Source organism: Acidicapsa borealis, assembly GCF_059115245.1.
The window spans coordinates 57,255-172,597 of record NZ_JCACNY010000001.1 but is presented as its reverse complement, the minus strand read 5'-3'; the positions used below and the strand labels follow the sequence as shown (position 1 = coordinate 172,597).

Here is a 115,343-nt window from a genome sequence, read left to right as displayed (position 1 = left end):
CGACTCCGTTTCCCCTGTGGCGATGCGAACCGCTAGGCACCGCCAGATATGATCCGAGAGCCGAGCAGTCCGAAGCACGCCATTTGTTGCTCAATGGTTCGATGCGCTTCAATCTAGACAGACTACATCCCTTGTTCGCGTTGATGCCCGACATCCTTCGCGCCAACGAACTGATGCGGCACGAACCCGATACCGGATATCTGCTCGAGGCGCTGGCCCGGGAGATGGCGTCCAACCGCGTAGGAGGAGCAGGCATCGTTTCGCGGCTGGCGGACGTGCTGGCGGCACAAATTATCCGCTCTTGGGTCGAGTACGGCCACAACTCGGCTGAAGGCTGGATCGCTGCCGTTAGGGATCGGCAGATCGGCCGTGTTCTTGTCGCGATGCATCAGCATCCAGAGCGCAATTGGACGATTGAGAGCCTTGCTGAAGTAATGGGTGCGTCCCGGGCATCGTTTGCCGCCAAATTCGTGGCGGTTGCCGGAAGCACGCCGGCCGACTATCTCAGGCGCGTCCGGATGTCCCAAGCCAAGCTTTGGCTGAGCCGGGGCAAGGCCACGATAGCCGAGGCAGCCTTTCGCTTCGGCTATGGATCGGAAGCGTCGTTCAGCAGGGCCTTCAAGAAAACCATCGGTGCGCCGCCAAGCCACTATGTCCGTAAGGCCGATGCGACCTAGCAGAGGAAATAGATGGACCTCGCGACCGCATCGAGTCGACACCGCCGTGAACCGAGAGTACTGAGAGGTTCTCCGGCACTGCTTGCTAGGGCCCAGGGTTATTGCGGTCCGCCGAACACATTTTGGTCGGCCTCCCGAAGACTTCCTGTGCGTATCAGCCAGGAAATGTAAAGAGCTCAACGAGCTTCTTCACGCGCTCCCTCTGGCGGCTGGGTGGCAATCGCTTGGTCCTTGTGAGGTCGGCGATGCCATGAAGGCTCGCCCAGAACAATTCCGCTACAAGCTCCGCCCTTGCGCTCTGGCCTTGAAACAGTTCCAAGAGTTGGGCGAAGCCGAACCGCAACTCAGGGGGCGTGTCGGCCTCACCGAATGGGACACTGAGGTTGAGCAAAAACATCACTTCGTAGAGGGCCGGCGAAGCTGCGGCAAATTGCAGGTAGGCGGCAACAATGGACTCAACCGCGTTTCCGCCCTTGGCCCGTTTCCGTGCCTTCTCCAGCGCTATGCCCAATTCCCCGAATCCCTCGACCGCAATCGCAGCGAGGATTCCTTCCCGGCTTCCGAAGTGCGCATACAGAACGGGCTGGCTGTAGGAAATTTCTTCGGATAGCCGGCGAACCGTGACGTTCGCCCAGCCCTCCAGCTCCGCAATCCGTCGTGCCGCGCTGATTATTTGCGCGCGTCGGGCTTGTTTGTCACGCTCTTTTCGTTCCGCAATTCGACTTGTCGTCACGTCGTCTACCACCAATATAAAGAATAGCACTGCTCTTTTTCCTGATGGCCTCCCTAGGTTCAACGACTCGTAATATTTCCGTGCGCCACGGATCATCCATTTCGGACAGAGGCGGAACAACATTTTCAGAGGATGGTTGAATCTCCGGCGTAACACGCGACATCTATTATAGCGTTGCTAGATTTTATCAAAGGAGTAAACACAATGCATATCACTATCCCGCTCGCGATCGCTGGTCTTCTGGCCGTTGGCATCTCCATCATCGGCACCTTCTACATCCTGTCGCCAGAACGCGTAATGGGAGGCTTCGGACTGAAACTGCCATCACCCGACCCTGACACCCGTGCGTGGCTTCGGCTCAAAGGAATTCGAGACATCGGGTCTGGACTGGTCGTCCTGACACTGATGCTCACCACGGATCCCCGTACGGTAGGTATCGCCCTGCTGGCTTTGTCTTTCATTGCTTTCGGCGACATGTGCAATGTTCTGCTCTCAGGTGGGCCAAAGTCGACAGCCATCTCCGTTCACGGCGTTACCTGCACGCTGATGATTGTTGTCGGTCTGTTCCTGATCCACGTTTTCTAAGGAACGTCTCCGCCCAGACGAATCATGGTTTTTCTCTGTAGGAGGGCCGTGACGTTCCTGCGGCCTTACGTTCAGTCCACCAGCACCAACTTACGAAGGAACCGAGGAAACTCTATGCGCAACCCAGTCGATTTGGCATACCTGTTTGCCGACATCATGAACAGCCACAACGCTGGCCACTTCGTGGAACTGTTCACGGAAGACTACGTGAACCATAACGCTTTTGCTGAGCCGGGTCGTGCCGGCCTGATCAAGCTCATGGGGCACTGGTTCGATACCCTATCTGACACAAAGGTTACGGTTGAAGACGCCTTGACCGCGGGCGACCGTGTCGTGGGCCGCTATACCTATCGCGCTCGCCACACAGGACCATTCCTCGGCATCCCCGCATCCGGCGCCGAGATCACGATCCGTTCCATCGATATCTGGCGCTTCGAAGACGACAAGTTCGTCGAGCATTGGGACGAGCTGAACACGCTCGATGCTTTTCAGCAGCTTGGAGCGATCCCGAAGCAACTTGGACCCCGGCAGGCGTCACACCCGATTTAAGCCGCGTTCCCATCTTTATCGCCTGCTGAAGCTGTCCAGCTATGCCTCCTAAACATGGCCCGGGAGCGTGTCGATTCCAGTTCGCTGGCGATCGACAACCTGATGCAGTCGACTGAAGGTTTGCGAGCACGCAAGCAGATGACCTACGTCCACGTCGAAATGCTGATTTATGAAGCTCTAGTAAAACGATACCCTCGGCATGAGGCAAACGGCTTGCGTCTCGTCGCCGCTATCTCTGTAACGGTTTGGAGAACCGCCAGGGATCGCTGGCATCAAGCTGGAGACGACCATTCTTTCGAATGGTACCTCCGAAAGCAATTCAAGTTCCTCGCTCAGGCATTTGGTAGCTGAATAAAGCAGAACCCGCGTTGGGGCTGCGAGGTGAGAACGTCTCGTGCTGGTCGCGAATCGGAGTTGCCTGAAGGGCGTTGAGCTGTTCGTCTCGGACAAGTGCCTTGGTCTGGCCGAGAACCTCGCGGCTTCTATCCCGAAGCGAAGTGGCAGCGCTGCGTGATGCGCTTCTACCGCAACGTCTGGACAGTAGTTGCCACGGGCAAGGTCAAGGAAGTTGCAACGATGCTCAAGGCCATCGACGCCCAGGAAGGTGCCGCAGCCTCTCGGTAGAAAGTTCGCTGAACCAACGTAACGTCTGCCTGTGGAGCAGTATCGAGGCAAAGTTGGCCCAGGACGAGGCGGAGAGCCTCAAGTGCTACGGGATTATTACTCCGCTCCCCAGTTCTTATCTAATTTGAGTGACAGAAAGCTTGTCTTGATACACGACCGTCCTCTCAGACCGGGAGAAGACCAACTGCGCGGTAGCTGTTTGTCAGCGGATCGTTGGGCGGGACACGACTAATCCGTTTCATGGAACCGAAGCGGCTTCGTTCAAATCGGCTTCTCGCCAGTGATCTGCCCTGCGGACGGGTGTTACAAAACAGGTCAATGAATACGCCGAATAGGACAAAATGTATAGAACGCGCAACCCGATTTCTATCGGGTTTCGCCGCCCCAACGACGTAAGCCCTTGTCGCTTCTAGCGGTTAGAGTCGGGGACCGTTCGAGTCCCAAATATCTGAGCCTAATTTGGTCGCAATTTACACAAAATAAAGGGCATCCTATCGTGGTTCCTGTAACAGTCAGACAACGGAGGAAACAATATGGAAACAGTTCAGAACGGACAATGCGGTCTCTGTAATCACTTCGGGGAGCAGCACAAGACAGACGTACTGATCAGCATCGTGAGCAGCCATCAGGCGGACCTCAAGGTCCTCGACGAATGCGGTCATCCGAAGCACGCAGCCTTGCACCTGAAGGTCACACCGATCAGCGGTTGTGATGGCTTTGTTCCTGCTGCGGCAGCGTAACCAGGAGCCCATCTTTACAAAAAACGGCCCGAGGCTTCGGGCCATTTTTCTTTTGAGGCATGTTTCCCGATTCCCGCGTTAAGCAGTTCTCCTTCCTCGGGGAGAGTTGCGCGCTCTCCGATGCGAGTGATAACGCTCGTGCGAGGCGAGCTAAGCGAGTCTGTTGAAATGAACATGCCGCCGCAGGGTAGCGGTGAGAAAACTGAATGTGGTTCTTCGCCATGATGCCTCAGCACTATTGAATCGCCGTGTTGTCGTCTGAGACCGGATTCGGGTGTCGGCACAACTCACGGACCGCCACGAGGTGCTGTTCGAGAGTATCGATGGCCTGATGATGAAGTTCCAGCATGATGACGAATTCCTCCAAAGAGAGGGAGTACGCGAGTTCACCGGCGGTGACGTGAATTGCACCGCATTGGCAGGCAAAGATGGCGCCTTGTGGAGAGTGGGCGAGAAGGATACGTGAATCATCCATGGATTCCTCCTGGAATCGGTTCGCTGCCGGGGCAGGCAGGGTTGAAACGGGATCTGCAAGACAATAAGGGAGAATGGCCGAGGTTCGGAACTGAGAGCATCATTCCCCGGTCTCTGGTGCATGGATTCAGATACTGCAGGTAGGACGGGAGCGGCCTCGGGCGAAAATGATGAGAAACCGAACACTGGTCGTATGGAGTGACGGCGAAATGAACAACGTCTCCAGGCCAGAGACTCATGCCGATGTTCTTGGGGCGATAACGATTGACCAGAATGTGCCCGCGTGCGATCAGCTTTCTGGCCTCAGGAATGCTTCCTGCGAAGCCCATGCGAAACACGACATTGTCCAGTCTGCGCTCCAACAGGCTGATCAGGCTTTCGATCGGACGTACTGTCTCCAATGCCCAAGCTTGCCGAAGAAGTTCGGTAAGATCCTTCGGCCGGAGGGCATAGTAGGAAAGAAGCGTCAGTTCAGGCGGGTGTTCGGGCGATCGCGTCGAACCATCCAACCGCCAGCAGGAGGAGGTCCACCGACAGATGGCACGGAACACTGGCTCGATGTGGAAGACGCTGAGGATGGTCATGCAACTTCTCCGGCTATGGAAGTTGCAGGCGAACGACATTGCTCGCTCTCGCCTGCCGACTTGAAGGTTTCGATCTCCCAGGTACCGCAAGGCTTCGCCAAAAGACTCTTACGGTATCTGCTCTAACGTCGAAGCGATTCGCTTCGAGAACTGCATCTTCTCTTTAGCTGCCGCGAACCGAGGCGCGCTTCAATCCAAGCCAGTCTTGCCTTCGGCCCAATATGCCTTGGTCTTGAGCTGAGCCATGTCCATGCGGCGGTTGCGCAACATTGCCCGGAGGGCTTGGATGGACTGCGCTTTTCCGGTCATGATCCATCTGGGCGTTACTAAGCCCGATGCGCCATCGATCAGGGTCTGATCCACTTCGGCAAGATGGGAAGAGTCTGGAATTTTCTTGACGAGCTTGGCATTTGGGAGCCCGATGCGCCGAATGGCTTCCGCTGACTCGACGAGAGAGGAGACCTCGAAGACAAAACGGGCTTGCTGCGTCTCCCGGCGGCTGCGATGAAGCGCCACTGAGGCAGCGATGGAGGTCTCGTCTCCAAAGAAGATCGCGTCTTCAGCAACTTCCGCAAAATCGAGAGAGCTGCGAGGACCCATGAGACTACATGGCGTATCTTTCTTGAGCGATTCGGCCCACTCGGATCCCGGACCGTTGCCGTGTAGAAACATGATGAACTCAGCCGTTCCTTCCACCGGGTCCCAGGAGATCGGTGTGTAGGTTCGGGTCTGCAGGCCACCCATATGGAACTGCACCTTCTGACCGGGGATCCATTTCTCTCGCTTTAGGCTCTCGCCAGCAATTTCAGTGAGCCGGAAGTGACCGCTCAGATGAGTCACCGCGGAAACGGCAGCAGATCGAAAGAACATTCGCTCCATTGTGTCGGTGACAAACTTGGGAACAACTGACATTGGAACCTCCCTATTGCACAGCGCTATCACGGTTGAGCTGACTATTGTGTCCCTGTTTTGCTAGGGTTCTCTAACAGTTGATGTTGGGCGAAAAGATACGATCCAAGCACGAGGACAACGGCGATCGCTTGCGCGGCCAACGTCTCAATCGTGGGAAAGATCGAGAACCACAAATTCAGCCATCCGGGGATTCGTCCCGTCAACCAGCGAATAGGAGTTGTACGCAGCCAGTGGGCCAACTGCATCTCTTGCGCCTGCTCTCCCACCATGACGAAGAGAACCAATCCAAGTAGCACGCCGGTGAAAACGAGCATCTTGCGATAGGGCAGCTTGCGATGCGCGACGAAGGTGAGTACGGCCACTAGCCCGGAGAACATTGAGCCTAGCAGGACACCCAGATACACAGGCTCATTGCCGAGCCGTAACCGATAGCTTTGCAGGAACAGAACCACTTCGACGCCTTCCCGGTACAACGAAGAGAACCCGAGCAGACCCATGCCAAAGACCAGTTTGCGCGCAGAGTCGTGCGTATCGCGTTCCTCTAACAGCTCCCGCTTCCTCCGATTGTGAAGGGAGATCCATCCCGTCCAGTAAATCTTGTGAAAGAACCAATTCATGACGATCAGCAGGACCACAATGGCTAGAAGTCCGGTTGCCGCTTGAAGCTCGAGCGCCGAGACTTTGCCACTGATGTCGTCGAGTATGCGCACGGCAACGCACCAGGTCACCAGCGTCGCCAACAGGCCAAACCCCGCGCCGGCCGCAATGGGACTGCGGTATCTCTGACGGTCCCCCGTCAAACCCGCGGTGATGGCCGCGAGTACAAGAATGCATTCCAGCCCCTCGCGGAGAACCAGCACGGCAATATCGAAGACGGCTGCCGACTGGCTTGTCTGCGGCGCAAGTGGGTTTGGGTTCCCGACAGAAACGTTGCCTCGCCACGCTAACACGGCAAAGATCGCGATCGCTGCGGCGATAGCCGCGATCCAGGCAGTTCGCCTGACGCGTCCGATTGGTTGAGGAACAGTGCGTGACAACATGGCGAGCATCTCCTACTGCGGTGTTCGAGCGGACTGGATTTCGGGTATCTGGGCTGCCTCGATCACCCAATCGACGATGCGTTTGTCCGGCAACAACGCTTGCGACGGCATCCTGTAGTTCAGGCCGTCAAGCCGCTTGCGTAAGCCGCCCTCGATGCCGCCATAGGAGAGCAACAGCGGCACGACCAATGGCGTGTTCCCGGTTTTGCTAATCTGTTCAACCTTCTGACGGAGTTGTTCGGTCGCAGCGTTTCGCACCGGTTCCTCTGCATCGTCGCGTAGCGTCACACATTCGAAACCGGCGTAATGGCTTTGTTGACCCATCTCGTTTGCGAGGGCACTCATATCCGCAAGCCAGAGTTTGTTCTCGTCGTCGGGGACGGGGCCATGCGCGACGAGGACCACAACTTCATGTGCGGGATCGTGGCTAATCGATGCGGCTCGGTCGCGCAGTATCGCGGCGACAATGCGATGGCGATCGAGCGCGGACGCTATGCGGATCGGGACAGAAGCGGATATCGGCTTCGTCGCCTCCAATGTCATCGCGGAGTCTTTCTCCATTGCTCCGTGATTCATCACCATCATTCCGCCGCCGTGATCCATCGAGGCAAACATCTTCAGGTCTTCCGGCTCTTGCGAACGCGATCCGAGAAGATAGGCGATGCTGTCGATCACGGAACTATGTGAGCTGACAAAGAGCGGCACCGCCACAATCTCAGTGACCTTGCGGGCCACCAATCGATTGATCGCCGCCTGCATGGAGGAGCGGGTTGCCATACCGAAGGCAACCTCCGTTGGAAGCTTGAGGTCCACCTGATCCGCGACATGGCGAACCTCTTCGTTCCATTCCTGAGCGCTGCCGCCATGGGCTAACAATAGGACTCCCACATGGGACTGTGGATGATCTACGTGTGTTGCGGCGGGACTTTGCGCACGCGCCACCCCGAGAGTGAAAAGGCAGACTGCGGTATAGAGCAAGAACTTCTTCATGGTGTCTCCTATCGTTCAATGCATCATTGGGCTGCGGCTGTGTTTGAAAGTCGGCGCCTGTTCTTGATCGAGTTCGCCAGCCGCAACGATGACGGCGAGTGTCTCCATGGCTTGCTTGATGAGCGTTGCGGTCTGTGCGAACGCTTCCACGGCCATGTTGATGGTGACGGGACCGATGGTCAGGTGAATCGACTTGCACTCGCAAAGTCTTACGGTGCCAAGCCCGGTATGTTCTGCCAGAGTTGCGTTGAGGTCGCTCATGACTACTCCTTTGGCTCCAAGTTCGTTATTCGTGTGGGAAGGTGTACCGCATACCGACGCGTAAGGTTCTTCCGTAATCGGTGCGGTCATACGTTGGAGGAGTTTGAGAAAGGAGGCTGTCGCGGCTGTTCGCAAGATTGTCGATGGAGCCATATGCCTGGAGACCGCGATGGATATCTTTCGACGCATATAGGTTCCACAGAGCGTACGCCTGCTCGTGCGTCCCGCTGCTTGGGTCGATCAGCCATTTGCCGAAGAAGTTGCCGCGAATATTGGCAACCAACCCGAGACGCTGGGAGACGTACTCCGTCCGCACATAGCCAGAGTTGCGGCTCCGCTCCGTGAGCGTTTGCTTATCGGTGACATCGTAGGGATCGAGATAGGCGTAGAAGCCATCGACCCGCAGACTACGGTTGAGCAGGACACTGCCTTTGAGATTGATGCCTTGCGTATATGCCTGGTCAACGTTGGTATAGAGATAGGTCGCCAGAAATGGCTCTGCGCCGAAAGAGAGTGGAATGCCGTACTGCGCCAGCAGAGCTTCCAGAGCCGCTTCGCTTGTCGGAAAGCCGCCATAGACATAGTTGATGAGGTGGTTCAGGTTATTGCGATATAGTGCGACGCCCACGCTGTAGCGATTGACCTGGTAGTCCGCGCCGACGGAATAGCTTTCGCTGTGCTCGGGTTTCAATGTTGGATTTCCAATCACCTGGTAGTAATACTCCGGGTGCAGCAGAAGGTAGTAGAGTTCGCCGAGCGTTGGCGAACGGAAACCTTTGCCGTAGGAACTCCGAACGGTCCAGTGGTCGTTGATCTTGTACACAAGACCGACCTTCGGGACCACGTGACCGCCATAAAGAGAGTGATGGTTGTAGCGTCCGCCGACATTGATAATCAGCTTCTTCCACGGCTGGATGCGATCTTGCAACCACACATCATTCATGGTGATCTGTTGACCGTTGTCATTGCCCACGATCCGGTTCAGGCCGCGATACGAATCCTGGACCCATTCGTCGCCACCTTGGAGGAAGTTCCATGAGCCCATCTGCTGCGAGACGGTCGCGTCGGCACGATGATAGCGCTCGTAGAGATTGCCATAGTCGAACTGTGCGCCCAGACTGTTGTCCGCGTTGATTGGATTCTGCGACGAGTTGGAGTCGAAGCGCGCTTCGTATAAGCGCGCTTGCACGATGGTCTTTGAAGAGGGCAGGAAATCGCCGAACAGTTCGTGAGTCTGAGTGCTGTCACTGCTCTTCGCGTAGTCATAACCGGAGGCTGCGGAGCCCGTTATATCCGTGTTCTTGCCATCGGAGTCGTTGTGGTATGCGTTGACGGTATAGCCGATGGAGGCTCGCGGGGTGAAGCGATAGCGGAGTTTGACCAGGCCGTCGTACCGCTGATTATTGGCTCCGATGGTGCTCTCGTCTCCAGGGACTAAAGTGTAGGAGTTGATGCGGTGCAGTTCGAGGTCCGTGAATGCGGTGAGGTTCTCCCATTGCGTGCCGAGGTCCAGATCGCCGTCGAAGGTGCCGAGCGTTCCGCCCGAGACGCGTAATCCGCCCTCGAAGGGATGTGTCGCCTCGTGTGTAATGAGGTTGATAACGCCGCCAATCGCGTCGGTTCCGTAGAGGGACGAGGCTGCGCCGCGAACAACCTCCACTCTGTCCAGTCTCCCGATGTTTTGCTGGTCGAGATCGATAATGCCGCTGTTGATGCCGCGTGCTCCGACGAGAGGAAGGCCATCCTGCAACACAAGTACATCCTGCGAAGCAATCCCGTCGATCTGCTCCTGAGACGAACCGGAGTAAGAAGCATTGTTTCTTGTGACGACGCCGGGCAACTCGCTCAGAACATCGGCCACACTCTCGAACCCAGTCCGCTGAATACGCTGTTGTGTGATGACATCGATCGGCAGCGGGGAGTCCTGTTGAAGCTCGTCGACTCGGGACGCGGAGACAACAGTTACATTCTGTGCCACTGTTGCGACGGCAAGGGCGATATCCGCAGATTGCGATTCCAGGCCGGACTTGATCTGCACGGAACGAGTCGCGCTCGCTAGGCCTTTCGCAGAGGCGGTTAAGACATACTCGCCCGAAGCTACGGCGTTGAACCTGTACTCTCCGCTGTCGGTCGTTTCTGTTTGTTGTGCTGTTCCGTTGAGCGCATTGCGGAGTGTCACGGTTGCATGGGGGATCGCGGCGCCTTGCGGATCGAACACGTGACCATCAATGTGCTGTGAGGCATTTTGTGCGTTCGCAAGAAATGGCAAAAGTAGAACAAAAACGACAGCTTTTCGCATCGTCTGACCTTTCACGGTTACGGCGGTCGCTCAAAGCGGGCCGCCTATGTTGTCGATCTCCAATCCTTCAGGGGCGCTTCGCCAAAAGACTCCCCATCGGATTGCCTGTGCTCGCTATGACTGCATCACACGCCACGCTTGGCGTAATACTCAGCAACCTGGCTCGTATTGAACTCGAAGGGGATGTGGCGCGAATCGGGAACGGAGAGCAGTACGCCGCGTTCCATCGCATCGGGGCTCTCCTCAAATTGCAAGAAGGATGGCAAGGGCAGCCGAGGCGCTTTGCGTGCAGCCTGCGTTGCCTCCCATTGATTGGCGCGCTCGCTGAGTTGTACGGCGGCACCCGGATCAAGGACCATCGAGCCAATGGTCTCTCTTCGGCCGTCGACGAGAACATGGCCGTGCGAAACCAGCTGCCGCGCAGCCGCCATGCTGCGGGCGAATCCGAGGCGGAACACCACATTGTCGAGGCGCCGTTCGAGAAGCCCTATCAGCGCCTCGATCCAGTTCTTCGGCTGGCGACTCTTCGCGTTGCGGACGAACCGGCGGAGCTGTTCCTCACGAATGCCGTAGTGAAAGAGGAGCTTCTGCTTCTCTCGCAACTGCGCACCGAACTGAGAAATCTTCGGCTTGCGTGCCTTGCCGTGTTGTCCGGGTGGGTAGTTTCGCTTTTCGAGGGCGCCCGGTTTGCCCAAGCCAGGCAATTCCAGACCCAGCGCGCGCTGGATCTTCCACTTCTTTCGTACGCTCATGCAGCCGTCTCCTGTAGACGCAGACTGCCGAGTTAGCCCAGTGGGCATACCTCAGCCTGCATCGTCGATCTCCAAACTGCCGTGACGCTTCGCCAAAAGACTCCACGGTAGTTCGCTCTGAATGCAGACTAAATCGGTCGGATATTAAAGTCCAGCTTTCAAACAGCGAACGAATCAAATCAGAGATTGTTCTGCAAGAAACCCGCAGTGAAGCGTCAAACGCTCAGCTTGTTAGTTCGCTGCCTCCTAGATACTGGCTTGGCGTAACGCCCATCACGCGTTTGAACATGGCTGCGAAGGCGCCCGCTGTCTCGTATCCAAATTTCGACGCCAGGTTTGTGATCTGCATTCCCTGCGCCAGATATGGAAGCGCGGTCAAAGCACGGAACTGATCGCGCCAGCAGCGAAACGACATTCCAGTCTCTTTCAGAAAGAGCCGTGCCAAAGTACGCGGCGAAGCGGCCGCCACCGAGGCCCATGCTTCCAGCGTTCGAGTGTCGCCCGGATCGGATACGAGAGCCTTCTCCACGGCAAGCAGCCGCTCATCTCGCAAGGTCGGCATCACCACGGCGTGAGCCGGCGACCAATCGATCTCCTGAAGAAGCAAGCGAACCACTTGGCCGTCTCGACCGTCTTCGTCGTACTCAATCGGCATCGCTGTGGCGCGCCGCACCAACTCGCGAAGAAGGGGAGAAACTGAAATGACGCACGGTTCGTCAGGTGCCCCTTTAGGGCATGAGTCACACCGGATGTAGAGCGTTCTCATTTCCAGAGGGCTGAGCGCCGCAGTCTGATGAGGATACTCCGGAGGAAACCATACCGCGCGATGCGGTGGGATAATCCAGAACCCGAGCTCTGTCCTGACCTTCATTGTGCCCGACTCTGCGTACAGCAATTGCGCGCGAGGATGACTATGCAGGTAGCCCGGATACCCGCTCGGATAAGACTTTGCCATGCCTCCAACTGGCCGGGGTACGCGTTGATAAAACTCGTGGTCCGTACTTCTCTGCATTTTGTCCTGTTTGGCGCATAGATTGACCGAATTGGCGGATTGAGGTCGGATGCGCCGTATTACTCTACATATACGACCAAATCAGTCGGAGTTCAAGTCTGTGTGACCTGACCTTCCAATGCAGAACAACCGAGGGTTCCCTCGGAAAAATTAGGAGACCCCCGCAGCAGTCTTTTTGGCGAAGCGCCGCGAGGGTCTTGAGATCGACAACCCGAAGGCTGACGACTGCTCTCAGTGTAGAGCAGCCACGCACCTGCGGGAAAACGAAAGGCGCGTGTCTATGTTTCTTCGCTGGCGTATTTTCTTGATGATTTTGGTGCTTTCATTTGCAGTCGTTGGCTATGCGCAACTTCCGCAGCCGCCGTCTTGTACCTCTTCTCCTGGCTCTTCGAAGGTAACGGTAAGCGGAACAGTCTCCGATTCCACCGGTGCCCGCATCACCTCCGCTACCGTCCATTTGATGTGCGGCAATCAGGTGCAACAGGCGCGGACGGACGGGCAGGGGCACTTCACCCTAACCGTTCCTGAAGGTTCGTACCGGTTGCAGGTCGAGGCTGCCGGCTTTGCCGTGTATACGAAGGATCTGACGGCCAGCGCCAATTCTCCAACTGCTGATGTGACCCTCACGGTACAGAACGCGGCCAACACGGTCACGGTGCAGGCAGAGGCAGGGTATGTGGCAAACGATAGTACGTTGGCTACAAAGACCGACACACCTTTGCTGGAAACGCCACAGTCGATCTCCGTCATCACTCGCGATGAGATAGACGCGCAGGCGCCACAGAGCCTAAATGAAGCACTCCGCTATGCCCCCGGTCTCGTTGCTGAATCGGAGGGAAATAGCTCCTCGTTCTGGAGCGGGAGCAGCCTGCAGTTGCGAGGTTTTACTCCCGCGGTCTACCAGGACGGCCTGACGGATGACGCCTCCGGGAACACGCTGCTCGACACCTATTTCTATCAGCGCATCGAGGTATTGGAAGGCCCATCGTCGGTACTCTACGGGCAGGGCAATCCAGCAGGCATCGTCAACGTGGAGAGCAAGCGCCCCATGGCTTCGGCGTTCCATGAGGTCCAGTTAGGCTTCGGTACTTATGGGCGATACGAGGGCAATTTCGACTTCAGCGGTCCTCTGCTGTCTCCTCATCTGCTCTATCGCCTGACGGGAGTTGGATTCACGGAAGGCTCGCAGACATGGTTTATCCATCCGAAGCGTCTCGCGATTGCACCCGCTCTTACCTGGGTTCCCGACGCGAAAACCAGCCTGACATTTTTGACTAACTACACCTATAACCCCGAGGTCGGAGCTTATGCTCCGATACCTGCGCTTGGCAGTGGACTTCCAAATCCCAACGGCAAGATCGCTGTCGGTTTCTTTCCCGGCGATCCGAACTTCAACAAGACCAAGCAGTCGTTCCTCCAAGTGGGCGATGCGTTCACAAGGACCTTCGATCACGACTTGCGCATCGAGCAAAACCTCCGCTTCACTGGCAATCGCGACTACGCCAAGATGATCTGGCCTGAAGGGTTTGAAGCGGGCAATGCCACCCTGGACCGGTACACGTTCATTCGACACGTATCGTTCAATTCGATCTTGTCGGATCAACGAGTAGTCAAGACCCTGCAGACGGGGAAGATTCGTCAGACGTTTCTGGCTGGCGTGAACTACACACACTACAAAGAAGGTTGGAACTGGGGCTCAGGGGATGTTGCCCCCATCAATGTCTTCCATCCGGTCTACTACCTGCCGATTGCAACGCCGGAGATCAGCGGCACCGAAAGCACGCTGGTCAACCAGACCGGCCTCTACTTCCAGGATCAGGCAGCGTTGGGACGTCTGCGGCTCTCCTTTGCTGGACGCCAGGACTGGCTTTCCTACAACGACACGAGCAACGGAACGGTCACGAAACAGGATGCCGATAAGTTCACCGTCCGAACCGGTGCCGTCTATCTGATTGGGCGCGGTCTCGCACCGTACTTCAGCTACGCGACCTCGTTCCAGCCGGATATCGGCCTGACAGCGACTGGCACCACTCTGCCGCCCACGACCGGCAAGCAGTATGAGGGCGGAGTTAAGTATCAGCCCGAACATGCCAACATGCTCATCACGGCCGATGTCTACGACCTGGCGCAGCAGAACGTCGGCACGACCGATCCGACAAATCCAAACTTCACCATTCCCATCGGCGAGATTAGGTCCCGTGGCTTCGAAGTGCAGGGACACTCTTCCCTCGCACACCGCGTGAGCATCGTCACCTCGTATGCCTATACCGATTCGAAGTACAGCCGATCGAATACCACCGGCGTCGCACTCAACGGTACGACAGAATCGACACAAGGTAAATACCAGTATGGCGTTCCGCTCAACCTCGCCTCTTTCTGGGCCGACTACAACCTGCCATCCGCATTCCTCCATGGCCTCGGCGTGAGCGCGGGCAGCCGTTTCGTAGGTGGGAGCTGGGGCGACAACGTGAACTCCTTCAAAGTGCCGGGTGCCACTCTCTTCGACGGAGCGCTGCACTACGACTTCTCCAGCGACTCAGGTCCGCTCCATGGGGCACGCCTTCAGATCAACGCCAGCAACATCGGCAATCGCACCTACGTAGCTTCCTGCTATGCGACCGATGGCTGTTACTACGGAGCGAAGCTCACTGTCTACGGCACCATGCGCTATCGCTGGTGAACCTGCATTAGGAACAACCTGTCGTGGAGTCTTTTGGCGAAGCGCCGCGAAAGTTTTGGGGATCGACAACCCGAAGGCTGAAGCCCACTTTAAGACGGACGCGACAGCCCGAGGCCATACGAAAGGAGCACTCGTGGTTTTCTCTATGCGTCACTGGCGAATTCTCGCCCTGTTCAGCCTGTTCTTGTCAGGAATCTCCGTTGGCTTTGCCCAAAATGCACAAATCAGCGGTTTGGTCTTTGACACGCAGAAGGCCGCAATTCCGCTTGCAACCATCGAAGCGGCCCATGAAGCGACTCATATTAAGACGACCGCGACCAGCAATCATGCGGGACTTTACACTATTGCCTCGTTGGTGCCGGGAAAATATAGGGTATCGGTCAGCGCGGCTGGGTTCGAAACGCAGGTCGTTGACGGGATCACTCTTGCCGTGGCGGGTAAACTTTCTCTTGATATCGTGCTGCATCCGGGAAACGTCACACAAAGTGTCACCGTAGACGGCAGCGGACTCCAAATGAACATGACCGACGCGACAGTGAGTACGGTCGTGGACCGGCAGTTCGTTGAAAACATCCCGCTCAACGGACGAAGCTTTCAGTCGCTCTTGACGCTGATTCCTGGCGTCGCCGTAGTGCCTTCAAGTGGCGGTGTCGGATACAGCGGCGAGGTCACCGTGAATGGACAACGTACCGAGGCCAATTACTTCACGGTCGATGGAGTGAGCGCGAACACAGGCTCAGTCGCGGCTAGCTCGATCATTGGCTGGGGCGCAGGCTATTCCGGCTCCGTGCCGCAGGAAACCGTGCTCGGCACCACGCAGAGCATCGTTCCTATCGATGCGCTGCAGGAGTTTCGGGCCACAACGTCTACTTACTCGGCACAGTATGGGCACACTCCTGGTGGACAGTTTGAATTTGTCACCCGCTCGGGCACACATCAGCTTCATGGAGGTGCCTTCGAATATCTGCGCAACGACGTCTTCGATGCGAATTCCTCCATCAACGACTTCAACGGGATCGCTAAGCCGAGGGAACGCCAAAACGATTTCGGAGGGACTCTGGGAGGGCCGCTGGGAATTCTCCATCTGCACAGTGGTCGGGACCATACCTTCTTTTTCGGAGCATATGAGGGATTGCGGTTGATCTCCCCGCAGTCGGCAGTAACCGATGTGCCGACCTACGAAGTGCGCAACGCGGCGGTCGCGTCGATGAAGCCGTTTCTGAATGCGTTTCCCTTGCCGACAGCCAATCTTGCAACGGCCAATGGGCTGAACGGTGAAACGAATGAAGGAAACGGGATGGCTATCTTCCAGTCTGGCTATTCCGTGCCAAGCTCGCTCGACAATGGCAGTCTGCGCGTGGATCGCCAGATTGGCGAGAAGCTTCGCCTATTCGCGCGGTACAGCTACACCCGTTCCAACACCACCGGTCGAAGCTCCGTCGCGCTTTCTGAAGTTCAGAAGCAGGCGAATATGGCTCGTAGCGTCACCGCAGGCGCAACAGCATTTCTGACCCAACGGCTGATGAACGATCTGCGCTTTAACTACACGGCCAGCACCGCCTCCTCAGCGGACTATATCGACAACTACGGAGGGGCCGTTGCTTTCGACACCAGCAACATGCCAGTGCTCTCCATGGCGAACTCCAACCTGTTCTTCGAGCTTTATTACGGAAAGAATCCTTACTTCTCGCTGACTCCAAGGACGACAGCCCAGCACCAGATCAACGTGGTTGACTGGATGGGCTACACGGTTGGACGCCACTCGCTGCGCTGGGGAGTCGACTATCGCCACCTTGCCAACAGGGAAGGATATCCGTCCGTGTACGAGTATCCGCTCTTTATGAGTCCGGCGACGACGACCGCAGGAACTCCCGACTATAACTACATCTTCAAGCTCGGATTGACCGAGCTGGAACCAACCTTCGGAAACACGTCCCTCTTCGTGCAGGATGAGTGGAAGGCAACCTCGCGGCTGAACGTGTCCGCCGGAGTTCGCTGGGATCTGAATCCGCCTCCCGGCGCCTCGAATGGGGCCCTGCCGTACGCCCTCACCACGGCGAATATAAGCATGGTGGCGCTTGCGCCGCACGGCACTCCGCTCTGGCACACTGTCTACACCAATTTTGCACCGCGCCTCGGACTCGCCTATCAGGCTCATGCCAATCCGGGTTACGAGACAACCGTCCGAACTGGCTTTGGAATGTTCTACGACATGCCCTATGCGACTGCCCTCCAAGGCTACTGGGGTACAGGCTATATGGCCTACAGCACGCTCGTTGCCCAGCCGTTTCCGGCCAGCCAGGCGAACTACGACGCGTCGCCCAGCGCGGGAGCAACCGCACCGTACAACAGCATCACTTATGGATTCGATCCGAATCTTAAGACGCCGTACACGATCGAGTGGAACGCTGCGGTTGAACAGCGATTGGGAGCAAAGCAGAGCCTTCTGCTGAACTATGTTGCTTCGGCCGGGCGGAAACAGCTTGTGAACCGGACTTACGACCCGACTTACCTGGGCAATCCCAACTTCATTCCTACGAATGATCTCTATCTGACCAGCAATGCAGCGAACTCGACCTACAACGCGCTCCAGGTGCGACTCGATCGGAAGCTGGCCAACGGATTGCAGGTCCTGTTGTCCTATACATGGGCTCACGCCATCGACAACGTGTCGAGCAACTTTGCTTCCTACCAACTGTTTCGCGCCAACTCCGACTACGACATCCGCAATAACTTTCAGACAGCCGTTACCTACGATCTTCCCGGAAGTTATTCGCACGCGCTGTTCAGCACAGCGCTCGCTCACTGGTCGCTCGATTCGCGCGTAACGGCCCGGTCGGCGTTGCCCGTAAACGTGATCGGGACAACCGCCTACACGGCCAACGGCACGGCTGCCTACTTCTATCCGAATCGCGTTGCCAATCAGCCGCTTTATCTCTATGGTGCCGACTCTCCAAGTGGTCGCGTCATCAACTACAACGCATTCACGATTGCCAAGGATAGCTCGGGCAACAACATCGAAGGCAACTTTGGACGTAACGGCGCACGAGGCTACGACGCGGTTCAGGCCGATCTTGCTTTGCGCAAAGATTTCATCTTTCACGAGGGTATTGGCCTGCAGTTCCGTGCCGAGGCCTTCAACCTCCTGAACCATCCCATATGGGGCACCGTCTACAACCAGCTCTCCACCGGACGCACGAACTTCGGTCACGTCTACACCATGCAGAACACGCAACTTGGTGGGCTCAACCCGCTTTACCAGACGGGCGGTCCGCGCTCTCTGCAACTCGCATTGAAACTGCATTTTTGATCCTGAGAGGTACTATGGCTTCACTCACTGCAAACACCGTACGGATTTGGTATCGAGTTCATAAGTGGACCAGCCTCGTCTGCACGGCCTTTCTGCTCATGGCTTGCATCACGGGTCTTCCGCTCATCTTCGGGGACGAGCTGCGAGACTTGCTCGAACCTCACGTTGCACCTGTGTCTGTTCCGCCCGGCACTCCGACCGCGAGCATTGACAAGATGGTCGCGGTCGCTCAGGCGAAGTTTCCAACGTTGCATCCCTTCAACGTGTATTGGGACGACGACGAGCCGCGGCTGTTCGTCAACATGAGCCCCTCTGCCAAACCGAAGGACGGCGAAATCAAGTCGGCAGTCTTCGATGTCCATACGGGGCATTTTCTCGAAGCCCCGGCGGATCGCTTCAGCTTCGTCAGCTTTTGCCTGCGGCTCCACATGGAACTATTCATGGGGCTGCCAGGGGAACTCTTCATGGGAGTCATGGCGCTCTCTTTCGTGGTCTCACTGGCCTCGGGAGCGTTGGTCTATGGCCCATTCATGCGCCGATTACGCTTTGGCACGTATCGAAGCGAAGCTGCACCCAGAACACGCTGGTTCGATTTACACAACTTACTGGGAATTGTCACCCTTACCTGGGCGCTGGTCGTCGGAGCAACCGGCATCATGAACGCGATCTCGACACCGCTCTTCGGCATCTGGCGCGCACAAACCATGCCCCAGATTCTCGCTCCTTACAGGGGCAAAGCCATGCCTTCGCATTTCGAGTCTGTCGATGCTGCTATCAAGGACGTGGCCAGCGCGTTGCCGCACAACGAAATCAGTTCCGTGCTCTTCCCAAACGCAGTTTTCGGAAGTCCGCGGCACTACGTCGTCTGGACGCGAGGCAAGACTCCAGTGACATCGCGCCTGCTCACTCCAGCGCTCGTGGACGTGGAGAATGGAGCCCTGACCGTCACGAACGGTCTGCCCTGGTATCTGCGCGCTCTGGAAGTTTCTCGTCCGCTTCACTTCGGAGACTACGGAGGCCTTCCGCTGAAAGTTCTGTGGGCTTTCTTTGATCTGGCACTGATTGTTGTTCTGGTGAGCGGTGTCTATCTGTGGCTCATTCGGCGTCGTGCTCCAGTCGAAAAAGAACTGAACCACCTGGTCCAACTCGAAGAGGCACAAACAGGAGCCTTCGCACGATGAGTCTTTCCCTCCCTTTCCGTCAGATCTACGGACCGGCAATCGTGATCGGCTTGATCACGCTATACGGGTTGCTCTCAGCACTGCTGGGTGACGGCATCTGGGATGTTCTTTCCTGGATCGCGCTAGCCATTCCTCTTGTTGTTATCGCGTGGAAATGCAGCAGAGACAATGGCACGTCAGCCGGCGCGTGAGTAGGGTCGTTGCGACAGCACATGTTGGACTGGAAATAGCAATCATGCGCTGATATTGTCTAATCTAGTCAGTCGTAACCTGAAGTGTTCGCAGCCCATGCCCTTCTACCGCCAAGATGCCAACGAGCTCGACAACGATGATGGGGCCGATTTCGCTCCTGAGGATGTGCCGCGCCCTGTCGCCGCCCTCGGCGGCTACATGGTCACCAAGGGGATGGAGATGGCCATCCATGAGCATCGCAAGGCTCAGCTTGTCCTGACACTACGGGGCATGGTCAGATGCGAAGCCGACCAAAGCGTCTGGATCGTGCCACCTCGTTGTGCGGTATGGATTCCAGGGAACGTTCCGCACAGCATGACGCTGGCCGGCAATGTTGAGGCATATTGCCTCTTCGTCGAACCAGATGCTGCTCCAGCGTTACCCAGGCAATGCTGCGCATTGTCGATCTCGCCCCTGCTGGAACGCTTGGTGATGCATGTCACTGAGATGCCGGTTCTGTACGACATTGACGGCCCCGACGGCCGTATTGCCACAGTGTTGCTCGACCAACTCTCAACAGCACCCGTTGAAAAGCTGAACTTTCCAATGCCGATCGATGCCAAGCTGCGCAGCATCGCCGTCGCGATGATGGCCGACCCCTCCGACCGCGCCACGATCGACGACTGGGGCCGGCGCATGGCGGTTGCCCCGCGGACATTGACACGCGCCCTGAAACGAGAAACCGGCATGAGCTTCGGCCGTTGGCGTCAACAGCTCCACATCCTCACCGCGCTGCAGCGCCTCGACCAAGGGGCGTCAGTTCAGACCGTTGCGTTCGATCTTGGCTATGAGGGTCCGAGCGCCTTCGTAACCATGTTCAGAAAGGCCTTGGGAAAGCCCCCCGCTCGGTATCTGGCGGATCGTCGCGCGTAACAGATCGTCGCGCGTTCAGATTTATCGGAGTTGACCAGAAAAAGCTATATATTGTCCGATTGACGCTATCTGGTCAGGAGGCGCTTTCCATAATCTGACTTCATGGAAGTCTGCTTATACCGTTGAGGTGCATTCAGGCGGAGGTCAGATGATGGATTTACCTCTCACCCCCCCTGCCGGGGATGCAGGTCGTGAAGAGACCACCGTTGCCATTATTGGAAGCGGGGTGTCCGGTCTAACTTTAGCGACCTTCTTACGAAAGTCCGGAATTGCGTGCGTCGTCCTGGAGCGGCGCAATCGCGCTTACGTCGAAGCGCGACAGCGTGCCGGATTCGTCGAGGCGCGCGCAGTGACGATGTTCGAGCGGTGGGGCTTGGCGAATTTACTTCCCGAGGGTCCCGTTGCCCAACGAGGCGAAATTCGCATAAACGGCTCAGGCCGAACTTTTGGAAGCTCCAGCGAAGAAGCCAAGCAGGGCCGTTTCTGCACACAACAGCAGCTTGTGACCAATCTGTTGCGGGAACTTATCGACCAGATGGGCGGTGATGTTCGTTTCCAAGTCGCCGAGATAACGATCCACAACGATGAGGATAGCTGTCCGCGGATCAACTACTCCGATGCCGGCGGTCTGCACGAGCTTGTCTGCGATTACATTGTCGGGTGCGACGGCGGGCATAGTGTTAGCCGGTCATCAATTCCACACGGCGCTTTGACGAAGTACAGCTATGAGTTCGGCTATGCGTGGTTGGCCGCACTCGTCGCCGCACCGCCGGTGACCGGACTCGCGCTCATGGGAGTCAGCGATCACGGTTTTGCTGCCCAGATTACACGCGGGCCAAACAGGAGCAGAGTTTACCTCCAGTGCGACGTCAGTGATGGGTCCGAGGACTGGCCAGACTCGCGGATCTGGGACGAGATGAGGTTGCGCCTGTGCGATGACACCATCCAGGACGCTGTGGTGCTTGACAAGGACGTCATCCCCCTGCGGTCTGTGGTGTACGTGCCAATGCAATACCGGAATCTGTTCCTTGTTGGTGATGCCGCGCACCTAGTGCCACCTACGGGCGCCAAGGGCATGAACATTGCGCTCCATGACGTGGACGTTCTGTCTAAGGCCCTGCTAGCGGCACTGCGGGACGGCGACAAAGCAGCTTTACAGAGCTATTCCGATGCGGTGCTGCCGCACGTCTGGAAGGAGCAGGAGTTCAGCGTCACGATGACAGACATCATGCACGACGCGGGCGATCCCAAGCAGCACGGCACGTTCCGCCAGATGATCGCCCGAAAGCGTCTTGATGCATTCCTCACCAGTGCGCATTAGAGCCATGAATAGCCGATGGCGTGATGACGGTCGTGATCTGACGATTGGTGGATTCACTTTCTACTTACGCGGAAACGGCGGCAAGCAACAAAAGATGTCCCCGTTCGAGCGGCCAACAAAGGATGTTCAATGACGATGAAGAACGATTTGAGCGTACTCGTTTCGGGTGCCAGCGTCTCCGGCCTCAGCGCTGCTTATTGGCTTTCCCATTATGGGTTCAAGGTCACAGTGGTCGAGCTAGCGCCGCATCTGCGCCCGGGCGGTCAGGCCCTCGACGTGCGCGGCGCAGCGGCCTTGGAGGTCGCTGAACGGATGGGTATCTTGGCTGCGATCCGTGAAAGAAGCACGAAGCTCACCGGTGTGTCGCTCGTTGACCCCACGGGCAAGGAGTTTTTCCGCAGCACTGAGCGAACTCTGACCGGCAGTCGATTCGACAGCTCAGATGTCGAGATACTTCGCGATGACCTCTGCCAAGTGCTTTACGGGGCCGTAGGTGATCGGGTGGAGTATCTCTTTGACGACTCGATCGCGTCATTGAACCAGGATGAAACCGGCGTCGATGTTACTTTTGTCGCCTCGGCGCCTCGCCGCTTCGATCTGATCATCGGCGCCGATGGTCTACGCTCGAAGGTACGGCGGCTCGTCTTCGGCCCCGACGAGCGGTTCATCCACTATCTCGGTTCCTATATCGCCGTCTTCGCAATCCCCAATTTCCTCGGTCTCGACCATTGGCAGATCTTCTGCATGAATGGCAACGTCGGGGGCGGCCTCCTGGTGATGGCGAAGGACGCCCCAGCAAGGGTTTATCTTGGCTTTCAATCCGCTGAGCCGCTTGATTACGATTACCGCGATGTCTCCGCTCAGAAACAACTCTTGGTGGACCGGCTCGCCGGAGCCGGTTGGGAGTTCCCACGGCTATTGGCGTATATGCAGGAGTCGCCCGACTTCTACTTTGATTCCATCAACCAGATTCGAATGGATCACTGGTCGGACGGGCGGGTCGTGCTGCTTGGGGATGCAGGCTACAGCGTCTCGCTGGGGACCGGTCAGGGTACGTCCGTCGCGATGATCGCTGCCTATGTTTTGGCAGGGGCGCTAGCAACTCATAGAAATGACCCATTGCTGGCAATGCGAAGTTATGAGTTAGAACTGCGAGATTACGTCCTCCGCAATCAAGAGCTTGCCGGCCAAACAAACCTGCCGGGACCAGAATCGGCCGGCGATACAGGTACCGACGCGGTCATCGATCCGGACAGCGTTCCAGACTTTGGCTTGATGGCCATTCCCTTCGATCTCAAAGACTACGGGCAGGTGGCCAGGTCGTAGTCGAAAGACTCGACCGACACAACACGATGAACGCTTCTTACACAACCCGAGTTTCACGTGTGATCGAACTCCTGCAAGGGAAATGGACGATTCCGATTCTTTGTGCGATGCGCTCCCGTCCAGTACGTCTCAGCGAACTCCGACGGCTGATTCCGACCGCATCCAAGAAAGCGCTAACTGCAAGCCTTCGTTCCCTTACGGCTCAGGGATTCATCTTGCGGCGAGACCTAAGCAGTTCCGTGCTCCACGTAGAGTACGAACTCGCAGATGCAATGCAACAACCGCTGGTGGAGCTGTTGGAATACCTTGAGCAGTGGGCGACGCTTTATGTTTCAGAGGAGCCAACCAAACCCCCAACTGCCCAGAAGCACACGCGAGCATCGTAACGAGTCTTCTGATGAGTCGGTTCATAGCCGCTTACGCCGGTATTGCCGAATACTAACCGTCTAACCGTCAATGACTTCATGGCATGGAGCCGTCAAGCCCATAAACAAGACATAGGAGCGGCGAATAGGCGGTCCCCAAAAGGGATCACCTTCGTTCCGTCGTGCATCACGATACCAAGTTTCAGACCATCGCCGCCGGATTCTTCTGGAAGACCTCGTGCAGGCGCGGAGTGCGATCCTTCATGTTCCGTCCGACGTGGACATGGCCGAGCAGGTAGAACATGTTTCTTGTGTCTGGAAGAAGGCTCGCATCCTCCGAGGACTGATCTCGCCGAATCCGCGCCCAAACTGTTCGGTCAAATCCACCACCGTCCGTTCCGAGATCAGCATTGATGGCTTCGGCGGAACAGATTTTGATGTGGAATCGGTTCAAGATAATGCCGCTTCAAGTTGTTGAAGTATGGTTTGGTACTTTTCTGGATTCTCGATTTGCAATCGTTCCAGATTCATGAGTTTCCATCGAATCGCCGGAAGATGACGAAGAGTCGGTGACCTGATGAGGTTCCAGTCTGGCGTGAGTGTATGAAAAGACCTAAGAAAGACCTTAGATTTTTCATCCAGGTGGGAGCGAATCTCCGCAACCAATTGCTCTCGGGTTGCGAGGAGCATCTCGAAGGAGGTTTCTCTTACCGTCATTCCGACAAATTCTGTCTCGAAGGTTCGGCGTATGTCCTTCAAGCGGGGTTGCAGGAGCTCGTGCGTAGGACGATTGTGGCTCAGGATATATGCGAGAAATGCTTGGTAGAGAGCGTCATCAATCCCTTCATTGGCAAGCAGGTGCTGGACATCGAACAGATCTCGAGGATGCTGTCGGTCCAGTGCTGCAACCAGTTTCCCTGCATAGAGGTCGGCAAACGAAACGACTTGGATTTCAGCGAAGCCGAATTGCTCCTCTACGATGGGCCGGACTGTTTTCAACTCCGTGGGATAGACAGTGCCCCGAAGGACGGGAGTGACTTCGATCTTGATTTGAGCGTTTCTTTGACGAACAAGGACGAGGGTTCCGCCCGCGTTGGCGCTGTCGGTGACGACGCCATCAGGAATCGCTTTACGAATCCTCTCGGCAATACGACTCAGCGCAGATCGTATCCCGATAAGCGATGTCTCTCGTTCCTCAATCGGCAGATAAACCAGATCGATGTCCACCGAAAGACGAGGCAGGTCTCGAACGAAAAGATTGATTGCTGTTCCGCCCTTGAGAGCAAAGCAAGTCTCGGTCGCCACATAGGGCAATACCCCGACGAGTAGGGCTACCTGTCCTTCGAAAACTTCACTGGCCATCGTTGCTACCTCCGGTATTGAATAGTTCAATTGGAAGCGTGATCTGATAGCGCGAGTCGAAATGGCCTTGAGGAACCAGTTGACGCTTTCCTTTTCCGAGATCGACGGCAGACAGATCCAGATGTTTGAACCAGGCATGTCCATGTCTGTCCGCGTACCAGAGGAAGAGCCGCTTTACCTTCACACTCTTGCATTCCCGCAGGAGCTTCCCCACCAGTTGAGGCCGGAGGTTGGCCAAACCTTCCATGACAACATCGACTTGATGAAAGCTCTCGTGATGCGGGAGTTCATCGATCATCTCCAGGATTGCTCGTTCGGGAGCTGACATGGTCAGCGACCATTCCCAGGGGCTCGTGGATTCCGCATCCTTTAGCGATACTGATGCCTTACCGGAACGCAGATCGTAACGCCTCGCTTCAACGCCGCTATTGGAGTTTGCAAACAGTCCCGAAGAGCGGGTTTCAAACTGAGCGGATATCGGCAGCTTGGCAAGCCAGGATGGGAGGCCCGACCCGTACAAGTAGACTCGCGAAGTGTCGCCAGCTTCGACGTAATGAGCATAGCCAGACAGTTCGACCGCCGTTCGTCCGCCGACGTGAAGCGGCTTGTGCATGACCTGCTGGAGCGAGAGCACAACAACATCCCATCGCAGCGAGGCCTTGGTGAGTTGGCTTGGCCGCCGGTAAACGCGTGGACCTATTCTTTCGAGCCAACCCCGGTCCACATAGTCTCGTATCGATGAACGGGAGATCCCCTGGGCTTGGAACCAGGCGCTATCCGCCAAGAACCCCTCCGGCAGGCTTAGGAGCAGGCGGTTTAGTCGAGATGATCTTTGTGCGTCCATGACGCACATATTCATGCATACATAAACTCGATGTCAAGTTCACAAAATCCCATCCTTGTGCGCCATGAACGCACACAAGCGCCATACTGCAAACTAAACCCGCAAAGCCATCCAGCCGGGAATGGCGATCTACAGCCCTAAGCCAACTGCTTCGGCAAGACGGTCCACACAATCAATCGGGCTGTCCGCCCACGGATCAGCCCGATTACCCGTAGTAGAATTTGGCAGCATTTTGGCAGCAAATGCTGCCAACTATGCCGGTTTTGCCGGTTTCTCCGACTCATAACCACTGTATTGTCAATAACTTAGCCTTCGACCCACATCATGGCATGGAGGAGTCAAGCCCAAAGGCAAGACACGAAGAGTGCCAAGAAGGCAGCCTAGGAGTTCCTTTCACCGAGGGGCGGAACCTCGCCGCCCCTCGATTTTTCGTGTGCCAAAATCACGCGGGGAGAAACCTTGCCGGTTTCTCCCCGGCCCCTCATCCAGCGTAGCTTCCGGCCTCCGCTCGCCGGCTGCGCGGGAATCCTTACTCGTGCCCTTCTTCGAGTCCAGATGTGCCAAGCACGGCACCTCTTAGAAGGTCCTTACCAAACCGAATCGTGCCTGGAATGGCTCTACGGGGTGAAACACGTCGGTGAACGCCGGAGTTACCGTAGGCGTGATTTTAGAGGTATAGGCGTAGTCGATGTCGTGGTCGCGGCGGTTCGGCAAATTCAGAAGTTCGACCGCCATGCGCCATCGATGGTTGAATCGGTAGCCGATCTCCCCATTGAGCAACGCTGTTGCCTGTGAGCGGTACACTCCGTCGGAGGTGAGATCGCGCGGGCCGAAGTAACGCAGACGCAAACTCGCCGTGAAGCCTTTGTAGTCGTGTAGTGTGACGCCCGAAGAAACCACTAGGCCAACCGCTTCAGGCACGCGCTTCCCGCCCATACTGTCCGGCGCTGCATCGTCTTCATCGATGGCTGTGAACAGTGCTCTGGAGTTCGCCAGGTCGAAGTCAAAGGCCAGGTGCTTCAAAGGCGTGTAGTAGTTTGCCCACTCGACGCCATAACGATTGCTCGGTTGCTTTGAAGCCACCGTGTCTCCGGTATCGCCGGACTGCTGTAGTTCGGAAGTACTGTGGAGATACCAGATGGAGACTGTGCTTTGGAGATGTGGCAGGGCCGTCGTGCGGACGCCTACTTCACCTCCCTTGGTTGGGATCAGTGCGGGGATCCTTGAAGCGGTCGTATTGGGGTAAGGATTGTCAGCGGAAACAGGTTCTACCGTTTGCGTTGCGCCACGTCCATCATTGCTGTGGAAACTGAACCCGCCTTGCGCATAGAACTCGGTGTTCGCCCATGGACCGAAGATCAGACTCGCCTTGGGGCTGGGCAGCACCTTGATTGCTGTTCCGGAGTTCGCCGCCGTCACTAGGCTGGTCACGTCGAAGTAGTCCACGTCGCCGCGCATGGCAATCACCGAGCGGAACCGATCCGCCCACTGGATTTTGTTCTCCACATAGAAACCAGGCTGCGTATTCGTGAAGCGGTCCGCTTCCGTCGTCGCCGGTAGCGTGTTGCCGGTGGAGGAATCCGTCTTGTCCACACGAATGCGATCCTCCGATTGGAAAAGACCATTGTGAATCCAATCGTTGCGGACCTGTAGGCCAAATGTGTTTTCTACCTTTCTGCCAAACCATCGGCTGAAGGTCCTGTGGTGTGCGTCCAGACCGACTACCCAGCGACGGTCTTTCTGTTCGAACTGGTCACCGCGATTAGGATCAGTCAAGAAGTACGTGAAATCAGAGAACAGATCGAGATCGTAGTAAAAGCCGTAAGCGGTGACTCTGGTGTCGGAGTTACTGTTTTGCCGGTGCCACTCAGACTGCAGGCTGTATCGCTGGGAATGGCCACCGTCAGTCGGATTCAGGGTGCCAAAGAATCCGACCAGCGGCACGGCATTTTCGGGAATCTGATCGCTTGAGTTCCATCGTCCGTGATAGCCACGGGCCGTGATGCTGAAGCCATTGCCGTCTTCTCCCTGGCTGTAGGTGAGAAGGCCGTTGAACTTGTAGTAATTGTCAGGATGCGTCCATGGACCATCATCGTGATACGCCTCTCCGCCGTATAGTAGGCTTCCTGGCCCAAGCTTTTGCGATGCTCCGAAGACGGCACGCCCATAGCCATACATCCCGCCTTCCACCTGAAAGAAGTTCTGGGGGAGCGTCTTGAAGAATTCCAGATGGGCTGAACCAGCCGAGCCATAGTTTCCGACATCGGCGTAATACGGCCCCTTTTCGTAGTTCACCCGCTGCACAAACTCCGGGATGACGGTATTCATGTCCGCATACCCTTCGCCGTGCGCGTGTGAGGGCAGGTTGAGGGGCATCCCGTCGATGAAGATCGCGAAGTCCGTGCCATGGTCAAGATTGAAGCCACGAAGAAAGTATTGGTTTGCTTTGCCGCCTCCGGCGTGTTGCGTGATGATGACACCCGGCACCGTCTCCAAGACTTCCCCGGAACGTAGGATCGGACGGTTCCGGATTTCCGCTGCCCCCACCGTGCCTTGCGTGGCGGAAGTTGCGATCCCGGTAAGGTCTCCGTCGCGGCCCTCCACCTCGATGGTGGCGTTGACGGCGCTTACGGTCAGAACGATACGCAGGGCTACTCGCGGCTCAGTGAACCCTAAAGTGAAAGTGATTTCTTTGGTCGCAAAATCGGATTTCGACACCGCAAGGCGATAAATGCCTGGTTGCAGGCCGGACAACTCGAAGGTGCCGTGATTGTCTGTCTGTGTCGTGCTCCTTAGAGTCCCGTTTCCACTTCGGACCTGCACGGTAGCGCGAGCCATGAGTGCTCCGCTTGTGTCGACGACCGTCCCCGAAACCTTCAATGGGAAAACCTTTGTCGTGACTGCATCCGGTGCTCTCTCTTGCAGAGCAATCGCCGGCCGGGCATGGAGCATAGAGAGCGAAGCGATCAACAGGATGGCGGTGCAAAGCCTCATCGGACCTTCCAGATCGACTCCGGGATCATTACGAGGCTCAACAGAGGTCCAAAGGGAGCGCAATTTGGATGCGGCAAGTCGGCTGAAGTCATGCTTCAATCCTATTCGGTTGAACGCCCGCCTCGTCACTTCACGTGAAGTCCACTGTACCAAGCACCTCAATAGAGACGTTGTGACGGGTATCTGGACAGCTCACCAAGTCCGTCCGGCACGCTGCTGAGGATTTGCGGGGATGAGGCAGAGATGCTTCAATGGATTCATTGCGTAAGCTTATCGCCATTGCGTTGCTGGCCCTCTTCGGCCTGCCGTTTGCCTCCACTCTCCTGGCGCTCACGCCGAAGAGTGAAGCGAACCTGCCTGCGTGCTGCCGACGCAATGGCAAACATCACTGCATGATGAGTATGGCGGAGCGTGAAAAGTTTGCCGGCGATAAGCCAGCTTTTGCAGCACCCCCCGATAAGTGTCCGTTCGCGCCGTCTCATGCGCTCATTGCACCAAACCGCGATCAAGTCGGCCTTTTACCCGGCAGGGCAATCTTCGCAGGCCTCATCAGCCATCCTGCAGTCTATCCGCAGGTTCTGGCTCAGTGGCGCATCAATCGCGACCTCTCGAATCAAAAACGCGGCCCCCCGACCGCCTAAAATCGTCCCCGAACTCATAGCACCATGAACGGCCTCTCCTCTTACGGGGAGACACGTCGTCGTGTATGTTCTCGCCCGTGAATTGCTGATTTCAGGAGAAGGAGGAAGTCTCCCGTCCTGTCCCTGTTGTGCATGACCTGGCTGGTTAGTACCCCCTCTTCAGGTACGTCTTCGGAGGATTCCACTTCAATGATCCTCGGGAGAATCGAGGTGAGATCCTCTCTCGTTTTCGCTCCTGCTCAGGGAGCAATGCGAAGGGGCGAATCGCTGTAGGTGTTCGTTTAGCAGGCAAGGAGTGTTGAAGAAGAGATTGCGTAAGTTCTTAGCCATTGCGTTGCTTGCCGTCTTCGGCTTGCCGTTCGTCTCTCCTCTCCTCGCGATGACCGCGAGGAGTGAGGCGAATCTGCCTGCGTGCTGCAGGAAGCATGGCAAACACCACTGCATGATGAGCGTGGTGGAACGCGATCAGTTGGATGGTGGCAAACCTGCGTTCACCGCACCGCTCGAAAAATGCCCGTACGCGCCCGCAGCCATCCTGAGTACGCACCATCCAACCAAGCTCGCGTCACCGTATTGGCAGATGTTTTATGCGAAGTTCGGCACCGGCTGCTCGGGAATAGGGCCAACGATCCCGCAAGTGCGACTTGCGCGTGACAAAGCGCACGGCAAGCGTGGTCCTCCTCTCCTCCCCATCCTCTAGCGCTGGCACCTCTCTGAGGTGAGATCTCGTCTCGGGTGTCCATGGCCGTCACGAGGGCAAGGTGAGGGGAACATCCTGTCATCGTTACCCCTGCGACTTCCAGTTGTTTACGGCTTCCCGTATTCGCGGTGAGGACTCCGCGAAGCCTACTCAACTGGGTATGGAAGATGACTCTCAGCCGACGTTTCCCTCGGGTTCTCCACCGACTGCCAGCCCCGCATTGGCCACCCATGTTGAGCAGATGGGGCGGAAGATCCCCGAAGACTTGCGCTCTGCAAGTGCTGATGCGAGGAAGCGGCACGGTCTCGCGTGATCGACAGAAGTGACTTGCGATGCTGCAGAACATCCGGCAAACCGAACAACATTCGCAATCGAAAGAAGAGGATTCAGTGAAGACATATCAGAGGAGTAAGCCCGAAGTTTCTTCTCCTGCCCCAACTTGCTCTGTGGGCGGGTCTCCCCATCACGTAATGCCAGCCATGCTCGGCCGTTCAATCAAGGTTCTCGCTCTTCCGAGAAGACAAACATCATCATTCTCGGTAGCGGCTGTGGCTCTCCTGCTTTTTTCAACTCTGCATTTGCTCGGTCAGGTTCTTGGAACTGTCTCGGGTACAGTGCTGGATGCCACGGGTGCTGCGGTTGTAGGTGCCAAAGTCATGGCTTTGGAAGTTGATAGCCGGCACGAAACCGCCGGCACGACAGACAGCGCGGGCAACTTCGTCTTCACATCCTTGCCTCCGGGCCATTACAACGTGAAAGTCACGGCTCCGGGATTCCAGACCTTTGAAGCGACCAACATCACTCTCAAGGCCAACCAGCCCTTCAGTGTCATAGCGAAACTGAGAGTTGGTGCTACGAGTTCTACAGTTCAAGTGAGCGCTGCAAACGCAGGAAGCTATGCTTCGCTTGATTCCACTTCGGCTACACGCACCGGCACGCCGTTGATCGAAGTGCCGCAGTCGGTTGAAGTGCTCAACCGCGCGTTGATCCGTGATCAGGATCGCCGCACGCTTGCCGATGCGCTGGTGAACGTGTCGGGAGTCGTTCCGACCAGGTCCGAAGAGATCCTGTTTGTCTCGCCTCTCGTCCGTGGCTTTCCAGCAGAGATTTACACGGACGGACTTGCCATGTTCGGCAATACGACCACCGCAAACGATCCGACGAGCCTCGTGGGAGTGGAGCGGATCGAAGTGGTAAAAGGTCCGAACTCCACCATGTACGGTGGTGGCCTTGGTTCTCCTCTGGGAGGGTTGATCAATGTGGTCTCGGTACGCCTGGAACCGAAATTGAATGGTTACGTGGGGTTTCGCGGCGGCAACTTTGGAACGCTCGACCCTTACGGTGATGTGAATATCCCGCTCAGCAGGACGGTCGCTGCGCGTGTCTCCGGGGAATATCAACGGAATGACAGTTGGGTCGATTTGCTCAGCGGAGACCGTTGGTCGTTGCAGCCAGCGATGTCCTTCCAGTTCGGACCAAAGACCGACCTTTTCGTTCAGGGGCGCTTCAACCATCGCGACCAGTTGGAGTACTCAGGCCTTCCGGCGGAGTTGGCGATGTCTGGTGAGATCGACCGCAACGCGTTTGTGGGTGCGCCTGTTGGGCAACCGCATACACGGCTCGATAGCAATACGGGCTCGTTAGAACTCAATCATGCCTTCACGGACAATCTGCATTGGACGACCAGCGCGCGCTACTACTTCAGCCAGGCAAATGAGCATGGCAGCTTCGTTTATCCGGGACTTGTTGCCCTCGATCCGAATCCCCCCGTCTACAACATTTACACGTTGGATATGTCGAACAACCCGGTGCGAGAAGGCACCTTCGACACAAACCTTGTGGCGAACCTTCGTGGGCTGGGCGGCAAGCATGAGTTGCTGGCTGGTGTCAGTTACGACCACACCAACTTCTATTCCGAAATGGGCTTCTCCGGAGTTTCCGTCGGGCAGGAAGACCTCGCGCATCCTACGTATAACCTGTCGTTCGGACCCGAGACGCCGGCAAGTCTGTTTCAGACAGACCGCTACCAAACCACTGCGGTTTACGGACAAGACCAAGCTACCTACGGGCGGCTCAGCCTGACCGGCTCGGTTCGTTATACCAAGCTCGACTTCCGGGAGCGGGAACAGGCAACCGACAAGACGTACAACCATGCATCGGGCCGCATCGGTGGCACCTTCAGAGTGGCCAGTGGTATATCGCTGTACGCGGCTTATGCTACGGCGTTTCGTGGCGCCTTTGGTCTCGTAGTCCAGCAGGCCCCGAAGCCAGAGACTTCGCAGAACGTCGAAGGCGGTGTGAAGCTGGCACTTTCCCGAGCGCATCTTGCCGGAACGATCGCGATCTTCAATCAGACTCGAGACAACGTCGCCACCTCTGACCCCAATAACCTTGGCTATTCGATTCAGGTCGGACAGCAGCGTGCTCGTGGGGCAGAGGCCGATATGACTTGGGAGCCGCTTCGGTCATTCTCGTTACTGGCGAACTATGCGTACACGCAGGCCACCGTAACCCAAGATACGGCTGCTGCCGGGGACCTCGGAAACTTCTTGCAGCGCGTTCCTCGCAACAGTGGCCGCGTCGCTGGTAGATACCGGATTCAGAATGGCTTCGCGAAGGGACTGGCATTCGGTGCCGGTGTGACCGCCTTCACCAAGAAGGAGATCACCCTCCCGAACACGGTCACGTCTCCGGGGTATGCGGCTGTCGATGCGCAGGCTTCGTATGACTTTGGCAGGTGTACGTTGCAGGGTTCCGCGGTGAACCTCACAGCGCGTAAGACCTTCGATGCCTATGAATACTTCGGATTTCCAGTCGTGATGCCCAATCAACCGATTTCTGGCTTCGTCACCTTGAAAATCCGTCTCGGAAAGGACTAAGGGTATGGCTGACATCAATCGTCGTAAAGCTCTTCAATTGTCGCTTCTTGCTCCGTTTGCATCGTCCGTTCTCGGCTGCAAGTCTTCTAACAAGCCCGTTGCAACTCAAGAAATCGCTCCACCCAACCCGCTGACGCCTCCGGCTGATAGCTCTATCCCAGTCGCATTCCTCCTCTCTGAGGGTGCTGTCGTGATTGACTTTTGCGGCCCGTGGGAAGTCTTTGAGAGGGTGCCGAAGCCCAAGAACTCGTATGACGCTTTCAAGCTCTATACGGTGGCGGAAACCAGCGATCCGATCCGCACTGCCGGAGGAATGAAGATTGTTCCCGACTACACGATCGCGAATGCTCCGGCTCCGAAAGTCATCGTGATCCCTGCGCAGAGTCCTGCAAGCGAAAAGACGAAAGCGTGGATTCGAGAGGCCAGCAAGCATACGGACGTAACCATGTCCGTATGCACTGGAGCTTTTGTGCTGGCAAGCACTGGTTTACTTTCCGGCAAGTCTGCCACGACGCATCACGGCGCGTATTCCGACCTTGAAGCAAACTATCCCGATATTCATGTGCAGCGCGGAGCTCGTTTTGTGGAAGCTGGCAACCTCGCCACAGCAGGTGGCCTGACTTCAGGTATCGACCTTGCGTTGCGCGTTGTCGAACGCTACTTCGGCGAGGAGACCACGCGCGAGACAGCCACCATGCTGGAGTATCAGGGCGAGGGATGGCTGCACCCGAATTCGAATGCTGCCTTTGCCAAGCCGATTACACAGAGTGCAACGCATCCTCGTTGCGCCGTCTGTGGCATGGATCCCGATGGGGCACTCTCTTCTGTCTACAAGGGAAAAACCTACTACTTCTGTATGCGAGAACACAAACAACTGTTCGACGCCTCGCCCGAGAAGTTCATTCATGGCTAAGCCACAGAAGAGCAACGCGCCACCGCCAGATTTCGATGCGCCATTTGAAAGAAGCACGGCATTCGCTCATCGAGCAGAGACGAGAAAGCCTTATGCAGACCAACCAAGGGGGCTTCAATAGAGACATTGCGTAAGTTGATCGCGATCGCATTGCTGGCCGTCTTTGGCTTGCCGTTCGTCTCTCCTCTCCTCGCGATGACCGCGAGAAGTGAGGCGAATCTGCCTGCGTGTTGCAGGAAGAATGGCAAGCACCACTGCATGATGAGCGTGGTGGAACGCAATAGGTTGAGTGGTGGCAAACCTGTGTTTACCGCACCGCTCGAAAAATGTCCGTACGCGCCTGTAGCCATCCTGGGTACGCACCATCCAACCAAGCTTGCATCGCCGGCTTGGCCAATGATCCATGCGGATTTCGCCACCTACGCTGTAGGGGATGCAGACACTCGATCTAAGTTGCACATAGCCCGTAACCGAACACACTGTAAACGTGGTCCTCCCGCTCGCTTCCTCTTTTGAATCGGACCTTAGTGTGCGCCGCTGCCTACGCGAGACATGCTTACGCCTGAACTCGGAACTCGCAGTTTCGGATACTCCATCACGGCCTATCGTGAATCGGATGATTCCCTGCAGATCCGCGAACAATCCGCCCAGTGCGGAGAAGAGATGAAGATAAATGAATAGACATTGGAAGACTTTGCTTGTCGCTGCCGTGATGGCGACAAGCCTGCATGCGACCGTCGTCGCAGCTCAGGAGACGACATCTGTTGTAACGGGGCAAGTAGTCGATCCCGGCGATGCCGCCATCGTCGGTGCACAGATCGACGTGCGCACGAGCAACGGGACGAAAGTGGTTCACACAACCTCGGACTCCCAGGGGCGCTTCACGCTTCGCGGTCTCTCGGGAGGAAGTTACGTGCTGGATGTGCTGCACGATGGTTTTCAGGAGACCAGGCAAACGCTGGTGTTGTCAGGCAACGGTACGGAAGCCACACGAGTGCAGATGCCAGTTTCTACGCTGACACAGAGTGTGACCGTTTCCGCTAGCCCCGCGCTGGCGACAGAAACTCCGGTAAGCCAAAGTCAGGCGGAGGTAAGCCGTGAGGACTTCAAGAACTCTCCCGCGATTACCGTGGCCGATATCGTGAGCATGATGCCGGGCGTAACGTTTGTTCCCGGAAACGGTCCCCGCGACGTTGCGATCTCGGTACGTGGTTCGAGCACGAGACAGACCTACGGCGTACGCAACATCAAGGTCTTCGAGGATGGCTTTCCCGTCACGCAGCCTGATGGCCTGGCGCGAACCGACCTCACGGACCCCCACGCGTATAGCAGTGTCGATGTCGTTCGCGGACCGTCTTCGGCGCTCTACGGTAACTACGCCACGGGAGGCGCGATTAACTTTCACACGAGGTCGGGCAGCGATATCAAGGGGCTTGAAGTCGGGGCAGACTTTGGCAGCTTCAACTACTTCAACGACTATGCAACCTACGGCGCGGGGGATGATCGCTATCAACTGTCGGTGTTTCTGAGCAACGTGCGCGCGGATCAGGCCACGGTCAACAACCAGTTCAATACGGTGACCGCAAATATCCTCGCCAGCTTTGCCGCAACGCCGCATGATCGTATGACGTTCAAGTTCATCAACAACGACCTGGATACGAATCTCTCCATTCGGTTGTCGCGCGCGCAGTATCAGCTGAATCCGTACCAGCTTGGCTGCCAGACGTATAGTGCGGCCTTCGCGACCAATGGTTGCGCCAGCGTCAGCGTGTACGTCAATGGATACAACGGGACAAAGCAGTCGCTCGGAGCCGCGGAGGCAGGCCTGAACCGCCACGACCGCCGCACGATTGTCGGCGCGAGGTATGAGCACGATCTGACGGAGAATACGACGTGGCAGACGCAATTCGTCTGGGATAACCGTGACGCGAATCAGCCAACGAGTTCCTCTACCTATCGTGGGACTTTGCCGTCGTTCAATGTGATGAGCGACCTGTTGCGCCACGGCTCTACCTTGGGCCGCTCGTCGACGACGGTTGTGGGCGGCTTCTTCAACTACGAAAACATCAACTCGACCAGCGCCAACCTGATGCCTGGTGGAAATGCAACCATCGGCGGAGCGACGCAGACGGTTCAGGGAAGTCACCTCAACTCCGGGTTCCACGCACGACAGGAGATGTCTCTGGGCGAGCGGTGGACTCTTGTTGCAGGACTCGGCGGCGAGTATACCAAGCTCAGCGCGCTCGCAAACAACTTCTCGTATCCGGTTGGAGGCACACCGACGATCTCACCGGTAACTGCCAATCGCCCCTTCTTCAGTGTCGCGCCGGAAGTGGGAGTGCAGTTCCGTCCGGACAATGCGTGGCGTCTGCATGCTCGCGTTGGGACTGGGTATGGGACGCCGCAGGCCACACAGCTCTTCACCACACCGCAGGGCACCTTCGGCAACAACACCACGTTGAAGTCGCAACGGAACGTCGGCATCGACACCGGCGCGGACTGGGCGTTGAGCTCCACGCTGCAGCTTTCCGGAACCTTCTTTTACGAGTGGTTCCGCAACGAGCAAGTGACACAATCGCCCGGAGTGAACCTCCAGAGCTTCACCTTCAACGCACCCGCATCGGCGCATCGCGGGGTGGAAGCGAGCCTCGATTGGCATCCATTGCCGCAGCGGCTCACGGGCCTGCGTCTTCGGACCGCATACACCTACGACAACCAGATCTACACCGACTACACGGAGCAGCTCACGACCGGAAGTGTGACCAACACCTTCGCTCGCTCAGGCAATCGCATCCCTGGAGTGCAACCGCACTTTCTGGATGGGCGCGTGATCTACGATCAGTCCACGGGCTCGCTGCGCGGCATCGGTGGATACATCGAGGCGCTGTGGCGTGACCAGTACTTTCTGGATAATGCGAACCTGCTCACCGCTGCCGGGTACACACTGCTTAATCTCAGTCTGCATTACGATCCGCCGGCCGGGCACGGTTTCACGTCGCGTCTTCGATTCTTCTTCGATCTGCAGAACCTTGCAAACAAAACGTATGTCGGCTCAGCTGGAAACATTACGGATTCTCTGACCACATCGGGGCAGCAGAACGGGGCCAGCGTACTTGCCAACTCCACCGGCTCCATCTACGCAGGAACTCCGCGGGCTTCCTACGGTGGAGTGCGCGTCCGTTTCTAGTGGTCCATGAACAGCGGGGGGCAGAGTGTCTCGGCCCCCCGCAAAAGGAGGCATCATGAGCAGCGCAACAAAGAGTGAAGAGAGGCACGAACAGGGTCGACGGCTGTACCGTGCCGTGTGGCGATGGCACTTCTATGCGGGGATCTTCTGCATCCCCTTTGTCGTCTGGCTGGCCTGCACGGGATCGATCTATCTCTTCAAGCCGCAGATCGAACGGTGGCTGGATCGCCCTTACGACCATCTGCATTTGAGCGGCAATCGAGCCACGCCGGAGCAAGTCGCGCTCGCCGCTGTGGCTGCAGTTCCACATGCCACGCTCCACTACTACGAACTGCCTCCGAATCCGGATGCCGCAGCGCGCGTCATCGTTGGAGTCGGGAACCATGAGAGTCGTGTCTATGTGAATCCGGAGACCCTCGGGATTCTTAACGTAGTGGACGAAGACAGGCGTCCCATGCGAGTGCTCTTCCATCTTCATGGAGAACTTCTCGCGGGTGACACGGGCTCCCGCATCGTAGAACTGGCTGCGTCGTGGGCCATCGTATTGCTTGTAAGCGGTCTCTATCTCTGGTGGCCTCGGCAGACAGAGAGGTTGGCTGGAGTTCTGTGGGTCCGCATGGGGAAGGGACAACGCATCTTCTGGCGCGATCTCCATGCCGTCACCGGAGTCTGGGTCACAGCCTTTGCTCTGTTCATCCTGCTTACAGGCCTGCCCTGGGCCAAGGGGTGGGGCTCATACTTCAAGAAGGTGCGCCAGATAACAGGCACTGCGGCTGCACATCAGGATTGGACGAACGGCCGTTCGTCGGAGCTTGCCGAACGTGCGTCCTCGAACGGCAGTGTGCTGGGAATGCCGGATGACATGCCGGGGATGGAGCACGCCGGTCACATGGGGCATGCCATGCCCTCCACGGTTGCTCCCCAGGCCTATGCGCCATTCAATGTCCTTGTTCCGACGGCCTCCTCGTTACAACTTGCCGATCCGGTAGAGATCATGCCAGCAATGCGGGCAGGTGGAAGTTGGACGATCAAGTCCGACTCGCAGAACCGAACATTGCGGGACGTGATCCAGGCCGATCCAAAGACGGGCCGCATCCTTAGCAGGCAGAACTTCCATCAACGGTTGCTCTTTGATCGCATGGTGGGCATCGGAGTCGCGGCGCACGAAGGCCAACTCTTCGGCTTGTTCAACCAGCTTCTCGGACTGGCCACTGCCATGGGACTGGTCATGCTTTGCGTCAGTGCCGTGGTTCTCTGGTGGCGACGACGGAACGTGGGTGTCCTCGGAGCTCCCATCCCGCTGTCTACGCCGAGATATCCCGTGGCTGTCGTCGTGGTGATTGTGGCTCTTGCGGTTTACCTGCCCGAGATGGCAGCCTCGCTTATCCTTGTGCTACTGGTTGAAAAGTTTGTGCTCTCCCGGATTCAGTCTGTCAGCCGCTGGCTGGGATTGGTTCCGGCATGACCGAGTGGTCCCAAATCGTTGCATCGCGTCCTGAACTGTATGTGAAAGGGAGTGGCATGAACAATCGACGTACTTTCCTGAAGGCTGCTGCACTGTCTGCCACTTCTGCCGTCGTATCCGCGAGAGGGCGTGCAGAGCAGGCAGCACAACCTCGGCCCGCGCTCACGCCGAATTCCATTCCTGTCGGCACCTTGCCTCAGCATTTCGACGTCGAACCGGACATCCACAATCTGGAGAATGGCTACTGGGGAATTATGCCTCGCTCGGTCGAACAGGTTTACGCCGAACAGATGATGTACGTGAATCGAAACAATTCAATCTGGGCAAGGAATGTCCTTCCTGGCGGGGCATGTTTAGCCGCAGGGGGCCGTGAAGCGCGGGAATCCGTCGCGAAGATGGTCGGTTGTGAGACAGATGAGATTGCCATCACCCGCAGCGGTTCGGATGCCCTGCAACTTCTCATCACTAACTACAAGAACATTCGCGCGGGCGATGCAGTTATCTACTGCGACCTCGACTATGACGCGATGATTGCAGCGATGGATTGGCTCGGTGATCATCGCGGTGCTCAAGTGGTGAAGTTCGCTATGCCGGAGCCAGCCACAACGGAGAACATTCTGGCCGCGTACGATGCTGTACTCAAACGGACGCCGAATGCGAAGCTCCTGCTTGTCACCCAGGTCTCTAACCGGACTGGACTCGTGACGCCGGTCAAGGAGATTGTTGCCATGGCCCGTGGACGGGGAGTGGACACGGTCGTGGACATCGCTCATGGCGTCGCGTGTCTCGACTTCCAGATCGATGATCTTGGATGTGACTTTGCTGGCTGGTCGGTGCACAAGTGGACTTCCGCCCCGCTCGGCACCGGCGCAATGTACATCCGCAAGAGTCGGCTCGATGCAATCGACGTCGCCTATGACAATCACGACATTGCTGCGACCGATATCACCGCCCGTGTACCCGCCGGAACAGTGAACTTTGCCGCTCTACTCACCATTCCTACTGCAGCCAAGTTTCACTTCGCAGTCGGTGGCGCGGCAAAGGAAAAGCATCTGCGTGAGCTCAGAAACCGCTGGGTTGACCAGGTTCGAGACCTGCAAAATGTCGAGATCTGCGTGCCGGATGATCCGAAGAGATACTGCGCGATTACGAGCTTTCGATTGAAGGGCATGCAAACCGACGAGCAAGCCCAGCGCCTGCAACACGTCCTCTTTGAGAAGTACCGCGTTCATACAGTTTGGCGGCATGGCATTGCGAAAGGACCTGTCATCCGGGTGACACCGGGCCTGTACAGTACGACGGCTGATTCCGATGCTCTCGCTAAGGCTTTGCAGCTAGAGAACTCCATGTTCGTATAGCTGGCATCCGCGATGAGGTAATGAGCATAGTGCAGCATTTGATTGAGACCGAGCGAGTCGGAAAACGAAGCTAAGCTCCGGTAATCTGACTCTCTGTAGCAGTCAAGGTGAAGTTATTCGTCCCGCTCCTGCCTTAGCTGTTCCATCTCTGAGCGGAGCTTCGTCACGACTTCCTGCAGATCTTCCACGGTCGGCAATTCGTCCCGGATCGCGCCGGGCAATTCCCTGGTCACACGATAGGTCGAGACTCCGATCGGCTTGGCGACATCGCGGAGGGCGTATTCGGCCAGGGCGCTGTTGTTGGTCTCACAGAGAAGCAGCCCTATGGTCGGGGCATCCGGTCCATTGCGGAACAGATCATCTACCGCCGACAAATAGAAGTTGAGCTTGCCCGCCCACTCGGGCTTGAACTTTCCAGTCTTCAGCTCGATCACGAAATAACAGTGCAGCCGAAGATGATAGAAGAGGAGATCGATGTAGAAGGTCTCGCCTCCGATATCGAGCGGCACCTGACTGCCGACGAAGGAGAATCCGCGGCCAAGCTCCAAGAGCAGGTCGCGAAGGTGTTTGAGGAGCCCACGCTCAAGTTCCCGCTCTTTGGCAGTCGAACTCAGCGTCAGAAACTCGAACGAATAGGGGTTCTTGAGAATCTGCTGCGTCAGATCCGAATCCTCTGCCGGCAGCGTTCGGGAAAAGTTGGTGAGAGCCTTCCCTTCTCGTTCCTGCAGCTTGGTTGAGATGTGATGGGTGAGAACGTTGCGGCTCCATCCGTGTTCGATGGATGCCCGCAGATACCATTCTCGGCTCGGGCCGTCTTTGAGCCTATCGAGCAGGACCATGTGATGACCCCAGGGCAATTTTGCAGCAAGCTGCAAAATTTGGGGGTGGGGCCACGCCTCGGCAAAGGAACGCATGTAGCGAAGGTTTCGGAGGCTGAAGCCCTCCACACCGGGAAACTCCGTCCCAAGATCCTTGGCTAACCGATCGACCACCTTCGTCCCCCCCCCCTCAGCCGCGAAGCGGGAGGAGAGTTCGTGGCCGATGGACCAATAGAGCAGGATCGTTTCCTGGTTGAGCGACAGGGCAGCCCGAAGTTGGGCGGCCCGAATCCGGGTCTTCAACTCTTCAAGGAGTGCCGGGTAGCCCGAAGGGAGAGAGGTCAGTTCAGCCACGGGAGATTCCCTTCGAATTCTGCGTCTTCCCGGATCTGCCAGGCCCCAGACGGTCGCGCCCTATGTTTGTACTCAGCATCCTGCATCTCCTCCCCCATCACCAAGGTAGCAGCGCCGAATTTTGCAGCAGCTGCTGCAAAATTGACGATAGTGGCAATTGCCCAAGACAATCGACCGTGTCGTAGGGAATGCGAGTTTAAAGTCCCGTCCAATCCGGATTACGGGCCCGTCCAATCCGGAAGGCAGAGAGCCTCCCATAGGAGTCCCGCCATCAGATAAATAGCAAAGCTTCTGGAAGCGCGCGAACAATACGCGAACAATGCGCATCCCAAATGGGCCTAATTTGCCCCAAGCAGTCCTAAAGTTGACCGATCATAACTGCTTTACCTTCAAGTACATCCGCTGATTCCAGGCCACTTAGCTGAATTGTCCGGCAGCCCTGAAAAGGCCGGCGTCGGCGGTTCGATCCCGTCTCTGGCCACCACTTATAAACAACAACTTAGCCTAATCACTGGTACCAATTTCTGAAACTTTCTTTCTGTCGCTCAGCAGGCTGAACGCCAGAGCAAGTGAAGTCTCAGTGAAAGTAGCCGTCTCCCGCATCTTCAGATGGACTATCCATGCGTCCTGATTACTCGCTCGAAGCGAGCCAGGAATTATCAGCTTCTCCAGTGCAATGAAGGGCCAATACATCGCCCAAACAATAACGAGGCGCATCCTGAAATGAGGATGCGCCTCGCGGTTGCTTTGTTCTCTGTTCTTAGACTGCAGGGTTTGAGAGGATCTGCGCCAGAGCATGCAGACGCTTGGCATCTGCCGAACTCTTCGCGGCTGACTCGTCGGCCTGCAGGCCAGTCGCAAGCTCCTTCAACTTGGCCGCATCCTTCTTGCCCAGATGCGACTTCTGTGCCTTTGCGATGGCGGTCTTCAACTCAGTGATCTTCGCCGGAGCCAGCGCCTGCGAGCGCTCCAGCTGATCCACATACGCCGCCGACACCGTCAGATTCGAAGGCCAAACGATCTGCTGCTGGTTCTGCACATTGAGTTCGTTCACCTTTACTGAATTTGCCGCATCGATCTCATTCTGTGTGAGGAACTTGCTCGGAGTCAGCTTGAAAACATCCAAACCACGTGCAATCTCTGACCCGTAGATATAGCCGTTGTACCAGTAGGCGGACCAGTCTCCACCCAGAATCACCTTCTTGTCGTCGATCGGTCCACGGTCGAAGTATGCAATTTCGAACGGACGATCGGCATCCGTAAAGTCCATGATCGAAATGCCACCCTGATACCAGGACTGCACCTCAATATCGCGCCCCGGCACCGGTACCAGCGAGCCGTTATGCGCCACGCAGTTTTCCGAATCCGACTGTGCCGCCGGCATCTTGTAGTAGCTGGCCAATGAGAGCTTGTCATCCTTCAAATTGAAGATTGCATCCGCGCCCCACTTGTTCGGGTCGGTGGCCCGGCAGCGAGCTCCCAGACCACCACCCCACTCATCGGTAAAGACCACCTTCGTTCCATCGTTTGAAAACGAAGCCGAGTGCCAGTAGGAGTAGTTCGGATCGTTCACAGCGTCCACACGCTTGGGATGAACGGGGTCCTTGATATCCAGAAGAATGCCGTTGCCAGAGCAGGCGCCAGCGGCCAACCCGATCGCGGAATAGACCGTGATGTCATGGCACTGGTTCGTGTCGACAGCCTTCTCTGCACCCTTGTCGTGGCTGCCGCCGTTGTTCAGGCCGTTCAGAGCGCCACTGCGAGGATCAATGAACACGCGCGGGCTCGAAACGATCTTGGCCTGCTGCGGAGCAGCCACCGGAACCTTGATCACATCGATGCGAAACAGCGATGTATTCGGATCCTTATCCGGAGCCTCTGCCGAGCAACCTGCCAGCTCTTCCGGCTGGCGCACGAACGACGTCCCCGAAACGTAGATATAAACATTCTCCTTGTCATTTGGGTCCAGCACCAGCGTGTGTGTATGAGAACCGCGGCAGGTCTGGACTGCTGCAACCTGCTTAGGATTCTTGATGTCGGAGATATCGAAGATCCTCACGCCACGGAAGCGGTCAGGACTCGCGGCGGGAAGGCGGCGCTCCTTCTCATGACCCTTCTCCGGCGGAGGCGGCGGCGGAAAACCCTGCGCGCCGCAATCCAGCCGACCGTTGGGCATCTCGACGGACATGAACAGAAGATTGCCATAAACCGACACATCGCCCTGCCCACCCGGGCATACCAGCGACGTGATCAGCGAAACCTTGGCCGGGTTGGAAATATCGTAGAAGTTCACACCGTAGAAGTTGCCCTGAAAGAGATGATTCCCCTGAAAGGCAAAGTCTGAGTTGGCAAAAGCCAGTCCGGCAATCACCAGCTGAAGTGGCTTTGGCATCTTTGAAGGGTCACCAACGCCGAGCATTCCAAGGGTCTTCTGTACTGCCGGATCATCCGGTGACGTCGACGGAAGCTGGAACGCTGCCGGCTTTTTCAGAAAGGCAACATGCTGCATGCCCAGCGATGCTTCACCGGCATCATAGAGCCCGGCCTTCAACCCGACACGCGGATCATTCGTCGTCGATCCCGTCATCCCCGGAGGCAGCGCTGGAGCCTTCTGCGGTGCGAACGGATCCGACTCGTCATCCTCCGCCGGCTTTGCATCGGGAGCGGGCTTAGCCGCCGGCGTTTGAGCCGCCGGAGCCTGCGCATGCAATGGGATCATCGTCGTGCACGGAATAGCTGCGGCGATCGCCATGCAAGCCAAACGGAAAGCAAGAGAGTTCTTACGGTTCATCATTTCTCCTTCAAGAGATCCTGCATAATCCTGATTTCGGCGCGCTGCGTGTTGTCGGCGTCCGTAGCAAAGTCGAAGATGTCGGCATCCTGTCCCGCTCCCGCTGTATCGAACAACTGCTTCACCATGATGAGCGCGCCGTTGTGGTGCTGAATCATCCCGGTCAAAAAAAGCCTGTCGAACTCAGCGCCCCTTGCGTTACGAAGCGCAGTCATCTGTTGCGGTGTAAGCATCCCCGGCATGGCTGGCATCGCGTCGCCATTCTTATCCATATCCGGCATACCCGGCATGGCCATCGACGTAGACTCGCCGCGTGCCACCAGCCACCGCTTCATAAACTTCATCTCCTCGCTCTGCGAGAGGCTGATACGCGCACCTAGTGACCGTACCTCGGGGTTCTCCGTATGCGAGGGAATGAGGGCCGTCATCTCCACAGCCTGCCCATGATGCATGATCATGCCCTGCATAAAATCGATGTCCGCCTGCGATGTTGGCGGCATGTGCCCCGTCGTACCGGCCGGCAACGTCTTGCTCGGCGTCCCAGGTGCACCCGGTTGCACTACCGGTGCCTGACTGTATCGGCCCTGAAGAGTCGCAGCACACGCAGACTGGCATCCAACAGCAGCCACCAAGAGATACGAGACGCTCCTCATTCCAATAGACCTGCGAATGGAGACGCAACTATCCAGACTCGAATTTTTACCCAGACGAAGCATAGCGAATGCTCCCAACGTATCATGACGCGGCGATTTGCTGTATCTGGATCACGATGAACTCAGCCGGAGAAAGTGGCGCAAAACCAACCTCAATGTTTACGATCCCCTGCTCGACACTGGATGCAGGATTGACCGTGGCGTCGCAGCGCACAAAGTAGGCCGTCTCCGGCGTACTTCCCTGCAATGCCCCCTGAAGAAACAGGCTGTGCATCCAGGTTGTCACGCTCAGAGAAATCTGGCCCCACAACGCCTCTCCGTTGGGTTCGAATGTCACCCACTGGGTGCCTTCATATAGGCTCGTCTCAATGTACAGCGCAAGACGCCGCACCGGCACATACTTCCACTCCGATCCAGATTGATCGCTGCCCTCCAGCGTACGTGCACCCCACACGACGTAACCGTGACCCTGAAATTGACGCAGACAATTAATTGCCCGGGGATTGAGTTCTCCATTCTGCTGGTCGTTCAACCCATACTGCAATCCCAGTGCGCCGGTCAGGGTAGCGCTGGTCCCGGCAGGAGTCTTCCACATGCCCCGCGCTGCATCGGTCGCAGCGTAGACGCCCGCAACAAAACCGCTCGGTGGCACAAGAATCTGCTGACCCGCCGTATCCTGTCCAGCAATCGAAACCCAGGGGAAGTAGTAAGCCGAATATGACGTATGCACGGATGCCTGCAAGGAGACCAGCGAAACATTCCCCAGGACCTGCTCCGTGCCGACCGGACCCATACTGGAACATGCGCTGACAGTAGCGCTTTGCGGTGCATCCACCAGATAAAAGGCCCTCCGCGTAGCGCAATAATCCTGCAGTTTTGCAATCGTAGCCACGGCTGTCTCTCCCGGAACGCAGAGCAGGTTGAAGATCTTCACCCCGTTCAGCAAGTACACGCCGGCATTGGCATTCCCGGTAAGCGCCTCTTCAAAGCTCCCGTCCGTCGCTGGAGTAAGCACTCTCCCGTCATCCCCACCCCGAAGCACAACCGGTTGGCTGACCGGCGGCAACACCGATGGAACGGTACCGGTAACCTTTGTCGTGGGGTTTGTAAACGTAACGTATTGCGAGTCGGCTTCGATAACACGCACGACGAACTGCGGGTCGAGAGGCGCTATAGAGAGGCCTGCAAAGCTTTCGACTAATTGTCCGCTCAGGAAGATCTGCAGACCAAAGTGTTCGGCATTTGCAGCTTCAACCACCGCCACAGTAATGGCATTGCCCCACGCCCCGACGCTGCGCGCGTACAGGCTCAACGTTGCGCCCGTCACGCCAATTGAGGCAGCAACCGCCGCGCCATCGCCCGTCGCAACGAGCCTGACAACATACGCCTGCTGACCGCCGTTCATAAAAAATGCCTGGACCGCATATCCCAGGTAACTGCGACTATCTATTCCACCAAACTGAGCCTGATACTCAGCCCAGCTCTGCACCAGTACTGGCTCATCCGTAGCTCCGCGTGCAGCCCAGCCAACAAAGGCCGCAATCGCGGTCGGAGCACCAGAAATCGGCGCCTTCCCCATCGGTCGCTCTTCGACATAAACACCGGGAAAGTTCGGACGAACAGGCATAGCATCCCCCAGGCCCACCAGTTTAACTGTCTACTGTAAGCAATGGCTGAATCATAGGTCCAGCCGCATTTTTGGAACTAAGGAACTTCTGGAAGATGTATCCGTAGTCGCTATTCCAACGGCGTGCAGGGTATCAAAGCCGGAACTCGCCAGCTATTCAACTACTTCGACCCTCACCTTATCGAAGCCGGAGTGGCCCAGAGCCGTCGCGAGCTTTCGCGCCGAGTCCTCCGCTGGCCGCTGCGCAAGCAGCACCAGCGGAACTTGTGCAGATTCGTATGTAGCTATTTCCCGCACCCATGGTTCCAAGTCAATCGTGGCCACGCTTGCGCCGATCGACATGACTCTTCTGCCAGAGGTGTCCGCAATCGAGATTGGCAACGGCCTTCCGATACAGTAGATGACTTGATCGCCATCGCCCGGAGAGACAAACTCGATATATTTAGGCTCTTTCCAGCGAAGACGACGTACAGCCCTGGCCAGCATTTCGATCGTCGGGGCCTGGAACAGCGTGGCCAGCATCATCGCAACCCCGAGCCGCTTTTCGATCGCTGCAAAAATCTCAAATGCAACCAGCGAATGCCCTCCAAGATCATCAAAGAAATGAGCGTCTCGAGCAATCGGGTGCTTCCCCAGCCGCTGGCTCCAGATGTTGGCCAGCCACTGCTCCAGAAGGTCTCGTGGCATTTCCATTGCATGTGCGACTGGAGCTTCCACTCGTACGCTCAGGGTCTTCCGGTCAATCTTGCCATTCGGGGTCAAAGGGAGTTCCGCCATCACAACGATATCTGCGGGAATCATGTATGCCGGTAACCGCTTGCGCAGCTCCGCGATGCATTCACTCGTATCGATCGTCGTGCGTGGCGCAGCCACCAGGAAGGCTACAAGAGCGTCCCCTGGGCCGCGCTTCTGCACCACAACCACAGCTTGCGCAGCCCCGCTGATCTCCCGCAGAGCGCTTTCAATCTCACCCAGTTCGATCCGGTGCCCCCGCAGCTTGATCTGCCCGTCCCGACGCCCCTGGTACACAAGCCTGCCATCGGCAAGCTGCCGCGCCATATCGCCGGTACGGTAGAGTCTACCCAGTGGCTCAATCCCAGGTAGTTGGACAAATCGCTCACTCGTCAATTCAGGCCGATTCAGATACCCTCGTGTCACGCCCTCTCCGCCGATATACAACTCACCACCCGCACCAGGTGGAACCAGCATCATGTATTCATCGAGAAGGTAGACACGCGTGTTGCTGATAGGGTAGCCGATGGTTGCCGAAGCGCCAGGTTCGCGCAGCGTAAACGTGGAATAGGTCGTCGTCTCCGTAGGACCATACAAATCAAAGACCTGCTGTGCACCAGCTTCATACACCTTGTCCACAAGCTCCGTCGGCAGGAACTCACCAGCCATGCAGACTGTTTGCACCGAAGTAGGAAGGCCAGCCTGCAACAGCGCCTGCATCGCGCTCGGCACCGTGTTCACCAGCGAAACCCGCGCCGCATGCGGGGATTTAGGGAGCTCCAACAGATCATTCACCAGCACAATTGCATTGCCCGTGGAAAGAGGCAGGAACATTTCGAAAATCGAAAGATCGAAGCAGACCGAAGTGGAAGCAAGTACTCCGCGAAGTGACTCGGGACCAAAGACGTTTTTCGCCCAGGCAATGAGCGCCACAGCATTGCGGTGCTCTACCACCACGCCCTTCGGCTTCCCTGTAGAACCTGAAGTGTAGATCAAGTAGGCCGCATCGTCTGGACTCAACGTAACGCCAACTGGACTCGCCTCGCGACCATCGTTCCTATGCGCTACGACCAGTTCTTCCGTTGGAGAAACGAGATACACAGTAGGGCAAATGCCCGTCAGCTTCTCCGTAAATGCATTGCGCTGCGCGATCAGGAGCAACGCACCGCTGTCCTCCAGCATGTAGACCAGCCGCTCCTCGGGATACTTCGGATCGAGTGGCAGATACGCCGCACCTGTCTTGAGTACAGCAAGTATCGAAATGATCAGCTCAGGCGTTCGGTCCTGGCATATGGCAATGAAGCTACCAGCTCCAGCTCCTCGCTCAGACAAAGCCTTTGCCAATCGCAGAACCTCCGCGTGCAGTTCTGCAAAGGTCATCATCGTGCCTGCACAGTAGAGCGCCGCTTGATCGGGAGTCGCCGTCGCTTGCTGCTCGAACAAGCTGATCAGCGTCTGACTTCGATCGAAATTCATCTCCGTCGCATTCCATTGCTCGTGAAGGGCGGCATCCTTCGGAGTTAGCAGATTCAGCGATCCAACCGCAGTGTCGCCATCCTCGACCACCGATGTCGCAAGACGAATAAAGTGCAGCGCAAACCGCTCCATATCTGCTGGGGCAAACAAATCTGTGCGGTACTCAAAATGCACATCGAGGGTGTTCGCCTGCTCTGATATCTGCAACGTCAAATCGTACTTCGAGATGCCAATATACGTTTCCTGCTGCTCTTCTTCCGTCGCCGCACTCTTGGCATTGAGTGCAAACGTGATTTGGAACAACGGCGAGTGCGAAGAGGATCGCTGCGGATGCAGCTCTGAAACCAATTTCTGAAAGGGAAGATCGCTGTGTTCAAAGTCAGAAAGAACTGCGTTGACTGATCGCCTCAAGAAATCGTTGAAGCGTTCGCTGGGATCGACCGTAACTCTCAAAGGAAGCATGTTCACGAAGAGACCAATTACATTCTCCTCGTCGCGACGCTTGCGCCCTGTAATGGGCGTACCAATGCACAAGTCCAGATTCCCCGTGTAGCGATAGAGCAGCACTGAGAAGACCTGGAGCATCAACAAGTAGAGAGATGTATTGGCCCGCGCAGCGTAATGTCGCAACCCGTGCGTGAGACCAGCATCCATCGACAACGTCAACGTGTTCCCTGCAAACCCCTGCTCGGGTGGTCTCTGCTTGGTGAAGGGTAACTCAAGCAGCGTTGGCACGCCTTGCAATCGAGTGCGCCAATAGCCCAACTGCCGCTCGTACAATTGCCTCGTTTCTTCGCTTCGCTCACGTACGGCAACATCCAGATACTGAATGGGCATTGTAGGCAAGGACACTGCTTCAGCATGGAGTGCGTCGGCATACAGCCTGCTCAGATCGTGCTTCAGCGTATCCAGAGACCACTGATCTGCAACGATATGATGCACGTTGTAAAAAACCACATGCAGCTCCGGCGCCAGACGAAAGAGATGAAACCGAATGAGTGGAGCAAGATCAAGGGAAAAGGCCTTTCTGCCTTCTTCTGTCAGAAGAGCATTCAGCCTTTGCTCACGCTCCTCAACGTTTAACTCACCACTCAGATCGGTGAAGTGCAGCGGAACCTCTACTTGCTTGAGCACCACCTGCACAGCCTCGCCGTTACGCATCTCGATCCGTGTGCGCAGCGACTGATGCCTGTCCACCAGCAACGCGACGGCACGGCGAAGTACGCTCTCTTCGACTACACCGTGAACTCGCCACGATTGAGGAATGTTATACGCAATACTACCTGGAGAAAAACGATCGACCAGCCAAAGACGTTGCTGTGCAAAGGTAAGAGGCCCCACGCGTTGTTCATTCTCTGCAGCGGGTGCTTCCAGCCACACCAGCAATTCAGGCTTGCGCCTTCGCAGCTCGGCCTGCAACTCCGCAGTCAACGCACCTACCGGCGCCGTCAGTTGCAGCTTGCCGTCTTTACCGTGCAATTCAACGCCAATACCATGCAGGTAAGCAACGAACTCCGCACTCGCCATCGTAGCAAGTGCATCCGTGCGCACGATTGCCCCAGGACGATCCACGTCGCTATGACTGCCCGGCATGCGCCATCTCTCCGGACCGCCCACTACGCTGGCTGCGAGTCTTGTCAATATGCGCCGACAGCGTGGCAATACTTGGATACTGAAAAAAACTTACCAGCCGCAACTCGGAATCGAGTTCTCGGCGCAGCCTGTCATGCGCCTTCACCAGCATCAGTGAGTGAGCTCCAATATCGAAGAATCTCTGCTCAATGCCAATCCGCTCCGTGTGAAGCAATTCGCGAAACACCTTCGTGAGAACAGCTTGCGTTGGACTCAACGTTTGATCAATGGCAAGCTCAACCAATTTCTCCTGCGAAGATTCAACACTCGCCACAGGCGCGGGCAACTTGCTGCGATCGAGCTTGCCGTTGGGCAGCCGCGGAAAGCTCTCCATCACGACAGCATTGGCCGGAACCATATATTCAGGAACACGCTCACGTAGGCGCAAACGCACCTGTGGATAAGAAAGTGTTTCGCCGGGCTTCGGCACCAGATAAGCCACCAGTTCCTTCTCGCCACGATCCTGTCGCAGTAGCACAACGCTCTCAGCCACCTCTGGCTGTTGCCGCAGTGCATGCTCAATCTCGCCTAACTCGATACGGAAGCCGCGCAGCTTGACTTGAAAATCAGCACGCCCTAAAAACTCAAAGCTGCCATCACGGCGCCGGCGCACAAGATCGCCCGTGCGATAAAGCCTCTCACCATCCCCGAACGGCGCAGTCACAAAACGCTCCGACGTCAGATCAGCACGATTGAAATATCCGCGCGCAAGACCATCGCCACCGATATATAACTCTCCCGCAACCCCCAGCGGAACCGGCTCGCGCTGAGGATCAAGTACGTAGAGCGTAGTGTTTTGGATTGGGCCGCCAATCGGTATGCTACTGCCCTCCACCCGGTCGACAAGCAGGGCTGAGGACCAGATAGTTGTCTCCGTGGGCCCATACATGTTCCATAGCGCTTTCACGGAGCCCTTCAAAGTGGTGGCAAGTTGCGTCGTAAGTGCCTCGCCCCCGCACAATGCGGTCAGCTGCGGATCACCATGCCAGCCGCTGCTGATCAGCATTTGCCATAACGCCGGCGTAGCCTGCATAACCGTTGGCTTCTCGCGTTCAAGATCGTCCAGAAGGGTTGGCAGATCTCCCGGTGCAACCGCAATGATCACCTCGCCGCCAACATACAGCGGCAAGAACAACTCCAGCCCTGCGATATCGAAAGACACAGTCGTGACAGCGAGAATACGATCTTCACTGGTAAAGCCGGGAGCCTTGCGCATGCTGTCGAGGAAGTTAGCTAATGCGCCATGCGAAATCTCCACTCCCTTCGGCTTTCCCGTCGATCCGGAAGTGAAGATAACGTAAGCCAGATCTTCAGGTCCCGGAGCCGTTGCGTCCGGCGCAATCTGCGCCTCCTCCGTTGTACTTGCATCATCCAGCACCAGGCACTGCGGCTCATGCCCTTCCAAAAGTGAAACAAGTGCACTCTCCGTAACGAGCACATGAGGCTTTACATCCTCAAGAATTCCGGCAATGCGCTGCTTGGGATAAATAGGATCAAGCGGCACATACGCCGCGCCCGTCTTGAGCACAGCCAGCAGCGCAACCAGCAACTCCGTGGAGCGATTCAAGCAGACAGGTACAAGTCCCCCACGCTGTGCTCCCCGCGATCGCAGCCGTGCTGCCAGAGCTTCAGCACGTGTGTTCAGGGTTGCATAGTCAAGCGCATCGTCTCCAGCGCGAACAGCAATCTTATTCGGCGTGCTGGTCACGAAATGATTGAGCGCATTGAGCAGAAGACTATCTACCGCCATCGGAACAGATGTGTCATTTCCCCAGGCCAGCAAAGCCTGCTTCGCTTCACTTGGCATCAGGGGGATCGACTCAACTTTCGTATCAGGATGCTCGATCACATATTGCAGGACGTGCTCGTAGTTCCGCAGCAGATCCTCAATGGTTTCCTTCTCGTACAGGTCGCCACGATAGTCAAAGTAAATATGGAGCTGCTTCCGGAAGGGATAAACCTCGGCCGTAAAATCAAACCGCGCCGAAGAAACTTCGAGTTCGAGGGGCAACATCGTGATGCCCTCAAGCTTGACCTCTTCCAGCGGAAAGTTCTGAAGAATAAACATCGTCTGAAACAGAGGTGAATATTCGGGTCCGCGATCAGTCTGCAGTTCGCGCACAAGATGATCGAACGGCGCGTCCTGATGTTCATATGCTCCCAAGGTCGATTCGCGAACATGGCCCAGCAACTCAAGGAAGCTCATGCCATCCGCGACCTCAGCCCTTAACACAAGGTTATTGACGAAGAAGCCGATGATGTCACTCAGCTCCGCGCGAGTACGATTTGCGGACGGTGATCCAACCACCACATCCTTTAGCCCGCTGTAGCGTGATAGCAGCAACATGAAGGCCGACATCATTGTCATGAAAAGTGTCGCTTCATGCGCCCTGCTGAAAGTGTCGAGCTGCGCTGTGAGTTCTGTTGAAAGAACCAGCTTGGACTTATTCGCCCAGCCCTGGCCCTCTGCACGTCGAGGATGATCGGTGGGAAACAGTACTACGGACGGAGCCCCATCCAACTGCTTCTTCCAGTACTTCATTTGCTTTTCCAGCACGCCGCCTTCGAGCCACTTCTGCTGCCAGTCCGCATAGTCCACATACTGCACTTGCAGCTCCGGCAACTGCGGCTTTTCATTACGATGATACGCACGGTAATTCTCAATCAACTCACGAACCAGAACACCCATCGACCATCCATCTGAGACGATATGGTGCATGGCAAGCAGCAAAATATTCTCGTTGCCGCCGGCCTTTAAAAGATAGGCGCGGAACGGCGGCCCAGTCTCAAGGTTGAACGGCTGATGTGCTGTCTCGAGCGTGAATCGCGTGACCGCGCTCTCCAACGTTTCACCCTCGCGGCGATCAAGCTCGGATTGCTCAACATGCCAATCCATGCCGTCGACAATGAATGTGTACGGTGTTCCCTCACTCTGCGCGAAGCACGTCCGCAACGACTCATGACGAAGCACAATGCTCTGCAGTGCCCGGTCCAAAGCCACTGTATCGAGTTCACCTTCCATGCGCAGAACCGCAAGCAGGTTGTAAGCCACGCTCTCAGGATCCATCTGCTGCAGAAACCAGATACGCTGCTGCGCAAACGACAACGGCATCTTCCCTTCGCGGTCTACCTTCGGCATCGGAGCACCGATGCCATTGCCACTGCTTTTCTGCATCGAGCGCAGTAGCTCCAGGAGCTCAGGCTTACTGGCCCTGAGCGCAGCCTGCAATTCAGGGGTCAGCGACCCCTTTGGCGCGTTCAGGCGTAGCACGTCTCCTTCAAGATTCAGCTGCACACCCAGAGAGCGAAGTTGTTTCAAAAGTTCAGCAGCATGACTCATATTTGGATCTCGTCACGTTCCGTCGTTGATTGTTCATCCTCGATACCAGAACCCCACAATAGCATGTCAAGTGCAACCGCCATCTCGGCCGCTGTTGGGTATTCGAAGGCAAAAGTAGGAGGCAAACCCTGGCCGATCATCGCCTGCAGACGGTTGCGCAGAGTGACGGCCATCAAGGAATCAAGCCCCAGGTCGGCAAGGCGCGCCGCGCTTCCCGGAAGCTCGCCGCGGCGTAGGCCGAGGATACGGGCGGCTTCCTTCTGCACCACGCGATCCAGCGCAGCCAGCCGGCTCTCTCCCGGCTCCGGCGTCCACAATGGTGCGCCAGATGATTCAGGCGTCGCCTGCTGCTGCCGCAGATATTGCAGCCAGTGCCGCGGGCGCTTGAGCTCATATAGCGGCGCCAGTAATTGCCACTGAACGTTGGCGACTGTGGCATGGCTCACGTTGGACTGTATCAATTGGGCTAGCCACGCCAGCGCCGCACCATCGTCCATCGGCATCATGCCGCCGGAAGAGTATTGCTTCTGCTGCTCTTCACTTGCCAGGCGCATCGTCTGCCAAGTTCCCCAGTTCACTGACAGGAACGGTAAGCCCTCACTCCGGCGCAACGCAGCCATCGCATCGATAAAGCAATTCGCGGCGGCGTAGTTGCCCAGGCCACTCGAACCCAGCACCGATGCCGTCGATGAGTAAGCAACAAAGAAATCGATAGACAACTTACGCGTCAACTCGTACAGCAGCCACGTACCAGTAACCTTGGCTTGAAACATCGAGCGAATCTGGCCCTCATCGATCTCCTCAAGCGGCGCGCCGGAAACATCGGCAGCCATGTGCAAAACGCCACGTAACGCAGGCAGATCCTGCCCGAAGCGCGCAAAGAGCGATTCCATTCCCACAGCATCCGCAACATCAACAGCAACGATCTCAACCGCTACTCCAGACGCACGCAGCGCATCGATCTCAACTTGCCGCGCAGCAGCGGATTTCAACGAACGAGTTGTCAACACCAGCGTTCCCACGCCATGCTCAGCCAGCCACGCAGCAGCGCGCAACCCCAGTCCGCCAACGCCACCTGTGAGCAGATAGCTACCATCCTTGCGCACGGTAAGATGCTTCTGCTCCGGTGCAGTCATGCGCTTCAAACGATAAGCCCGGCGCGCCTCGCCGGTATAGGCAATCTGCTCTTCTTCATTGCGCGATAACAGTTCACGCGTGATGACCGCTGCCTGTTGCTCAGCTGTTGCATCTGGATCGAGATCGACGATGCGCCGCAATCGCTGTGGGTGCTCGAGCGTCGCGCAACGTGCCAGACCCCAGATCGTAGCCTGCGCCGCCCCTGCCATTTGCGATGTGTTGCGCACCGCTTGCGAACCTCTCGTAAAGATCCACAAGAATCCCGTCGTCTTGAGCACGTCCTGCCACAGGCGAAGGCTCCGGGTTGTTATCGCAATAGCAGATTCCCCGACTAAGCTTGCAAGGGCAACACTCGATGTATCTTCAGTCGCAAGGAATGCACCGTCAAGCATGCGCAGATCGACAAATTCAATGGACGATCCGATGGCTAAAACTTCAGAGATCGATTCGTCGCTACGGATAACCCGAACCTGCTCACCCGCGGCGGCAAGCCGCTCTGCAACCCTCGCGGCGATGTCAGATGAACCAAGCAAAACCCACTCGCGACCTGCATTGCGCGACGAAGCAGCTGTCTCGAAAGCCAGCGTACTCGCTTCCCAAGTCTGCTCATAGAGCCACTCTGCAGGCGCTGGGACAGCAGCTTCGAGCGCAGCCATAGGACGAAGCTGAATACCCTTCGCAACCGCCAACAATATACCCTGCTCATCGAAAACACGCAGGCTGCCATCGAGTACGCCATCTGCCTTAGGAGTGAGCTTCGCCTCGACAGTGAGCACGCCTTGCAACTCACCGAGCACACAAATCTCTTCAATCGCAGTCATCAGCCGCAGCCGTGTATCACCGTCCGCAATCGCCGCTGCACCCAACACCTGAAAGCATGCATCGAGCAACGCTGGATGTGGTCCAAGAGCAGCATTCCCCATCGCGTGCCATTGAGGATCCACCAGCACATGGCCCATGGATGCACCCGGCAAATACCAGAGTTGCTGAATGCCGCGAAATGCCGCGCCGAGATGAATCCCTTCGACATCCAGATGCCGGTAGTACTCGTCACCACTCATCGTGGGAGCATTGTCCCTGTCAAAGCGAGCTACGTCCTCAGCTACGCCCCCGTCACTCAGGATCGAGCCCGTCGCATGCAACGGCCACTCAGTCGCATTCACAGTACGCGCGTTGATACGGAAGCCATGTTTCTCTCGCGATACAGGCGTAAGTGCCGTCTGCACCAGCACGGCAACATCACCTGGCTGCAGCGGCCGCGAGATAGCAAATTCTGCGATGCGCGCAGCGTTACCCGTAGTAAAAGCAATGCCCTGCGCAGCCGCCCACACCAGCGAGAGATAGGCACTCGCAGGAAGAACAACTCCGCCTCCTACTCGATGCTGGTCCAGATGCCAGGGCAGTGGCGTACTTAGCTCCGTCTCGAAGATAGGCAGCGAAGCATCCAGCCGGACGCTGTTCAACCCGCCCGCAGAAAGCATCGGCAAATCGGTTCGCACCCTGCCCGCATGGCCGCGCTGAACTGCTTGCGAAGCCTCCTGCTGGCCATCCCCAATCCAATATCGCTCGCGCTCAAACGGGTACGCAGGCAATGACACTTTGCGCACATCCTGCCCGCGATAAACCGCTTTCCAATCCAGCTCAGCCCCTGCAGTGAAAGCCTCTGCCAGAGCCAGCTGCAAGGCATCGAAATCATTCTCGCGGCCGTTCGCCGAAGCCACCCACCGCGTCTTCGCATCGCCTCTCTCTTTGCCAAACGCCGTCAGCACGGCGCGCGGACCCATCTCAATACAAAGCCCGCAGCCTTCCTTCTCAAGCTCAGCAAGGCATCGCGCAAACTGCACCGGCCGGCTCAGATGGCTCGTCCAATACTGCGCATGGAACACCGAAGCATCTTCGACCCTCTGCCCAGTCAGATCAGCAATGATCGGCAAACGCGGCGCGAAGTAAGTCGCCTTCACCGCCTCAGCATGGAACGCAGGCAGCACACGATTCATCGCTGGCGAATGCGAGCCATAGGTGATGTTCAAACGCTTCACCCGCACACCAGCCTGCTCAAAGTGCTGCGCCGCGAGCTCAACAGCATCCTTGCGTCCGCTGATCACCACGCTCGATGCGCCATTGATCGCCGCGATGCTCACATCCTGCCGGTACGGCGCAAGCTCGGCCTGCACCCGCTCTTCCGGAGCAGCCACAGCCACCATGCCACCAGGATCGCCAAGCTCCCCTGTCAGCCGTCCTCGCGCGGCAATCAGCAACGCAGCATCGCGCAGACTCATCACGCCGGCAAGCATGGCTGCGACCAACTCGCCCATGCTGTGGCCTACAACAATGTCCGGCTCGACACCCCAGCTCTGCCACACCCGCGCCAATCCATACTGAAACGCAAACAATGCCGGCTGCACCAGCGCCGACTGCGCCAGCTCATTGCGCTGATTGCGGAAGATCGTCTCAATCGAAACGGAAATCACACCGGCCAACGCCGCATCGACCTCAGCCACAGCCGCGCGGAAGACTTCGCTATGCTCCAGCAGCGAAAGCCCCATTCCAGTCCGCTCTCCACCCTGCCCGGCGAAGAGGAATGCTACCTTCGGCGCACGCAACGCAGCCACGCCGCGCACAAACTGGCTCTCGCCCTCTTCGACGGCGCCTCCCGCGAGCAGCCCCAATTCTTCGATAGCCATGTCAGGATATTCGCCTGCACGGATTCGCAAAGCAGCTCGATGTGCCAGCGCCGATCGGCCCGCGGCAAGCGTATAAGCCACATCCTGAATGGCTAACCCGGGTTCATCCCGCAGTCTGTGCGCAAGCCGTCCAGCCATTGCCTGCAACGCCTCTTCACTGCGCGCAGAGAGTGCAATCACCTGCGTATCGCTGTGCGCGTTCACAGTCTCGGCCGCAGGCGCTTCTTCCACCACCAGATGCGCGTTCGTCCCGCTGAACCCAAACGAACTCACCGCCCCAACACGCCGCGCATAACCAGCAGCAGGCTGCCATTCTTCCTCGCGAACAGGCACCCGCGTCCGCGCAGCCTCCCAATCGATCTTGGGATTGGGCACTGCGCAATGCAGGCTGGCCGGAATCGTCTTCTTGCCAAGCGCCAGCACCAGCTTGATCAGCCCGGCCACGCCAGCCGCCGACTCCGCATGGCCGAAGTTGCTCTTCACCGAACCCACCGGCAACAACGCATCCTCCGCGCGTTCCCGGCCCAGAGCCTCACCCAGCGCCTGCATCTCGATCGTGTCGCCAAGGCTCGTTCCCGTCCCATGCGACTCCACATACGAAACAGCCCCCGGCGGGATTCCCGCATCCTCAAGAGCCGCAGAAATCACCGCCACCTGCGAAGGCCCATTCGGCGCCGTCAACCCACTGCTACGCCCGTCCTGGTTCAGCGCCGTCCCGCGAATTACGGCCAGAACGCGATCCCCATCGCGCTCCGCAGCATCGAGCCGCTTCAGCACCACCACGCCGCAGCCCTCGCTGCGCACAAAGCCATTTGCCGCCGCCGAAAACGCCTTGCAGCGCCCATCCGCCGCCATCATCTGCGCCCGCGAAAGCGCCATCGTCACTTCCGGGCAGAACAGAAGATTCGCGCCACCGGCAAGCGCCAACTCACTCTCGCCCATACGCAAGCTCTGGCAAGCTTCATGAATCGCCACCAGCGACGACGAACACGCCGTGTCGATCGCCAGGCTCGGTCCGCGCAACCCCAGAAAATACGAAATCCGCCCCGCCGCCACAGCATGCGAAGCTCCCTGCGCAAAGTAAGCCTCAATCTGCTCGCCCGGCAGGTTCATCGCCAACTGCCCGTAATCCGTATTACACAAGCCGATGTAAACGCCGGTCTTGCTGCCATTCAGCGAAGAGGGCGCAATCCCCGCGTCCTCCAGTGCCTCCCAGCTCACCTCTAGCAGCAACCGCTGCTGCGGATCCATCCCAACTGCCTCACCGGTGCAATACCAAAAAAATGCGCGTCGAACATCTCGGGAGCATCCAGAAATCCTCCCCACTTCGTCGCCACCTTGCCCCGCGCATGCGGATCGGGATCGTACAACTCGTCCACGTCCCAACGCGATCGCGGCACTTCGGAGATCGCGTCCCGGCCCTCACTCAGCAACTCCCAGAACGTCTCCGCATCCCGCACTCCACCTGGGAAACGGCATCCCATCCCAATCACGGCAATCGGCGCACGACTCTGGTTATCGGTCTGCGCAGCAGCATTCTGCGCTTCGAGCTCGCGCACCCGCTCCTCCAGCTCAGCCGCCAACAGCAGCAGACGCTTGGGAGAAAAATCCGCGATTCGCTTGAGAAAGTCCGTCACTTGCGCATCCCTGCCATCTTCTGTTGAAAGAGCCTCTCCACTTCATCATCCGAGAGGGCTGCAACGCTATCAAACGCGTCCTTCGATTCTTTATCAGCTTCGTCCTGAGAAGCCGCAAAGCCCGTGGCCACAGCAATGCCTTGTCCACCCAGCTTAAGCACATCCTGAAAGAGCCAGTCCGTCAATGACCCCAACGTTGGATAGTCGAACAAAGCCGTAGCCGACAGCTTCGTCTCGAGGTCAGCCGACAGCGCATTGCGCAGCTCAATCGAAAGCAGCGAATCGAGCCCATACTCCTGTAATGGACGGAGCCGGTCCACGGCCTCAGTAGACGGAAGCGAAAGCACCCCGCGCACCCGCTCCTCCACATGCGACTCCAGCAAAGCCCGCTGGCGCACCGCCGGAGCATCCAGCAAGGCCTGCCGCCATGAGACGCCCGTCGCAACCGCCCGCGTTGCTGCGTTCGCGCCTGCCTTCGGCGCACTTGTCCTCTCCGAAGTTCCCTTCGCCTTAGGCTCTACAACGCGCAGCAGATGCGTCAGGAGATCGGCATTCGCCGCAGCCTCGGCTTTCGCCACGCCAGCCCAGCATTGCCAATCCACCTTCGACACGAGCACCTGAGCGCAATCCTCATCGAGCAACCGGCCCAGAATCTCCAACCCCTGATCTGGAGCAATCGACGTCACACCCACGCGCTCCGTCCGCTGCACCACGCCGTAGCGCACCGCCGCACCCACTTCGCTCCAGGCACCCCAGTCGATGCTCAGCGCAGGAAGCCCCAGGCCCCTGCGATAGTGCGCAAGCCCATCCAGATACGCATTCGCAGCAGCATGGTTCGCCTGCCCACGCGAACCCAGCACCCCAGCCGCCGAAGAAAACAGCACAAAGCAATCCAGCCCCGCATCACGGGTCAATGTATGCAAGTTCCAGGCCCCGGCCACCTTAGCCGCCAGCACAGGGCGGAAGGTTTCCCACGTCTGCTGCGGCAGCCCGGCATCCGACAGCGCCCCTGCAGAATGAAACACACCGCGCAGCGCAAATTCCTTCGGAATCCTGTCGAAAGCATCGGCCAGGGCAGCCGCATCGCTAACATCACAACGCGCCGTCAAAATGGCCGACTTATCCCCTAACCGCTCCAGCACGAGTTGCGCATCAGCAGAAGCCTCACCACGCCCCAGTGCCAGCACACAGCCCGCACTACGCTCCACCAGCCACTCGACCACCAGTAGACCAAGCCCACTTAGCCCGCCTGTCACCACATAAGCCCCGTCCCCGCGAATGCCTGCGAACTTCTCCTTTGCGGCACTGAGCTCAGGATCAGGCATCAGCAACACCCGCCCGATCTGCTGCCCGGCGGCCATATAGCGAAAAGCCTCCGCCGCCGCATCCAGCCCGAACGCCTTCCACGGCAGCGGCCCAATCAGGCCCGCTTCGACATCCGCCAGCACCGTCGCGATCATCTCCCGCACCTCCGGCGCAGCCGCCACCAGCGCCGCCCGCAGATGCACCCGGTGATACAAGACATCCGGCCGCAGTGCCTGAGCTTCACTGTTGCTCCAGGCCGTCTTCTCACCCAGTTCCACAAACCGCCCACCCGGAGCCAGCGCCCGCAGTCCGGCAGCAATCTTGTCTCCCGCCAGCGAATTCAGCACGACATCCACGCCCAGGAACCCAGTCGCCGCCAGCACGTCCCCTTCAAACGCCGCCGATCGCGAATCGAAAACACCCGCCACGCCCAACCCACGCAAATACTCGCGCTTAGCCTCGCTGCCAGCCGTCGCAAAGACCACCGCGTCAATCCGCCGCGCCTCCTGGATTGCAGCAAGCCCAACACCGCCTGCGCCCGCATGAATCAGCACCCGCTCACCCGCCCGAAGCCCGGCAACACGTTCCAAAGACCATCGCGCCGTCAGATAAGGAATGAGCAACGTAGCAGCATCCTCCGCACCCAACCCCGCTGGCCGCTGCCAAACGCGGCTTCGCGTCAGGGTCGCGTAGTCCGCCATCAACCCCCACCCCGTCGCCACCACAGCGTCGCCCGCGGCAAGACCGGTAACACCCTCACCCACACGAACCACGCGACCTGAGCACTCCCCACCCGGCGGTGCGTCATGATCCGAGCTTCCACCCGGCTCCAGCGCACTCAGTACCTCGTGGAAGTTGATCGCCGCAGCCTCAATGGCAATCTCAACCTCGCCCGGCCCCGGCCCTACGCGTCCATCGGCTCGAGGCTTCAGATCCTCAATCAAACCTGTCCCAGGCAAATACAACCGGCGGCCTTCCGGAACACCCGATCCTGAAGATCCAGATACCTTCGACAGTTTTCGCGGTGCCAGCCGAGGCACCCAGACATCGTTTGCACGCAGAGAATACTGAACCTCCGTCTCACCAGCCGACTGCGTCAAAGCCCAGAGCCGCTCAAAATCGCATTGAACATCGTCATCCGAACCCGGCAGATCCACCACAGCCACCCGTGCCTCGCCGTACTCCGCCCGCACACTCCGCGCAAACCCCGCCAGAGACGCCCCATCGGGGAGTCCGGCATCGTAAACCCCTCGGCTCACCAGCCAGACTCGGCAGTCCGCCTGAGCATCCGCGGCCAGCAGCGCCTGTATCCAAGACAACGCTCCACCCAGCACACGCTCCTGCCACGCCAAACTCCCGCTCGCGTCCGAATCATTGGCAGACAGCTCTGCCCCCGGAAGATAGACAAGGTGCGCCGTCTCACCGGATGCCCGGCCTTTCAACCAATCCTCCACAAGCGCAGGGCTGGCTTCCGAAGCATCCGCAATCCGCACCGGCGTACCCGCCGCCTCAGCCCACGCCGCCAGCCCCATCGCCATGCTGCCCGCGTGATCGCCGCTTACAACCAGAACTCGCGGCGCATCTGCCTTCCGCGACGCCACCGCTGCAATCAAACACTGCCGGCTAAACGTTGCGTCATTTTCCTGGCCGGGTCGAGCCGGAGCCAATTCCACCACCCCAAAGCCGCACTCCCCAAGCAGCCCCTCCCAACCCTCGCGGCTCAGCAGCGCATAATCCGGGCGCAGATCACTATCCGTAAACCGCCACCAGCCCTCGGTAAACCCAACCGTCAGATCCACCCAGGGTTGTTTCTTCCCCACCGTCTCCATCATCAGCAGCACGCCGCCCGGCGCCAGCAGCCCGCGAAGATACCCCAACGTCTGCCGCAGATCCGCCGTAGCATGCACCACGTTCGAAGCGACAATCACATCGAATTGCCGGCCCGCCAATCCCTGCTCCGCCGGCTCCCGCTCCAGGTCGAGTGTCTGGAAAGACATCGCCGCGTGCCCGCCAAACTCTCGCCGCGCCGCCGTCACAAATCCCGCGCCCAGATCCGTCCAGACGTACTCTGCGAAAGAATCCCCAAGCACCGGAATCAGGTTGCTTGTCGTAGCCGCCGTCCCTCCGCCGACCTCCAGCACCCGCGCCTTCCCGTGAAGCCCGGCAACCACCTGCCGCGCCGCCTCAGCCAGCGCCGGCTGAAATGTCTTCGCAACCACCGATTCCCGATACAGCCGCGTAGCAATCTGCTGGCCGCCCTCGGAGAACAGCGCATTCACCGCTGTCACCTCACCGCGCAGCAGAGGCAGCAATTGCCCACTCGTCCGCTCCGCCCAGGCAAACTCCGGATACCCCGCCCCGCTCAGCATCTTGCGCAAGCCCTCCACAGATGGGATCGCCTTACCAGTCGCCCGGTACACCCCAGTTTCCGCAAGCAGCGTCACGTAGCCCGACTCGACAAGAATCTCCAGCAACCGCCCAGCCAGCCGCCGATGCTCTGCCGCCAGTCCAAGCGTTCCAATCAACTCGGCAGCCTCGAACTCCCGCCCATCTGTCAGCGCAAATCCGCCCGCCGCGAAACACTCCACAATCCAGGCCGCGCAAAGCTCATCAAATTCCCGCATCCACGCGTCAAACCCGGCAACGCCATTCCTCTCAGCCGCCCGGTCGAGCGACCCGCGCCAAACATCAAGATCGATCGCCGAACCGGCAGCCAAAGCCGCCTTTTCCCACACCACCTCGTGCAGCCACCCGGCATAGGGCTCTGCTGCGGTCGGAACAACCTGGACCAGCGTTAGCCCCTCAACCGCCAAGACCTGTCTACCCTCGGAATCCAGGCCATCGATATCCACAGTCAGCGAACGCCCCTGCCGTTTCCGCACCCGCGCCCGCGCGAACCGAAGGGTTGCAGCATCGCCACCGACCCAATACCGTTCAACATTCGCAGGCAGCGCAGGAGCGGCCTTAGCCTCGCCATCCACCAGCGCCGCAGCCGCCTGCAGACAAGCATCGAGCGCAATCGGATGCACCCCATACGCTCCCCCCTCAGCAGCGACAGCAGGCATCAGCGCAAACTCAACCAGGCTCTCCTCAGCGGAACCCCACGCGCACACCACCGGCCGGAGAGCCTCGCCAAACTCCAGCCCCGAAGCCCGGAAGCGATCATAAAAACCCTCCGCATCCCAGTACGCCGTAGAACCAGCTTTCAGCCCGGGAATATCCTCAATCGCTGCCAACCCTCGCTCAGCAGCCCCAGCCTCCAGCATCCCGATAGCGTGAACCGTCCATTCGCCGTCCATCCCGTCAGCGGCGACGCTGGCAATCTTGAACCGTCTTCGTGCGTCGCCCGCACCAGAGTTCGCATCCGGCGCAGAAATCACCGTCTCCAGCAGCCGCGGCTCATCGAAGACACAAGCCTCGCGGAACTCCACCTCCAGCGCAGACCAATCCTCGCCGAAGCCAAGCTCTCCGGCAGCAGCAACCGCCATCTCCAGGTAAGCTGCACCCGGCAGAATCCGCCGCCCCAGCACCACATGGTCGCCAAGGTGAGCCGGCTCCTCCGCAGAAAGCCGCGCATGAAAAATAGCCTCCTCTGCCTGTGTCCGAAGACGTTCCCCAAGCAGCGGATGCATGCTCGTCCGCGCCGCACCCTTACCGGCTGGCATACCAGCTCCGCGCCGCGCAGTATCGAACCAGAAGCTCTGTCGCTGAAAGCGATACCCAGGCAGCGCCGCACGCCGCCATCGACGGCCCTCGTGCAATCCCTTCCAGTCCACATCCATCCCGTGCGCGTACAACCGTCCCGCCGCACCTAACAGCCGCGTCCACTCCCCGCGAGGCTCCCCGGAATCGGCTGCCTTGCTCAACCGGCTCAACGAAGGCACCTGCCGTTCGCTGTCAATCCCGTTTGCATCCGCCAGCGCCAGAAGCTGCGGCTCAGCCCCTAACTCAACAAATACGCCGGCCCCAGCCGCCACTGCGGCAGCGAGGCCAGCCGAAAACTCCACCGTTTCCCGCAGATGCCGTCGCCAGTAGACCGCATCCACAGGCTTGTTCCGTTCCACAGGTTTCCAGGTCAGATTCGATATCCATCGCACCTCCGGCACCCGGAACTGGACCTTCGCCGCCTGAGCCTCAAACGCATCCAGCATCGGCTCCAGCGCCGCGGAATGAAAACCATGCGTCGTCCGCAATCTCTTATGTCGCAATCCCCGCTCGCGCAGCACCTCTTCCAACCGCGCAATCGCAGCCAGGCCGCCGCTCATCACCACGCTCGAAGGCCCGTTCACAGCAGCCACACTCAACCCCGGCATCAGCAGCCCGCGAACGTCGTCCCGCGAAGCGACCACCGCCACCATCCCGCCCGGCTCCGCCAGCGTCTCCGTCAACCGCCCGCGAGCCGCCACCAGCCGGACGCCTTCTTCCGGCGTCATCACCCCAGCAACGGTTGCTGCAACGTACTCTCCCAGGCTGTGGCCCATCACCACCTGCGGCTCAACACCCCAGCTCCGCCAGAGCTCACTCAACGCCCAGCCGAAGGCATATAGCGAAGGCTGCACCAGGCTCGCCCGCTCCAGCTCTCCAGCCTTATTCGCCCAGATCGAAGCAATCCCAATGTCGAGAATTCCAACCAGAGCAGCATCTAGTCGGGCCACCGCCGAGCGAAACACCTCGCTCCGCTCCAGCAACTCCAAACCCATCCCGCCGCGCTCGCTCCCTTGCCCCGTAAACAGAAAGCAAAGCGACGGAGCCGCAGCTGCAACTCCAATCTCAGCAAGTTCAATCAGCTTCTCTAGCTTCCCCGCAGCCTCGCTTCGGCTCCCAGCCACCACCGCCGCGCGATACCGGAAGTGATCCCGTCCCAGACCCGCTGTCGCAGCAACATCAGGCCACGGAGAGTCCTGCGAAGCTTCCGAGCCAAGCCAGCCAGCATAGCTCTCCACCTGCGCCCGCAGCGCCGCCTCGCTTTGCCCGGAAACCGGCAGCAGAAAAACCGCCTCTTTCTCGGCCCCAGCCGCAGCAACAGCCGGCCCAGCCTCCACCACCAGATGCGCATTCGTCCCGCTAAACCCAAACGAACTCACCGCGCCAACCCGTGCCAGCCCGGAATCAGGCCAGGCCTGCGTAACCCGCGGCACATCCAGCCGCAGCTGGGCCCAGTTCACATGCGTCGTCAGCGTCTGCAACTGCAGGTTCGCCGGAATCTCACCGTGCTGCAACGCCAGCACCAGCTTGATCAGCCCGCCCACCCCGGCAGCCGCTTCCATATGTCCGAAATTCGTCTTCAGCGACCCCACCAGCAGCGGCTTCTCCGCCGAACGGCCAGCGCCGTACACCGCCCCCAGCGCCCGCAGCTCGATCGGATCGCCCAGCGAAGTCCCCGTCCCGTGCGCCTCCACATACCCAACGCGGTCCGCGCTCATCCCAGCGTTCTTCAGCGCCGTCCGCATCAGCTCTTCCTGCGAAGGCCCGTTCGGCGCCGTCAAGCTGCTGCTCGCCCCATCCTGGTTCAGCGCCGTCCCGCGAATCACCGCCAGAACCGGATCGCCATCCCGCTCCGCATCCGCCAGCGGCTTCAGCACAACAACGCCACAGCCTTCCGCGCGCGCAAAGCCATCGGCCCGATCGTCAAAAGCCTTCGACCGCCCGTCCGGAGCCAGCATCTTCGCCTGCGAGAGCGCCACCGTCGTCTCCGGCGCCAGGATCACGTTCACCCCGCCGGCAATGGCCATCGAGCACTCGCCCGTCCGCAGTGACTGGCAGGCCAGATGCACCGCCACCAGCGATGAAGAACAAGCCGTATCGACCGACATGCTCGGCCCCTTCAGTCCCAGCAGATACGACAACCGTCCCGAAGCGATACTCTGCGAATTCCCGGAAGCATAATGCACATCCAGCAGCCCAACATCCCCGGCCGTAAGCTGCAACTGCGCATAGTCCCCGCTGGCAACCCCGAGATACACCCCCGTCGCGCTTCCCGCCAGCGTTCGCGGAGCCACCCCGGCCGACTCCAGCGCCTGCCACGTCACCTCCAGCAGCAGCCGCTGCTGCGGGTCCAACTTCGCCGCCTCGCGCGGAGCAATCCCGAAAAACGCCGCATCAAAGTGCCGCACGTCCTCCAGGAACCCGCCAAACCGCGTCACCATCTTGCCCGTAGCATTCGGATCGGGGTCGTAGTACTCGTCAATAGCCCAGCGATCCGCCGGAACCTCCGAAATCGCCTCACGCCCTTCGCGCAGCAGTTCCCAGAACGACTCCGCGCCATCCACCCTGCCAGGAAACCGGCAACCCATTCCGACAATGGCAATCGCCTGACGGGCACGAGCCTCCGCAGCTTCAGCAGCAGCTTTTTCGGCAACAGCAAGCTTCTGCTTCATCTGCTCCAAAGCGCGCAGAGCCTGCTTGAGCAGCGCGCTGTGCTCACCCGCCGCTCCAGCCCCCGAATTCACCTTGCCCTGCTCGTCCGCCATTGGCTCGCTCTAGTCTTCCATCTGCATACGCAATAACTGCGCTACTTCGTCGTCCGACATCGCATCCAGCTCGTCCTCTGAATGAACCGCATGCCCCGCCAGCTCTTCCTCCGCTGCCTGCTCCCCATTCATCGCTGGAGTAAGGTGAGCCCCATCCAGTCCATATCCCAACCGCCCCAGCAGCATCCCCGCAATCGCCTCTGAAGTCGGGTAATCGAAGATCAAGGTCGACGCCAGATCGCTCAGCCCAAACGCCGTCTGGAGCCGGTTGCGCAGGTCAATCGCCATCAGCGAATCCACCCCCAGCTCCATCAGCCGCGCATGCTTCTCCGGCAGCGCCGCCGCGCCGAGCGTCAACGCCACAGCCGTCCTCACTTCGCTCGTAGCAATCGTCAACCGCTCCCGTGCCGGAGCCGACTCAATCGCCTCTCGGACCTTCGCGACAACAGGCCCTGCCGTATCAACCACTTCGAAAACTGGCGTCAAGCCGCTCTCCGGCAGCACCACCCCGAACGTCCCCGCAACAGAAGCCCCGCTCTCCACGACCCCGTCGGCGTCTGCAGGCCGGTGCGCAACCAACACATGCACGCCCAGCCCGGCGGTCAGCGAACCCTCCCCCGGCGAAGCCGAGAAATGCGCAAATCCCGCCCGGTCCAACTCCTCAGCCCATCGAGCAACCGAGATCAGCGGCGAGCCGTCACTCCGCGCCTCATCCTCAAAGTGCTGCCATCCCTCAATCAGCCCAGTTGAAACATCATGCCAGGCCCAGGCCTCGGTCGTTTCCACCAGCACCAGCGCCCCGCCCGGCTGCAATACCTGCCTCACCCGTCCGAGCGCCGCCCGCAGATCCTTCGCCGCATGCAGCGCGTTGGCAATCACCACCACGTCATACCGGCCCTCGTGCGCCGCCGCATACTCCGGCTGATCCAGATCGAAGAGCACAAACTCCATCGCATGCGTCTTGAACCGCTGCCGCGCCCGCCCCAGAAACATCTCCGAAACATCGCTATACGTGTACAGCACCTGATCGGGGGCCAACTGCGCCAGCACCGCCGCCGTCGTCGCACCCGTACCCGCGCCAATCTCCAGCACCCGTAACCGCCGCGCAAACCCAGCAGCCGTCCGGCTCGCCACCCGCGCCCGCGCCCCGACGACAGCCCCTGCAATGCGATTGACATACACCGCACCCGGCGAACGCTCGTAAAGCGCCTTGGCAAGCTCCCCATCCCCACCCGGAAACAACGTCTCCAGCGGATTCATCTCGCCGCGCAACACTCGCGGCAGACCCTTGGCACAATTCGCCAGATAATCCCGGAGCGGCGCATCGCCAGCCAGCAAAGGCTCGGCCGCAACCCAAAGCACCTCTGGCGCAGGGAGCGAAGCCCCAGCCACCAGCCGGTATCCACTCTCGCCAGCCTCCAAAACTCCTTCGCCCGCCAACCGCCGCAGCCATCGGCCCATCAGCCGCTCCTGCGCCTCAGGCACGCCAAACTTACTGACCAGATCCCGCGTGCTCACCAAATTCTCGCTATCCCGGAAGCAGCCAAGCTCCTTCAAGCTGCTGAAGATCAGCGCCGCAGCCCAGTCATTCGCCGCCTTCTGCGACGCATCAATCCTCGAAACCTCGAGCCCCACCGGCACCATCCCGGCCTGATCCCGCGCCGCTGCCGCCATCGACTCCCAGGCCGCCTCAGCTGAGGTAGGCTCAGCAAACCAGTACCGCTTCCTCTGGAACGAGTACCCAGGCAGCGGCACCTTCCGAAAGGCCCGCCCCTCCCGCACACTCTTCCAATCCAGATCCACCCCAGCCGTATAAAGCCGCCCGGCAGCCACCAGCAGCTTCTGCCACTCGCCGCCCGCGCCGCTCTTGGCAATCGAAGCCACCTGCCGTTCTGCGTCAATCCCATTCGCATCGGCCAAAGCCAGCAACTGCGGCTCCGCCCCAATCTCTAGGAACAACGCGCCGCTCTCGTCTTCTCCAGCCGCTCCAGCAACAGCTAGTCCAGCCGAAAACTCCACCGTCTCCCGCAGATGCCGCCGCCAATATTTCGCGTCCACCGGCTGGTTGCGCTCCACAGCCTTGCCGGTCAGGTTCGAAATCCACCGAACCTCAGGCACCTTGAACCGCACCTTCGCAGCCTCAGCCTCAAACGCGTCGAGCATCGGCTCCAGCGCCGACGAATGAAACCCATGCGTCGTCCGCAGCCGCTTGTGCCGCAGGCCACGCTCGCGCAGTAACTCTTCAAAGCGCGTCACTGCGTCCCTGCCGCCACTCACCACCACGCTGGAAGGCCCGTTTACCGCAGCAAGGCTCAGCCCCGGAATCAGCAGTCCGCCAATGTCATCCCGCGAAGCAACAACCGCCACCATCCCGCCCGGCTCCGCCAGCGTCTCGGTCAACCTCCCGCGTGCCGCCACCAGCCGGATGCCTTCTTCCGGCGTCATCACACCCGCAACCGTCGCTGCGACATACTCGCCCAGGCTATGCCCCATCACCACCTGCGGCGCCACACCCCAGCTCCGCCAGAGCTCCGATAACGCCCAGCCAAACGCATACAGTGCAGGCTGCACCAGGCTCGCGCGGTCTAACTCCGCTGCCTTGTTCGCCCAGATCGCAGCGATCCCGACGTCCAAAATCCCCGCTAATGCAGCATCCAATCGCGCCACTGCCGAGCGAAAGACCCCACTCCGCTCCAGCAGCTCCAACCCCATCCCGCGATGCTCACTGCCCTGTCCCGTAAACAGGAAGCAAACAGAAGGCGCGGCAGCTACGGCAGCAGAGCTCCCAAACGATCGCAAGCCAGCTATCAGTTCTGCCCGTTCCGTTGTTACCCACGCCGCCCGGTGGACATAGTGTGCCCGCCCAGCCGCCAGCGTCCCGGCCACATCCATAAGTGCAAACTCAGGATGCGCCTCAAGGCTCGCCGCCAGCGCTTCGCGTCCAGCTGCCAACGCCGCAGTATCCCGCCCCGAAACAACGACCAGCTCCGCCGAAGCCCCTCCACCCGGCGCAGTTTCGGCGCCCGGATACTCCTCCAGCACCACATGCGCATTGGTCCCGCTAAACCCGAACGAGCTAACCCCAGCCACGCGCCGAACCTGCCCTGCGCCCAATTCCCAATCCGCCTGCACCGTCGGTACTTCAAACGGCAGCGAATCCCAAGCGATAAACGGGCTCTTCTGCTCCAGATGCAAATGCGCCGGAACCATCCCATGCCGCAAAGCCAGCACCGCCCGCAGCAGCCCAGCCATCCCGCTCGCTGCCTCGGCATGGCCCAGATTCGTCTTCACCGACCCCACCAACACCGGCGGAAGCCCCGCAGCACGACCACCGAAAACCTGCCCCAGCGCCTCCATCTCGATCGGGTCGCCCAGCGAGGTCCCCGTCCCATGCGCCTCGATCATGCCCACCTGATCCGCAGTCACCCCGGCCTTCGCAAACGCCTCCCGCAGCAGCGCAGCCTGAGCCCCGCTGCTCGGCGCCGTCAATCCGCCGCTGCGGCCATCGTGATTCACCGCACTCCCAAGAATCACCGCGACAATCCGGTCGCCAGCCCGCTGGGCGTCGGCCAGCCTCTTCAGCACCACCACCCCGCAGCCCTCCGAGCGCACATACCCGTTCGCCGCCGCGTCAAAGGTCTTGCATTTCCCATCCGGCGAAAGCATCCGCGCCCGCGACCCTGCAATATGCAGCTGCGGTCCCAGGATCACGTTCACCCCACCCGCCAGCGCCACATCGCTCTCCCCACTCGCCAGACTCTGCAGCGCCAGATGCACCGCCGTCAGCGAAGAAGAGCACGCCGTATCCACCGTCAGCGCCGGACCATGCACCCCCAGCGTGTATGCCAGCCGGCCCGCCGCCATGCTCGCCGCCGTACCCGACCCGGCATAGGCATCGATCCGCAGATCATCCTGAAACGCCGTCCGGTAGTAATCGATATTGCTCAACCCCAGAAAAATCCCCGCCCGAGCATCCCGCAGTGAGGTGGGAGCAGTCGCGGCATCCTCCAGCGCATGCCAGGCCACCTCGTGCAGCAGCCGCTGCTGCGGATCCAGCATTGCCGCCTCACGCGGCGCAATCCCAAAGAAATCCGCGTCAAAGTCAGCAATCGAATCCAGGAAACCACCGCGCACCGACGACATCGCTCCCCGAGCCTCCGGATTGCGATCGAAATACTGCCGCCAATCCCAGCGGTCGAGCGGCACATCGGTGATCGCATCCCGCCCCTCAGCCAGCAGCTCCCAGAAGCTCTCCGCATCGCGCACCCCACCCGGAAAGCGCATCCCCATGCCTACAATCGCCACCGGGCAACCGCGCGCAGCCGCGGATTCGGCCTCCGACTCCGCTTCTGCCAGCCGAGCCCGCAACTCGCGAATCTCCATCAGCGCGCGCTTCACCGGCGAAAGCTCTGCCGCCTGCCCCGCCGGCGCTGCTTGTCCGCCTACCGGCATCTGCCCCTCGCCGCTCATACGCCGCTCCCGTTCCGATTCAGCTCAGCTAGCAGCAACTCTTCGGCCTCAGCATCGCTCATTTGAGATAAGTCAGCCAGTTCCGCGTCAGCCATCGCAACCACCGGCTCAGCAACCTTCAGCGCCACCACTTCGGCAGGCACCGCCAACTCCAGCAGAAATGCCGCCAACCCTCGAATGCTCGGATAATCAAACAGCAGCGTCGCGCTCAACGGCCGCCCCATCGCCTGCGCCAGCACGTTCCTCAACTCCAGCGCCATCAGCGAATCCAGCCCAAACTCCTGCATCGGCGTCTCCGCTGGCATCGGACGTCCCGCCGATAGTCCCAACACCTTCCGCGCCGCCGCCCTCACAAAGCTCTCCATGCGGGACCCGCGCTCCGACTTCGCAGCCGCCACAATCGCGGCAATCTCTTCCCGATCCTTAGAGCCCTGCGTCTTCGCCATCGGAGCCTTGGCACCCCCAGCATCAGCCAGCGTCACCGGCCCCTGAGGCAGAAATTCAGCAAAGAACTCCCGCGCAGCCGACCCCGCCGGATACTGCCCGCCGAACGCAGCCCAATCCATATCCGCAATCGGCACCCGCGCCGCACCTGAAGCCAGCGATGCACCTAACGCCGCCAACGCCTGCTCCGGACGCATCGGCTTGATCCCCTGCCGCACCAGCCGCGCACTCGCCGCCGCCGAAAGCTGCTCCACCATTCCACCCTCAGCCCACGCGCCCCAGTTCACGCTCAATGTCGGCAATCCGCGAGCCGTCCGTTCCTCCGCCAGCCCATCCACATAAGCATTCGCCGCCGCATAACTCGCCTGCCCAGCCGACCCCAGCAATGCCGCCGCCGAACTGAAATACACCGTTGCAGCCAGATCGTCCCCGGCCGTCAGCTCAGCCAGCAGCCGCGCGCCCTCAACCTTCGTCCGCATCCCACGCGAAAAGCTCTCGCCCGTCTGGTCGGTCAGCAGATGATCCTCCGTCACGCCCGCCGCGTGAAACACCGCCCGCAACGGCGCGTCCGAGTTCCCACGTAGACGCTCCAGAACTCCAGCCAGCTGCCCGCGATCCGCCACATCCCCAGCCTCAACCCGTACCCGCGCGCCGAACTCGGTCTGAAGCGCAACAGCCCCATCCGAAACTCCACCTCGGCTCATTAAAACCAGCGAACGCGACCCCTGCCCCAGCAGCCACCGCGCCGTAGCCAACCCCAGCGCGCCCGTCCCGCCGGTAATCAGCACCGTCCCGTCACGAAGCGCCTGCTCCCAGGATTCCGGAGCAATCCCTTTCGGCTCCCGCGTCAGCACCAGCTTGCCCACATGCCGCCCGCCTGCCATCTGCCGGAAGGCCCGCTCCGCCTCGGCGATTGGGTAAACCTCGCTCGGCATCAGCTGAAGTTCCCCAGCCGCAAAGCCCGCGAAAATCTCCTGCAACATCGTCTGAATCAGCCCCGGATCACGCTCCGAAACCTCCCCAAGATCAAACGCCCAGTACCGCACATCCGGCCTAACCGTTTTCGCCTGCGCATCGCTCCAGATATCCCGCTTGCCGACCTCAAGAAACGCCCCACCCGTCGCCAGCGCCCTGAACCCAGCAGCAATCTTGTCCCCGGAGAGCGCGTTCAGCACCACATCCACACCCCGGCCCTCAGTCACCGCCAGCACTTCGTCAGCAAAGCCGGCCGACCTCGAATCGAAGACATGCTCAATTCCCTGTCCACGCAGGAACGCCCGCTTCTCCTCGGAGCCAGCAGTAGCCAACACCGCAGCTCCAGCCCGCCGCGCCAGCTGTACGGCCGCCTGCCCCAGCCCGCCCGCAGCCGAATGCACCAGCACCGTCTGCCCCGGCCGCAACTCCGCCAGCCGCGAAAACCCATAATGCGCCGTCAAAAACGCCACCGGAACCGTTGCCGCTTCCGAAAAGGTTATCGCCGCCGGCTTCAGCACAACATGCTTCACCGGCACATTCACCACCGAGCGCATGCTGTCGCGCACAAACGCCACAACCTCCGCACCAACCTTCAAATCGGTGCCCAGTCCAGCCTGCACGACGACGCCGGAGCACTCCGCCCCCATCGCCCCGGCCACCCCTGCATAGTTGCCCAGCGCCGTCAGCACATCGCGGAAATTCAACCCATGCGCCCGCACCGCAATCTGCACCTGACCCGGCCCCGGAGGCACCTTTGAAGCAGGTTCCTCATGCAGAGTCTCCAGCAAACCCGGCGTTCCAACCGCCAGCGCGCTCTCGCCCTTCGCATCCGCCGGACGAAACGCCTCCAGCCGGCTACGCAACCATCGCCCCTGCCGAAGCGCCACCTCCCGCGAAGCACTCCCAGCATCACGAAGCCAGCGATCCAGCAATGCGGACTCGCCGATCTCAGCCCCGCCCAACGGTAGATCGATCAACTGCACAGTAATCCCCGGATACTCCGCCCGGAAGCTCCGCCCCAGCCCCCAGCCCCCAGCCTGCTCAGCATCCACCCGCTCCCCCGGATAGACCGCACAGGCCCCTCGCGTCACCAGGCAAACCCGCTGCACCGACCCCGGCTGTTTCTGTTCCTGAACCACCAGGCCCAGCAGTTGTCCTGTAATCTCTTCAAGGCCTCCGCGCAGAACTGCGCAGCCCACAGTAATTTGCTGTCCAACCCCAGCGGCAGCTTCAACGGCAGGCTCCCAAATCATCCGCCAAATCGCGGCAGTCTCTATCGCTACCGCAACCCGCCGCACCCGCAGCCCTCGAATCTCCGCCACCAGCGCGCCCACCTGGTCAACGACGGTCACATCGACTTCCGCATCCTCGCCCGCCCCGCGCACCTCAGCCAGCGCGATAACCTCGCTCGCCGCTCGCAACACCCGGTAGCTGCGCACACTCACCGGCAACACCGCTACCCCACGCATCTCCGATCCAAATGCCGCCGGCACCGCCTGCAAACAAGCGTCCAGCAGGGCCGGATGGAGAACATTTGCTTCATGTTCCGCGAGCGCCGGCCCAGCAACCTCCGCCAGCGCAAACCCGTGCCCAGCCACCACCCCGCGCAGTAGCCGGAAGGCCGGTCCGTAGGTCAGCCCCTTCGCCTCAAGCTCCCGGTAAATCTCCTCCGGGGCTATCCGCTCCGTAGCCCGCGCCCGGTATGCATCCAAATCCGGCAGACCTGCCCTAGAAACCGAAGCCTCCCAGAACCCGCTGGCCACACTCTCCCAGCCTTCGCCCTTATGCGCAGCAAGTTTGATCTCCCCGCCCTGCGTCACCAGCGTCTGAATCGCGATCGGCTCCGCTCCAAGCTCCAGCCGCCGATGCACGGCAAACTCCCGCAACTCCCCGTCACCACCCGCTGAAGCTCCAGCCCGACGCGCCAGCTCCAACCAGGCCGTAAACGGCAGCACCGGCGTTCCCGCAAAGCAATGCTCCGCCAGCCACGGCGACAGCTCCGTGCCGAGTTCCGTCTCGAACAACCGTCCCTCGATAAACGCCGAAGAAACCTCGCGCCCAGGCAGATCCTTCTCGGTCTTGGCAAGATCGAGGGCACCACCAGATCGAACCGGTGCCTCAGCCAGCCAATACCGCTGCCGCGTCCAGCGGTAAGGCGGCAAAGCCACATGCGTCGGCGGTCCCGGATAAACCTTCTTCCAATCCAGTTCTAGTCCGCGCTCATAGAGCGACCCTGCAGCCGCCAACAGCGTCGCCCGGGCCGCCTGCCCCCGGCGCATCACCGCAACCGTTGCCACCTTTTCCGGAACAGATGCGTGTGCCGCACAAGCCGCCACCGAACGCAGCAGCACCGGATGCGGCCCGATCTCCACCACCGTCCGGCAACCCATCTCCAGAAGCTTCCCTACAGCCGCACTGAACAGCACCGGCTGCCGAATCCCCCGCGCCCAATAGGCGGAGTCGCCATCGGCCGCCCTCCACACGTCTCCGCTGACTGTGGAAACAACAGGAATGGCACCCCGCCGCCCCGAAGCAAATTCGCCCCGAAGATCACCCTCCAGCGCCCGTGCAGCCTCGGCCATCGCCGCAGAATGGAAAGCGTACTTCACATCCAGCCAGCGCGTCCCAATCTTCTCTCCAGCCAGCCGCGCAGCCAGCCCAGCAAGAGCAGCCTCTGGCCCGGCGAACACCACGGAAAGCGGCCCATTGACCGCCGCAAGCTCAACGTCCCGATCCACAGCCAGCAAAGCCCGAGCCGCAGCCTCGCTCATCTCCGCCGAAAGCATACGTCCCGATTCCTGCCCTGCCACCGGAGCGGCCATGCGAGCACCACGCCGCAGCACCAGCCGGAGTCCAGCTTCGAGCGAAAGCGCCCCGGCAGCCACCGCAGCAGCCACCTCACCCACGCTATGCCCGCAAACCGCCTCGGGAGCCACACCCCAGCTCTCCAGCACTCGCACCAGCGCCATCTGCATGGCAAACAAAACCGGCTGCGCCTTGGCAGTGTCTTCAAGCTGCACAGCATCCGCAGCCGCAGCCCGCAGCGACCATCCCGCCGCAGCCTGAATCAGCGCCTCGCACTCGGCGACCGTCTTCTCAGCCGCCGGAAATTGCTCCACCAGCGCCGCCAGCATCCCTGGCCAAAGCGACCCCTGCCCGGAGAAAACAAACCCCAACTTGCCAAACTCCTCGTCCGCATTCTCCGGCAACGAACCAGCCGCGAGCCGGCTCTCCAGCTTCTCCGCAACCTCGGCAGCAGTAACGCCAGTCACCGCCACGCGAAACGCCGCATGATCCCGTCCCCGCGCCGCAGCCTTCGCGATCAACCCCAGGTCCACCCCAGGCTCCCGAAGCAGTGCCGCATAATCCCGCAATCCCTGCGCCAACCCCTCAGCAGTATGCGCCGAAACAGGCAGGCAATACTCCCGCCCGGCGTCATGTCCAATAGGTCCAGCAGTTCGAGGCAGAAGCGGCGCTTCCTCCAGAATCAAATGCGCATTCGTCCCGCCCAGCCCAAACGAGCTCACCCCGGCGAACCGCGGCTGCCCCAGGTTCGCCGCCGCGCGCGGCCACGGCTTCGCTTCCGTGGCAAGCCGCAACCGGCTCGTAGGCCCCAACGAAATCTGCGGATTCAGCGTGCCAAAGTTCAGATTCCGCGGGATCGCCTGGTTCTCCAGCGCCAGCACCACCTTGATCAGCCCGGCCAACCCCGCCGCCGCCTCGAGATGGCCAAAATTCGTCTTCACCGCCCCCAGAATCACATCCGGCCCCGAAACCGCCCCGTAAACCGCATCCAGCGCCTCAACCTCAATGGGATCGCCCAACGAAGTCCCCGTCCCATGCGATTCGACATAGGAAACGTCCCCGGCCGCCAGTTGCCCGTCCTTCAGCGCCGCCCGAATCACTGCCTCCTGCGCCGGGCCATTCGGTGCCGTCAGCACGCTCGACCGCCCATCGTGATTGACCGCCGCCCCACGAATCACCCCGCGAATCCGGTCACCCTGCGCTACCGCGTCCGAAAGCCGCTTCAGCACGATCACCCCGCAGCCTTCCCCCGCCGCAAACCCATCCGCCCGTGCGTCGAAGGTCTTAGCCTGCCCATCGCCCGACAACATGCCCCACTGGGCAAAAGCCTTCACCTCATCGGCCAGCAGCTTCAAACTGCATCCGCCCACGATCGCCGCGTTGCACTCCCGCTGCCGCAGCGACTGGCAAGCTAGGTGCGCCGCCACCAGCGAAGAAGAACAAGCCGTATCCACCGCCAAACAAGGCCCGCGCAGGTTCAGCAGGAACGAAATCCGCCCCGCCGCCACGCTATGCGCCGCCCCCACCCCGGTATGCGAATCGATCGCCGCGCCATCCTGCATCTGCAAACGCGCATAGTCGTTGTTGTAGACGGCGATGAACACGCCCGTATCGGAACCGCCCAGCGACCCCGGCGCATACCCGCCATCCGCCAGCGCCTCCCAGCAAACCTCCAGCAACAGCCGCTGCTGCGGATCGATCGAGTGCGCCTCCCGCGGCGCTATCCCGAAAAACTCCGCGTCAAACTCATCCACGCGGTCCAGATACCCGCCCAGCAGCAGATGCGGTGGCAGCGTCTTCCGCGCCTCCGCCCAGCGTCCTTCCGGCAGCTCGCGAATGCCGCTCCGGCCCTCGGCCAGCAAATTCCAATACTTCTCCGGAGTATCCGCAGGCGTTCCTGCCCCACCCGGAAACCGGCAGCCCATGCCCACAATGGCAATCGGCTCGGAAAACAGCAGCGGCGCCTTCGCGCCCACCTCCGTCCGCGCACGACGCGCTGCCACAGCCAGCCGCGCTGCACTTAGCGTCGGCTCAGGTGCTTTCTCGATCGGATCTCCAGGGCGGTCTGTCAACTCAGTCCCCACTCAACTCCCCCGGCTCCATCAACGCCCGTAAAGCCTCTTCATCGGAGAGCTGATCCGGACTCTTGGCGGCAGCTTCCGCCAAAACCGGCTTCGGCGCGGCTGGAACGGCAACAGGCTCCGGCACCGCATCCAACCCCAGCCGCTTCAAAACCTGCGCCGTCAGCTGCGTTAACGTCGGATAGTTAAAGACCGCAGTAGCTGGCAACGCCAGCCCCAGCCCAGCATTCACGCGCCGGATAAACTCCAGGGCCATCAGCGAATCGATCCCCATCTGCCCAAACAGCTGATTGGCCTTGATCTTCTCCGGAGCCAGCTTCAGCACCCGGCTCGTCTCCGTCCGCAGCAACTCTTCCAGCCGCTGCGCCCGTTCCGCCACCGTCGCCATCTGCGCCAACTCGTCCGGCACGCTCAACTCTGTAGATTTGTTCTCTGTCGCAGCAACGGCCGTCTTATCCGCGCCGACGATGCCGCGCAGCAGCGAAGGAATCACCTCATAGCTGGCCGCAATCGCATCCCGGTCAATCGAGAGCGCCACCGCCTGCCGCGGATTGGCCTTGAGCGCCTCGCCCAGCACATGCAACGCCTCATCGCGATCGAAGCTGCCCAGTCCAGCCGCATCGTACCCCCCAATCGTCCGGCTCGTCCCCAACTCCTTCGCCAGCCCCAGCCCGCGCCAGCCGCCCCAGTTGATCGAAGTCGCCGGCAGCCCCAGCCCACGCCGGTACGCCGCGAACGAATCCAGAAACGAGTTCGCCGCCGAATAGCTCCCATGCCCCAGCTGCGGAAACGGCACAGCAATCGAAGAGAACATCAGGAAGAAATCCAGCGGAACCCCAAGCGTAGCCTCATGCAGATGCCACGTCCCGCGAATCTTAGGCCCATACACCGCGTCAAACCGCTCCGGCCGCAAATCCACCACCAGCGCATCATCAATCACCGCCGCTGCGTGCATGATCCCGCGCAGCGGCAGCATCGTGGCGCCAATTTCAGCAACGAGCGCCTGCACAGCATCCGCATCGACAAGGTCCGTCCGACGATGCTCAACAGTGGCCCCAGCCTCGCGCACCCGACGCATCACTTCCAGCTCTTCCGCGCCAGCAACGCGCCGCGACACCAGCACGATATTCCCCGCGCCATTCGCAGCCATCCACTCCGCCACCGCCGCGCCCACGCCACCGAGACCACCCGTGATCAGGTAACTCGCATCGCGCGAGAACAAGCCAGCCTGCTTCGGCAACGCCTGCCAATCCTTCTTCGCCTCACCGGAGAACTTAATCGCCAGCTTGCCGATATGCCGTCCCTGCGCCATGAACCGCAGCGCGTCCGAAACCTCAGTCGCCGGATACGCGGTCACCGGCAGCGCTGACCAGCGGCCCTCGGCCACAGCCTTCACCACCTCGGCAAACAGCTCCGCCGAATACTCCGGCTTCTCCTCCACCATCGCCGCCAGGTCCACGGCAAAGTAAGAGATATTCCGCCGGAAGCCCTTCAGCCCCACCCGCTTGTCATCGTAGATATCCCGCTTGCCCAGCTCCAGGAACCGTCCGTACGGAGCCAGCACTTCAATACTCGCTGGAATAAAGTCCCCCGACAGCGAATTGAGCACGATATCCACGCCCTTGCCGCCGGTAATCTCCATCACGCCGTCCACAAACTCCAGCGTCCGCGACTGCAGCACATGCTCCACACCCCAGCTCTGCAGGAAAGCATGCTTCTCCGGCGAGCTGGCCGTAGCAATAATCCTTGCCCCCGCAGCCTGCGCAATCCGAACCGCCGCAAGCCCAACACCACCAGCGCCAGCGTGGATCAAGACCCACTCACCCCGCCGCATCCGCCCCAGCTCAATCAGCGAGTAGTACGCCGTCAGATAAGCAATCGGCAGCCCGGCACCCTCGATCTGGCTCAACCCGGCAGGCTTCGGCAGCACCAGCGGCGCAGGCAGAATCACCGTCGAAGCCAGCAACCCCTTCTTCAGCGGCGAAGTCGTCAACGCCACAACTTCATCGCCGACACTTAACCCCTGCACACCTTCGCCAAGAGCGGCCACGCGTCCGCTGCACTCCCCGCCCATCTCAATCGGGGCCTTCGGGTCAAGGCCAAAGCTGAACCCAGCCGCCTTGGTCACATCAATAAAATTCAGCGCAACAAAATCAACCGCAATCGCCACCTCACCCGGACCCGGCTCAGGCAATTCCATCACCCGTAGCGGCAGCGCCTCAAAGCTCCCACCACGCCCAGTCTCCACACGAAACTCTTCGTCGACTCCAAGCGCCTGTGGCTTCGGATCCACCTTCGGCATAGGGCAAGGCAGCATACGCGCCGCAAACACCCGCTCTCCGCGCACCGCCAGCCGATCCTCGCGCTCCTCCGGAGCCTCGTCCAGAAACAACAGCCGTACCAAAGCATCCGTTTCAGCCGCGTCACCGTCCGCGCTCAAATCCACCACAGCCGCAGCAAACTCCGGATGCTCGTACAGGATCACCGAAGCCATACCCCACGCCGGAGAGCTCGCTAACGATGTTGCACCAGCAACGGCTTCTACCGTCTGCGTACCCTCCGTCATAATCCAAAGCCGCGGCACCTGCGTCCATCCAGCCCGGGTAATCCCCTGCACCAGCGTAGGCAGGAATTTCGATCCGCTTCCCTGCGCCGCCAGCCAGCCTGCCAGCCCTGATTCAAACCCGTCACCCAGCGACCAGCAGTCGACAACTCCCGCAATCTGCCCAGCCTCAGCCGCCACCAGCCCCAGCAACCGGTCGACCGCCGCCGGATCGCCCAGCGGAAGCTCGTACTCGTCCGCTCCCAGCAGATCCAGCCGCCGCTCGCCCGCGCCCAGTGGCCTGAACGTGTCGCCCAGCCAAACCAGCGAGCTTCGCCCACCCAGATCGAGCAGCTTCTGCGCCAAAGCAGCAGCCCGACAACCAGCATCCGCAAAAATCAGCCAATGCTTCCCCAGCGCCGCCCCAACCGACGGCTTCGCCAACTCGCCCAGTTCAGCCCATCCCATATTCCAGAGCCCATCCGCAGCCCGTTCGTGCCCACGCGACTCAACCCGCTGCACCGTCATTCCATGCGCAACAACCAACAGCGCGCCAGACTCCGACCAAAGCTCGATGTCGTACTCGGTGGTCCCAGCCTCAGCGTCCGAGCCCTTGAAGGCCGCCCGCGTGATCAACCGCTGCCGCTCCGACTTAGGTAAATCAGAAGGCGTCCGCACCACCCGCAACTCCCGCAGCGCGGAAGGCAGATACACATCATCCGCCGAAACCCCAGGCGTCCTCAGCAGCAGCGGAATCATGACCTGGAAGCAGCAATCCAGCAGCGCCGGATGCACCTCATATCCAGCAGCATCTTCTAACGCCAGCACAGCCTCGGCCGCGGCAGCACCACCGAACTGCCCGATCGTAAAGCTCTCCAGCAACTGGAACGCCGGCCCATACTCCAGCCCGCTCGCCCCAGCCTTGCGGTAATGCTCTTCCTTCGATCCCGACCGCAGAACAGAATCCAGCTTAGGCACAGCAGCCTTAACAGCCTCGTTCACCAGCTCGATCAATCCCGAAGAATGCTCCGACCAGCCACCATCAGACGCACCTGCCCCGCCGCCCTGCCGCCCCATCAACGCAAACCGGTACAGCTCACGCATCCCCGGTACTCGCCGCACCAGCAACTGCAGCTCCTGCGCCTCAGACTCGGAAAGGTAGATCGCCTGCTTGAACTCCAGCTCCGAAAGCTGAACCTGCCCGGCAGGAAACAGCACCCGCGCCGCTTCCAGCACAGCTTCAACATGCGCCGCCGCAGGCACCACAATCCCGCCGCCCACCCGGTGATCGGTGAGGTAAGGCAAAGAAGCCAGATCGGCCGCCACCGCAAACACACTCGTCCCCGGCTCATGCGCCGGCTCCGTCCGCGAAAGCAGCATCGGGCTAAGCCGCATACTCACCGGCTTGGCCGCTACCGGCTCGTCCGACTCCTGCCAGAACCGCTCATGCTCAAACGCATACTCCGGCAGCCGCAGCTTCCCCTCAGGCCGCGATGCAGCCAGCCCGCTTCGCCCATGCAGCGCGGCCCAGTCCAGCTTCCCGCCCGCCGTCCAATACCGCCCCAGCGAACGCAGCATCACCGGCCAGGCCGCCTGCCCGCGCAGCAGCGAAGGCAACACAATTCCAGCGGAAGCCGAACCAGTTCCCAAACCCCGCAGAGTATGCTCCAGCGCCGGCACCAGCACCGGGTGCGGGCTCAACTCGATAAAGCAATCGAACCCCTCGCCCACCAGCGCCGTCGTCGCAGCAGCCAGCCGTACCGGCTCCCGCAGATTCCGCACCCAATACCCGGCATCCATCGCCGCGCCATCGGCGTAAGCAGCATACACCGTCGAATACAGCGGCAGCGTTCCAGCCCGAGGCTGCAGATCCTTCAGCTCCTCCGCCAGCTCACCCAGGATCGGATCCACCAGCGCACTATGCGAAGCCACATCCACCTTCACCCGGCGGCAGAAAATCTCCTTCAGCTCCAGCCACTCCAGCAACTGGTCCACAGCCTCGGCATCGCCGGAAATCACCGTAGTCCCCGGCGAGTTCGCCGCAGCAATCGAAACTCGCCCGGCAAACGAAGCCAGCTGAGCCTCCATCTCCGCCGCAGGCAACTCCACGCTCGCCATCGCGCCAGACCCGCTCAGCCGCCGCATCAACCGGCTCCTCCGGCAGATCACCGCCGCCGCATCCTCCAGCGATAACACGCCAGCCAGATACGCCGCCGCCGCCTCGCCCATGCTGTGGCCAACCACCGCACCCGGCACCACGCCAATGGACTTCCAAACCGCCGCCAGAGCCACGCTCATGGCAAACAGCGCCGGCTGCACAAAATCAATTTCAGTCAACCAGCGTGCCGCCTCGGTACTCCCCAGCCGCTCGATGAGCGACCATCCAGTTTCCCCGGCAATGGCAGCGTCACAAGCCGTAAAGCTCTCCCGGAAAGCCGCATTCTCCCGCAGCAGATCCCGTGCCATCCCATCCCACTGCGAGCCCTGCCCTGGCGCCACAAACACCACCCGAGGCGCACGCTCTCCAGCTGTCCCGGCTTCAGCACCGGCAGCCGAATCCCCAGCCAGAAACGCCTCAATCTGCCCCCGTAGCTCCGCCGCATCCCGTCCAGAAACAGCAAGCCGCTGCCCCAGATGCGTCCGCCGCTCCCCGGCAAAGTGACAAACCGAAGCCAGCTCCCCGCCAGCAAAATCCTGTGCCAGGTACTTCGCCCAGTTCTCCGCGTTCCGCCTTAGTGCCTCCGGCGAATATGCCGTCAAAGGCAGTAAATATCCAGCAGGCGCTGCCGTCTCAACCAACGCACCGGCCGCAACCTCGCCTAGCACCAGATGCGAATTCGTTCCCGTCAGCCCGAACGAGCTAGCCCCAACCACCAGCGGCTTCGGCGCACCATGCTCGTCAACGCGCGCCTTCAACTCCCGAGCCTCACGCGGAATCTCCACCGGCCCGCCCACCCAGTCAATCGCCGGATTTGGCACCGGTTGGGGATCGTCCTGCAGCAGACTCCCCGGAATGACTCCTTTGTGCAGAATCAGCGCCGCCTTGATCGTCCCAGCCACACCCGCCGCCGACTCCGTATGCCCAATGTTGGTCTTCAGCGACCCCACCGGCACCTTGCCCAGCGCACGTTCTACCTCCTCGCTCACGCCACCCGCACGCAGCGCATCCGAGATCGCCCCAACCTCCACCGGATCGCCGACCTGCGTCCCCGTCCCATGCGCCTCGATGTAGCTCAGGTCCGCGCCGGTAATCCCAGCCTGCCGCCATGCTTCCTCGAGCATCGCTTTCTGACCCGCCCGGCTCGGTGTCACCAGGTAGCCACTGCTGCTGCCGTCGTTGTTCACCGACCCGCCGCGAATCACCGCATAGATCGAGTCGCCCGCAGCCTGCGCATCAGACAGCCGCTTCAGCACCACCATCCCCGCGCCTTCGCTGCGCACAAACCCGTTCGCGCTCTTGTCGCCGAACTTGCAATGCCCATCCGCCGCCAGCATTCCCGCATTGGTAAACAGCCGCGTCACATCCGTCGAAAGCACAATGTTCGCCCCGCCGCCCAGCGCCATGTCGCACTCGTGCAGCTGCAAACTCTGGCAAGCCAGGTGAATCGCCACCATCGACGACGAGCAAGCCGTATCCACACAAATGCTCGGCCCTTCAAACCCGAACGTGAACGATACCCGCCCGCAAATCGTCGACCGGTTGCCGCCCGTGATCTGATAAAACTCCGGCTTCTCCGTCGTGTTGTAGATATGCGTTTCGTAGTCGGTCGTCCAGAGCCCGGTAAACACCCCGGTCCGCGAACCGCGATACTGCTCTTTCACCTGCCCGGCATCTTCGAGAGCATCCCAGCTCACTTCCAGCAGCAGTCTCTGCTGCGGATCGATATACGCCGCCTCGCGCGGAGAAATCCCAAAGAACGCCGCATCGAACTTGTCCACATCCGGCAGAAATCCACCCAGGTGCGAAGCAATCACCTTGCTTCCAGCCGCGCGCTCGGCATACACAGCGTCCAGATCGCGAAACCGCCCTCCCGGGTACGGCACGACAGCATCGCGCCCTTCCAGCAGCAGCCGCCAAAGCTCCTCCGGCCCGCGCGCCATCGAGTACCGGCAGCCAATGCCAACAATGGCAATCGGCTCATGAACAAAGCCCTTTGCAGATCCCGTTCTGTTGCCGCCCTTCGCGCCCATGCCATCATTCCCCTGTCTCAATCTTTCAGCAGCTTCCCGCCCAAACAAATCACGCCAATCTGGCCGAAGCCAGTCCCGCCCTCGCCGGCAACAGACTCTGCCGGATCCGCTCCAGAGCCAGATCCCGCGACTCCGGCACAGCTAGAAAGAAGTGCTCCCCCGCCACCGTGTGAATCTCAAACTCATCCGCCGTGTGGTGTACCCACTGCCCCAGCATCTCAGGAGAAATCCCCCAGTCATCCCGCCCCGCAAACACCGTCACCGGGCAATGCACCGGTGTCGCCTGCGCATGGTCGTAGTTCTCATAGGCAGCAAAGTCCGCCTTCAGCACCGGCAGCAGCAGCTCCATCAGCTCCGGCTCGCTCAGCACCGCCGCGGGAATCCCCGCATACCGCTCCTGGATCGCCGACACAAACTCGTCATCCGGCAGATGCAGAATCCGCGGATGAATCAGCCCCAGCTTCGGCGGCGCACTCGCGCCAATAAACAAGTGCTGCGGCGTCGGCAATCCCTCCGCCTCCAGCCGCCGCGTCACTTCAAAAGCCACCACCCCGCCAAGACTATGCCCATAGAACACAAACGGTACCTCCGGGCTTCCGCTCAACGCAGGCCGCAGAACCGTAAGGTAGTCCTCCACCATCTCCGGCACCGAAACGCAAGGCACCTCCTTGAACCGCATCCCGCGCCCGCGCGGCTGCGCCGCCCAAACCTCAATCTCCGGCTTCAGCCGCTCGCCCCAACCAGCAAATACCGGTGCCGACCCACCCGCATAGGGAAAACAGAACAACCGCGCCCGAACAGACGTCGTTGCAGACGCGCTTCCCGGCGTACCAGGAGAGCGGACAAATCGGGGAGAGAGAGCAGTAGGCAGCAAGTGGCTCCTTGGTCGGGAATGCATCAAGAGTTGGGATAATTCTCGCCCACTTCTGCAAGAAATTGACAGTTATTGTCGACCGGCAATACCAGAGGACAGGAGAAACGACCTCAAATCTCCATGGTGACTCTCCCGGAATCTGCCTCAGTGACACGCATTCCGTTGCTCAGGGAATCATCGAGAGCCCTTGCCTCTGTTGCATCTGGTTTCCCAAACAGCCCGGCCGCCTCATCGGCCCGATGCAGCGCAGCCGTCAGTTGCGCGGAGAGCGCATCCAATCCGGGCTGGTACAGAATCCGTCCATGATCGCCCGGCAGTTCCTTGATCGTCAGGCCGCCCTGGGCAAACTGCCCCCAGTTCAGGTCATACGGCAGCTTCTGCTCGTTCGGATCTTCCTCCGCCCGAAACAGAGTCAGCTTGCCCGGATACGGCTTCACCTTGTAGCTCGTCCCGGCCACATAATTAATCTCGCGCACGTTGCGCACCGCGCTTGCCACCATCCCATCGCCTTTGCTGGCCGCGTAGATATAGTTGGCTCTTTGCATACGTTCCCGCAGCCGCCGCCAAAGGTACTTGATCCGGCCCTTGCGCCGGTGCGTGCGCAGATACAGCAGATGCATCCGCCACAGAATCCGCCGATACAGCGGACCCACCGTCTTTACTCCGCGCATCCACTCCGGCTGCCGTGTATCCAGCATCCCCACCAGGCCCACTTCCAACCCGGCCGCATGCAGTTGCTGCGCAATCTCATACGCCACCAGACCGCCAAACGAAAAGCCCAGCAGGTGGTATGGTCCATGCGATACCACCGCCCGCATGTCCGCTACATACTGCTCCGCCATCTGCTCCAGACCCAGTACCGCCTGCCGCCCGGGCAACAGCGCCTGCGCCTGAATCCCATAGACCGGCTGCTCCGGGTCCAGGCACTTGGCCAGGGAATAGAACCCCAACACATTCCCGCCCACCCCGTGCACGATGAATAGCGGAGGCAACTTGCCCTTCACATTCCGCAGCGGCACCACCGTCGAACGGTCAATTCGCGTCTGCGTGAAGTAAATGTGGTCGGTCATCTTGGAGATGGTCCGCGCCTGCTCCAGGTCACGCACCGTCAACTCCAGACCCATCTCTTGATTTATGCAGTCAATCATCACCGGGGCCAGATGATGGTCGCCGCCGTGGAAATAGAAATCGCTGTGTTCATCCACATGCGGCTTCTCCAGAGCGCGCGCCCACAGCTCTCCCAGCTTGGCCGCGATCTGTGCCCGGGTTTTCTCTTCGTGGTGCTCTTCCGACGGTTTCATGACCCTACCACTGCTCCTAAATGCCTCTACTCACGGACGCAGGTGCGCACCGGATCAAAATTCAAACTCTTCGCGATCTTCCCCTTCACCAGCCGACGCAGACACCGCCTGTGCGCGCAGCACCGTCGGCGCAGACTCACGTATGCGCCCACCCAGGCTCTCCGGCGTCGGTGCATCAAAAATGGCGCGAATACTCAATTCCCCCCCGAATTGCTCCCGGATCCGCGCCAGCACCATCGTACCCAAAAGCGAATGTCCGCCCAACTCAAAAAAATTATCCCCAGCCTCCACGGATTCCGCGCCCAGCAACTCCTTCCAGATCGCAATCACCGCCCGAGTCTCTTCCGTAGCTACCCCGTCTGACGACTCTTCCCGGTTCACGGAATCCAGCAGTCCGGCGAGTCCCTCCTGCTCCGCCGTCAGCTGTTTCCGCGCATCCAATTCGGTCCCAGCCACAAGGGCAGCCTGCACGCCACTCATCCGGTCAACCACGCCCGGCAAGAGCCCCTGCAGATCAACCGTGGATACCAGAATTTGCGCCTCACCGCTCGCCAGCGCGCGCTCGAAGATCGCCACACCCTCCGCAGGCGTGATCGCCGTCTTGAAGCGCTCCGTGCGCACATACTCAAACTCCGGAGCAATCTCCCGCTCCGCAGCCATACCCACCTCGCGCCAGGCCTCCAGATTCAATGAAACCGCCGGCACCCCCAAATGCTGCCGGCACCACGTCGCATACCGGTCCAGGAATGAATTCGCCGCAGCATAAGCCGAGTCGCCCCCAATCGGCAGCACCGCGCTGATCGATGAGCAGAACAGCAGAAAATCAATCTCCTTACCCGCCGCCAGCTCCGCCAGCACCCGGCTCCCCGCCAGCTTCGGCCGGAACAGCTCCTCAGCCGACGGCACATCCTGCGCCGAAATCCGTGCGCCGCCGCCGATACCGGCAGCATGAATCACCCCATGCACCGCGCCAAACCTGCTCTCGACCTCATCCCACACCAAACGCATCGCAGCCTCATCGGCTACATCGGCGGAAAGCAGCAAAAGTCGACCGCCCAGCCGCTCCAGCTCCTTCGCCCGCACAATCCGTCGCGACGTCGCATTTGCCGGACCATGCTCGGTCAGCCACTCCTCCCAGCCCTCGCGAGCCGGAAGCCCCGACCTGCCCACCATCGCCACATTCGCGCCGTACGTCTCCATCAAATGCCCGGCCCAGACCGATCCCACCCCGCCCAGTCCACCCGTGATCACATACGTGCCACCTGCCCGCAACCTCGAAGGTCCACCTTCGAGCCGAACCTGCTGCCAGACCTGCTGCCAACGCGTACCGCCGCGAAACGCCACCGTGATCCCCGGCGCAGCGACCGTAGCCAGTTCCGCCAGCACCAGTCCGCTGGCCCGCGCAATCTCGGCATCCGAAACCGGCCCCGGATCGATCACCCGCGTCGGTACACCCGGAAACTCAGTCGCCGCGACCCGCGCCAATCCCTCCAGCACTCCCCGGCCCGGCCCCGTCACCGGCTCGCCAGCAATTTCCGCAAGCCCCCCAGCGACAAAGTCCATCTGCGCAAACCGCACCTTCGCCGGCTGCGCCGTCTGCAGCAGCATCAGCAGCCCGGCATACACATCCAAACCGGAATCCACGCCGGCACCGTGTTCACCCTGAAGTGTCCAGCAGTCCACCAGCCCCACCGCAGCTCCAGCCAGCAGTTCCCGATGCTCCCGCCAGAATCCCTCAAAAAAGCTATGCAACTCAGCCGCATCCGGCCTGCGAACCGCCAGCCGCAACACCTGCGCCCCGCCCTTCTCCAGACCCTCCGCCAGCCGCGCCGCGAATCCCCCTCCGTCCTCCAAAACCAGCCAGGTCTTCACCGGCTCAGCCCGTCGCTGCAGCACCAGTGCAGCAGCCGGTGTCCGCTGCCACGTCGGCGCGTAAAACCACGAAGCCATATCGCTGCGCTTGCCCAGCACCTTCACCGGAACCGTTGAAGTCGAATCCTGCACCGCCGGCTTCGCCTCCACCCAGAACCGCTCGCGCTCAAACGCATAGGTCGGCAGCGCGATGCGCCGGTCCGCCGGAGCCGCCGGCATCTCTTCCCAGCGCAGATCTGCCCCGCACTCCCATACCTTCGCCGCCGTCTCCAGAAATGCCCGCACATCATCGCCGCTTCGATTCGGCGCCCCAAGACTCGAAGCAAATGCCAATTTCTTATTCTGCTGCCGAGTCAGCGTCGCCAGCGCATCGCCCGGCCCCGCCTCCAGCAGGAAGAAGTTCGCCTCCGGCTTGGCCAGCACCGCAGCATTCTCGGCAAACCGCACCCGCGCCGTAATCTGGTCCGCCCAATACCGCGCGCTCGTCGCTTCCTCAGCCGTAATCCACCCGCCCGTCACGTTCGAGAGCCACGCCAGCCGCGGAGCCTTCCGCTCCACTGCCGCCACAGCCTTTTCAAACTTCCCGGCAGCCTCAGCCATCTGCGGAGTATGAAAAGCACGATTTGTCTTCAGCCGCACCGCCGCGACGCGCCTCGCGGCGAGCCGCTTCTCCAGCCCTTCAACCGCAGCCACCGACCCCGAAATCACCGTCAGCTTCGGCCCGTTCTCCGCCGCGATCCACAAATCCTGATCCAGAATTTCGTTCACATCCTCAACAGCCAGACTCACCGCCAGCATCAGCCCCGCCGGAGTATCCTCCATCAGCGCCCCGCGCGTCACCGCCAGCCGCATCCCGTCCTCAAACGAGAAAACCCCGGCCACCGCCGCCGCCGTCAGCTCACCCAGGCTGTGCCCAACCAGCACATCCGGCTGCACCCCGAGCTCCATCCACCGCACCGCCAGCGCATACTCGGTCAGGAACAGCAGCGGCTGCGCCACGCTCGTTCCCATCTCGGAAATATCCGCTGCCGCATCACAGATCACACTCAGAATGGTCTTGGCCAGCTCACCCGGCACCACGGCCAGCCCGCGATCCACCAATTCCTTGAACCGCGCATCCCGTGAGTAAAGCTCCAACGCCATCCCGGCAAACTGCTGCCCCTGCCCCGGAAACAGGAACGCCACCCGCTTCTTCTCGGCAGTGGGCCCATCTCCCTTGCGAGGCTTTCCAAGCGCAGCAGCCAGCTCTTCAGAATTCCCAGCCACCACCGCCCGCCGGTACCCGAACTTCCGCCGCCCAAGCTGCAAAGTAGCCGCAGCCGCAGCCAGATCCGTCAAACCCTCCGCCGCCCCAGCCAGCCGCCCAACACCAGCCTCCAGCGCCGATGCCGTCTTCGCCGAAACCGGAAACACCCACGGCCCAGTCCCATCCCCTGAAATCGCTTTCAAAACCGGCGGCGCACTCTTCAGGCACAGATGCACATTCGTCCCGCCAATCCCGAACGAGCTCACGCCGGCCCAGCGCTCCACTTCCCCCTGCGGCCAGTGCTCCGTTCCCGCACTCACCCGGAACGGCGTCTGCTCAATCCCCAACGCCGGATTCGCCCGCTCAAAGTTCAGCGTCGGCGGAATCACCCCGTGATAGACCGCCATCGTCGCCTTGATCAGCCCGGCAACGCCAGCCGCCACATCCCCGTGGCCCATATTCGACTTCACAGAGCCCAGCACGCACTTCGCCACACCCGGCCGGTCACCAAAAGCCTCAGCCAGCGCCGCAATCTCAATCGGATCGCCCAGCTCCGTCCCCGTCCCATGCGCCTCGACATACCCGATGCGATCCGCCGTGATCCCCGCCGCAGCATGTGCCCCGCGAATCACCTCAGCCTGCCCCTCAACGCTCGGCGCCGTATACCCCACCTTGCCCGACCCATCGTTGTTCCACGCCGACCCGGCAATCACGCCATAGATCGTGTCGCCCGCAGCCATAGCATCGCTCAACCGCTTCAAAACAACAATCCCGGCGCCACGCCCCGGCACCGTCCCGTGCGCCTTCTCGTCAAACGGCCGGCAAAGGCCATCCGGCGAAAGAATCATCCCCGGAATGTACTGGTACCCCGCCACCTGCGGGAACATCACCGAAACCCCGCCTGCCAGTGCCGCATCGCTCTCGCCCGACAGCAGACTCTGGCAAGCCAGATGCACCGCCGCCAGCGAAGTCGAGCACGCCGTCTGAATCCCCACAGCCGGTCCGCGCAGGTTCAGCTTGTACGCCACCCGCGTCGCCAGAAAGTCCTTGTCATTGCCCAGCATGAGCTGGTATCCGCCCGCCGCAGCCAGAAACTCCGCGTTCCCCAGCAACTGCAGCAGGTAGGTATTCATGCCAATCCCGGCAAACACCCCCACCCGCTCTCCGTCGCCGGTCATCCCCGCGTGTTCCAGAGCCTCGTAAGCGCATTCCAGAAAGATCCGCTGCTGCGGATCCAGAATCTCCGCCTCGCGCTTGGAAATATCGAAGAACTTCGCATCGAAGCTCTCCGCGTCCTCAAGGTGCGTCCCGGAACGAACAAAATGCTGCGCCTCAGCCAGATCCGGATCGACCCCAGCCGCGCGCAGCTCCTCATCCGTCGGCTGCGAAAGCAGGCTCTCCCCCGCCGCCACCTTCCGCCAGTACTCGTCCACCGAACGGCACCCGGGAAAGCGAGCCGCCATGCCAATGATGGCAATACCTTCAGACCACCGCAAATTGTCAGTGATCAACCCGGCCTTTTGCTGACTGCTCACAATACCACCCCTAAGCCGAAGCATCTTTGTACAGTTACCCGTTCTCGTTCAGAAGGCGTCTGCCAAAACTATAGCGAGAGCCCCTAGGAGTGGAATACAAAAATGCATAGGGAAAGGGAATACCACTTTCTACCCATACTGCAACCAACCGAGTGTGCTCGCGGATTCAGAACTTGCATCCTGCATCCAGTTCATCGGCAAAATGCGGTGGCGCTCTATTTGCCATTTGAATCGCCATCGACAAAACGGCGGCGAGCCCCATCAGCCACAAGCCCCCCTGTTCGCCAGCAGGCAATCAAGTCCTGTCACGATACGAGGATCCAGGACCCGGCGCCCGTTTCGAGCAGTAGTTCAGCCGCGCAAGATCACAATCCCGCAAACATGCCAGTCAATATCGCGGCATCGTTTCAATAAAGCTCGCCGCCGTTCCCGACCCCGCATCCACAAAATGCACATCCTTCGGATCACGCCACGGCGTGTCCACCGAAAACACCACCAGCGGCTCCTCCAGAATCTCCGGAAAACTATGCACCACACCACGCTTGAAAAACAGCAGCTTCCCCGGCTTCAACTCCTGCGGCTCCAGCCCCTCCACCACCACCCGCGCCCGCCCCTTCACCACTAGCAGATACTCATCGCAAGTCTCGTGATAATGTGCCGGCACCGCCCGATAAATCCGGAACATCCGCGCACTCGCCGCCGCTTCTTCCGTCAGTCGCGTATCAATCAGCATCGTCTCCGCTCTCTCCGGAAACTCCCCCGCCAACGCCAGCAGATCAAACACCGCACTCGAACCAGACATCGCATCCCCCCCTAAAAGACAAAGGCAGCAGCCCGACAAGGGCCGCTGCCTTCGATTCCAACACACTTCTCAAGCATTACTTACTGCAATGTCGACACATGCAAGTAGTCGAAGCTAGCCGTGTACCCCGCGCGATTCCCCCCATATAGGCAGATCTTCGCATTCGACCCCAGCGCATGCGTCCACGTCCCCGCCCGGGTCCATGACAACCCATCCGGACTGTCGTACGCCGTATACAAGTCCTCTCCGTCCACAGTCCGCTTCACAATCCGCATCCACACCGTCAACGTGCCCGAGATCACCCCGGCCGGCCCCAGATCAGTCGCGCTCCATGTCGGATAGTTCACGCCCTCCGGCGTCTCCCCCTTGATGAACTCCACCTGCCGCGTATCCGAATTGGCATACAGATCCATGCGCAGATAGTTGCTGTCATCCTTGTAGAGCAGCAGTCCGGCCTGCGTGTAATCCACCGCGTTCCCTGTCGTCGGAACATTCAGCGAGACTCGCGTCTCCACCATGTAATCCCCCGCCGGAGCAGCCTCCGCCAGCAGGGGCACCGATGCCATCGCATTGGTCGTATCGAAGCCCACAGTCGGCATCTGCAGCATGCCTCCAGCCAGCGTCAGCGCAGGCTGCGAATGTACCTCGCCCCATTGCGAACCAATCGTCGAGCTATTGAACTCATCGCTCAACCCGGCAATCGCCACATCCGGAGCATCGTTGACCTGCAAGGTCGTCGCATACTCCTTCGTTCCACCCGGCTGTGCCACCGGCACCGGCTGCGGAGCCGCCACATCCGATGGCCCGAACCCTCCTCGCGCCACAGGCCAGCCATTCACCCAGTCAATCGCATCCAGCGCCACCGGCCGCTGCGTAGCGCCGTTGAACCCCGCGTAATACGGAGCATCCAGAGTCACCGTGTGATACACGTAGTAGTCCTGCCCGGCCTCATCCGTAATCAGATTTCCGCCGCCCGGCCCCACCAGCGTGTTCCCGTTCATCGCCAGCACCGGCGTCCCACCCACATTCGTCGAAGTCATGGACACCAGCGACTGGTCAAGATACGGTCCAAGCGGCGTCGTAGCCCGCGCTGCAAATACCCCATACCCAGTCAGCGGCCCGGCACAGCAGTTCGTCGCCGAAGCCAAGAGGTAGTAGTACCCGCCATGCTCCACCCACGCCCCGCCCTCGTACCGCTGATCCAGCGCAATCTGCGTCTCGCTCGCAGGATCTGTCGTCAACCCATCCGCCGACAGCTTCCGCACCGAAATCCCACCCAGGAAGCTCCCAAACAGCAGATACCGCTGTCCGCTCGCATCCTGGATCTCGTCCGCATCAAAGTTCCACCGGTATCCGCCCGCGCCGTCCATCGTTGAAGGCACCAGCTCCGGCTGCACCACCGCCGCGCCGCTATCAGTAAACGGCCCATCCGGCGTAAGACTCGTTCCTACACCAATCGCGGAAGTCCCTCCGGTGTAAGTCGAAGTCGTCACCGTGTAATACAGGTAGTACTTTCTGTTGAAGTACTTGATCGCCGGAGCCCAATCCAGAGCACCCGCACCCGCCCACGTAGGCAGCGCCGTAAACGCATCCCGCACATACGTCCAGTTCACCAGGTCACTCGACTTATAAATGCTGATCAGATGCTGATTGTTCAGCCCTCCAGCAACCAGGTCCTTGCTGTTATGCGCGTCTCCCGTGCAGTAGAGATACCAAGTATCCACCGTCCCCGCCTGCGCCTTGATCATCGCCGGATCGGGACAGCTAGTAACCGCCCCCAGCGTCGGATCCGTCACCGTCAGCGGATTTGTATACGTAGTCCCGCTGGCAGCAGTAATCGTCACCGGCAAGGCTCCCGACTTGGACGTCTGGAACTTTGTATCTCCGCCATAGCTGGCCGCAATCGTGTGCGCGCCCACAGCCAGCTTCGTCGTATTGACCGTAGCCCGCCCGCTCACATCCAGCACACCACTGCCAAGAGAGTTCGTCCCATCCGTAAACACCACCGTGCCCGCAGGCACAGCCGTCCCCGACCCAGGCGTCACCGTCGCATAGATCGTCAACGGCAGCCCCTGCAACCGGCTGTTATACGAGGCCGTCACCACCGTAGTCGTCAAAATCGCCGACTGCGCCTGCACCGTCACAGTAACTACCGCCGAAGCCGAAGCCGCATCCGTCCCGCTCCCCAGATACGAAGCCGTCACCGGATACGTCCCCGCCGCCAGCGAGCTCAGTGTCAACGTAGCCTTCCCCGTTCCATCCAGAGTCCCAGTCCCCAGCACCGTGCTCCCCGACGTAAAGTTCACCGTCCCTGCAGGCACAGCCCCCGAACCAGCAGCCACAGTCGCCGTCAGTGTCACCGCCGTCCCCACCGTCACGGTCGTCGCAGAAGCCGATAGCGAAGTTGTTGTCGGCGTCAGCGAAGGCGTAGTCACCGAAGAATCCCCAATCACTGGCCAGTCATTCACAAAACTCAGCGACCGCACAAAGAGATAGTCCAGCCCGTTCTGCGTAAGGTTCAGCGCGTGATACACAATCAGATCCCCGCCCGTCGGATCGATGTAAGCCGTCTGCCCACCCGGCCCCGCCCACGTCACACCATCGCCCTGCAGCAGAATCGTTCCACCGCCCGTCAGCATGTCCGCGCCCGTCTGATCCACAAACGGCCCTTGCGGCGAAGTCCCACGCCCCACCACGATCTTGTAATCACTCTGCGAAGGCACCGATTCGCAGCAGTAGTCCCACGAAACAAACAGGTAGTAGTAGTTCCCCTTATGGATCAGCGAAGAGCCCTCGATCGGATCGTTCGCCACACTAGCCGCCCGCTCCGCCAGATGACTCACCACCGAGCCCGACTTGATCAGCCCCGTAGCAGGATCAATCTCCTGCTCGAAGATCCCGCTCCAGAAGCTGCCATACGTCATCCACACCGAGCCATCCGTATCCACCAGGATGCTCGGATCGATCGCATTGAAGTTCCCGCCCGCAGTCGACTGCAGCACCGCCGACCCATGATCCACCCACTTGTAATTGGGATCGGTTTGATCCAGCGTCGTGTTCGTAGCCAGCCCGATTGCCGACACCTGCGAACCAAAGCTCGAGACTGCGTAATACAGGTGATACAGCCCGTTGAAATACGAGATATCCGGCGCCCATATCCCCGTCGCCAGCGGCACTGCGGATGCCACCCACGAAGGCATTGCGGTAAACACATACCCGCAGTTCGTCCACGCTACACGATCTGGCGAGCAGCGAATCGGAATGAATCCCGGCTGTCCGCCCGCATCGGTCACAAACACATAGTAAGTCGAACCCTGGCGCACAATGCTCGGATCATGCACCGGCGAAGTATCACCTGTAAACTCGTAGTTCGACAGCGGCCCCTGCGCCGCGATCGCAACACTCAAAGAAGCCGTGGCCGTGTGAGCAGCTGAGTCCGTCACCTTCACCGAAAACGCCGCAGTGCCAACCGTCGTAGGTTTGCCGCTCAACACGCCCGTCGCCGCCAGCGTCACCCCTGCCGGCAGCGTTCCAGAATTCACCGACCACGTATACCCCGTCCCGCTACCACCCGTTGCAGCAAGCGTATACGTATACGCAACACTCACCGTACCTCCCGGCACAGTCGTCGTCGTGATCGTCAGCGCTGGAGGTGGCGGAGTCGTCGCACCACCCCCGCCTCCGCCGCAACCCTGCAGAATCGACAGCATCCCCAGGCACATCAGAGCAGCCAGCACCTGCATTCCCCTGGCTCCCGTCCACTCACGCCGGGACATGCCCAGCTGCACTTCAATTCTGCTCATCACACGTACCTCCAAAAAGCTACAGACAGTTCATTGCAATGATGGGTCTTGAGAAAACGATTGCAAAAGACAATCGCCTACCTCCCGATACACTTCAATAAAATGGACGAGAAAACGTTCTCTGAATACCGCCGACAAGATATACCGCCGCGTCGCAATCGTTGTCAATCAACTTTTCTTAGCTCTTAACTCCCACTACCCCAGGACCAGATCATCCCAGACATCGGTAAATCAATGAAACCGTATTCATTGCCGATTTTTAGAAAAATCTCCGACGCCCGTCTTGCTGCGTTCCGTCCGCAAGTTGTTCGCCGAATCAAACTCCATGCCATACTGCAATGAGTTATCCTGAAAACGCTTCCCAGGGGGCACTGTGACCGACGCGCAAGCTTCAAAGAAATCCTCTACTCCGGACACCCCTGAGCACTCGCAACCGCTCGACAAGAACGAGCGTACGGAAAGCACAGAAAGACCCGAGAGACTCGACATCCGCACCATCGCGCGCATGGCCAATGTCTCCATCGCCACCGTCTCCCGCACCATCAATCGCGTCTCGACAGTGAACCCCAAGATGGCCAAGCGCGTCTGGGACGTCATCGAAAAGCTCGACTTCGTCCCCAACACCCAGGCCCGCGCCCTGGTCTCTGGACGCAGCAAACTCTTCGGCCTGCTCGTCTCCGAAATCACCAACCCGTTCTTCCCCGAACTCATCCAGGGCTTTGAAGACATCGCCGTCGAGCACGGCTACGAGATCCTCGTCAGCTCTACCAACCACGACCCCAAGCGCATGTCCCACTGCATCCGCCGCATGCTCGAGCGCAAAGTCGAAGGCGTCGCCATCATGACCTTCGGCATCGAAGAGCCCCTGCTCGAGCAGCTCGCCAAGCGCAAAGTTCCCCTGGTTTTCATCGACGTAGGCCCCGACCGCCCCGGCATCAGCGTCCTCAAGGTCGACTACCACCACGGCATCCGCCAGGCCGTGCAGCACCTCGCCGCCCTCGGCCACCGCAACATCGCCTTCGTCTCGGGACCCATGCGCCTGCACTCAGCACAGTCCCGTCTGGCAGCCTTCAACAAGTCAATGAAAGAGTGCGGCATCACGCCCACAGAGTTCAACATCGTCGAAGGTGATCACACCCTCGAAGGCGGAGCCGCAGCCATGGAGAAACTCCTCGCCCGCGAAGAGCTCCCCACCGCCGTCCTCTGCTCCAACGACCTCACTGCCATCGGCGTCCTGCACAAGCTCTACCGCACCGGCATGAAAGTCCCCGACGACATCTCCGTCATCGGCTTCGACGACATCCACATCTCCGAAGTGATGATGCCCCCGCTCACAACGATCCAGATGTCCCGCTTCGAGATCGCCAAGGCCGCCTTCAACGCCCTCCGCAGCCAGGCAGATTCACCCAATGAGTTCCTCGCCAAACGCGAGTTCAGCATCCCCACCGACCTCGTCGTCCGCGAATCCACAGCCTTCCCCAGAGGCACCATGACCCACCTCCGCAAAAAGTAGTTCGCATCACTGGGACCGCCAGCGGTGGCATCAATGCGCCTGAATTCCGCTCGTCCCAACTGAGATCGCCGTGCCATGCGCATCGGGAATATATTTCAGCGGCACCGTAAACAGCTTGCCGCAGGCACGCACTTCCCAGGACTCAGCCCATGGCGACATGAGATCGTTCCCTAAATAGGTTGACTCCGGGCCAACCAATTGCGTATCCAGCACCTCGGCATGGCACGACTTCTTAATGCCGGCAACCACGATCAGGTTCATCTCGATATTCTTTAAAGTATCCAGCTGCAGCTCCGGATTTCCTTGTGCCGTACCCGGATACGTCGCGGTGAAGTTGAGACCCTTCTTCGTAGCATCGATCTGCACGTTATACATTCGCTTTTCACTACACGCAGTACCAGGAACCGTCTCTTTCCAGCTTCCGGAAACCGGAAATCCCTTATCATCCATCTCCAGCGGAGCGAGTATTCGGAGCCTGACCTCGACCGAATTGAAATCAAGATCCACAGTCTTACAATGCGTACTCAGGTTGCCTTCATATCCGGCTGCGCTCTTGCGGAACGATTCGCGATAGTCAGCAGTAGCCGACTGCTTGGTAATGCAGTCTCTCCAAGCCATGATCTTCGCTTTGAGCGTATCGTCTTGCGACCACAACACAGACGGAAGCAGCAATGCAGAAATTGTGATAGTACTGCCAGTCAACCATGCACAAATCTTCATCGATACGCGCTTCATGGCGAAATTCCTTTGCCCGGATTAGCCCGCGGCAGCCCGATCGTTGGGAGCCCTTCAAATAGGTTTTTCCACGACGCAGCTTGTTTGTCGCCAAGACTATCACGACTTCGACAGCAGCAGGTAACCTGCGCACTCCTCTCAAAGCGGAGCCCAGCCACGTTCGTACGAACCTGCTCATGGCGCGTACTCATTTCAACTGCAATCGATTCGCCGCCTGCTTGTTATCCTCATCCGCCAGTCGCGTCGCCTCAGCCAGCTCCCGCTTCGACTCCGCATCCCTGCCCAGCCGCGCCAGCGTCAACCCCAGGTAGTAATGCCCCGGCTGATACTTCGGCTCAACACTCACAGCACGCTGCAAATACGGAAGCGCCTCCGCATACTGCTTCTGCTTGAAGTAAGCAACCCCGCTATCCACGAGCGCGCCGCCATGCTTACTATTCCGATCCAGCGTCTTCTTGAAGTTACTCAGCGCCTCAGCATAACTTCCCGCCTGTAACTCCACATTACCTAACTCGTAGTAACCCTCGGTCTGCGTCGGCTGCAGCGCAACACATCGCTCAAACTCCGCTCGAGCCTCATCCAATCGCAGCGCCTGCCGGTAAATCATCCCCAATCCGAAGTGCGCCGAAGCATCCTCCGGCTTCATCTCAAGATAAGCCCGCATCTTCGCCTCAGCCGCGTCCAGCTGCCCCAGATCCAGCTTCACCCGCGCCACCGCATACAGCGCATTCGATTCCTGCGGCGCAAGCTGCTCCGCATGCGCCAGCGTCAGATCCGCATCGTGATACAAACGCATTGACTCTTCCTGAATCCCCAGATCCAGCAGCAACCGCGCATTTTCCGGTGCAAACCTCTGCGCCCGCAACAGCGCCTCCAGCGCCCCATCGCGATCCCCGCGCGCGCGAGCATCCAGCGCCAGCCGCTCACTCACTACAACTTCGCCATCCTGCGCCGCAGCACTCGCCGCATCTCCCCGCAGCACAGACTCGAACACCTCCCGCGCCTCAGCCATCTTCCCTGCAGCCTGCAGAGCCTGCCCATCAGCGACAGCCGGCGTAGAAGCCTGTCCGGACACCATTGCAAGCCCCAACGATATAGAAGCAATCCACATAGGCAAAACGCTCGCAGCGATTCTAGCATCGCTTAAAAAGTACTGGAGGACCAGGCTATGCCCGGCCCTCCAGTTATCTCGTACAACTGAGTTCAACTTATTTAGAGCAAGTTAGAACGTGATACGTCCAGTGATCTGCAGGTTACGCGGAGCAATGTCCGAGAAGGTAGCTATACCAAATCCGCTCGAACCGGTATAGTCTCCAGGCTCCGCGTCCGGCAATCCAAAGCGGTGGCGGTTGAAAGCATTGATCGCATCCAGCTTCAGTTGGAACTTCACATTTTCCTTGATCGCAAAGTCCTTGAGCAAGCTGAAGTCTTCCGACTTCAGGATCGGCCCAGTGATCTCTTCGGTCACACGCGGTATGCCAGTGCCAAAGCTGAAAGGATCGAAGGAGCATCCATCGTTGCAACCCGCGGAAGGCTTACGCAGCCAGCCATCACCCGGCGCCTCACGATTTTGGTCCACGAACCCGGCTTCGGCCAACGGCACACCAGGATCGGTGCTTGAGATCGTGCCCGCAGGCCGGAACGCTGGCTTGAACCACGACTCACCGTTAAAGAAGTTCGGATGATTCTTGTTCTTCCGGTAAGCATCGCTCGCAAACCCCGCCAGCCTGGCCGCAGGTCCGCGTGTGAACCGGATACAGTTCTGGAAGTAAGGAATACCCGTCGCGCAGCCAAAGTCAATAGGCTGCCCACTCTGGTACCGCTGAATGCCGCTCAGCTTCCAGCCACCCACCAGCACGTTCAGAGCACGATTGTCGTTCAGGAACATCTTCCCCTTACCGAACGGAAGTTCGTAAAGGTAGCTGATCGAGATCTGCTGCGGCGTGTTCTGAATGCTGACCGACTTCTCACCGTGAAGGTCATTCGGGTTTTGGCTCTGCGATCGATTATTCGCATAGCTGAAAGCGATTGCAGAATCCGCATCCGTCTCGTTCTTCGACCACGTGTAGGAAATCTGCAGGTTGAATCCTTGACGGAAGCGCCGGTTCAAGGAAGCAACCATCGCCTCATACGACGAGTGCCCCAGGTTCTCGAGGCAACAATCGCCAGCGATGTAGTCATACTGCGGGTAAGGCCGGATCGCCTGTCCCAGGTTGCCCAGGAAGGTCGAGTAGGGAGCCTTCTGCCCTGTGACCGAAGCGCCGCCCTGCGTCTGGATGGCAAACTGGGGATCGTTCAATCGGTCGCCCAGCGCAAACGAGCTCACCGGAGCATTGTTCGCATTCGTCAGGAAGCCCGAACGCAGATTCTGTGAGCTCGAACCGATGTAACCCAGCGTGAAGATCAAGTCCTGCGCGATCTCATGCTGCAACTGGAGACTCCAGTTGTTGGTCATCGAAGGACGGCCCCAGTTGTTGCGAATCACTTCGCCGCCAACCGAGTTGAACACTCCCGGTCCACCCGTCAACTGCGTCGGATCGGTGCTCGGTGCAAAGTTCGCCGGAGCAAACCCGTCGTAGCCTGCATCGAGCTGGAACGCCGGTGTGAATCCGCCCGCAGTCCCCGGTCCTGTGTAGTTGCTGCCGATCTGCCGGAACTGCGTATACCCCAGGGTCATCGCCGAACCGAAGTCGGCATACTGCAGCGGGCCGTAGATGATCGCTCCGCCGCCGCGCAACACCGTCTTGCCGTTGCTTCCCGGTAGCACATAAGCAAATCCGATACGCGGTGCAATGTCCTTCCACCAGGTATCCGCCCACGCGCTGTTGCAGCCACTGCAGGTCTTCGCAAATTCCAGCGCGCCCGGCAGTCCGCCCGCAGCCGCATCCGGCAGCGTGAAGTTAAACCGTGAGGTCCGGTTGGTTGCTTCATGCCGCGGTGAATCCACGTCATACCGCAAGCCCAGGTTCACCGTCAGGCTCGGCGATACCTTGATGTCGTCCTCCGCAAACACTGCCTGGTAATGCGAGTTCCAGCGCGCACTCACGTTGTAGACCGTCTGGTTCGAGTAGTCCACTTCGCCCAGCAGCAGGCTCGCAAGGCTGTTGCCGCTCTGGCACTGGGGGCAGCCGCCCGCCGCGCCGTAGTCGGTTTCGCTGTGCAGGAAGCTCAGGTACGGAATGCTGTCGTTGATTACTGAGTACTGCTGGTAGCGGAAGTCGCCACCGAACTTGAAGCTGTGACGGCCCTTCTGCCAGCTCACGCTGTCATTCACACGGCTTCCGTTATCGATGTTGTCGCCATTCTGCGTCGTGCCCCAGCAAGTGTAAGAATCCAGCCCGTCGAAGCAAACGTGCGGGAACGACTTGCCATAGAAGTTTGGAGCAATATCTGACAACGCCGGCGTGGCGCCGATATCCGTCGAGAAGTTCTTGCTGTTAGTACGGTTGTAGCCTAGGTTCAAGTGATTCAGGATTGTAGGCGTAATCGTGTAATCCCAGCCTGTTCGAGCATAGTGCGTTTGGAAGTCCTGCGGATAACCGCTCCAGTTATACGGTCCGGGCAAGGCCGGTGCAGCCGTAAGCGAGAAGTTATCGCGTGAGCTGAACGACGCGAAGAGATGATGCCTAGCAGAGAGCGACTGATCGATGCGAACAGTGTAGGTCGTGTTCTCGATCGGACGCGTTGAAGACTGGCTGTAGTTGTTGTAGAAACCATACGGAGCGTTTGGCGTAGCGGCCTGGTTCGGTGCGGGCAAACCAGCCAGCAGTGCTTTCCCAGCTGCGCTAAAGCGTGTCGAGGGGATAACGTTCCCAGGAAATGGATCGCGACATGGAATACCTGTCGGTCCAATCCGTGACGTAGCCGGGTCAAAGATCTGATTCTGCAGTACAGGATCACCCGTGCAAGGGTTGATCACGCCCGTGCTGCCTCCCAGGTTCGCCGAGAAGTCGCCGCCAACCTCAGCGGTCGTCGGAACCGTCGAAGTTGACGATACGCCCTGATGCAGCTTGTACTGCTCCCAGGCAAAGAAGAAGAAGCTCTTATCGTGGCCGTCATACAGCTTCGGGATACGAACCGGACCGCCAAATGTACCGCCGTAGTTGAACTTCTGATCCTGCGGTCGCAGATAACCCGCGCAGTTAGGCGTGGTCGTCAACCGGGTACCGGTGCAACCGTAATACTTCCAGTTGCCATTGCTGAACCAGAGATTTGCATCCAGCACCGCATTCTTGACGATGTAGAACCCTGATCCGTGGAACTGATTGTTGCCCGACTTCGTCGAGAAGCTCTCAAATCCGCCCGTCGTACGGCCCAGCTCAGCCGAAGGGGTCGAAGTCGTGACCTTGAACTCCTCCAAGGCCTCGATCGTGGGTGAAGTCTCGTCAAACGATGAACCGTTCTCCGAACGCGTAATGCTCGAGCCGTCCAGCAGAACCTCAGCGCCATAGGCCTGACCACCCGAGATCCTCGAGAAAAATACACCGTTCTGCGAATTTCCTCCTGTACCCGTTCCCGGCCCAGTCGTACCCGGCACCAGGAAGGCAAACGTTTCAGGAGAACGCAGACCGCCTACGCCAGCCGCCACCGCCAGTGGCAACTCCGTAATCTGCTGCTGGCTGATCGTGCCGCCCAGGTCCGAAGACTGGCTCTCAATCGTCGGCGCGCTCGCGTCCACCGTAACCGTCTCATCCGTGCCGCCCAGCTTCAGCGTAATATTCAGCGCCGTCGTCGAATTGATCTGGATCAGCACACCCTTGTTCGTTGAAGTCGCAAATCCCGGCGCCGTTGTCGTGACGTCATACCTGCCAATCGCGATTTCCGCAAAACGATACGAGCCCGCGGAAGTCGACACCGTCTCGTTCCGCGTCCCGCTATCCACGCTCACCGCGACAATCTTCGCTCCCGGAACTAGCGCTCCTGTCGAATCAGTCACGCTCCCCGACAGCTCTCCACGCGTGGACTGGCCAAATGCCACCCCAGCCAGCGCGAAGACCGCCACCAACAGCAGGCCTACGGACTGCATCCTTCGAATCAATCTGCTCATACGGCTCTCCTTCAAATGTCACTCGAACTTCAACAACAACGCCGCTCTTGTCTTGTAACCGTTTCCCCAAGCTGCTGTTCCGGCGACGTTTACCTTCAAATCCCGCATCGGAAGTTGCCTTCCGGTTCCCCGATTGAACCTCTTATCTTTACGCGCGGTCGTTCTGCGCCGTTCCCAGGCTGACCCGGTTGCTCCGTTCAGCCCGTTCGCCCCGTCGGCTGCCAATCCGGGCCCCAGTGCACCCGTTCCTCAACGAAAAGCTGGCCCCTGCAATTCAGCCCGGTGTCCGCTCTACACTTCGTCTCGTCGCGTGGAATGGTCAGAAATTCAACAATGGGTAAAGAAATCGTTTTCCCAGAAACCCGCTATTCCCCGCAATTCAGAACGTCCCGAATCCTACGGAAATCAGACAAACACTGTCAACTGAAAAATCCACCCAAAGATGGAGGACCGTGCAAGCATCCTCTGCAAAAACAGGCCATTCCGCCCTGATTCAGCCAACATCTCCATACCCAGAACCTGAAATATAATTCACAAAAGTGTTCCTTTTTGCTCAATAGTAAACGGTTACTTTAGGGTTCAGAAACAACAGCTGCTAGTGCCCGTCCGGTGTCGAGTGCGTCCCGTTCAGAGCCGCCGCACGAGCCATTTCTGCTTTTGATTCCACTTCCAAACCCAGCCGATGATCCACCCTCCCCAACAAAAAGTGATACGAAGCCTTCTCCGGATCGAGAGTCACTGCCGCCTGAAACTCCTCCCGGGCCGCCGACAGTTCCCCCTTCTGCATCAACGCCTGCCCCAGCTGCTCCCGAATCCGAGGATCTTTTGGCGCAATCCCCTCCGCCTGCCGCAGCAGCGGAAGCGCATCATCCAGCCGTTCCATTTCCAGGTAAACGATTGCCAGGTTCAACATCGGCTGCTCGCTCAACCGCCCCGCAGTCAAACCAGATCCCTCCTTCTGCCACTCCAGCGCCCGCTGAAAAGCCGCAATCGCCTCATCCCTCCGGTTCAGCCCCACATACGCCAACCCCAGATTGTCCGCCGCCTTCACCATCCGCGGTGACAGCTCCAGCACCTTCTGAAAGCAATCCACCGCATCCTGAAACCGCTGCTCCGTATACCGGATCCGCCCCAGCCCGTACCAGCTGTCAGCGTCCTTCCCGTTCATCTGCACCGCCCGCAGCATCCACCGGTCCGCGTCGGAATAGTCGTTCAGCAGCACATAATCCTCCGCCACATGCCGCAGCTCCTCAGCCGTCGGCACCCGCAGCGCCGCCGCCCGCGTGTACTCCGCCAGCGACTCCTTCGGTTTGTTCACCCGCAGTAGCACCAGGCCATACAGATAAGCAGCCTCTGCCGAAGCCGCCTCCCGCTGCGTCTCCTCCCGCAACAACGCCTCAGCCGCCCCAAAATCCCCGCCCGCCATCAGCGCCCGAGCCCGCTCCAGCGAAGCAGCCGGAGCAGCAGCCACAGCCGGCACCTGCCCAAAGCCACTCGCCGCCAAACCCATCCAACCGGCCACGCCCAGCACAAAACAGGCCCCCCACCGCATCCACTTGCCCTCCCGCACTCGAACTCGATCAACCAACACAATCACGCCCCTCCCTCAAAACCCCAACAACACCCAAGTCTAATCCCCTCTCAAAATCTTCAAACACCACCGCCAGGGAGCGCGCGGTCGCCGTCTGCGGAAGAAATCTGCGAGGGGCCGTTCGACCCCGAGCCCCCAGATCGCAGGCGGCCAAGTATCATGCTTGCGAGGACTCCTGCCCATGCTCGCCTGCCTGAACCCCTGCCGCCGCTTCCTGCTCCAATGCCGCAAGCCCGTTGCCCTCGCGCTCCTGTTCGCCGCTGGCACTCTGACAGCTCTCGCGCAGGACGAAAAAGTAGTCCTCGCCACCCTCCCGCAGCCCGCGCAAACCACGCTCGAACGACTCGGCAGCCTCTCCAGTCTCCCCGTAGGAACCTGGAAAACCCACTCCGGCGACCTCCCGCATGGCGAGGCCGTAGGAATCGACGAAAGCACCTGGCAGCCCATTGCCGAAAACGGCAAAGCCCAGCAGGAAGCCATCTGGCTCCGTCAGACCGTGGAAGTCCCCAAGACTCTGAAAGGCTACGACCTCACCGGCGCGCGCATCTGGTTCCAGCTGCGCATGGACGGCGACGGCCCCATGCCCCAGATCGTCTACTTCAACGGCCGCCGCGTAGCAATGGGCGAGGACCTGGAGCCGCTCGTCCTCCTCGATGACATCCGCCCCGGAGACAAAACCGTCGTCGCTGTCAAAATCCTCCACACCGAAAGCGCCAAAGTCTTCGTAGGCGCCACCTTCCACGTAGAGTTCGCCGAAAAGCGCCCCAACCCCAGTGACCTCCGCACCGAGTTCATCAGCGCCGCCTGGCTCGTCCCTTCGCTTGCCCCCGGCGACGCGTCAAAGATGACCACCCTCACCGAAGCCATCGGCGCGGTCGACCTGAAAGCCCTCGACACAGGCGATTCAGCCAGGTTCGACGCCTCCCTGCTAGCCGCTCAGCACAAGCTCGAGACCCTCAAGCCCCTCCTCGAATCCGCCACCTTTCACCTCACCGGCAACTCCCACATCGACGCCGCCTGGCTCTGGCCCTGGACTGAAACCGTGGACGTAGTCCGCCGCACCTTCGGCACCGCCCTCCAGCTCATGCACGAATACCCCGCCTACACCTACACCCAGTCCGCTGCCGCCTACAACGAGTGGATGGCCCAGAAGTACCCCGACGAAGCGAAGCAGATCGCCGCGCGCATCAAGGAAGGCCGCTGGGAAGTCGTCGGCGGCATGTGGGTCGAGCCAGACCTCAACATGCCCGACGGCGAATCCCTCGTCCGCCAGCTCCTCGTCGGCAAACGCTGGTTCAAGCAGGCCTACGGCGTAGACGTCCGTATCGGCTGGAACCCCGACTCCTTCGGCTACAACTGGCAGCTCCCCCAGATCTACAAGAAGTCCGGCGTCGACTACTTCGTCACCCAGAAGATGGACTGGAACGACACCAACCAGCTCCCCTTCAAACTCTTCTGGTGGGAATCGCCCGACGGCAGCAAAGTCCTCACCTACTTCCCCCACGGCTACGGCAGCAACGACCTGAACCCCGCCCGCCTCAGCGGCGACCTCGCCGACGCCCGCAAAAAATCCCCCGGCCTCACCGAGATGATGGACCTCTACGGCTCAGGCGACCACGGCGGCGGCGCCACCCGCTTCCTGCTCGATGAAGGCGTGCACTGGGCAAACGCAACAGGGCCGAATTCAACCGCCACCGTGCATCCCAAATTCGACTCAGGCACAGCCCTGCCTTTCTTCCAGTCCGTAGAAAAGCAGATCGCCCCGGAAAGCCAAACCTGGGATTACAAGTCCATTGCCAAGGGCTACACCGCCCCCGCAGCCGTCCCCGGCAAGACCTCCATCCCCACCTGGAACAGCGAACTCTACCTCGAATACCACCGCGGCGTCCAAACCACGCAAGCCAACCACAAACGCAACATGCGCGAAGCCGAAGAACAAGTCCTGAACGCCGAAAAGTGGGCCTCGCTAGCATGGCTCGATGGCCGTCAGTATCCAGGCGCAGAAATCACCGAAGACTGGAAGAAAGTCCTCTTCAACCAGTTCCACGACCTGGCCGCCGGCTCAGGCATCGGCATCATCTACAAAGACGCCCAAAAGGACTACGACGTAGTCCGCTGGTCCACCAACGAAATCAAAGCCCACTCGCTGGAAACCGTGTCTTCGCAAATCGATACAAGGTCAACAAACCCCGGCGCTATTCCCGTTGTGGTGTGGAATCCGCTTGGCTGGGAGCGTCACGGCGATATCACCGTCAAAGTTGAAGGCATCTCTGACAAGGTTGAAACCTACATCTGGACTTACAACGAGAAGGCAAGCGGTTTGAATATCGCGCATGTAGTTTCGAAAGATGCCGCGACCGGATCGTTCATGGTTCAGGTAACTGGTGTATCGGTGCCTGCCTTGGGATATCGGCTCATCTATTTGTATCCAGCCAAAAACGCACCGGAAGACGCTCTTGCACCTGCGAATCACTCCGCCGAATCCAATGCTTACTTACTTGAGAACGCAGAGGTCCGCGTCACGATCGATAAGGCAAGCGGCTGCATAACAAGCCTCATGAATAAGACATCTAACTTTGAGCTGATTTCGCACAGGGACTGCGGAAATCAATTGCAGTTCTTCAAAGACACACCAAAAGATTACGACGCCTGGAATATCGACCCGGGAGCTCTCGACCAGCCACCGACGTTATTGAACAAGGCCGATTCTGTCGAACTCGTAGGCAGCCTTGAACACCCCGCTGTTCGCGTAACGTACAGCTGGCAGAAATCGAAATTCGTTCAAATCATCAGCCTGCCAAAGACCTCTGGCCAAGTCGACATCGAAAACGACATAGACTGGCACGAGCAGCACATCCTCCTCAAAGCCGCCTTCCCACTCTCCGTAGAAAGCGACCACGCCACCTACGAAATCCCCTACGGCTCCATAGAGCGCACCACCAAACGCACCAACACCTGGGAAAAAGCCCAGTTCGAAGTCCCCGCCCTCCGCTGGGCAGATCTTGGCGACGGCAAACACGGCATGAGCGTCATCAATGAATCGAAGTACGGCTACGACGCAGTAGGCAACGTCCTGCGCCTCTCCCTGCTCCGCTCACCCACCTCACCCGACCCCGAAGCCGACCAGGGCCACCACCACTTCCACTACGCCCTCTATCCCCACGCCGGCACCTGGCAGCAAGCCATGACCGTCCGCCACGCCTGGGAGTACAACTACCCGCTCACCGCAGTAGTCACCACCGCCCACCCCGGCGAACTACCCGCATCGCACTCCTTCATCTCCGTCACCCCGGACAACGTAGTCCTCACCGCAGTCAAAAAAGCCGAAGACACCGACGGACTCATCTTCCGCGTCTACGAGTGGGCCGGCAAAGCCGCCACAGTAGAGTTCCACGTACCACCCGGAGCCACCGCAGCCACAGTCACCAACATGCAGGAAACCCCAGAAGGCAGCGCACTCCCGCTAGCCGCAGACACAGTAAAAGCCCCCATCAAACCCTTCGAAATCCTGACCATCCGCGTAGACTACCCAGCAAAGAAGTAGCCACACCACCGTCAGCAGATTCCCTTCGGCTTGTCATTCCCAAAGGGAATCTGCTGTTGCACTCGGTGTTGCCGTTGCACTTACTTTTTTTTGCAATCCCGAAGGCAATCTGCTGTTGCACCTGCAGTTGCCCTTGCCCTTGCCTTTTTTGTTTGTCATTCCCGAAGGGAATCTGCTTTTGCCCTTCAATCATTCGTGCGCAGCACGAACCCGGAGGGAGCAGGGGAATTCATGCCCCTGAAGAATGCCCAGAGAAAGAGCACGGGCTCCAGCCCCCCGCCAAACCCCGGCCTCCACAAACCCATCCCTCCGACCCGTTGCGTAAAATAAACCCGCATTCGCGTATAATGAAACCAATCTCAAGCACTCGACCATAGCGCCGCAAAAAGGCAAAGCAAAAGACGCACAAAAGCACGCAAAACGCGCCGAAAACATCTCTCATCTCTAGGAATAAAAAAGAGATACAGAGAAAAGGCCACCCCTCCCCCCTTGCCCGTTTTTCCAGCCCTGCAGAACCTAGGGGCGCGATTTGATCCAAGCAGCAGCCATCGCATGCTAGGCTAAACCTGAGGGATTTTTGTTATGGATATTACTTCACCGTTCGTCGTCGTTCCGGTTTTGGCAATTACCTTCCTGGCCTGCATCCTCTATGCCTCGTTGACCGGCAAAGAAAAGAACTCGCACCACTAGAGATCTCCGATCTCCGCAAGAAAAAGGCTGCTCCGCGCATGATCCGCCTCTGGCTGTAGAGCCATCGAGTCGAAATCATGCCAGCGGAGCAGCCTATTTTTGTCCAGCTTTTCCGTTTTAGTGGGGAATCTGGATAGCGCTCTGGGTGACAGGAAGCGCGGAAGTGTCCGGCTTAGACGAGCCTGTGCCCGAAGCCGAACCCGGCGAAGGCGAGCCGGTAGCCGGATCCCCAGCAGCAGGCGCAGCGCTCGGGCCAACCGTCGTAACCGGTAGACTCAGCGTCTGCACCGTTTCCGGATCGTCCCGCAACCGCAGATACAGCGTCGCATTCAGCGTAGTTTCCGTCCCCTTGCCTGTCGCCGTCGGAGTCGCAACAGAAGTGGCACTGCGAATCGTATTCGGCACACTCAGCGTGTTCCCGGTGAACTCGGCAGGAACCTCAACCGCATTGTTCATATCCTGCGTAGCGCCGACACCAGTAATCAGGAAGAGGTTGCTCCCCGTAAGCTGGCAGGGCTTAGCCGGATTCCGCGGGCAACGCAACGCCCCCGTAGGCTGAAATCCAGGCAACCGCACCAGCGTCCCCAAGGGCACCCAGTCGCCGGTCACGCCTTCCGCAGAAACAGGCCGCAGATGCACCGGCCCAAACGCAGAAGCTCCAAACCGGGCCAACGGATCGAGCACGGCGACAGCCGTGTGAGCGTCCTCCAGCATCAGGCTGCTGTCGGCAAGGCTGAGCGTCGTCGCAAAGCTGCCATCGACCGCCGCCAGCTCAATCTTCTCCGTACGCGAAAAGTTGTTCGGCACCCGCGAACGCAGAAAGAACACCAGCCGGCGCTGCAGTGGCAGATCGTCCGCGCTTCCAAGGTGCACCGGCGGCACGGCGGAGTCGGCCTCGCCCTCCTCATGCTGCACGCCCTTGCTGAGCAATTCCACCTGGGGCCGCGGTTGCTCGACAGTAGCCGGAACATGCAGCGTGCGCCCATCGCGCAGCGTAACCTTCGCTGAATAGCTGTTCCCAGGCTGCAGCGTCGCAGTCACTCCGGTGGCAGACATATTCAACTGGTCATAATCCTGAACACGATTCAACGCCGCAGGAGCGAAAGTAATACCAGCCAGATCGGCGGCCTCAACCTCGTCAAGCCGCTTGCCCTTCAGAATGGCGATCTTATCTCCAGCGCTCAGGGTAAGGTGCTCAATCGCCGCAGCCTCAGCGTAAGCCTTGAGCGGCAACTCCTCAGGCTTGGCCAGCCCGTACTGGTGGATTGCGATGGTGACCGCGCCGGGCCGCGCTTCCTTGAGCGGGACCCCCACCTCAAGCTGGTCAGGATGAGTCGACTTCCACGTCAGCTTGGTTGGCTTCTCTTCCTCGGGAAGCGTAGCCTGCACCTCGGAAACGCACAGCGTGTTCGCGCCTTGAATATGCAGTGTGTCCTCGCGGCCAATGATCAGAGCGTTGAGATCCGATGTAGGAATGGTCCAGCCACCGGCATGCGGCGCGCGCAGGTGGAAGCTCGGCCCCTGCAGATCGTCAAATCCCCACTTGCCCCGAATCTCCGCAACAACCTCGTCTTCCGGCAGCGCAGGCAACGGGTGGTCAAGCACAAAACCGCCCTGCGAAGGGTCGGGGTGAATGCCGACGTCGATGCCCGTGGAAGTTGGCTTGGCAAGCGGGCTCTGGCCCGGCTTCAAGAGTCCGGGTGCCGCGGGCTCGGATTTGGCCGCGTCCGCCTTCGAATTGTCTTCCGGCTGCTTGGCCTTCGTTTCAATGTGCAGCGTCAAATCGTGCGCCATCGCAGTGGCAAAGACCAGCGGCGCTCCTTCAGCGAGCAGGGCAAGATTCGGCTTGGGACCACAGTATTGCTGGGCCGGGTCAGACGAGTGCAGCGCCGGCTGCTTGGCTGGACCGATCGGTGGCAGAGCGACAACGATGACCGACTTAGGATCACGGAACGAAGGCGGAACGTTCAGCCGCAGGTTCAGCGTGTCCTTCTGCTCCTGAGTAGGTAGCGCCAGCGCGGGAATGTACTGATACTTCGCGGTATGGATGGTGCTCAGAATGCGTGCCAGATCGACCACCGCCCCGACATACGGACTGAACTGCCCGGCGCCACCCAGCGTGGAGTAGCTGATCTGGTTCATCATGTCGGCAGCTGAGCCGTTGACCATCTGGTTGACCACCGATTGCGCGTTGGAATCGTCAAGAACCAGGCCTTCTGTGTGCTGCGTGAGGCAGGGTGCCTGCTGCTCAGTGGGCTTATCAAAGCACTGCTGATCGACCCGGATCCCGAGGGAGCGCGCGGCGAGTTCCGTCCGCTCCTTCAACGTCTTCTCAAACAGGCGGGTGGATTCGTTGTCCTGCATGTGAGCGATCGTCTTCACTTCCGCGAGATAGGCGTCAAGGCGGAGACGATCCCAGCTGGCCTGCTGCAGATCCTGTGCCGCGCGAACAAAGGCGCCCGGGCGGTCATGGACTGCCTTGCGCAGGGTGCTGAAGTCGCCGGTGGTTTCCGGGGCCAGAAAAATGAGCGCCTGCTGCGCTTCTGCAGGAACGACAACAAACACGCCCTCTTCGCGGACGTCGCGAGTCCACGTTTCAACGCGTCTGTACCAGTCGGCTGGCGGAGGATTTGTGGATCCGCGGAGGAAGGATACGACCAGCACATAGTGCGTGGATTGGCTCGCCGGCAGGTCAGGATGGATCCAGAGCCGGTCCCCTGCCAGCAGATTCGGAACCTGCGCAATCGGCAAAGTCTTACCGTCGCGCTGGACATGCACGTCTACCTTTGGCCCGGCAAGATCGAAGGCCGGAGCGTCGGCGCGCAGCCCAACTGCGGACGACACCAGGAGAAGTGCCAAGGAAATACGGTGAGCCCAGGGGGCCAAGCGTGCCATGCGGATTAGGGTTCGCTGCTGCATGCTCTCTCTATTGTACGGATGCATGATTGCAAATGGGTGACGGGTGATCGCAATTGACAATGCCCATGCCGCCGATTGCACCAACGACGAGGCACAGTTCAGACGCCTCGTAAGCTCTCAACTTAAATAGACCCGGTTGCCGGCAGGATGTTGTCCAATGCGGATAAGAAAGGGGATGAGTGCCGTGAAATGCGGCCTCGAGACTTCGTATTACCAACATCTGTGCGGGTTTCTTTAGGGAATGGTGCCATATTGGTCATATATGGCGACCTTTCTTCGGTTGGCTCGATAAGAAGGACTTTCTTCGGGGTAAAATTGCGTCACTGCAGTTTTGTACTTCTGGCCCGTGGTGTTGCCCAAATTCTTTAGAAAAAGTGCGACAGCAACGCAATCTGAATGTCCCCACACTCGTACTTATAACGTGCCGTCCGCATACATTGACGCACTACAGAAAAATTTGCGCAGCAGTTCGCCAGCAGGAACGCAATGTAAATCATTATTACCGGCGACCTTTTCCCTCCGTTCAATACGGTTTCGGCGATGAAAGCTCTCTGAAGAGCATGTTCCGAAATCTGGTTGGGAATGGAAAGGCAGGATGCCGGATATCCGGAGAGACCAATGAAAGCGATACAGGCCAGCGCAATACAGGAAGAACTAGAAAATCTGACGATTCCCGAGGCGGAAGAACTTATCGAGGAAGCGCTGGAAGAGCTGGCGTTTTCGACCGATCCTGGGCTTGTGCGAGCTCTGCGTTTCCTGGCGCCTCCGGGATATCAGGCGATCGTCGAACTCTGCGGCGAGAACGGCCGCAGCAAACGCCGGAATGCCAATGCCACGACTTGGACACCGGAAGAGGACGAGGTCCGGATTTACTTTGAGCGTATCTCCGAAGAGGACGATGCGGATGAGGAAGTTGCGCGTCCGGCGCCGCGGGCGCGAACTGCGCGTGCACCACAGCCGGGGAACCAGGCAAACGTGTATCAGCCCTCCTATGACGAAGTAAACGGGAACAGCAACGGGAACGTGGAAGAAGGTGGCGGACTGCCCCCGGATATCGACGACCGTATCAAAGAGTTGTGTGCCACCCTGGCAGAAGCCGAGCGCGGCGGACATGCATTTATCGCGTTGAAGTGGTTCCGCGACTCTTTCCTGCCGCGAAAAGCCTTCAGCTGGAACCAGAATCCTGAGTCGCGGCAAATGATTCTGGCGGAGGCGATTTTGCGGGGAGTGGTGCTCACCTCGAAGATTCCCAACCCGAAGACCCCCGCGTACCCGACCACGACGATCCGGTTGAACCGGGCTGAGGCCGGTGTGCCTGAGGAAGCGCAGCGCTTCCGTCCCGTGGCAGTCAACGGCGAACCTCTCTCTGCAACGCTGAACGGCCTGGCAGATGGCAACCATGATGAGAACAGCAATGCGGATGACCTGGGAGATGACGACCGGGGGAACCAGTGAACTGTTACTTCCTTGACTCCACAGCCTTTGCCAAGCTGTTTGTGCAGGAATCCGGAACCGATGCGATTATCCGGCTGATGGAAGCGACCGAGGACAACCGGAAGCTGATCTCGGCCGGAACGCCGCTCGAAGTGTATGCGGCGCTGAAGCGCCGCGAGCGCAATGGTGGCATTGCAGTAGCAGACAGTGAGGCCGCCCGCAGCATCCTCCGGGTGGAGGCTGCGCGGATGGTACAGCAGCCGCTCAATCCAGCAGTTCTGGAGGCAGGCCGGCAACTGCTTGACCGGCACGACTTACGCTCCGGCGAAGCGTTGCAACTGGGCGCGGCCGTCGTGGCGCGAGAAATGTTCCAGGGGATGGAGATCGTCTTCGTGAGCGCGGATCAGCGGCTGCTGGACGCAGCTAGGTGCGAGCAGTTCGAAACCTTGAACCCCACGGTGGCTTGAAAGATGTTTCGACAAAAGACTCGGCAGCCTGTTCCTAGGCAGATTTGCGGCGGAACAGTTCGTCTTTTTCCTTACAGCCGCAGCTTGAGCAGCTGAGGCAGCAGAAAAGAAGGATGCCGACGCCTGCGGTGATGAGCACCGCGAGCAGTGTTCCGATCGAGAAGAGTGAGTGCGCTAGGGAATGCATGGGTTCAACCTTATCGGGGAAACTATGGGCCGGCCTTGTTCTCGTGACGCTTTCCCTCCGCCCATAGCGATCATGGTACGCGGGAAGATTTACCGGTCTACCGTTGCGAACAAGTGTAGCACTGGTTTAGGCGCGCTCGGCAAGAGAACAGTTGCCACGTAAGTTGTACTTGCATTTTGGCGAAGAAATAGCGAATATAGGCGCATGGGGTGCTTCCCATGGCTTCATCCGCCTTACCTGTTTCTCCAAATCCGGCACAGTCTCCACCTCCAGCAACATCGCGGATCGCCTCGCCTGAGGTGAACTGGCTGTTTCTCGATCTGAACTCCTATTTCGCTTCGGTAGAGCAGGAGGTGCGTCCGGAACTGCGCGGAAGGCCGGTTGCCGTGGTCCCTTCGCTGGTCGATACAACTTCGTGCATTGCTGCGAGCTACGAGGCCAAGGCGTACGGCGTCAAGACGGGCACCATGGTGAAGGATGCAAAGGAGTTATGCCCTGGCATCGTTCTCCTGGAAGGCCGGCACGAACTCTACACCGAGTACCACCACAAGATCATCGCGGCGGTGGAAGGCTGCATCCCCGTGACCGCCGTGCTCTCGATCGACGAGATGGCCTGCAAACTGATCGGCCGCGAGCGGCCTCTGTTGGCGGCGATGGCGCTCGGGCGGCGCATCAAGGAAGCGATTCGCACGCAGGTCGGAAGCTCGCTACGCTGCTCGATTGGCCTGGCCCCAAACCGCTATCTCGCGAAAATCGCCACCGACATGGACAAGCCCGACGGCATGGTGGCCCTGACGAAGGATGTTCTGGCCGAAGCGTTGCCCACCCTGAAGCTGCAGGACCTGCCCGGCGTGGGCGTGCGGACGGAGAAGCGGCTGAACGAGAAAGGTGTCCGGACGATGACGGACCTGCTCGAAATTCTTGAACGCGAGCACGGCCGGGAGCAGTCCGGCGAACTCTGGGGATCGGTCTGGGGCGAGCGGATGTGGCACTGGCTGCGCGGTGACGACTTCGACCTCGAAGTCAACGAGCACGCAAAATCCGCTGGCCACCAACACGTTCTTGCTCCCGCCTTTCGCAACGAAGAAGGCGCCTGGTCGGTCGCGCATAAGCTGCTGCACAAAGCGGCAATGCGCATGCGCGCCGACGGCCTCTGGGCCAGCCGCATCGGAATCTCGCTGGCCTTTCAAGGCAAGACCAGGATGCGCGGCTCGTCGCCATTCGGTCCCAGCAAATCGGAAAGCTGGTCGCATGAAATGCGACTGCTCGAATGCCAGGACAGTGCCACGCTGATCAGCGCGCTGAAGCGGCTGTGGGACGAACGCCCGCGTGGGCCAGGATACGAGCAGCCCTATTTCGTCAGCGTCGTGCTGAGCGACCTGGTGCCGGATGCGCTGCATTCGCTGACGCTGTTTGACGCGCAGGACGGCACAGATGAGCGGCTGCGGCTTGCGGAGGCGATGGACGGGCTGAACAACAAATATGGGCTGAGCACGGTGGCTCCGGCGGCGATGTTGGCCGCGTACAAGGCTGCGCCTACACGCATTGCATTCCACTCGGTCCCGGAGCTGTTCGATCACTCGGTGAAGGGGATCAGCGAACGGCTATAGAGATGGATTTTGAAATGAAGGAAATAAAGATGACGAGGAAGCCAGCTCTGCGGTTGAAGACGACGTGAGCCAACCGCTCATTTGCACGCTCCGGTTGGACGAAACGGCGCAGGCGTTCTACGAAGACCTGCGCCGCAGGTATTTTCC

The 115,343-nt window shown here is 59.6% G+C and carries 62 protein-coding genes and 2 pseudogenes (2 of these 64 cut by a window edge); 26 read left to right on the top strand and 38 right to left on the bottom strand.

All coding sequences use genetic code 11. From position 1 onward, the window contains the following. Positions 1–677 carry the 3' portion of an AraC family transcriptional regulator gene (locus tag AC5S27_RS00560; RefSeq protein WP_089408874.1) on the top strand. 277 nt of this gene lie to the left of the window's left edge, so the window shows 677 of its 954 coding nt (coding positions 278–954); its start codon lies off the left edge, out of view; its stop codon occupies positions 675–677. A 154-nt stretch (positions 678–831) separates the two neighbouring features. Here AC5S27_RS00560 and AC5S27_RS00555 read toward each other — a convergent pair whose 3' ends face one another. Next, entirely contained in the window at positions 832–1,506 is a 675-nt protein-coding gene (locus tag AC5S27_RS00555) for a TetR/AcrR family transcriptional regulator (protein WP_493932661.1), read from the bottom strand. A 108-nt stretch (positions 1,507–1,614) separates the two neighbouring features. Between AC5S27_RS00555 and AC5S27_RS00550 the strand changes: the two genes are divergently transcribed. From AC5S27_RS00550 to AC5S27_RS00535, 4 genes are all read left to right on the top strand, one after another. Then, the gene (locus AC5S27_RS00550) at positions 1,615–1,995 is read left to right on the top strand and encodes a DUF4267 domain-containing protein (protein ID WP_089408872.1); all 381 of its coding nucleotides are present in this window, start codon (positions 1,615–1,617) and stop codon (positions 1,993–1,995) included. Positions 1,996–2,109: 114 nt separating this feature from the next. Beyond that, the gene (locus AC5S27_RS00545; protein ID WP_089408871.1) at positions 2,110–2,544 is read left to right on the top strand and encodes an ester cyclase; all 435 of its coding nucleotides are present in this window, start codon (positions 2,110–2,112) and stop codon (positions 2,542–2,544) included. A 450-nt stretch (positions 2,545–2,994) separates the two neighbouring features. Next, a complete protein-coding gene (locus tag AC5S27_RS00540; RefSeq protein WP_281252338.1) occupies positions 2,995–3,168 on the top strand; it encodes a transposase in 174 nt (57 codons plus the stop codon). 533 nt (positions 3,169–3,701) lie between these two features. After that, positions 3,702–3,908, top strand: coding sequence for a hypothetical protein (locus AC5S27_RS00535; RefSeq protein ID WP_089408869.1), 207 nt, complete (start codon positions 3,702–3,704; stop codon positions 3,906–3,908). Between the two features lie 235 nt (positions 3,909–4,143). Here AC5S27_RS00535 and AC5S27_RS00530 read toward each other — a convergent pair whose 3' ends face one another. From AC5S27_RS00530 to AC5S27_RS00485, 10 genes and pseudogenes are all read right to left on the bottom strand, one after another. Continuing rightward, complete coding sequence (locus AC5S27_RS00530) at positions 4,144–4,383, bottom strand: hypothetical protein (protein ID WP_142988336.1); 240 nt, start codon at positions 4,381–4,383, stop codon at positions 4,144–4,146. Continuing rightward, positions 4,376–4,966 carry a S4 domain-containing protein gene (locus tag AC5S27_RS00525; protein ID WP_493932660.1) on the bottom strand — a complete coding sequence of 197 codons (591 nt, stop codon included), beginning with the start codon at positions 4,964–4,966 and terminating at the stop codon, positions 4,376–4,378. Before AC5S27_RS00525 ends, AC5S27_RS00530 begins: the two co-directional genes overlap by 8 nt. Positions 4,967–5,155: 189 nt before the next feature. Continuing rightward, on the bottom strand, positions 5,156–5,878 hold the full coding sequence (locus AC5S27_RS00520) for a siderophore-interacting protein (RefSeq protein WP_089408866.1): 723 nt from the start codon (positions 5,876–5,878) through the stop codon (positions 5,156–5,158). A gap of 41 nt (positions 5,879–5,919) precedes the next feature. Next, positions 5,920–6,918 carry an FTR1 family iron permease gene (locus AC5S27_RS00515; protein ID WP_493932659.1) on the bottom strand — a complete coding sequence of 333 codons (999 nt, stop codon included), beginning with the start codon at positions 6,916–6,918 and terminating at the stop codon, positions 5,920–5,922. A gap of 12 nt (positions 6,919–6,930) precedes the next feature. Next, a complete protein-coding gene (locus AC5S27_RS00510; RefSeq protein ID WP_493932658.1) occupies positions 6,931–7,794 on the bottom strand; it encodes a sirohydrochlorin chelatase in 864 nt (287 codons plus the stop codon). 129 nt (positions 7,795–7,923) lie between these two features. Continuing rightward, on the bottom strand, positions 7,924–8,169 hold the full coding sequence (locus AC5S27_RS00505; RefSeq protein ID WP_089408864.1) for a hypothetical protein: 246 nt from the start codon (positions 8,167–8,169) through the stop codon (positions 7,924–7,926). Between the two features lie 25 nt (positions 8,170–8,194). Continuing rightward, the gene (locus tag AC5S27_RS00500; protein ID WP_493932657.1) at positions 8,195–10,387 is read right to left on the bottom strand and encodes a TonB-dependent receptor; all 2,193 of its coding nucleotides are present in this window, start codon (positions 10,385–10,387) and stop codon (positions 8,195–8,197) included. 206 nt (positions 10,388–10,593) lie between these two features. Then, on the bottom strand, positions 10,594–11,220 hold the full coding sequence (rpsD, locus tag AC5S27_RS00495; protein WP_493932656.1) for a 30S ribosomal protein S4: 627 nt from the start codon (positions 11,218–11,220) through the stop codon (positions 10,594–10,596). A gap of 223 nt (positions 11,221–11,443) precedes the next feature. Beyond that, positions 11,444–11,875: a helix-turn-helix domain-containing protein gene (locus AC5S27_RS00490; protein WP_493937250.1), complete on the bottom strand. Its 432-nt coding sequence runs from the start codon at positions 11,873–11,875 to the stop codon at positions 11,444–11,446. Between the two features lie 96 nt (positions 11,876–11,971). Continuing rightward, positions 11,972–12,175, bottom strand: a pseudogene (locus AC5S27_RS00485) (AraC family ligand binding domain-containing protein); the annotation flags it as partial. Between the two features lie 373 nt (positions 12,176–12,548). On the opposite strand from AC5S27_RS00485, the gene AC5S27_RS00480 reads away from it, so the two are divergent. The 8 genes from AC5S27_RS00480 (at position 12,549) to AC5S27_RS00445 (ending at position 23,540) form a co-directional block, all read left to right on the top strand. Further along, positions 12,549–14,912: a TonB-dependent siderophore receptor gene (locus tag AC5S27_RS00480; RefSeq protein WP_493932655.1), complete on the top strand. Its 2,364-nt coding sequence runs from the start codon at positions 12,549–12,551 to the stop codon at positions 14,910–14,912. Between the two features lie 133 nt (positions 14,913–15,045). Beyond that, positions 15,046–18,222: a TonB-dependent receptor gene (locus AC5S27_RS00475; RefSeq protein ID WP_493932654.1), complete on the top strand. Its 3,177-nt coding sequence runs from the start codon at positions 15,046–15,048 to the stop codon at positions 18,220–18,222. A gap of 14 nt (positions 18,223–18,236) precedes the next feature. Continuing rightward, positions 18,237–19,403 carry a PepSY-associated TM helix domain-containing protein gene (locus AC5S27_RS00470; protein ID WP_089408858.1) on the top strand — a complete coding sequence of 389 codons (1,167 nt, stop codon included), beginning with the start codon at positions 18,237–18,239 and terminating at the stop codon, positions 19,401–19,403. Beyond that, positions 19,400–19,594 carry a hypothetical protein gene (locus AC5S27_RS00465; RefSeq protein ID WP_089408857.1) on the top strand — a complete coding sequence of 65 codons (195 nt, stop codon included), beginning with the start codon at positions 19,400–19,402 and terminating at the stop codon, positions 19,592–19,594. Before AC5S27_RS00470 ends, AC5S27_RS00465 begins: the two co-directional genes overlap by 4 nt. A 97-nt stretch (positions 19,595–19,691) precedes the next feature. Beyond that, positions 19,692–20,507: an AraC family transcriptional regulator gene (locus AC5S27_RS00460; RefSeq protein ID WP_089408856.1), complete on the top strand. Its 816-nt coding sequence runs from the start codon at positions 19,692–19,694 to the stop codon at positions 20,505–20,507. 148 nt (positions 20,508–20,655) lie between these two features. Then, the gene (locus tag AC5S27_RS00455) at positions 20,656–21,828 is read left to right on the top strand and encodes a 4-hydroxybenzoate 3-monooxygenase (protein WP_493932653.1); all 1,173 of its coding nucleotides are present in this window, start codon (positions 20,656–20,658) and stop codon (positions 21,826–21,828) included. 129 nt (positions 21,829–21,957) lie between these two features. Further along, positions 21,958–23,154: an FAD-dependent monooxygenase gene (locus AC5S27_RS00450; protein ID WP_493932652.1), complete on the top strand. Its 1,197-nt coding sequence runs from the start codon at positions 21,958–21,960 to the stop codon at positions 23,152–23,154. Positions 23,155–23,180: 26 nt separating this feature from the next. Further along, positions 23,181–23,540 carry a winged helix-turn-helix transcriptional regulator gene (locus AC5S27_RS00445; protein WP_493932651.1) on the top strand — a complete coding sequence of 120 codons (360 nt, stop codon included), beginning with the start codon at positions 23,181–23,183 and terminating at the stop codon, positions 23,538–23,540. Positions 23,541–23,721: 181 nt separating this feature from the next. On the opposite strand, the gene AC5S27_RS00440 is transcribed toward AC5S27_RS00445, so the two are convergent. From AC5S27_RS00440 to AC5S27_RS00425, 4 genes are all read right to left on the bottom strand, one after another. Further along, positions 23,722–23,973 (bottom strand): hypothetical protein, encoded by a 252-nt coding sequence (locus AC5S27_RS00440; protein ID WP_493932650.1) that lies wholly within the window; start codon positions 23,971–23,973, stop codon positions 23,722–23,724. Further along, complete coding sequence (locus AC5S27_RS00435) at positions 23,970–24,881, bottom strand: nucleotidyl transferase AbiEii/AbiGii toxin family protein (RefSeq protein ID WP_089408853.1); 912 nt, start codon at positions 24,879–24,881, stop codon at positions 23,970–23,972. Before AC5S27_RS00435 ends, AC5S27_RS00440 begins: the two co-directional genes overlap by 4 nt. Next, positions 24,871–25,725, bottom strand: coding sequence for a type IV toxin-antitoxin system AbiEi family antitoxin (locus AC5S27_RS00430; RefSeq protein WP_089408852.1), 855 nt, complete (start codon positions 25,723–25,725; stop codon positions 24,871–24,873). Before AC5S27_RS00430 ends, AC5S27_RS00435 begins: the two co-directional genes overlap by 11 nt. A 576-nt stretch (positions 25,726–26,301) precedes the next feature. Continuing rightward, complete coding sequence (locus tag AC5S27_RS00425; RefSeq protein WP_493932649.1) at positions 26,302–28,719, bottom strand: TonB-dependent receptor; 2,418 nt, start codon at positions 28,717–28,719, stop codon at positions 26,302–26,304. A 251-nt stretch (positions 28,720–28,970) separates the two neighbouring features. Between AC5S27_RS00425 and AC5S27_RS00420 the strand changes: the two genes are divergently transcribed. From AC5S27_RS00420 to AC5S27_RS00405, 4 genes are all read left to right on the top strand, one after another. Next, positions 28,971–29,360 (top strand): hypothetical protein, encoded by a 390-nt coding sequence (locus tag AC5S27_RS00420; protein ID WP_493932648.1) that lies wholly within the window; start codon positions 28,971–28,973, stop codon positions 29,358–29,360. Between the two features lie 310 nt (positions 29,361–29,670). Continuing rightward, positions 29,671–30,060, top strand: coding sequence for a hypothetical protein (locus AC5S27_RS00415; RefSeq protein ID WP_493932647.1), 390 nt, complete (start codon positions 29,671–29,673; stop codon positions 30,058–30,060). Positions 30,061–30,608: 548 nt separating this feature from the next. Beyond that, on the top strand, positions 30,609–32,939 hold the full coding sequence (locus AC5S27_RS00410; protein WP_493932646.1) for a TonB-dependent siderophore receptor: 2,331 nt from the start codon (positions 30,609–30,611) through the stop codon (positions 32,937–32,939). Between the two features lie 4 nt (positions 32,940–32,943). Continuing rightward, a complete protein-coding gene (locus tag AC5S27_RS00405; RefSeq protein ID WP_493932645.1) occupies positions 32,944–33,852 on the top strand; it encodes a DJ-1/PfpI family protein in 909 nt (302 codons plus the stop codon). Here AC5S27_RS00405 and AC5S27_RS00400 read toward each other — a convergent pair. Next, on the bottom strand, positions 33,849–34,271 hold the full coding sequence (locus tag AC5S27_RS00400; protein WP_493932644.1) for a hypothetical protein: 423 nt from the start codon (positions 34,269–34,271) through the stop codon (positions 33,849–33,851). The two genes, AC5S27_RS00405 and AC5S27_RS00400, sit on opposite strands and share 4 nt — an antisense overlap. 254 nt (positions 34,272–34,525) lie before the next feature. Here AC5S27_RS00400 and AC5S27_RS00395 point away from each other — a divergent pair, with 254 nt between their 5' ends. From AC5S27_RS00395 to AC5S27_RS00385, 3 genes are read left to right on the top strand one after another with little or no spacing between them, the layout of a single operon-like run. Continuing rightward, a complete protein-coding gene (locus tag AC5S27_RS00395; protein ID WP_493932643.1) occupies positions 34,526–37,039 on the top strand; it encodes a TonB-dependent receptor domain-containing protein in 2,514 nt (837 codons plus the stop codon). A gap of 55 nt (positions 37,040–37,094) precedes the next feature. Further along, the gene (locus AC5S27_RS00390; protein WP_493932642.1) at positions 37,095–38,504 is read left to right on the top strand and encodes a PepSY-associated TM helix domain-containing protein; all 1,410 of its coding nucleotides are present in this window, start codon (positions 37,095–37,097) and stop codon (positions 38,502–38,504) included. 56 nt (positions 38,505–38,560) lie between these two features. Then, positions 38,561–39,862, top strand: coding sequence for an aminotransferase class V-fold PLP-dependent enzyme (locus AC5S27_RS00385; RefSeq protein ID WP_493932641.1), 1,302 nt, complete (start codon positions 38,561–38,563; stop codon positions 39,860–39,862). A gap of 113 nt (positions 39,863–39,975) precedes the next feature. On the opposite strand, the gene AC5S27_RS00380 is transcribed toward AC5S27_RS00385, so the two are convergent. The 17 genes and pseudogenes from AC5S27_RS00380 to AC5S27_RS00300 all read right to left on the bottom strand — a co-directional run bounded on the left by AC5S27_RS00380 (position 39,976) and on the right by AC5S27_RS00300 (position 95,459). After that, positions 39,976–41,034: a PDDEXK nuclease domain-containing protein gene (locus AC5S27_RS00380; protein WP_493932640.1), complete on the bottom strand. Its 1,059-nt coding sequence runs from the start codon at positions 41,032–41,034 to the stop codon at positions 39,976–39,978. A 760-nt stretch (positions 41,035–41,794) separates the two neighbouring features. Next, positions 41,795–43,828, bottom strand: coding sequence for an LVIVD repeat-containing protein (locus tag AC5S27_RS00375; protein WP_493932639.1), 2,034 nt, complete (start codon positions 43,826–43,828; stop codon positions 41,795–41,797). Then, a complete protein-coding gene (locus tag AC5S27_RS00370; RefSeq protein WP_493932638.1) occupies positions 43,825–44,478 on the bottom strand; it encodes a DUF305 domain-containing protein in 654 nt (217 codons plus the stop codon). Before AC5S27_RS00370 ends, AC5S27_RS00375 begins: the two co-directional genes overlap by 4 nt. A gap of 82 nt (positions 44,479–44,560) precedes the next feature. Then, positions 44,561–46,105, bottom strand: a complete 1,545-nt coding sequence (locus tag AC5S27_RS00365; RefSeq protein WP_493932637.1) for a phage tail sheath family protein — start codon at positions 46,103–46,105, stop codon at positions 44,561–44,563. A gap of 153 nt (positions 46,106–46,258) precedes the next feature. Further along, positions 46,259–49,906: a non-ribosomal peptide synthetase gene (locus tag AC5S27_RS00360; protein ID WP_493932636.1), complete on the bottom strand. Its 3,648-nt coding sequence runs from the start codon at positions 49,904–49,906 to the stop codon at positions 46,259–46,261. Beyond that, positions 49,890–53,285 carry a non-ribosomal peptide synthetase gene (locus tag AC5S27_RS00355; protein ID WP_493932635.1) on the bottom strand — a complete coding sequence of 1,132 codons (3,396 nt, stop codon included), beginning with the start codon at positions 53,283–53,285 and terminating at the stop codon, positions 49,890–49,892. The genes AC5S27_RS00360 and AC5S27_RS00355 overlap by 17 nt, the downstream gene beginning before the upstream one ends. Continuing rightward, positions 53,282–53,782, bottom strand: coding sequence for an acyl carrier protein (locus AC5S27_RS00350; protein WP_493937249.1), 501 nt, complete (start codon positions 53,780–53,782; stop codon positions 53,282–53,284). Before AC5S27_RS00350 ends, AC5S27_RS00355 begins: the two co-directional genes overlap by 4 nt. Positions 53,783–53,854: 72 nt before the next feature. Beyond that, positions 53,855–58,590, bottom strand: a pseudogene (locus tag AC5S27_RS00345) (type I polyketide synthase); the annotation flags it as partial. A gap of 149 nt (positions 58,591–58,739) precedes the next feature. Continuing rightward, positions 58,740–66,518 carry an SDR family NAD(P)-dependent oxidoreductase gene (locus AC5S27_RS00340; protein ID WP_493932634.1) on the bottom strand — a complete coding sequence of 2,593 codons (7,779 nt, stop codon included), beginning with the start codon at positions 66,516–66,518 and terminating at the stop codon, positions 58,740–58,742. A 9-nt stretch (positions 66,519–66,527) separates the two neighbouring features. Continuing rightward, positions 66,528–70,988, bottom strand: coding sequence for a type I polyketide synthase (locus AC5S27_RS00335; RefSeq protein ID WP_493932633.1), 4,461 nt, complete (start codon positions 70,986–70,988; stop codon positions 66,528–66,530). After that, positions 70,985–77,284 (bottom strand): type I polyketide synthase, encoded by a 6,300-nt coding sequence (locus AC5S27_RS00330; protein ID WP_493932632.1) that lies wholly within the window; start codon positions 77,282–77,284, stop codon positions 70,985–70,987. The genes AC5S27_RS00335 and AC5S27_RS00330 overlap by 4 nt, the downstream gene beginning before the upstream one ends. A 1-nt stretch (position 77,285) precedes the next feature. Then, positions 77,286–84,047, bottom strand: a complete 6,762-nt coding sequence (locus AC5S27_RS00325) for an SDR family NAD(P)-dependent oxidoreductase (RefSeq protein WP_493932631.1) — start codon at positions 84,045–84,047, stop codon at positions 77,286–77,288. Positions 84,048–84,075: 28 nt separating this feature from the next. Beyond that, positions 84,076–84,900 carry a thioesterase II family protein gene (locus tag AC5S27_RS00320; RefSeq protein WP_493932630.1) on the bottom strand — a complete coding sequence of 275 codons (825 nt, stop codon included), beginning with the start codon at positions 84,898–84,900 and terminating at the stop codon, positions 84,076–84,078. Positions 84,901–85,010: 110 nt separating this feature from the next. Continuing rightward, positions 85,011–86,201, bottom strand: a complete 1,191-nt coding sequence (locus AC5S27_RS00315) for a thioesterase domain-containing protein (RefSeq protein ID WP_493932629.1) — start codon at positions 86,199–86,201, stop codon at positions 85,011–85,013. 54 nt (positions 86,202–86,255) lie between these two features. Further along, positions 86,256–90,854, bottom strand: a complete 4,599-nt coding sequence (locus AC5S27_RS00310; RefSeq protein WP_493932628.1) for a type I polyketide synthase — start codon at positions 90,852–90,854, stop codon at positions 86,256–86,258. Positions 90,855–91,242: 388 nt separating this feature from the next. Further along, positions 91,243–91,656 carry a cupin domain-containing protein gene (locus tag AC5S27_RS00305; RefSeq protein ID WP_493932627.1) on the bottom strand — a complete coding sequence of 138 codons (414 nt, stop codon included), beginning with the start codon at positions 91,654–91,656 and terminating at the stop codon, positions 91,243–91,245. A gap of 80 nt (positions 91,657–91,736) precedes the next feature. Beyond that, positions 91,737–95,459 carry a family 43 glycosylhydrolase gene (locus AC5S27_RS00300; RefSeq protein WP_493932626.1) on the bottom strand — a complete coding sequence of 1,241 codons (3,723 nt, stop codon included), beginning with the start codon at positions 95,457–95,459 and terminating at the stop codon, positions 91,737–91,739. Positions 95,460–95,832: 373 nt separating this feature from the next. On the opposite strand from AC5S27_RS00300, the gene AC5S27_RS00295 reads away from it, so the two are divergent. Beyond that, positions 95,833–96,972 (top strand): LacI family DNA-binding transcriptional regulator, encoded by a 1,140-nt coding sequence (locus tag AC5S27_RS00295; RefSeq protein WP_493932625.1) that lies wholly within the window; start codon positions 95,833–95,835, stop codon positions 96,970–96,972. Positions 96,973–97,002: 30 nt separating this feature from the next. Here AC5S27_RS00295 and AC5S27_RS00290 read toward each other — a convergent pair whose 3' ends face one another. The 4 genes from AC5S27_RS00290 to AC5S27_RS00275 all read right to left on the bottom strand — a co-directional run bounded on the left by AC5S27_RS00290 (position 97,003) and on the right by AC5S27_RS00275 (position 104,345). Continuing rightward, entirely contained in the window at positions 97,003–97,707 is a 705-nt protein-coding gene (locus AC5S27_RS00290) for a hypothetical protein (protein ID WP_493932624.1), read from the bottom strand. Between the two features lie 187 nt (positions 97,708–97,894). Beyond that, positions 97,895–98,785 (bottom strand): tetratricopeptide repeat protein, encoded by an 891-nt coding sequence (locus AC5S27_RS00285; protein WP_493932623.1) that lies wholly within the window; start codon positions 98,783–98,785, stop codon positions 97,895–97,897. Between the two features lie 144 nt (positions 98,786–98,929). Next, positions 98,930–102,754 (bottom strand): TonB-dependent receptor, encoded by a 3,825-nt coding sequence (locus AC5S27_RS00280; RefSeq protein ID WP_493932622.1) that lies wholly within the window; start codon positions 102,752–102,754, stop codon positions 98,930–98,932. A gap of 595 nt (positions 102,755–103,349) precedes the next feature. Then, positions 103,350–104,345, bottom strand: coding sequence for a tetratricopeptide repeat protein (locus AC5S27_RS00275; protein WP_493932621.1), 996 nt, complete (start codon positions 104,343–104,345; stop codon positions 103,350–103,352). A gap of 181 nt (positions 104,346–104,526) precedes the next feature. Between AC5S27_RS00275 and AC5S27_RS00270 the strand changes: the two genes are divergently transcribed. Further along, positions 104,527–107,889, top strand: a complete 3,363-nt coding sequence (locus AC5S27_RS00270; protein WP_493932620.1) for an alpha-mannosidase — start codon at positions 104,527–104,529, stop codon at positions 107,887–107,889. An 807-nt stretch (positions 107,890–108,696) separates the two neighbouring features. Here the strand turns inward: AC5S27_RS00270 and AC5S27_RS00265 are convergent. Next, a complete protein-coding gene (locus AC5S27_RS00265; protein WP_493932619.1) occupies positions 108,697–111,498 on the bottom strand; it encodes a hypothetical protein in 2,802 nt (933 codons plus the stop codon). Positions 111,499–112,116: 618 nt separating this feature from the next. On the opposite strand from AC5S27_RS00265, the gene AC5S27_RS00260 reads away from it, so the two are divergent. The 4 genes from AC5S27_RS00260 to AC5S27_RS00245 form a co-directional block, all read left to right on the top strand. After that, positions 112,117–112,953: a hypothetical protein gene (locus AC5S27_RS00260; protein ID WP_493932618.1), complete on the top strand. Its 837-nt coding sequence runs from the start codon at positions 112,117–112,119 to the stop codon at positions 112,951–112,953. Next, a complete protein-coding gene (locus tag AC5S27_RS00255; RefSeq protein ID WP_493932617.1) occupies positions 112,950–113,399 on the top strand; it encodes a type II toxin-antitoxin system VapC family toxin in 450 nt (149 codons plus the stop codon). Before AC5S27_RS00260 ends, AC5S27_RS00255 begins: the two co-directional genes overlap by 4 nt. A 405-nt stretch (positions 113,400–113,804) precedes the next feature. Next, entirely contained in the window at positions 113,805–115,196 is a 1,392-nt protein-coding gene (locus AC5S27_RS00250) for a DNA polymerase Y family protein (protein ID WP_493932616.1), read from the top strand. A 64-nt stretch (positions 115,197–115,260) separates the two neighbouring features. After that, positions 115,261–115,343 carry the beginning of a 2'-5' RNA ligase family protein gene (locus tag AC5S27_RS00245; RefSeq protein ID WP_493932615.1) on the top strand. The gene runs 415 nt beyond the window's last position, so the window shows 83 of its 498 coding nt (coding positions 1–83); its start codon is at positions 115,261–115,263; the stop codon falls past the right edge of the window.

Excerpts from the sequence above, each read along its gene's own strand:
- AC5S27_RS00555 (WP_493932661.1), bottom strand. The coding sequence starts at position 1,506 with ATGATCCGTGGCGCACGGAAATATTACGAGTCGTTGAACCTAGGGAGG.
- AC5S27_RS00550 (WP_089408872.1), top strand. The coding sequence starts at position 1,615 with ATGCATATCACTATCCCGCTCGCGATCGCTGGTCTTCTGGCCGTTGGC.
- AC5S27_RS00545 (WP_089408871.1), top strand. The coding sequence starts at position 2,110 with ATGCGCAACCCAGTCGATTTGGCATACCTGTTTGCCGACATCATGAAC.
- AC5S27_RS00535 (WP_089408869.1), top strand. The coding sequence starts at position 3,702 with ATGGAAACAGTTCAGAACGGACAATGCGGTCTCTGTAATCACTTCGGG.
- AC5S27_RS00530 (WP_142988336.1), bottom strand. The coding sequence starts at position 4,383 with ATGGATGATTCACGTATCCTTCTCGCCCACTCTCCACAAGGCGCCATC.
- AC5S27_RS00525 (WP_493932660.1), bottom strand. The coding sequence starts at position 4,966 with ATGACCATCCTCAGCGTCTTCCACATCGAGCCAGTGTTCCGTGCCATC.
- AC5S27_RS00520 (WP_089408866.1), bottom strand. The coding sequence starts at position 5,878 with ATGTCAGTTGTTCCCAAGTTTGTCACCGACACAATGGAGCGAATGTTC.
- AC5S27_RS00515 (WP_493932659.1), bottom strand. The coding sequence starts at position 6,918 with ATGTTGTCACGCACTGTTCCTCAACCAATCGGACGCGTCAGGCGAACT.
- AC5S27_RS00505 (WP_089408864.1), bottom strand. The coding sequence starts at position 8,169 with ATGAGCGACCTCAACGCAACTCTGGCAGAACATACCGGGCTTGGCACC.
- rpsD (WP_493932656.1), bottom strand. The coding sequence starts at position 11,220 with ATGAGCGTACGAAAGAAGTGGAAGATCCAGCGCGCGCTGGGTCTGGAA.
- AC5S27_RS00490 (WP_493937250.1), bottom strand. The coding sequence starts at position 11,875 with ATGCCGATTGAGTACGACGAAGACGGTCGAGACGGCCAAGTGGTTCGC.
- AC5S27_RS00470 (WP_089408858.1), top strand. The coding sequence starts at position 18,237 with ATGGCTTCACTCACTGCAAACACCGTACGGATTTGGTATCGAGTTCAT.
- AC5S27_RS00465 (WP_089408857.1), top strand. The coding sequence starts at position 19,400 with ATGAGTCTTTCCCTCCCTTTCCGTCAGATCTACGGACCGGCAATCGTG.
- AC5S27_RS00460 (WP_089408856.1), top strand. The coding sequence starts at position 19,692 with ATGCCCTTCTACCGCCAAGATGCCAACGAGCTCGACAACGATGATGGG.
- AC5S27_RS00455 (WP_493932653.1), top strand. The coding sequence starts at position 20,656 with ATGATGGATTTACCTCTCACCCCCCCTGCCGGGGATGCAGGTCGTGAA.
- AC5S27_RS00450 (WP_493932652.1), top strand. The coding sequence starts at position 21,958 with ATGACGATGAAGAACGATTTGAGCGTACTCGTTTCGGGTGCCAGCGTC.
- AC5S27_RS00445 (WP_493932651.1), top strand. The coding sequence starts at position 23,181 with ATGAACGCTTCTTACACAACCCGAGTTTCACGTGTGATCGAACTCCTG.
- AC5S27_RS00435 (WP_089408853.1), bottom strand. The coding sequence starts at position 24,881 with ATGGCCAGTGAAGTTTTCGAAGGACAGGTAGCCCTACTCGTCGGGGTA.
- AC5S27_RS00430 (WP_089408852.1), bottom strand. The coding sequence starts at position 25,725 with ATGGACGCACAAAGATCATCTCGACTAAACCGCCTGCTCCTAAGCCTG.
- AC5S27_RS00425 (WP_493932649.1), bottom strand. The coding sequence starts at position 28,719 with ATGAGGCTTTGCACCGCCATCCTGTTGATCGCTTCGCTCTCTATGCTC.
- AC5S27_RS00420 (WP_493932648.1), top strand. The coding sequence starts at position 28,971 with ATGGATTCATTGCGTAAGCTTATCGCCATTGCGTTGCTGGCCCTCTTC.
- AC5S27_RS00405 (WP_493932645.1), top strand. The coding sequence starts at position 32,944 with ATGGCTGACATCAATCGTCGTAAAGCTCTTCAATTGTCGCTTCTTGCT.
- AC5S27_RS00395 (WP_493932643.1), top strand. The coding sequence starts at position 34,526 with ATGAATAGACATTGGAAGACTTTGCTTGTCGCTGCCGTGATGGCGACA.
- AC5S27_RS00390 (WP_493932642.1), top strand. The coding sequence starts at position 37,095 with ATGAGCAGCGCAACAAAGAGTGAAGAGAGGCACGAACAGGGTCGACGG.
- AC5S27_RS00385 (WP_493932641.1), top strand. The coding sequence starts at position 38,561 with ATGAACAATCGACGTACTTTCCTGAAGGCTGCTGCACTGTCTGCCACT.
- AC5S27_RS00375 (WP_493932639.1), bottom strand. The coding sequence starts at position 43,828 with ATGATGAACCGTAAGAACTCTCTTGCTTTCCGTTTGGCTTGCATGGCG.
- AC5S27_RS00370 (WP_493932638.1), bottom strand. The coding sequence starts at position 44,478 with ATGAGGAGCGTCTCGTATCTCTTGGTGGCTGCTGTTGGATGCCAGTCT.
- AC5S27_RS00365 (WP_493932637.1), bottom strand. The coding sequence starts at position 46,105 with ATGCCTGTTCGTCCGAACTTTCCCGGTGTTTATGTCGAAGAGCGACCG.
- AC5S27_RS00360 (WP_493932636.1), bottom strand. The coding sequence starts at position 49,906 with ATGCCGGGCAGTCATAGCGACGTGGATCGTCCTGGGGCAATCGTGCGC.
- AC5S27_RS00355 (WP_493932635.1), bottom strand. The coding sequence starts at position 53,285 with ATGAGTCATGCTGCTGAACTTTTGAAACAACTTCGCTCTCTGGGTGTG.
- AC5S27_RS00350 (WP_493937249.1), bottom strand. The coding sequence starts at position 53,782 with ATGGACGATGGTGCGGCGCTGGCGTGGCTAGCCCAATTGATACAGTCC.
- AC5S27_RS00340 (WP_493932634.1), bottom strand. The coding sequence starts at position 66,518 with ATGGCGGACGAGCAGGGCAAGGTGAATTCGGGGGCTGGAGCGGCGGGT.
- AC5S27_RS00335 (WP_493932633.1), bottom strand. The coding sequence starts at position 70,988 with ATGAGCGGCGAGGGGCAGATGCCGGTAGGCGGACAAGCAGCGCCGGCG.
- AC5S27_RS00315 (WP_493932629.1), bottom strand. The coding sequence starts at position 86,201 with ATGAAACCGTCGGAAGAGCACCACGAAGAGAAAACCCGGGCACAGATC.
- AC5S27_RS00305 (WP_493932627.1), bottom strand. The coding sequence starts at position 91,656 with ATGTCTGGTTCGAGTGCGGTGTTTGATCTGCTGGCGTTGGCGGGGGAG.
- AC5S27_RS00300 (WP_493932626.1), bottom strand. The coding sequence starts at position 95,459 with ATGAGCAGAATTGAAGTGCAGCTGGGCATGTCCCGGCGTGAGTGGACG.
- AC5S27_RS00290 (WP_493932624.1), bottom strand. The coding sequence starts at position 97,707 with ATGAAGCGCGTATCGATGAAGATTTGTGCATGGTTGACTGGCAGTACT.
- AC5S27_RS00285 (WP_493932623.1), bottom strand. The coding sequence starts at position 98,785 with ATGGTGTCCGGACAGGCTTCTACGCCGGCTGTCGCTGATGGGCAGGCT.
- AC5S27_RS00280 (WP_493932622.1), bottom strand. The coding sequence starts at position 102,754 with ATGAGCAGATTGATTCGAAGGATGCAGTCCGTAGGCCTGCTGTTGGTG.
- AC5S27_RS00270 (WP_493932620.1), top strand. The coding sequence starts at position 104,527 with ATGCTCGCCTGCCTGAACCCCTGCCGCCGCTTCCTGCTCCAATGCCGC.
- AC5S27_RS00265 (WP_493932619.1), bottom strand. The coding sequence starts at position 111,498 with ATGCAGCAGCGAACCCTAATCCGCATGGCACGCTTGGCCCCCTGGGCT.
- AC5S27_RS00260 (WP_493932618.1), top strand. The coding sequence starts at position 112,117 with ATGAAAGCGATACAGGCCAGCGCAATACAGGAAGAACTAGAAAATCTG.
- AC5S27_RS00250 (WP_493932616.1), top strand. The coding sequence starts at position 113,805 with ATGGCTTCATCCGCCTTACCTGTTTCTCCAAATCCGGCACAGTCTCCA.